General features: G+C 71.6%; 93 protein-coding genes and 2 riboswitches (2 of these 95 running past the window's edge). Of the genes, 34 read left to right on the top strand and 59 right to left on the bottom strand.

Translation table 11 applies throughout. The annotated features are described in order from the left end of the window. The 3 genes from F7R91_RS17375 to F7R91_RS17365 form a co-directional block, all read right to left on the bottom strand. A protein-coding gene (locus F7R91_RS17375; RefSeq protein WP_150949742.1) for an ABC transporter substrate-binding protein crosses the window boundary here: on the bottom strand, positions 1 to 838 show its 5' portion. The gene continues 716 nt to the left of window position 1, outside the view; the window shows 838 of its 1,554 coding nt (coding positions 1–838); the start codon lies at positions 836 to 838; the stop codon falls past the left edge of the window. A 216-nt stretch (positions 839 to 1,054) separates the two neighbouring features. Beyond that, complete coding sequence (locus F7R91_RS17370; protein WP_150949740.1) at positions 1,055 to 2,509, bottom strand: metallophosphoesterase; 1,455 nt, start codon at positions 2,507 to 2,509, stop codon at positions 1,055 to 1,057. 46 nt (positions 2,510 to 2,555) lie between these two features. Beyond that, a complete protein-coding gene (locus tag F7R91_RS17365) occupies positions 2,556 to 2,798 on the bottom strand; it encodes an SCO4848 family membrane protein (protein WP_150949738.1) in 243 nt (80 codons plus the stop codon). Between the two features lie 91 nt (positions 2,799 to 2,889). On the opposite strand from F7R91_RS17365, the gene F7R91_RS17360 reads away from it, so the two are divergent. After that, a complete protein-coding gene (locus F7R91_RS17360; protein ID WP_230989797.1) occupies positions 2,890 to 4,164 on the top strand; it encodes a D-alanyl-D-alanine carboxypeptidase family protein in 1,275 nt (424 codons plus the stop codon). Here the strand turns inward: F7R91_RS17360 and F7R91_RS17355 are convergent. Beyond that, positions 4,118 to 5,077: a YihY/virulence factor BrkB family protein gene (locus F7R91_RS17355; RefSeq protein WP_150949734.1), complete on the bottom strand. Its 960-nt coding sequence runs from the start codon at positions 5,075 to 5,077 to the stop codon at positions 4,118 to 4,120. The genes F7R91_RS17360 and F7R91_RS17355 overlap by 47 nt on opposite strands. 278 nt (positions 5,078 to 5,355) lie before the next feature. Here F7R91_RS17355 and F7R91_RS17350 point away from each other — a divergent pair, with 278 nt between their 5' ends. After that, positions 5,356 to 6,111: a decaprenylphospho-beta-D-erythro-pentofuranosid-2-ulose 2-reductase gene (locus tag F7R91_RS17350; RefSeq protein ID WP_150949817.1), complete on the top strand. Its 756-nt coding sequence runs from the start codon at positions 5,356 to 5,358 to the stop codon at positions 6,109 to 6,111. Between the two features lie 30 nt (positions 6,112 to 6,141). On the opposite strand, the gene F7R91_RS17345 is transcribed toward F7R91_RS17350, so the two are convergent. Beyond that, entirely contained in the window at positions 6,142 to 6,720 is a 579-nt protein-coding gene (locus F7R91_RS17345) for a 2'-5' RNA ligase family protein (protein ID WP_150949733.1), read from the bottom strand. Between the two features lie 139 nt (positions 6,721 to 6,859). Further along, complete coding sequence (trpS, locus tag F7R91_RS17340) at positions 6,860 to 7,873, bottom strand: tryptophan--tRNA ligase (protein ID WP_150949731.1); 1,014 nt, start codon at positions 7,871 to 7,873, stop codon at positions 6,860 to 6,862. Between the two features lie 89 nt (positions 7,874 to 7,962). Here trpS and F7R91_RS17335 point away from each other — a divergent pair, with 89 nt between their 5' ends. The 3 genes from F7R91_RS17335 (at position 7,963) to F7R91_RS17325 (ending at position 10,255) form a co-directional block, all read left to right on the top strand. After that, positions 7,963 to 8,565: an RNA polymerase sigma factor gene (locus tag F7R91_RS17335; RefSeq protein WP_191971523.1), complete on the top strand. Its 603-nt coding sequence runs from the start codon at positions 7,963 to 7,965 to the stop codon at positions 8,563 to 8,565. Next, entirely contained in the window at positions 8,558 to 9,496 is a 939-nt protein-coding gene (locus F7R91_RS17330; protein ID WP_150949729.1) for a hypothetical protein, read from the top strand. The genes F7R91_RS17335 and F7R91_RS17330 overlap by 8 nt, the downstream gene beginning before the upstream one ends. A 129-nt stretch (positions 9,497 to 9,625) precedes the next feature. Beyond that, entirely contained in the window at positions 9,626 to 10,255 is a 630-nt protein-coding gene (locus F7R91_RS17325) for a hypothetical protein (protein WP_225320681.1), read from the top strand. 85 nt (positions 10,256 to 10,340) lie between these two features. Here F7R91_RS17325 and F7R91_RS17320 read toward each other — a convergent pair whose 3' ends face one another. Next, entirely contained in the window at positions 10,341 to 11,795 is a 1,455-nt protein-coding gene (locus tag F7R91_RS17320) for a glycine hydroxymethyltransferase (protein WP_150949726.1), read from the bottom strand. A gap of 32 nt (positions 11,796 to 11,827) precedes the next feature. After that, a riboswitch (ZMP/ZTP riboswitch) is annotated at positions 11,828 to 11,917 on the bottom strand. A gap of 102 nt (positions 11,918 to 12,019) precedes the next feature. On the opposite strand from F7R91_RS17320, the gene rocD reads away from it, so the two are divergent. Next, positions 12,020 to 13,225: an ornithine--oxo-acid transaminase gene (rocD, locus tag F7R91_RS17315; RefSeq protein WP_150949724.1), complete on the top strand. Its 1,206-nt coding sequence runs from the start codon at positions 12,020 to 12,022 to the stop codon at positions 13,223 to 13,225. 100 nt (positions 13,226 to 13,325) lie between these two features. On the opposite strand, the gene F7R91_RS17310 is transcribed toward rocD, so the two are convergent. Both F7R91_RS17310 and F7R91_RS17305 read right to left on the bottom strand, forming a co-directional pair. Next, positions 13,326 to 14,519 carry a glutathionylspermidine synthase family protein gene (locus tag F7R91_RS17310; RefSeq protein WP_150949723.1) on the bottom strand — a complete coding sequence of 398 codons (1,194 nt, stop codon included), beginning with the start codon at positions 14,517 to 14,519 and terminating at the stop codon, positions 13,326 to 13,328. 13 nt (positions 14,520 to 14,532) lie between these two features. Beyond that, on the bottom strand, positions 14,533 to 14,895 hold the full coding sequence (locus F7R91_RS17305; RefSeq protein ID WP_150949721.1) for a hypothetical protein: 363 nt from the start codon (positions 14,893 to 14,895) through the stop codon (positions 14,533 to 14,535). A 128-nt stretch (positions 14,896 to 15,023) separates the two neighbouring features. Between F7R91_RS17305 and F7R91_RS17300 the strand changes: the two genes are divergently transcribed. Next, a complete protein-coding gene (locus F7R91_RS17300) occupies positions 15,024 to 15,860 on the top strand; it encodes a DMT family protein (RefSeq protein ID WP_150949813.1) in 837 nt (278 codons plus the stop codon). Between the two features lie 299 nt (positions 15,861 to 16,159). Here F7R91_RS17300 and F7R91_RS17290 read toward each other — a convergent pair whose 3' ends face one another. Genes F7R91_RS17290 through F7R91_RS17270 form a run of 5 tightly spaced genes read right to left on the bottom strand, consistent with a single transcriptional unit; the run spans position 16,160 to position 23,223 of the window. Next, positions 16,160 to 17,116 (bottom strand): ABC transporter substrate-binding protein, encoded by a 957-nt coding sequence (locus F7R91_RS17290; protein WP_150949718.1) that lies wholly within the window; start codon positions 17,114 to 17,116, stop codon positions 16,160 to 16,162. 1 nt (position 17,117) lies between these two features. Beyond that, the gene (locus F7R91_RS17285) at positions 17,118 to 19,073 is read right to left on the bottom strand and encodes an ABC transporter permease (protein WP_150949716.1); all 1,956 of its coding nucleotides are present in this window, start codon (positions 19,071 to 19,073) and stop codon (positions 17,118 to 17,120) included. Next, positions 19,073 to 20,116 carry a quaternary amine ABC transporter ATP-binding protein gene (locus F7R91_RS17280; protein WP_150949714.1) on the bottom strand — a complete coding sequence of 348 codons (1,044 nt, stop codon included), beginning with the start codon at positions 20,114 to 20,116 and terminating at the stop codon, positions 19,073 to 19,075. Before F7R91_RS17280 ends, F7R91_RS17285 begins: the two co-directional genes overlap by 1 nt. Beyond that, on the bottom strand, positions 20,116 to 21,645 hold the full coding sequence (locus tag F7R91_RS17275; RefSeq protein WP_150949712.1) for a GMC family oxidoreductase: 1,530 nt from the start codon (positions 21,643 to 21,645) through the stop codon (positions 20,116 to 20,118). The genes F7R91_RS17280 and F7R91_RS17275 overlap by 1 nt, the downstream gene beginning before the upstream one ends. Before the next feature lie 57 nt (positions 21,646 to 21,702). Continuing rightward, positions 21,703 to 23,223 (bottom strand): aldehyde dehydrogenase family protein, encoded by a 1,521-nt coding sequence (locus F7R91_RS17270; protein WP_150949711.1) that lies wholly within the window; start codon positions 23,221 to 23,223, stop codon positions 21,703 to 21,705. Between the two features lie 194 nt (positions 23,224 to 23,417). Here F7R91_RS17270 and F7R91_RS17265 point away from each other — a divergent pair, with 194 nt between their 5' ends. After that, entirely contained in the window at positions 23,418 to 24,182 is a 765-nt protein-coding gene (locus F7R91_RS17265) for a LolA-like protein (RefSeq protein ID WP_150949709.1), read from the top strand. Between the two features lie 56 nt (positions 24,183 to 24,238). On the opposite strand, the gene F7R91_RS17260 is transcribed toward F7R91_RS17265, so the two are convergent. The 9 genes from F7R91_RS17260 to F7R91_RS17220 all read right to left on the bottom strand — a co-directional run bounded on the left by F7R91_RS17260 (position 24,239) and on the right by F7R91_RS17220 (position 33,736). Continuing rightward, on the bottom strand, positions 24,239 to 24,958 hold the full coding sequence (locus F7R91_RS17260; protein WP_150949707.1) for a hypothetical protein: 720 nt from the start codon (positions 24,956 to 24,958) through the stop codon (positions 24,239 to 24,241). 548 nt (positions 24,959 to 25,506) lie between these two features. Next, entirely contained in the window at positions 25,507 to 25,860 is a 354-nt protein-coding gene (locus tag F7R91_RS17255; RefSeq protein ID WP_150949705.1) for a hypothetical protein, read from the bottom strand. Further along, complete coding sequence (locus tag F7R91_RS17250; RefSeq protein WP_150949704.1) at positions 25,847 to 27,652, bottom strand: hypothetical protein; 1,806 nt, start codon at positions 27,650 to 27,652, stop codon at positions 25,847 to 25,849. The genes F7R91_RS17255 and F7R91_RS17250 overlap by 14 nt, the downstream gene beginning before the upstream one ends. 125 nt (positions 27,653 to 27,777) lie before the next feature. Next, positions 27,778 to 28,725, bottom strand: a complete 948-nt coding sequence (locus F7R91_RS17245) for a hypothetical protein (protein WP_150949702.1) — start codon at positions 28,723 to 28,725, stop codon at positions 27,778 to 27,780. Positions 28,726 to 28,909: 184 nt separating this feature from the next. Continuing rightward, positions 28,910 to 29,899 carry a malate dehydrogenase gene (locus F7R91_RS17240; protein ID WP_150949700.1) on the bottom strand — a complete coding sequence of 330 codons (990 nt, stop codon included), beginning with the start codon at positions 29,897 to 29,899 and terminating at the stop codon, positions 28,910 to 28,912. 322 nt (positions 29,900 to 30,221) lie between these two features. Further along, positions 30,222 to 31,427: a helix-turn-helix domain-containing protein gene (locus F7R91_RS17235; RefSeq protein ID WP_150949698.1), complete on the bottom strand. Its 1,206-nt coding sequence runs from the start codon at positions 31,425 to 31,427 to the stop codon at positions 30,222 to 30,224. A gap of 269 nt (positions 31,428 to 31,696) precedes the next feature. Next, the gene (locus F7R91_RS17230) at positions 31,697 to 32,161 is read right to left on the bottom strand and encodes a helix-turn-helix domain-containing protein (protein WP_150949697.1); all 465 of its coding nucleotides are present in this window, start codon (positions 32,159 to 32,161) and stop codon (positions 31,697 to 31,699) included. Between the two features lie 248 nt (positions 32,162 to 32,409). Beyond that, positions 32,410 to 32,892, bottom strand: coding sequence for a DUF3017 domain-containing protein (locus F7R91_RS17225; RefSeq protein WP_191971522.1), 483 nt, complete (start codon positions 32,890 to 32,892; stop codon positions 32,410 to 32,412). After that, positions 32,882 to 33,736: a bifunctional methylenetetrahydrofolate dehydrogenase/methenyltetrahydrofolate cyclohydrolase gene (locus F7R91_RS17220; protein ID WP_150949695.1), complete on the bottom strand. Its 855-nt coding sequence runs from the start codon at positions 33,734 to 33,736 to the stop codon at positions 32,882 to 32,884. The genes F7R91_RS17225 and F7R91_RS17220 overlap by 11 nt, the downstream gene beginning before the upstream one ends. Before the next feature lie 283 nt (positions 33,737 to 34,019). Between F7R91_RS17220 and F7R91_RS17215 the strand changes: the two genes are divergently transcribed. The 4 genes from F7R91_RS17215 (at position 34,020) to F7R91_RS17200 (ending at position 37,522) form a co-directional block, all read left to right on the top strand. After that, a complete protein-coding gene (locus F7R91_RS17215) occupies positions 34,020 to 34,586 on the top strand; it encodes a proline-rich domain-containing protein (RefSeq protein WP_150949693.1) in 567 nt (188 codons plus the stop codon). Positions 34,587 to 34,718: 132 nt separating this feature from the next. Then, the gene (locus tag F7R91_RS17210) at positions 34,719 to 35,465 is read left to right on the top strand and encodes an FHA domain-containing protein (RefSeq protein ID WP_191971521.1); all 747 of its coding nucleotides are present in this window, start codon (positions 34,719 to 34,721) and stop codon (positions 35,463 to 35,465) included. After that, positions 35,462 to 37,039: a serine/threonine protein kinase gene (locus F7R91_RS17205; RefSeq protein WP_150949691.1), complete on the top strand. Its 1,578-nt coding sequence runs from the start codon at positions 35,462 to 35,464 to the stop codon at positions 37,037 to 37,039. Before F7R91_RS17210 ends, F7R91_RS17205 begins: the two co-directional genes overlap by 4 nt. A 90-nt stretch (positions 37,040 to 37,129) precedes the next feature. Next, complete coding sequence (locus F7R91_RS17200) at positions 37,130 to 37,522, top strand: hypothetical protein (RefSeq protein ID WP_225320680.1); 393 nt, start codon at positions 37,130 to 37,132, stop codon at positions 37,520 to 37,522. Between the two features lie 85 nt (positions 37,523 to 37,607). Here F7R91_RS17200 and purH read toward each other — a convergent pair whose 3' ends face one another. Further along, on the bottom strand, positions 37,608 to 39,179 hold the full coding sequence (gene purH / locus F7R91_RS17195; RefSeq protein ID WP_150949690.1) for a bifunctional phosphoribosylaminoimidazolecarboxamide formyltransferase/IMP cyclohydrolase: 1,572 nt from the start codon (positions 39,177 to 39,179) through the stop codon (positions 37,608 to 37,610). Next, a complete protein-coding gene (gene purN, locus F7R91_RS17190) occupies positions 39,176 to 39,805 on the bottom strand; it encodes a phosphoribosylglycinamide formyltransferase (RefSeq protein WP_150949688.1) in 630 nt (209 codons plus the stop codon). The genes purH and purN overlap by 4 nt, the downstream gene beginning before the upstream one ends. Positions 39,806 to 40,113: 308 nt before the next feature. Between purN and F7R91_RS17185 the strand changes: the two genes are divergently transcribed. Then, complete coding sequence (locus tag F7R91_RS17185) at positions 40,114 to 40,917, top strand: hypothetical protein (protein ID WP_150949686.1); 804 nt, start codon at positions 40,114 to 40,116, stop codon at positions 40,915 to 40,917. A gap of 11 nt (positions 40,918 to 40,928) precedes the next feature. Here F7R91_RS17185 and F7R91_RS17180 read toward each other — a convergent pair whose 3' ends face one another. Then, a complete protein-coding gene (locus F7R91_RS17180) occupies positions 40,929 to 42,644 on the bottom strand; it encodes a cell division protein PerM (RefSeq protein ID WP_225320679.1) in 1,716 nt (571 codons plus the stop codon). Between the two features lie 96 nt (positions 42,645 to 42,740). Here F7R91_RS17180 and F7R91_RS17175 point away from each other — a divergent pair, with 96 nt between their 5' ends. Then, positions 42,741 to 43,892, top strand: coding sequence for a helix-turn-helix domain-containing protein (locus F7R91_RS17175; protein WP_150949684.1), 1,152 nt, complete (start codon positions 42,741 to 42,743; stop codon positions 43,890 to 43,892). Positions 43,893 to 43,950: 58 nt separating this feature from the next. Here the strand turns inward: F7R91_RS17175 and sucD are convergent, their stop codons facing one another. The 7 genes from sucD to F7R91_RS17135 form a co-directional block, all read right to left on the bottom strand. Then, positions 43,951 to 44,835 (bottom strand): succinate--CoA ligase subunit alpha, encoded by an 885-nt coding sequence (sucD, locus tag F7R91_RS17170; RefSeq protein WP_150949683.1) that lies wholly within the window; start codon positions 44,833 to 44,835, stop codon positions 43,951 to 43,953. A 21-nt stretch (positions 44,836 to 44,856) separates the two neighbouring features. Further along, positions 44,857 to 46,035, bottom strand: a complete 1,179-nt coding sequence (gene sucC, locus F7R91_RS17165) for an ADP-forming succinate--CoA ligase subunit beta (protein ID WP_150949681.1) — start codon at positions 46,033 to 46,035, stop codon at positions 44,857 to 44,859. Positions 46,036 to 46,458: 423 nt separating this feature from the next. Then, a complete protein-coding gene (locus F7R91_RS17155; protein WP_191971520.1) occupies positions 46,459 to 48,579 on the bottom strand; it encodes a hypothetical protein in 2,121 nt (706 codons plus the stop codon). A 255-nt stretch (positions 48,580 to 48,834) separates the two neighbouring features. After that, on the bottom strand, positions 48,835 to 49,839 hold the full coding sequence (locus F7R91_RS17150) for a hypothetical protein (protein ID WP_150949679.1): 1,005 nt from the start codon (positions 49,837 to 49,839) through the stop codon (positions 48,835 to 48,837). 208 nt (positions 49,840 to 50,047) lie between these two features. Continuing rightward, positions 50,048 to 51,214: a VWA domain-containing protein gene (locus tag F7R91_RS17145; protein WP_191971519.1), complete on the bottom strand. Its 1,167-nt coding sequence runs from the start codon at positions 51,212 to 51,214 to the stop codon at positions 50,048 to 50,050. Next, positions 51,211 to 53,709 (bottom strand): DUF5682 family protein, encoded by a 2,499-nt coding sequence (locus tag F7R91_RS17140; RefSeq protein WP_150949677.1) that lies wholly within the window; start codon positions 53,707 to 53,709, stop codon positions 51,211 to 51,213. The genes F7R91_RS17145 and F7R91_RS17140 overlap by 4 nt, the downstream gene beginning before the upstream one ends. Positions 53,710 to 53,830: 121 nt before the next feature. Next, the gene (locus F7R91_RS17135) at positions 53,831 to 54,961 is read right to left on the bottom strand and encodes an ATP-binding protein (protein WP_150949675.1); all 1,131 of its coding nucleotides are present in this window, start codon (positions 54,959 to 54,961) and stop codon (positions 53,831 to 53,833) included. Positions 54,962 to 55,105: 144 nt separating this feature from the next. Between F7R91_RS17135 and F7R91_RS17130 the strand changes: the two genes are divergently transcribed. Both F7R91_RS17130 and F7R91_RS17125 read left to right on the top strand, forming a co-directional pair. Next, a complete protein-coding gene (locus tag F7R91_RS17130) occupies positions 55,106 to 56,458 on the top strand; it encodes an SWIM zinc finger family protein (RefSeq protein ID WP_150949673.1) in 1,353 nt (450 codons plus the stop codon). 58 nt (positions 56,459 to 56,516) lie between these two features. Further along, the gene (locus F7R91_RS17125) at positions 56,517 to 58,205 is read left to right on the top strand and encodes a DUF5691 domain-containing protein (RefSeq protein WP_408056040.1); all 1,689 of its coding nucleotides are present in this window, start codon (positions 56,517 to 56,519) and stop codon (positions 58,203 to 58,205) included. Between the two features lie 169 nt (positions 58,206 to 58,374). Here F7R91_RS17125 and F7R91_RS17120 read toward each other — a convergent pair whose 3' ends face one another. After that, positions 58,375 to 58,791 (bottom strand): cobalamin B12-binding domain-containing protein, encoded by a 417-nt coding sequence (locus tag F7R91_RS17120; RefSeq protein WP_150949668.1) that lies wholly within the window; start codon positions 58,789 to 58,791, stop codon positions 58,375 to 58,377. Positions 58,792 to 59,362: 571 nt separating this feature from the next. Here F7R91_RS17120 and F7R91_RS17115 point away from each other — a divergent pair. Then, a complete protein-coding gene (locus tag F7R91_RS17115) occupies positions 59,363 to 60,229 on the top strand; it encodes an esterase/lipase family protein (protein ID WP_150949667.1) in 867 nt (288 codons plus the stop codon). Between the two features lie 327 nt (positions 60,230 to 60,556). Further along, positions 60,557 to 62,122, top strand: a complete 1,566-nt coding sequence (locus tag F7R91_RS17110; RefSeq protein WP_408056039.1) for a M23 family metallopeptidase — start codon at positions 60,557 to 60,559, stop codon at positions 62,120 to 62,122. Positions 62,123 to 62,219: 97 nt separating this feature from the next. On the opposite strand, the gene pcrA is transcribed toward F7R91_RS17110, so the two are convergent. Further along, positions 62,220 to 64,703 carry a DNA helicase PcrA gene (gene pcrA / locus F7R91_RS17105; RefSeq protein WP_150949663.1) on the bottom strand — a complete coding sequence of 828 codons (2,484 nt, stop codon included), beginning with the start codon at positions 64,701 to 64,703 and terminating at the stop codon, positions 62,220 to 62,222. Between the two features lie 478 nt (positions 64,704 to 65,181). Further along, a riboswitch (cyclic di-AMP (ydaO/yuaA leader) is annotated at positions 65,182 to 65,356 on the top strand. A 7-nt stretch (positions 65,357 to 65,363) separates the two neighbouring features. On the opposite strand from pcrA, the gene F7R91_RS17100 reads away from it, so the two are divergent. Further along, complete coding sequence (locus tag F7R91_RS17100; protein WP_150949662.1) at positions 65,364 to 66,572, top strand: C40 family peptidase; 1,209 nt, start codon at positions 65,364 to 65,366, stop codon at positions 66,570 to 66,572. 102 nt (positions 66,573 to 66,674) lie between these two features. Then, positions 66,675 to 67,679, top strand: a complete 1,005-nt coding sequence (locus tag F7R91_RS17095) for a tellurite resistance/C4-dicarboxylate transporter family protein (protein WP_150949660.1) — start codon at positions 66,675 to 66,677, stop codon at positions 67,677 to 67,679. Here the strand turns inward: F7R91_RS17095 and F7R91_RS17090 are convergent. Beyond that, positions 67,657 to 68,010, bottom strand: a complete 354-nt coding sequence (locus F7R91_RS17090) for a hypothetical protein (protein ID WP_150949658.1) — start codon at positions 68,008 to 68,010, stop codon at positions 67,657 to 67,659. The genes F7R91_RS17095 and F7R91_RS17090 overlap by 23 nt on opposite strands. 349 nt (positions 68,011 to 68,359) lie before the next feature. On the opposite strand from F7R91_RS17090, the gene F7R91_RS17085 reads away from it, so the two are divergent. Beyond that, a complete protein-coding gene (locus F7R91_RS17085; protein ID WP_150949657.1) occupies positions 68,360 to 69,418 on the top strand; it encodes a C40 family peptidase in 1,059 nt (352 codons plus the stop codon). Positions 69,419 to 69,440: 22 nt separating this feature from the next. On the opposite strand, the gene F7R91_RS17080 is transcribed toward F7R91_RS17085, so the two are convergent. After that, positions 69,441 to 70,184, bottom strand: a complete 744-nt coding sequence (locus F7R91_RS17080; RefSeq protein ID WP_150949655.1) for a LuxR C-terminal-related transcriptional regulator — start codon at positions 70,182 to 70,184, stop codon at positions 69,441 to 69,443. After that, positions 70,181 to 71,473 carry an ATP-binding protein gene (locus F7R91_RS17075; RefSeq protein ID WP_150949653.1) on the bottom strand — a complete coding sequence of 431 codons (1,293 nt, stop codon included), beginning with the start codon at positions 71,471 to 71,473 and terminating at the stop codon, positions 70,181 to 70,183. Before F7R91_RS17075 ends, F7R91_RS17080 begins: the two co-directional genes overlap by 4 nt. 179 nt (positions 71,474 to 71,652) lie before the next feature. Between F7R91_RS17075 and F7R91_RS17070 the strand changes: the two genes are divergently transcribed. Both F7R91_RS17070 and F7R91_RS17065 read left to right on the top strand, forming a co-directional pair. After that, complete coding sequence (locus tag F7R91_RS17070; protein ID WP_150949651.1) at positions 71,653 to 73,086, top strand: PspC domain-containing protein; 1,434 nt, start codon at positions 71,653 to 71,655, stop codon at positions 73,084 to 73,086. Further along, positions 73,073 to 73,336 carry a hypothetical protein gene (locus tag F7R91_RS17065; protein ID WP_150949649.1) on the top strand — a complete coding sequence of 88 codons (264 nt, stop codon included), beginning with the start codon at positions 73,073 to 73,075 and terminating at the stop codon, positions 73,334 to 73,336. Before F7R91_RS17070 ends, F7R91_RS17065 begins: the two co-directional genes overlap by 14 nt. Before the next feature lie 48 nt (positions 73,337 to 73,384). Here the strand turns inward: F7R91_RS17065 and F7R91_RS17060 are convergent, their stop codons facing one another. Next, on the bottom strand, positions 73,385 to 73,912 hold the full coding sequence (locus F7R91_RS17060; RefSeq protein ID WP_150949647.1) for a DoxX family protein: 528 nt from the start codon (positions 73,910 to 73,912) through the stop codon (positions 73,385 to 73,387). Positions 73,913 to 74,068: 156 nt separating this feature from the next. Further along, the gene (locus F7R91_RS17055; RefSeq protein ID WP_150949645.1) at positions 74,069 to 75,346 is read right to left on the bottom strand and encodes a hypothetical protein; all 1,278 of its coding nucleotides are present in this window, start codon (positions 75,344 to 75,346) and stop codon (positions 74,069 to 74,071) included. A gap of 189 nt (positions 75,347 to 75,535) precedes the next feature. On the opposite strand from F7R91_RS17055, the gene F7R91_RS17050 reads away from it, so the two are divergent. Then, positions 75,536 to 76,417, top strand: coding sequence for a DUF4429 domain-containing protein (locus F7R91_RS17050; RefSeq protein ID WP_150949643.1), 882 nt, complete (start codon positions 75,536 to 75,538; stop codon positions 76,415 to 76,417). Positions 76,418 to 76,480: 63 nt separating this feature from the next. On the opposite strand, the gene F7R91_RS17045 is transcribed toward F7R91_RS17050, so the two are convergent. Further along, a complete protein-coding gene (locus tag F7R91_RS17045; protein WP_150949641.1) occupies positions 76,481 to 77,275 on the bottom strand; it encodes a class II aldolase/adducin family protein in 795 nt (264 codons plus the stop codon). Between the two features lie 171 nt (positions 77,276 to 77,446). On the opposite strand from F7R91_RS17045, the gene F7R91_RS17040 reads away from it, so the two are divergent. Beyond that, positions 77,447 to 77,941, top strand: a complete 495-nt coding sequence (locus F7R91_RS17040) for a pyridoxamine 5'-phosphate oxidase family protein (protein ID WP_225320678.1) — start codon at positions 77,447 to 77,449, stop codon at positions 77,939 to 77,941. A 12-nt stretch (positions 77,942 to 77,953) separates the two neighbouring features. Here the strand turns inward: F7R91_RS17040 and guaA are convergent, their stop codons facing one another. After that, on the bottom strand, positions 77,954 to 79,534 hold the full coding sequence (gene guaA, locus F7R91_RS17035) for a glutamine-hydrolyzing GMP synthase (protein ID WP_150949639.1): 1,581 nt from the start codon (positions 79,532 to 79,534) through the stop codon (positions 77,954 to 77,956). A gap of 428 nt (positions 79,535 to 79,962) precedes the next feature. Here guaA and F7R91_RS17030 point away from each other — a divergent pair, with 428 nt between their 5' ends. Continuing rightward, a complete protein-coding gene (locus F7R91_RS17030; RefSeq protein ID WP_150949637.1) occupies positions 79,963 to 80,253 on the top strand; it encodes a chorismate mutase in 291 nt (96 codons plus the stop codon). 640 nt (positions 80,254 to 80,893) lie between these two features. Here the strand turns inward: F7R91_RS17030 and F7R91_RS17025 are convergent. The 7 genes from F7R91_RS17025 to F7R91_RS16995 all read right to left on the bottom strand — a co-directional run bounded on the left by F7R91_RS17025 (position 80,894) and on the right by F7R91_RS16995 (position 96,179). Beyond that, positions 80,894 to 82,672, bottom strand: a complete 1,779-nt coding sequence (locus tag F7R91_RS17025; protein ID WP_150949635.1) for a GMC oxidoreductase — start codon at positions 82,670 to 82,672, stop codon at positions 80,894 to 80,896. 72 nt (positions 82,673 to 82,744) lie between these two features. Next, the gene (locus F7R91_RS17020; RefSeq protein WP_150949633.1) at positions 82,745 to 84,358 is read right to left on the bottom strand and encodes a succinic semialdehyde dehydrogenase; all 1,614 of its coding nucleotides are present in this window, start codon (positions 84,356 to 84,358) and stop codon (positions 82,745 to 82,747) included. A 637-nt stretch (positions 84,359 to 84,995) separates the two neighbouring features. Continuing rightward, positions 84,996 to 86,633 carry a serine/threonine-protein kinase gene (locus F7R91_RS17015; protein ID WP_150949632.1) on the bottom strand — a complete coding sequence of 546 codons (1,638 nt, stop codon included), beginning with the start codon at positions 86,631 to 86,633 and terminating at the stop codon, positions 84,996 to 84,998. A 90-nt stretch (positions 86,634 to 86,723) separates the two neighbouring features. Continuing rightward, the gene (locus tag F7R91_RS17010; protein ID WP_150949630.1) at positions 86,724 to 88,397 is read right to left on the bottom strand and encodes a serine/threonine-protein kinase; all 1,674 of its coding nucleotides are present in this window, start codon (positions 88,395 to 88,397) and stop codon (positions 86,724 to 86,726) included. A gap of 93 nt (positions 88,398 to 88,490) precedes the next feature. Continuing rightward, the gene (locus F7R91_RS17005; protein ID WP_150949801.1) at positions 88,491 to 90,227 is read right to left on the bottom strand and encodes a serine/threonine-protein kinase; all 1,737 of its coding nucleotides are present in this window, start codon (positions 90,225 to 90,227) and stop codon (positions 88,491 to 88,493) included. A gap of 176 nt (positions 90,228 to 90,403) precedes the next feature. Then, positions 90,404 to 93,826, bottom strand: a complete 3,423-nt coding sequence (locus F7R91_RS17000; protein ID WP_150949628.1) for a protein kinase — start codon at positions 93,824 to 93,826, stop codon at positions 90,404 to 90,406. 163 nt (positions 93,827 to 93,989) lie between these two features. Beyond that, entirely contained in the window at positions 93,990 to 96,179 is a 2,190-nt protein-coding gene (locus tag F7R91_RS16995) for a serine/threonine protein kinase (RefSeq protein WP_150949626.1), read from the bottom strand. Between the two features lie 207 nt (positions 96,180 to 96,386). Here F7R91_RS16995 and F7R91_RS16990 point away from each other — a divergent pair, with 207 nt between their 5' ends. Continuing rightward, positions 96,387 to 97,430: a serine hydrolase domain-containing protein gene (locus tag F7R91_RS16990; RefSeq protein WP_150949624.1), complete on the top strand. Its 1,044-nt coding sequence runs from the start codon at positions 96,387 to 96,389 to the stop codon at positions 97,428 to 97,430. A gap of 91 nt (positions 97,431 to 97,521) precedes the next feature. On the opposite strand, the gene F7R91_RS16985 is transcribed toward F7R91_RS16990, so the two are convergent. After that, the gene (locus tag F7R91_RS16985; protein ID WP_150949623.1) at positions 97,522 to 99,228 is read right to left on the bottom strand and encodes a glycerol-3-phosphate dehydrogenase/oxidase; all 1,707 of its coding nucleotides are present in this window, start codon (positions 99,226 to 99,228) and stop codon (positions 97,522 to 97,524) included. A gap of 271 nt (positions 99,229 to 99,499) precedes the next feature. Between F7R91_RS16985 and F7R91_RS16980 the strand changes: the two genes are divergently transcribed. Next, complete coding sequence (locus F7R91_RS16980) at positions 99,500 to 100,708, top strand: nucleotide sugar dehydrogenase (protein ID WP_150949621.1); 1,209 nt, start codon at positions 99,500 to 99,502, stop codon at positions 100,706 to 100,708. A 128-nt stretch (positions 100,709 to 100,836) separates the two neighbouring features. Continuing rightward, positions 100,837 to 101,397 (top strand): hypothetical protein, encoded by a 561-nt coding sequence (locus tag F7R91_RS16975; RefSeq protein WP_150949619.1) that lies wholly within the window; start codon positions 100,837 to 100,839, stop codon positions 101,395 to 101,397. A 60-nt stretch (positions 101,398 to 101,457) separates the two neighbouring features. On the opposite strand, the gene F7R91_RS16970 is transcribed toward F7R91_RS16975, so the two are convergent. The 4 genes from F7R91_RS16970 to F7R91_RS16955 form a co-directional block, all read right to left on the bottom strand. Then, positions 101,458 to 102,582, bottom strand: coding sequence for a GuaB3 family IMP dehydrogenase-related protein (locus F7R91_RS16970; protein ID WP_150949617.1), 1,125 nt, complete (start codon positions 102,580 to 102,582; stop codon positions 101,458 to 101,460). Between the two features lie 105 nt (positions 102,583 to 102,687). Then, positions 102,688 to 104,190 (bottom strand): IMP dehydrogenase, encoded by a 1,503-nt coding sequence (gene guaB / locus F7R91_RS16965; RefSeq protein WP_150949615.1) that lies wholly within the window; start codon positions 104,188 to 104,190, stop codon positions 102,688 to 102,690. Positions 104,191 to 104,344: 154 nt separating this feature from the next. After that, a complete protein-coding gene (locus F7R91_RS16960; RefSeq protein ID WP_150949613.1) occupies positions 104,345 to 104,932 on the bottom strand; it encodes a sigma-70 family RNA polymerase sigma factor in 588 nt (195 codons plus the stop codon). A gap of 277 nt (positions 104,933 to 105,209) precedes the next feature. Then, positions 105,210 to 105,821, bottom strand: a complete 612-nt coding sequence (locus tag F7R91_RS16955) for a response regulator transcription factor (RefSeq protein ID WP_003948568.1) — start codon at positions 105,819 to 105,821, stop codon at positions 105,210 to 105,212. Between the two features lie 381 nt (positions 105,822 to 106,202). Here F7R91_RS16955 and F7R91_RS16950 point away from each other — a divergent pair, with 381 nt between their 5' ends. Next, positions 106,203 to 106,532, top strand: a complete 330-nt coding sequence (locus tag F7R91_RS16950) for a WhiB family transcriptional regulator (protein ID WP_150949611.1) — start codon at positions 106,203 to 106,205, stop codon at positions 106,530 to 106,532. 79 nt (positions 106,533 to 106,611) lie between these two features. Here the strand turns inward: F7R91_RS16950 and F7R91_RS16945 are convergent, their stop codons facing one another. Next, positions 106,612 to 107,508 carry a LysR family transcriptional regulator gene (locus F7R91_RS16945; RefSeq protein WP_150949610.1) on the bottom strand — a complete coding sequence of 299 codons (897 nt, stop codon included), beginning with the start codon at positions 107,506 to 107,508 and terminating at the stop codon, positions 106,612 to 106,614. Between the two features lie 79 nt (positions 107,509 to 107,587). Between F7R91_RS16945 and F7R91_RS16940 the strand changes: the two genes are divergently transcribed. The 3 genes from F7R91_RS16940 (at position 107,588) to F7R91_RS16930 (ending at position 109,918) form a co-directional block, all read left to right on the top strand. After that, on the top strand, positions 107,588 to 108,256 hold the full coding sequence (locus tag F7R91_RS16940; RefSeq protein ID WP_150949608.1) for an MOSC domain-containing protein: 669 nt from the start codon (positions 107,588 to 107,590) through the stop codon (positions 108,254 to 108,256). A 96-nt stretch (positions 108,257 to 108,352) separates the two neighbouring features. Beyond that, the gene (locus F7R91_RS16935; RefSeq protein WP_150949606.1) at positions 108,353 to 109,126 is read left to right on the top strand and encodes an SDR family NAD(P)-dependent oxidoreductase; all 774 of its coding nucleotides are present in this window, start codon (positions 108,353 to 108,355) and stop codon (positions 109,124 to 109,126) included. An 84-nt stretch (positions 109,127 to 109,210) separates the two neighbouring features. Further along, on the top strand, positions 109,211 to 109,918 hold the full coding sequence (locus F7R91_RS16930) for an ester cyclase (RefSeq protein WP_150949604.1): 708 nt from the start codon (positions 109,211 to 109,213) through the stop codon (positions 109,916 to 109,918). Positions 109,919 to 109,991: 73 nt separating this feature from the next. Here the strand turns inward: F7R91_RS16930 and groL are convergent, their stop codons facing one another. From groL to F7R91_RS16910, 4 genes are all read right to left on the bottom strand, one after another. After that, entirely contained in the window at positions 109,992 to 111,617 is a 1,626-nt protein-coding gene (gene groL / locus F7R91_RS16925; protein ID WP_150949602.1) for a chaperonin GroEL, read from the bottom strand. A 115-nt stretch (positions 111,618 to 111,732) separates the two neighbouring features. After that, positions 111,733 to 112,041, bottom strand: a complete 309-nt coding sequence (gene groES / locus F7R91_RS16920; RefSeq protein WP_055493212.1) for a co-chaperone GroES — start codon at positions 112,039 to 112,041, stop codon at positions 111,733 to 111,735. 414 nt (positions 112,042 to 112,455) lie between these two features. Further along, entirely contained in the window at positions 112,456 to 113,271 is an 816-nt protein-coding gene (locus tag F7R91_RS16915; protein ID WP_150949600.1) for a polysaccharide deacetylase family protein, read from the bottom strand. Further along, positions 113,268 to 114,197, bottom strand: coding sequence for a polysaccharide deacetylase family protein (locus F7R91_RS16910; protein ID WP_191971518.1), 930 nt, complete (start codon positions 114,195 to 114,197; stop codon positions 113,268 to 113,270). Before F7R91_RS16910 ends, F7R91_RS16915 begins: the two co-directional genes overlap by 4 nt. Before the next feature lie 102 nt (positions 114,198 to 114,299). On the opposite strand from F7R91_RS16910, the gene F7R91_RS16905 reads away from it, so the two are divergent. Then, positions 114,300 to 115,343 carry the 5' portion of a class I SAM-dependent methyltransferase gene (locus tag F7R91_RS16905; RefSeq protein ID WP_225320677.1) on the top strand. The gene runs 162 nt beyond the window's last position, so the window shows 1,044 of its 1,206 coding nt (coding positions 1–1,044); its start codon is at positions 114,300 to 114,302; the stop codon falls past the right edge of the window.

Genomic DNA, 115,343 nt, shown 5'->3' with positions numbered 1-115,343 from the left:
AGAGGTTGCGGGTCTCGGCGCTGTCCGACTCGGAGACGCGCTGGCCCGGGTCGCTCGTGTTCAGCCCGGCGAGGACCTCGGGCGGCAGGGTGCGGGTGGCGACGTCGACCTGCCGGTCCTTCCAGGCGGCGTTCAGCCTGTCCGCGTCCGCGTAGTAGCGCAGTTCGACGGGCCGGCCGGTGTTCTTGACGGCGCCCCGGTAGCGCGTGTTGGGCGCGAGGACCGCGTTGTCGTCCTTCGTGTACGACGTCAGCACATACGGTCCGGTGCCGTCCGCTCCGGTGCCGTTGCGCAGGCCGTCCGCGGGGTACTTGGTGCGGTCGACGATGGAGCCGGCGCCGGTGGCCACCTTGAACGGGAAGGTGGCGTCCGACGAGGACAGATGGAAGGTGACCTTCCGGCCCTCGGCGCCGACCGACCGGAGGGTGTCCAGCAGCGGGGCGGGGCCGACATCGGAGTTGATCCTCTTGACCCGGTCGAAGGAGTACTTCACGTCCTCTGCGGTCACCGCGCGGCCGCCGGGGAAGGTGAGTCCCGCGCGTAAGGTGCAGCTGTAGGTGCGCAGGTCACTGCCCGCGAAGGCACACCTTTCGGCCGCGTCGGGCACGGGTTCGGCGCCGCCCGGCTCGAAGGTCAGCAGTGACTGGAAGACATTGCTGAACAGTGCCCATGATCCGGCGTCGTACGCGCCGGCCGGGTCGAGCGACGTGACGGAGTCCGTCGTACCGACCCTGATCCTGCCCGAAGTGCCCTCTGCCGGCAGCAGCTGCCAGGCACCGACTCCCGCGATCGCCAGCACGGCAAGCGTCGCGAGAATCCGTATGCGAACCGATCGCATCGGCCGGCCCTCCCCAAGCCCCTAGAGGCCCCAGTGCCCATGCCACTCCCCTAAGCGGCGGGACTCAGCCAAACACAGCTGTTTGACGTGGGGAAAGGGAGTTTGGGGAGTTGACAGACTTCTTACCGCAAGGGTTTTCCATCGTGTTTCACAGTGTTCTCAATGGAGTTGTCAGCGCGAGATCATGGCGGGAGAAAGCGCCGCCATGCCCGGCGCTCACGCCTGCTTCGACGCCAGTCGGATCACCGTGATGTCGGAGGGCGCCCCCACGCGCGTGGGCGGTCCCCAGGCGCCCGCTCCTCGCGTGACGTACAGCTGGGTGTCGCCGTGGCGCTCCAGGCCGGCCAGGGTCGGGTTCGCGGCCGCCGCGACGAAGTTGCCCGGCCACAGCTGCCCGCCGTGGGTGTGGCCGGAGAGCTGGAGGTCGACGCCGTGGTCGACCGCCTCGTCGATCTGCACCGGCTGGTGGGCGAGGAGCACGCACGCGCGTGCCGTGTCCCGGTCCCCGAGGGCCCGGGCGAAGTCGGGGCCCCGGCCCTCGCTCTCGCCCGCCACGTCGTTGACGCCGGCGAGGTCGAAGTGGGCCAGTTCGGTACGGGCGTTCTCCAGCGGGCGCAGGCCCAGCCGCCGTACCTCCTCGATCCACTGCTCGGCGCCGGAGAAGTACTCGTGGTTGCCGGTGACGAAGAAGCTTCCGTGACGCGCCCTCAGCTGCGCCAGGGGCGCCGCCGCCGGACCCAGGTCCTTCACACTGCCGTCGACCAGGTCGCCGACGACCGCGATGAGGTCGGGCTGGGTCGCGTTGATCGTGTCGACGACCTTCTGCGCGAAGCCGCGGCCGAGGACCGGGCCCAGATGGATGTCGCTGACCACGGCGATCCGGTAGCCGTGCGCCGCGCGCGGGAGCTTGGCCAGCGGGACGGTGACCCGCTTCACCCGCGGTCCGCGCAGCACGCCGTACGTGCCGTAGCCGACCGCTGCGACGGCCCCGGCGGCCGCGGCACCCGCGACGACGCGGGAGACGAAGAGGCGGCGGGAGGGGGCGGCGACGAGGCGGGACGGCTCGGTCTCCCGCGGCTCCTCGGGCGGTGCCCCCGGCGGGCCGGGCTCCGCGTGCGGTGCGGCGGCTGCGGCCGGCTCCCGGGTGGGTACGGCGGTGATGTCCGGCTCCGGGTCGGGGACGGCGGCGGCCGACTCCGGATTCGGGCAGGTGGCCAGGGCTGAGTCCGGATTCGGTACAGCCGCCACGGCCCGCTCCGCATGGGGCACGGCGACGACGGCCGGCTCCCGATGCGGTGCGTCGGCCGCGGCCGGCTCCGCATTCGGTACGGCGGCAACGGCCGGCGCCCGCCGCGCGGCCCGCCGCTCCAGGAAGCGTCGCAGCAGCGGTCGTACGACCTCTCCGGCCACCACCCCCAGCAGCAGGTAGATCGACAGCGCCAGCCACAGGAACCCCGGCCAGGCCAGCACCTGCTGGAGCCAGAACGGCGCGCCCATGCGTTCCGCCACAAGGGCTCCGAAGGCCAGCGCCCAGCCGCCCGCGACGACCGCCGCGCCCGCACGGCGGACCCAGCCCGGGCCGCGGGTCGTGTCGCGGAACAGGCGGCGCCACAGGTACCAGTTGCCCGCGACCAGAACACCCAGCGCGAGCAGTACGAAGACGAGGACCACTGAGCGGTGTCTCCCTGTCGGTTGCGTCGATGGTGGCGGCTGCCGGCTATGACATCCGGCGCAGTGCGCGCAGTGCGCGCAACCCGATGGCCCCGATGACCGTCCCCAATACGAAGGAGACGACGGCCAGCAGCAGGTGCACCCAGAAGTACGCGGTCGGGTCGCCGGCGTCGTCGAAGGCGAGCCCGCTGCCGTCCTTGACGAGGTTCTTGACGAAAGTGATCCAGATGACCCAGCTCCACACCCCGAAGGCGAGCAGGAACCAGGAGACGGGGCGGCTGAGCTTCATACCCCCAGTATCTCCGCCGGGTGTCCGGTTCCATGGCCGGGGTGGGAGGGGAGTGACGACTTCACATCCGACGCCATGTACGTTCTCGATCGTGCCCGCACCCAAAAAGACCGCCAGGCGATCTCGGCTGGTCGCTTCCGCTGTCCTGTCGTCCATGTCGTCGCTCGTTCTGACCGCCGGGCCCGCGTTCGCGGCTCCGAGCCCGACCACGAGCCCGTCGGCCACTCCCCCGGCGAAGATGTCGGCCGTGGGCGGCGCCCGCCTCGGACAGCCCGGAACGCAGGTCAACCTCGCGAGCGGGGTCCCCGTACTGCCGAAGGGCCTGACCGCGCGGTCGTGGATCGTCTCCGACGCAGAGTCCGGTGAGGTGCTCGCCGCACACAACGCGCACTGGCGGCTGCCACCGGCGAGCACGCTGAAGATGCTGTTCGCGGACACCGTCCTGCCGAAGTTCCAGAAGACCGAGAAGCACAAGGTCACCCCCGCCGATCTGGCCGGCATCGGGGCCGGCTCCAGCATGGTCGGGATAAAGGAGAAGGAGTCCTACACGGTCCACGACCTGTGGCTCGGGGTCTTCCTGCGCTCCGGCAACGACGCGGTACACGTCCTGTCCGCGATGAACGGCGGCGTCGGCAGCACCGTCAAGGAGATGAACGAGCACGCCGAGGAGCTCCAGGCCCTCGACACGCACGTGATCAGCCCCGACGGCTACGACGCGCCGGGGCAGGTCTCCTCCGCGTACGACCTGACGCTCTTCGCCCGCTCCGGACTGCAGAAGAAGGACTTCCGCGAGTACTGCTCGACGGTCAGCGCGAAGTTCCCGGGCGAGACGAGGAAAAAGAAGGGCAAGTCGGTCCGCGGGTCCTTCGAGATCCAGAACACCAACCGGCTGCTGACCGGCGACTCCGACATCTCCGTGTACCAGGGCATCGCGGGCGTCAAGAACGGCAACACCACCAACGCGGGCGCCACCTTCACCGGGGTCGCCGAACGGAGCGGCAAGGTGCTGCTGGTCACGGTCATGAACCCGGAGCAGGGCGAGCACAACGAGGTCTACAAGGAGACCGCCAAGCTCTTCGACTGGGGCTTCAAGGCGGCCGGGAAGGTCCAGCCGGTGGGTCAGCTCGTGCCGCCGAAGAGCGCCGCGCAGTCGAGCGCACAGCCCGGAGCGAAGCCCTCCGGGGAGGCGGGCGGCGGGGCCGGGAACTCCGAGAAGCCGGTGGCGAGCGCCTCGGCCGAGGGCGGCTCCGGCGGCATGGGCATCGCGCTCGCGATCACCGGCGGGCTGCTGGTGCTGCTCGCGGCCGGCGCGTTCCTGGTCAACCGCCGCTGGCCGCTGCCTGATCTGGTACGTCGTCGCCGCTGACGCCCCTGCCCTGCCCTCCGTCCTCGCTCTCCTGGCTCTCCTCGCGCTCCTCGACCTCCTCGCTCTCCTCGCTCTGCGTCGCCGTCCAGGCGGCGCAGAACAGCACCAGCTTCGCGGTGAAGTTGATCCACAGCAGCAGGGCCACGGGGACGCCGAACGCGCCGTACATGCTCCTCGTGGCCACGCCCTGCATATAGCCGCTCAGCAACAGCTTCAGCAGTTCGAAGCCGACCGCGCCGGTCAGGGCGGCCACCATCAGCCGGCGGCGCTTCGGTTCGACGCCGGGCAGCAGCGTGAGGACGTACAGGAGCAGCAGGAAGTCGGCGAGTACGGCGACGGAGAACGCGGCGATCCGCAGCAGGATGCCGCCCCAGCCGCCCTCGTCGATCCCGAGCTGCCGGGTGATCCAGCCGACCATGGCGGAGGCGACGGTGGAAATCACGATGGTGAGGAGCACGGCACCGCCGAGTCCGACGAGGATGCCCAGGTCCTTCGCCTTGCGCAGGACGGGGTTCTCCTCGTCGTCGGGCAGCTCCCACACGGCCCTCAGACACTCGCGCATCGAGCCGGCCCAGCTGATGCCGGTGAACAGCAGGGCGGCGCCCGCGATGAGGCCGACGGTGCCCGCGTTCTGGACCAGACCGTCGATGTTCAGCTGCTCGGAGATGCCGGGCACCTGTTCGGCGATTTTGTCCTCCAGCTGGTTCTGCTGCCGGGTGCTGAGTGTGGCGGCGGCGATCGCGGCCGCCAGGGTGAGCAGCGGGAAGAGCGCGATGAAGCTGATGAACGTCATCGCGGCGGCCAGCCGGGTCCACTTCACCCGGTCCAGCCGGGCGTACGACAGCCACGCGTGCGTGGCGGCCAGGCGCGTCACCAGCGGCCCGATGACGGGGAGCTTTTTCAGCCAGTCCATGATCCGACTCTGCCCTCGTCGTGACGGAACACCCTGTTCGGGTGCCCCCGATGTTCGAGTGCTTCTGATGTACGAGTGCCCCGAAAGCGCCCGTACCTCGGGGTTCTCGTGGTCGAGGTCCAGTCATATTGAGCGACATCCCATTAATCGCCCATTTCGGGTAGCGAGCGGAAGTTTCACAACTAATCGCTGATATAGGGGCAATACGGAACGATACGGTCGTCGAGATGTCTGCACCCGGACCCGCCGGCACCCACCGCTCACCGCTAGGAGCTGTCGTGAAGGACGCCTTCGGCCTCCCCCAGTCCCTGCTCGTCCTCGGCGGTACGTCCGAGATCGCGCTGGCCACCGCGCGACGCCTCATCGCCCGCCGCACCCGCACGGTATGGCTGGCGGGGCGCCCCTCGACCGCCATGGAGTCGGCCGCTGCACATCTGCGCGCGCTGGGCGCCGACGTGCACACCGTCGCCTTCGACGCGCTCGACCCCGAGTCGCACGAGACCGTGCTCGACAAGGTCTTCGCGGAAGGCGAGATCGACATGGTGCTGCTCGCCTTCGGCATCCTCGGCGACCAGGCGCACGACGAACGCGAGCCGGTGAACGCGGTGCGCGTCGCCCGGACCAACTACATCGGCGCGGTGTCCGCGGGCCTGGTCAGCGCGCGGGCCCTGCAGACCCAGGGCCACGGCACGCTGGTCGTCCTCTCCTCGGTCGCCGGCGAACGGGCCCGCCGCTCCGACTTCATCTACGGCTCCAGCAAGGCCGGCCTGGACGTCTTCGCCCAGGGCCTCGGTGACGCGCTGTACGGCACGGGCGCACACGTCATGGTCGTACGCCCCGGCTTCGTCCACTCGAGAATGACCGCGGGCCGGGAGGCGACCCCCCTGTCCACCACCCCCGAGGCCGTCGCCACGGCCATCGAACTGGGCCTGCGCCGAGGCTCGGAAACAGTGTGGGTACCGGGCCTGCTCCGGGTGCTGATGTCGGCGCTGCGGCACGTTCCGCGAGCGGTGTTCAGGCGCCTGCCGATCTAGGGTGTCAGGCCGGCCCCGGGGACCCGTCACTCATCGCAGGGGAATCGAGCCCCGGTCGACGTGGCCCGCCTGAGGTGGGACCACCGAGCTGCCGAACGCGTACTCGCGCAGCTTGCGCCAGATGCCGTCGGGGCCCTGTTCGTAGAGGGCGAAACCGGTGCACGACCACTGGGCCTCGTAGTCGGCGAGCTCCGTGAACGCGCGGTCCATCGCCTCGTCGTCGATGCCGTGCGCCACGGTGACATGGGGGTGGTACGGGAACTGCAGTTCGCGTGCCACGGGGCCGGAGGCGTCGCGGACCTGCTTCTGCAGCCAGGTGCAGCCTTCAGCGCCCTCGAGGACCCGCACGTAGACGACCGGCGACAGCGGCCGGAATGTTCCGGTGCCGGACAGTCGCATGGGGAAGGGCCGGCCGGCCGCGGCGACCTCGGTGAGATACGCCTCGACGGCCGCCAGCTCGCCGGCCTCGATCTCTGTCGGCGGCAGCAGGGTGATGTGCGTGGGGATGCCGTGAGCCGCGGCGTCACCGAAGCCCGCGCGCAGCTGTTGGAGCAGGCTGCCGTGAGGCTCCGGGACCGCGATCGACACGCCGATCGTTACGGTCCCCACGTCGTCTCCTGTCGTCGTGACGGATTTGTTCTCAGCCGTCCGGCTATCGACTGTACGGCCACGCCCGGGGTTGCGGGCAGGCGCAACCGGAGTGATGTGCAGCGCTCTGTCCATCAGTACGTGCGGGCGCGTGTGCGGCTCAGTGCTTCGCGGGCAGGAAGCCGACTCGGTCGTAGGCGTGCGCCAGCGTTTCCGCGGCGACGGCGCGCGCCTTCTCCGCTCCCTTGGCGAGGATCGAGTCCAGCGTCTCGGGGTCGTCCAGATACTGCTGGGTCCGCTCCCGGAACGGCGTCACGAACTCGACCATGACCTCGGCGAGATCCGTCTTGAGCGCGCCGTACATCTTGCCCTCGTAGTCCGTCTCCAGCTCGGCGATCGGCTTGCCGGTGAGGGTGGAGTAGATGGTGAGCAGATTGCTGACGCCCGGCTTGGCCTCCGGGTCGAACCGGATGACGGTGTCCGTGTCGGTGACCGCGCTCTTGACCTTCTTCGCGGTGGCCTTCGGATCGTCGAGGAGGTTGATGAGGCCCTTCGGCGTGGACGCCGACTTGCTCATCTTGATCGACGGGTCCTGGAGGTCGTAGATCTTCGCCGTCTCCTTGAGGATGTACGGCTTGGGGCTCGTGAAGGTCTGTCCGAAGCGGCCGTTGAAGCGCTCGGCGAGGTCACGGGTGAGCTCGATGTGCTGACGCTGGTCCTCGCCCACCGGGACCTCGTTGGCCTGGTAGAGCAGGATGTCCGCGACCTGGAGGATCGGATACGTGAACAGGCCGACAGAGGCGCGGTCGGCGCCCTGCTTGGCGGACTTGTCCTTGAACTGGGTCATACGGGACGCCTCGCCGAAGCCGGTCAGGCAGTTCATGATCCAGGCGAGCTGGGCGTGCTCGGGGACATGGCTCTGGACGAAGAGCGTGCAGCGCTCCGGGTCGAGGCCGGCCGCGAGGAGCTGGGCGGCTGCCAGACGCGTGTTCGCGCGCAGCTCCGCCGGGTCCTGCGGGACCGTGATCGCGTGCAGGTCGACGACCATGTAGAACGCGTCGTGGGTCTCCTGCAGCGCCACCCACTGGCGGACGGCGCCGAGGTAGTTGCCGAGGTGGAACGAGCCCGCGGTGGGCTGGATTCCGGAGAGCACGCGAGGTCGGTCAGAGGCCATGCTCACCATTCTCTCAGGTCTCGGGGGGCGGTCCGGAACGGGCCCGAAACAGGTGGGAACCGATTCGTCTCCGGCGGTGTAACAAGAGTGTGAGGACGCGGGAGGGGGGCCGCATCGTCGATGAGGCCGTGGTGATCGCACGCGTACGCGCCGGAGAGCCGGAGGCGTATGCCGAGCTGGTGCGGGCCCACACCGGCATCGCGCTGCGGGCGGCCGCGGCACTTGGCGCGGGTGCGGACGCGGAGGACGTGGTGCAGCAGGCCTTCGTCAAGGCCTACTGCTCGCTGGGGCGATTCCGGGACGGCGCGGCGTTCAAGCCGTGGCTGCTCGCGATCGTCGCCAATGAGACGAGAAACACAGTGCGCACGGCGGCGCGGCAGCGCACGCTCGCGGGCCGCGAGGCGGCGTTCGTGGAGGCGGAGCCGCTGATACCGGAGTCGGCCGATCCGGCGGTCGCGACACTCGAGACCGAGCGCCGCGCGGCACTGCTGGCGGCCCTGGAGAAGCTGAGCGAGGAGCACCGTCTGGTCGTCACCTACCGCTATCTGCTGGAGATGGACGAGCCGGAGACGGCCCAGGCGCTGGGCTGGCCCCGGGGCACGGTGAAGTCCCGGCTCAACCGCGCGCTGCGCAGGCTGGGCCGGCTGCTGCCGGATTTTCAGCCTCGGGAAGGGGGTGACGAGCGTGAGTGACGGGCGGGAGGAGTACGGCGGTGAGGGCGCGGGTGCCGGGGAGGGCGCCGACCGCACAGTGCCGGGCGGCCGTGGCGGCGGGCGAACTCGCGAGGGTGCCTCCCGGCTGCCGGAGGAGCTGCGGGCGCTCGGGCGTTGCCTGGATGTGCCGGGGGCGGCCGGGCCCGAGTCGATGGTGGAGCGGGTGCTGGAGCGGATACTCGCCGAGCAGTTGCCGCCCCCGGTGGCCGAGCCACCGGGGGCCGGTGAGCGGCTGCGGGCGCTGCGGCGCTGGTCGCGGGCGCGGTGGCGTTCCCTGACGGCGGCGCTGTGCGGTCTGCTCACGGTCCTCGCGCTCACCCCGCCGGTGCGGGCGGCGGTCGTGGACTGGTTCGGCTTCGGCGGGGTCGAGGTGCGCCACGACCCGTCGGCGGTGCCGTCGCCGGGGGCCGAGGTGCCCGGCTGCGGGCACGCGGTCCCACGTGCCGAGGCCGCGCGGAGGGCCGGGTTCGAGCCGCTGGTGCCGGGGGCGCTCGGGGCCCCGGACGCGGTGACGGTGGCCGTCGAACCGCAGGGCCGCTTCCTGGTGAGCCTGTGCTGGCGCGAGCAGGGGCGCACGATCCGGCTGGACGAGTATCCGGCCCGCCTGGACATCGGCTTCGCCAAGTCCGTGCCCGACCCATGGGAGTGGATCTCGCTGAGTGCCGACGCCTCGGGCGGTGGGGGGCGGGACGTGGCTCTGTGGTTCCCTCGGCCGCATGTGCTGAGTTTCTGGCTGGTGGATGCCGACGGCGACCACTTCACCCGTAGGGAGCGGACGGCCGGGCCGACGCTGCTGTGGACCCACGCGGCCGCCGGCGGCGCGGACCTGACGCTCCGGCTGGAGGGCGTGGCCTCGCGCGGGCGTGCGGTGGAGATCGCCAAGTCCCTGGACGCCAAGGCTCCGAAATAGTGCGTGCCGGGGTGGGAACCTCGGCGGGCCGGGCGGTGTACCAGAAGTGACACGGAAACCGACCGGCTGGGGGATGGGATGCACAGGTGGAGGGACAGGGTTCGTGAACTGGCGGTACTGACAGGGGCGTTGGCGGGGACGCTCGTGCTGATGCTGTGGGGCGCGTCGTCGGCTTCGGCGGGCGGGCCCACCAGTGTGCTGGTGACCTCGCCGTCGAGCGGGAAGGCCTCCGCGCTGTATGTCTCCGACCGGCGTTACGGCGAGCTGTGGAACCTGCTGGGCGAAGCGGGCGGGGGCACGCCGGGGAAGCCTCCGGAGGCCGATCTGGCCCCTGCGCGTCAGATCAATGTCACATGGATGGCGCACGACATATCGCCGTGGCGGATGGACCAGGTCTATGTCGTCGAGTCCAGGCCTCAGGCCGTGTGGATCCACACGGCGGCAGAGGCACCCGAGAACATGAACGGCTACTGGCACCGTGCCATGCACCCCGCCCAGCTGCGAGCCCTGTTCAAATCCTTGGGCGTGACGGGCAAGGTCTCGGGCGACGGTGATACGGGGATCGTCCCGGCTCCCCGGCAGCCGGATTCGGCGGAAACCGCGGGCCACGGGACCGACTGGTGGTGGGCGCTGCCGGGCGCGGCGGCCGGAGCCGTGCTGGCGCTGGTCCTGCGGCCGCTCGCGCTACGGGTCCCGGTGGGAGACGGATGGGGGCGGATGCGAGAGCCCGGCCCTCGGCAGGAGCTGCGTGACGTGTGAGACCGCCTCGCGGCGGCCGGCACGGAAAACCGGACCGCCGCGAGCCACTGGTCAGAGCATCGCCCGCGAACGAGCGAGGGATGTGTCAGCCGAGGTCGATCTCCGGGTACAGCGGGAAGCCGGACACGAGGTCGGTGGCGCGGCGGGAGATCTCGTCCGCGATCTTCGGGTCGAGGATGTGCTGGGCCTTGGAGGGGGCGCCCTTGCTGGTGGTGCCGGCCTCCGTGGTGGTCAGGACGCGGTCGATGAGGCCCGCGACCTCGTCCATCTCGGCGGTGCCGAGGCCGCGCGTGGTCAGCGCCGGGGTGCCGATGCGGATGCCGGAGGTGTACCAGGCGCCGTTGGGGTCGGCGGGGATGGCGTTGCGGTTGGTGACGATGCCGGATTCGAGGAGAGCGGCCTCGGCCTGGCGGCCGGTGAGGCTGTAGGAGGAGGCGACGTCGATCAGGTTGAGGTGGTTGTCGGTGCCGCCGGTGACAAGCGTGGCGCCACGGCGCATCAGGCCTTCGGCGAGGGCGCGGGAGTTGTCGACGATGCGCTGGGCGTAGTCGCGGAAGGAGTCCTGGCGGGCCTCCGCGAAGGCGACCGCCTTGGCGGCCATGACGTGCGGGAGCGGGCCGCCGAGGACCATCGGGCAGCCGCGGTCCACCTGGTCCTTGAGGGAGTCGTCGCACAGGACCATGCCGCCGCGGGGGCCGCGCAGCGACTTGTGGGTGGTGGTGGTGACGATCTGGGCGTGCGGGACGGGGTCGAAGTCGCCGGTGAGGACCTTGCCGGCGACGAGACCCGCGAAGTGGGCCATGTCGACCATGAGCGTGGCACCGACCTCGTCGGCGATCTCGCGCATGATGCGGAAGTTCACGAGACGGGGGTAGGCGGAGTAGCCGGCGACGATGATGAGCGGCTTGAACTCGCGGGCGCTGGCGCGCAGGGCCTCGTAGTCGAGAAGGCCGGTGGCGGGGTCGGTGCCGTAGGAGCGCTGGTCGAACATCTTGCCGGAGATGTTCGGGCGGAAGCCGTGGGTGAGGTGGCCGCCGGCGTCCAGGGACATGCCGAGCATGCGCTGGTTGCCGAAGGCCTGACGGAGCTCGGCCCAGTCGGCGTCGGAGAGGTCGTTGACCTGGCGGACGCCGGCCTTCTCCAGGGCGGGGGTCTCCACTCGCTGGGCGAGGACGGACCAGAAGGCGACGAGGTTGGCGTCGATGCCGGAGTGCGGCTGGACGTAGGCGTGGCGGGCGCCGAAGAGCTCCTTGGCATGCTCGGCGGCGAGGGACTCGACGGTGTCGACATTGCGGCAGCCGGCGTAGAAGCGGCGGCCGATGGTGCCCTCGGCGTACTTGTCGCTGAACCAGTTGCCCATCGCCAGGAGGGTGGCCGGGGAGGCGTAGTTCTCGGAGGCGATCAGCTTGAGCATCTCGCGCTGGTCGGCGACCTCCTGGCCGATGGCGTCGGCCACGCGCGGCTCGACGGCGCGGATCACATCGAGGGCGGCACGAAAGGCGGTGGACTCGTGGGAGAGGGGCGCAGCGTTGTCAGGCATGAGGGACCTCCGGACGTGGCGTTCGGCGTTCACGGTACGGCCCAGGCGCACGGCACACATTCCAGCTCGGGCCGCTCCCCGATGGTCGGTCCCATCCCAGCGCGCCAGTCACGGCCCTGCGGTCAGCCTACCGGGCGCGCCGGACGGGCAAGGTCCCTCGTCCACCATGCGAGCGACGATAGGAACGGGGTCGTCCTCACCTCTCGGCACCTCAGGGAGAGACCGTGACCGCTACGGAGACACTCATCGCCGCGGCCGACGCGCACAGTGCGCACAACTATCACCCCCTGCCGGTCGTCGTGGCGACGGCGGACGGGGCGTGGATGACGGATGTGGAAGGGCGGCGGTATCTGGATCTGCTGGCCGGATATTCGGCGCTCAACTTCGGGCACCGCAACCGGCGCATCGTCGAGGCGGCGAAGGCGCAGCTGGAGCGGGTGACCCTGACGTCGCGGGCCTTTCATCACGACCGGTTCGCAGCGTTCTGCACCGAGCTCGCCGCGCTGTGCGGGATGGAGACGGTGCTGCCGATGAACACGGGCGCGGAGGCGGTGGAGACCGCGGTGAAGACGGCCCGGAAGTGGGGGTACCGGGTCAAGGGCGTGCCCGCGGAGATGGCGAAGATCGTGGTCGCCACCAACAACTTCCACGGCCGTACGACGACGATCATCAGCTTCTCCACCGACCCGGACTCGCGAGCGGACTTCGGGCCCTACACACCGGGCTTCGAGATCGTGCCCTACGGGGATCTGACGGCGATGCGGGCGGCGCTCACCGAGAACACGGTGGCGGTGCTCCTGGAACCGATCCAGGGCGAGGCGGGGGTGCTGGTGCCGCCCGCCGGCTATCTGCCGGCGGTGCGGGAGCTGACGCGGGAGCGGAACGTGCTGTTCGTGGCGGACGAGATCCAGTCGGGGCTGGGGCGGACGGGGCGTACCTTCGCGTGCGAGCACGAAGGAGTGGTGCCCGACATGTATGTGCTCGGGAAGGCGCTCGGGGGCGGGATCGTGCCCGTTTCGGCGGTGGTGTCCTCGGCGGAGGTGCTGGGGGTGTTCCGGCCCGGGGAGCACGGGTCGACGTTCGGCGGGAATCCGCTGGCCTGTGCGGTGGCGCTGGAGGTGATCGCGATGCTGCGGACGGGCGAGTTCCAGGCGCGGGCGGCGGAGCTCGGCGAGCATCTGCACCGGGAGCTGCGGGAGTTGGCCGCCAAGGGGAGGCTGTCGGCGGTGCGCGGGCGGGGGCTGTGGGCGGGGGTGGATGTCGCCCGGGCGTACGGGACGGGGCGGGAGGTCTCCGAGAAGCTGATGGACCGGGGAGTACTGGTGAAGGACAGCCACGGGCCCACGATCCGGATCGCGCCGCCGCTGGTGATCGGGAAGGAGGACCTGGACTGGGGGCTCGCGCAGCTGCGGGGCGTGCTCGGGGTGTGACCTGCCCCGGCCGTGCGGCAGCCGGCCCGACGCCTCGGGTGCCGGTGGCCGGACTGTGCGTGCTCCGCACCGGGCCTGGAAGATCAGGTGGCCTGGAGGATCACGTGGCCTGGAGGATCACATGCGGCAGGAAGCGTGCGTACTCGTCCGTGATCAGGCCGGTCGACTCCCGGATGCCGAGGCCCGCCGACTCGTCCTCGACGACCCATGCGCCGAGGACGACACGGTTGCCGTCGAAGTCGGGCAGGGGCGCCAACTCCTGGTAGCAGCAGGCCTCTTCGCGGACGACGGGAGGAGAGCCGGGCTCGTGCACGGTCACACCGGCACCCTCGCGGCCCAGCAGCGGCTTGGCCACATATCCGGTCGTGCCGGCCAGGTCCCGAGGGCCGTCGAGGTGAGCGGGGAGGAGGTTGGGGTGGCCGGGGTAGAGCTCCCACAGGATCGCCAGCAGGGCCTTGTTGCTGAGCAGCATCTTCCAGGCGGGCTCGATCCACAGGGTGCTGCCGGTGCCGCCGCCGTTGTCGAGGGTGTCGAGGACATGGCCGGCGAAGCGGTCGGTGGTCAGCCATTCCCAGGGGTAGAGCTTGAAGCAGCTGCGGAGAAAGCGGAGTTGCTGGTCGACGAAGCGGCCGGAGAGCGGGTCCCAGCCGATGTCCTCCATGGCGACCCAGCCGGTATCGAGGCCGGCCTGTTCCGCGGTCTCCTTGAGATAGGCGACCGTCATCAGGTCCTCGCCGAGTTCGTCGGCCGTGGAGTGGGCAAAGTAGAGGGGGCTGCCGGGCGGGAGCAGGGCGGACTGCTTCTTCCAGGCGGCGACGAGACGCTCGTGGAGGGAGTTCCACTGGTCGGCGCCGGGGAAGCGTTCCTCCATCCAGAACCACTGCGGTGAGGCGGCCTCGACCAGTGAGGTGGGGGTGTCGGCGTTGTACTCCAGGAGCTTGGCCGGGCCGGTGCCGTCGTAGCGCGGGTCGAAGCGGCCGTAGACGGAGGGGAGTTCGGTGCGGCGGTGCCAGGCCTCGGTGACCGCGGCCGCCACCCGCGGGTCGGTGATGCCGAGGTCGCCGAAGCGGTCCGCGGAGACGATGTGCTCGGCCGCCGTCAGGCACATACGGTGCAGTTCCTCGACGGTCTCCTCCAGCGCCTCGACCTCGGGGAGGGTGAAGACGTAGTAGGCGCTCTCGTCCCAGTAGGGGCGCAGCGAGTCGTCGGGGTGGCGGGTGAGGGGGTAGACGAGCCCCTGCTCCTCGACGGTCTGCTGCCAGCCGGGGCGGGGCTCGACGGTGCGGCGTTCCATGGCGTCCGTGTACTCAGCCGCCGCCGCTGCCGGAGCCGGAGCAGCCGAATCCGCCCCGGTCGACGGCCTCGCTGCGGCTGAAGGTGCCGGAGTCGGCGTAGCTGCCGGTGACATCGGCGTCGTAGTACCAGGCGGCGTTCCCGCTCCTGGTGGTGCCGGTGCTCTTGCGGCCCTTGGCGGACGCCGGGGTGCCGGACGAGGCGGACTTGCAGTTCCGGTCGGCGACGATCTTGTAGCCGGTGAGGGGGTCGTAGCTGTCGCGGTCCACGCAGCGGCGGTCGGGTTCCGAGCCGCACGAGGTCAGGGCCGCCGCGATGACTCCCATGCCGCCGAGCACGACCGTGCTCGACCGCAGCCGTCGACGTGTTTCCGCCATGTCCGCTTCTCCCCCGTGACCTCAGTCGCCGTCCGTTGTCCGGCGGTCAGCCTAGAGATCGGTGAGAACCGCTGTGCGGGCACCCCGTCCGTCACCTCTGCCCCTAGAGTCACTTTGTGCTCTTTGGAATGGTGTGCGCGCTTGGTGCCGCGCTCTGCTTCGGTACGGCGACGGTGTTGCAGGCGATGGCGGCGCGGGCGGCGGCCGCGGAGGGACCCGCCACGGGGCCCGCCAAAGAGGCGACGCTGCTGCTGCGGGCGTTGCGGCAGTGGCGGTTTCTCGCGGGGCTCGCGCTGGACGGGCTGGGGTTCCTGCTGCAGATCGCCGCGCTCAGATCGATCCCGATCTACACGGTGGGGGCGGCGCTCGCGTCGAGTCTCGCCGTGACCGCGGTGGTCGCGGCACGGCTGCTGAAGGTGCGGCTGAGCGGGGGCGAGTGGGCCGCGGTGGGGGTGGTGTGTGCCGGGCTCGCGATGCTGGGGCTGGCGTCCGGGACGGAGGGGGACCGGGGCGGGTCGGCCGCGTTGGAGTGGGCGATGCTCGGGACGGCGGTGGCCGTGCTGGTGCTCGGGCTCGCGGGCGGGCGGCTGCCCGGGCGGGCGCGGGCCCTGGTGCTCGGGCTGGGGGCCGGGTTCGGGTTCGGTGTGGTGGAGGTGGCGGTGCGGCTGATCGACTCGCTCGCGCCCTCGGCCCTGGTGGCCAACCCGGCGACGTATGCGCTGCTGCTGGGCGGCGGGGCCGCGTTCCTGCTGCTCACCTCGGCCCTGCAGCGCGGGTCGGTGGCGACGGCCACCGCCGGCATGGTGATCGGGGAGACGATCGGGCCCGCGGCGGTGGGCGTGGTGTGGCTGGGCGACGGTACCCGGGAGGGGCTCGCCTGGCTGGCCGTGCTGGGTTTCCTGGTCGGCGTGGCGGGGGCACTGGCCCTGGCGCGGTTCGGTGAGGCGCCGGCCGAGGGGACGTGACGGCCGTACGGCATCGGAAGCCGAAGGTCGCGGGCGCCGCCTCGTCCCGCCGTTCGGCGCGGCGTGAACAGCGGGTGGCGGACGCGGCAGCGGCCGCGGCGGTCGCGGACTTCCCGCCCGCCGGCCGCCGGGTCACCATCCGTCGCCGGCCGGGACGCCGGTCCACGACCGGGCATCCACGCCGACAGCCCCGCGTGGATTCGCTGGTTCGGCCGCCTGGACGGCGAGGGCCCCTCGCCCACCGAACCCGGTGAACTCGGTGAACTCGGTGAACTCGGGGCCACTCGCGTCACGTTCGGTCAGGACAGCCACGCCTTCCACGTGGACTCATGGCTGTCCACCCACTTCTTCGCCGCCTGCTGAGGCGTCAGTTTCTGGTCGGCGATCATCAAGGAGACCTCGTTCTGGTCCTCGGTCGTCCACCTGAACTTCTTCAGCAGGGACGCCGCCTTCCCGCCGCTCCTCGCGAAGTCCGCGTTGAGGAACTTCTGGAGCGGCGTGTGCGGGTAGGCGCAGGCGACCTTCTCGGGGTCGGCGTCGCAGCCCTCCTTGTACGGCGGCAGCTTCACCTCGGTCAGGGGGACCTTCTTGAACAGCCACTGGGGTGCGTACCAGTACGTCAGGAAGGGCTTCTGCTCCTTGGCGAACTGCTTGATCTGGGTGATCTGCGCGGCCTCCGAACCGGCGAACACGACCTGGTAGTCCAGCTTCAGGTTCTCCACCAGCGCCTTGTCATTGGTGATGTAGGACGGCGAGCCGTCCATCAGCTGGCCCTTGCCGCCGCTCTCGGCGGTCCGGAACTGCGACGCGTACGTGTTGAGGTTCTTCCAGTCGGTGACGTCGGGGTGCTGCTCGGCGAAGTACGTCGGCACGTACCAGCCGATGTGCCCGGTGACCCCGAGGTCCCCGCCGCGCGCGATCGTCTTCTTGTCGTCGACGTACTGCTTCTCCTGGTCGGGGTGGCCCCAGTCCTCCATGATCGCGTCGACGCGGCCCTGGCTGAGCGCGTCCCAGGCCGGGATCTCGTCGACCTGGACGGTGTCGACGCGGTAGCCGAGCTTGTGCTCAAGGAGATACTGGGCCACCGCGACGTTCGACTGCGCGCCCACCCAGGACTGCACCGACAGGGTCACGGTCTTCGCGCCCCGGGCGTTCGCGAACGGCGAGGCCTGCTGGGTCATGTCGGCGGCGCCGCAGCCGGTCAGAAGCAGCAGAGCCGCGCCGGCGGCCACGGCAGTGGTCGTACGAAGTCGCATGTCACGCTCCCTTCTTCGCGCGGCGTTCCGTCGGCTGTGTCACCCGGTCGAGCATCAGGCCGAGGCAGACGATCGCGGCACCGGCCACCAGACCGGTCGCGAGGTCGCCCTGGGCGAGGCCGAAGACTGCGTCGTAGCCGAGCGCGCCTCCGCCGACCAGACCGCCGATGATGACGACGGCGAGGACGAGGACCACGCCCTGGTTGACGGCGAGCAGCAACGACCGCCGGGCGAGCGGCAGTTGGATCTGGCGCAGCTGCTGGCCGCTGGTCGCGCCGAGCGAGCGGGCCGACTCCAGGGCCGCCGGGTCGACCTGGCGCAGTCCCTGCGCGGTGATACGGACGACGGCGGGCAGGGCGTAGACCACGGCCGCGGCGACGGCGGGCGCGCGGCCGACGCCGAACAGGGCGACGACCGGGATCAGATACACGAACTGCGGCATCGTCTGGAAGACGTCCAGGACGGGACGCAGGGCCCGTTCGAAGCGGTCGCTGCGCGCCGCGGCGACACCGGTCACGAAGCCCAGGACCAGGGTCACGGCGACGGCCGCGAGCACCTGGGACAGCGTGTCCAGAGACGGCTCCCACACGCCGAGCACACCGATCGCGGCCATGGCGAGGACGGCGGTCAGCGCGGTGCGCCAGGTCCCGATCAGCCAGGCGAGGGCGGCGACGACGAGCAGCACGGACCACCAGGGCAGCCACTGGAGGCCGTCCCGGAGGGGGTCCAGCACCCAGGTGGTGAAGCGGCCGGCCCAGTCGGCGGTGCCGCCCACATAGGGGACGCCCGAGTACAGGTGCGCGGTCATCCAGTCGACGGCGCGGTTGACCGGGTCGGCGATGGTCAGGGTCCAGGCCTCGGGCCAGTCGAGCCGGTCCGTCAGCCGCCCGGCGAGGGCGAGGGCGACGACGGCGGCCACGGCGACGACGAGTTCGTAGGGCCGGCGGGCGGGCATGTCCGCGGACTGCCCGAGCCGCTCCCCCGCGGCGCCGGTCACCCGGTCCAGTACGACGGCGAGGAGCACGATCGGAATGCCGGCGGCGAGCGCCGCGCCCACGTCGACCGAGGCGAGCGCCTGGTAGACGCGGTCACCGAGGCCGCCCGCGCCGATCACGGAGGCGATGACGGCCATGGACAGCGCCATCATGATCGTCTGGTTGACGCCGAGGAGGAGTTCCTTGCGGGCCAGCGGGATGCGGGCGGTGAGCAGGCGCTGGCGGGCGGTGGCACCCATCGACGCGACCGCCTCCAGGACACCCTTGTCGGCGCCGCGCAGGCCGAGCGCGGTGAGGCGGGCCATGGGCGGGGCGGCGTAGACGACGGTGGCGAGGACGGCCGCGGGCACGCCGATACCGAAGACCAGCACGACGGGCAGCAGATACGCGAAGGCGGGCAGCACCTGCATGGTGTCCAGGACGGGACGCAGTGCCCGGTCCATACGGCCGGACAGGCCCGCCGCCAGGCCCAGCAGGGCGCCCACGACGACCGAGGCGAGGACGGCGACGACCATCAGGGCGAGCGTCTGCATCGTCGGCACCCACATGCCGAGCAGCCCGCAGGCCAGGAACGCGGCCGCCGTGCCGAGCGCGAGCCGCGGGCCCGCGACCCGCCAGGCGACGAGCCCGGCGAACGCGGTGACGCCCGCCCAGCCCCCGGCGAGGAGGACGAGATAGACGGCGCGCACGGACAGGACGACGCCGTTGCTGATGTGGCCGAGGAAGTACAGGAACAGGGGGTGGCTGTCCCGGTTGTCGATGATCCAGTCGCTCGTCCTCGTCAGCGGCTCGGAGACGTCGACGGTGAGCGCCGCGGGCCAGTCGCCGCCGGCCCAGCGGGCGTTCGCCAGCGGCACGAGGACCGCGGCGGCCAGGGCGAGCAGCAGCAGCTTGCGGACGGCCTGGTGTCCAAGGACGCCGGGCAGGGCGATACGGGGAGCGGATGCGCTGATCGTCGCCATCAGACCGCCTCCTTGCGGAGCTCCGTTCCGGCCACGACGTCGAGGAGCCGTTCATGGTCGACGACCCCCAGACACCGGCCGTCCTCCACGACACAGGCGGGCTTGCGGCTGCGCGCGACCTCCTTGATCGCGTCGGCGACCACCGCGTCGGCGGCGAGGCCGCCGGGATGCTCGGGGCCGCCGCAGTCCCCGGGGAGCATGGCCGTACGGACCGTCATGACCTGCTCGCGCGGAACGTCCCGGACGAACTCGCGGACGTAGTCGTCCGCGGGCGAGCCCACGATCTCCTCCGGCGTGCCGAGCTGCACGATCCGGCCGTCCCGCATCAGGGCGATCCGGTCGCCGAGCTTCAGGGCCTCGCTCAGGTCGTGGGTGATGAAGACCATCGTGCGGCCCTCCTCGCGGTGCAGCCGGACGACCTCGTCCTGCATGTCACGCCGGATCAGCGGGTCGAGCGCGCTGAACGGCTCGTCGAACAGCAGGACTTCGGGATCGACGGCAAGGGCGCGGGCCAGACCGACCCGCTGCTGCTGGCCGCCGGACAGCTGGCCCGGACGGCGCTGCTCCATGCCCTCCAGGCCGACCTTGGCGACGACCTCGGCGGCCTTCTCCCGGCGCTCGCGCCTGCCCACGCCCTGGACCTCCAGGCCGTATGCCACGTTGTCGAGGACCGTGCGGTGCGGCAGCAGGCCGAAGTGCTGGAAGACCATCGCGGCGCGGTGACGGCGCAGTTCGCGCAGCCGGGACCGGTTCATGGCGCGGACGTCCTCGCCGTCGATGGCGATCGTGCCGGCCGTCGGTTCGATCAGCCGGGTCAGACAGCGCGCCAGCGTGGACTTGCCGGAGCCGGACAGGCCCATGACGACGAAGACCTCGCCCTTGCGCACATCGAAGCCGACATCACGGACGGCGGCCGTGCAGCCGGTGCGGGCGCGCAGTTCGTCGGGGGTGAGGGCGGCGAGCTCCGGGTCGGCGGGGATCCGCTCGGCCTTCGGGCCGAAGACCTTCCAGAGCCCCTCCACGGAGAAGACGGGAGCGGTCATCACGCACCACCTCCCAGCAGTTCGGCGGCTTTCTCGCCGACCATCAGCACCCCCACCATCGGGTTCACGGCGGTCATGGCCGGGAAGACGGAGGCGTCGGCGATCCGGATGCCCTCCAGGCCGCGGATGCGCAACTCGGGGTCGACGACGGCCAGTTCGTCGTCGGCGGCACCCATACGGCAGGTGCCCGCCGGGTGGTAGACGGTGTGCGCAGCCCTGCGGGCGTACTCGCCGAGCTCCTCGTCGCCGGTGATCTGCGGGCCGGGGGCCACCTCGCGCTTGAGCCAGCCCGCAAGCGGTTCGGTCTTCGCTATCTCACGGGCTAGGCGGATGCCGTCGACCAGGGTGCGGCCGTCGTAGTCGTCCTCGTCGGTGAAGTAGCGGAAGTCCAGGGCGGGCTTGACCGACGGGTCGGCGCTGGTCAGATACAGCCGGCCACGGCTCTTCGGTCTGGGGATGTTGGGCGTCATCGAGACTCCGTACGGCGGCCGTTCATGGCCCAGGCGCTCCGGGTTGTCCATGAACGGGATCTGGTAGAAGTGGAACATCAGGTCGGGGCCCGTGTGTCCGGGATCGCGGCGCACGAACAGGCCCGCGTCGGAGTCCATCGCGGAGTTCTCCGGAAGAGGGCCGTGCGTCTCCCAGACGATCACCGACTCGGGGTGGTCGAGCAGGTTCTCGCCGACGCCCGGCAGATCGTGCGTGACGGGGATGCCGAGTGCCTCCAGGTCCGCCTTCGGACCGATGCCGGAGTGCAGCAGCAGCCGGGGCGAGTCCACGGCGCCCGCGCAGAGCAGGACCTCGCTGCGAGCCCGTACGAACAGTTCCTCGCCGTCCTTGGTGCGGACGTGCACGCCCTCGGCGCGGGTGCCGTCCAGCTCCAGCCGGTACGCCCAGGTCTCCAGGTAGAGGCGGAGGTTGGGGCGCTCGTCCAGCACCGGGTGCAGATACGCCACCGACGCCGACGAGCGCTTGTTGCTCTCCGGGTGGTAGGCGAGGTCGAAGAAGCCGGCTCCCTCGGTGAACGGCTTGCTGTTGAAGCCCTCGACGCGCGGGACGCCGAGCGCCTGCTGCGCCGCGTCGACGAAGTCGCGGGCGATGGGGTTCCGGTCCTTCTCGTCGACCGGGACGATGTTGTTCAGCAGCCGCGCGTAGTACGCCTCCATCGGCACCGCGCCCCAGCCCTTGGCGCCGGCCGCCTCCCACTCGTCCCAGTCGGACGGCAGCGGCTTGAACGCGATCAGGGTGTTGTGGCTGGAGCAGCCGCCCAGCACCCGGGCGCGGCTGTGCCGGATGTGCGAGTTGCCGCGTGGCTGCTCGGTGATCGGGTAGTCGTAGTCGAGGTCGCCGCCGAGCAGGCCCAGCCAGCGGCGCAGGGTCAGCACGTCGTCGCGGCCGACGTCGCTGGGGCCGCCCTCGATGACGGCGACGGTGACGTCCGGGTTCTCGCTCAGCCGGGAGGCGATGACGGAGCCCGCGGTGCCGCCGCCGATGACTACGTAGTCGTAGACGTGAGGGGTGTCGGACATGGGGTACTTGCTCCAGGGGGTCTGCACGGGGATCGAGGAAGCAGGGGCGCGGCGGACTCAGCCGGCGAACCAGCGCACCGGTTTCGGCGCGAGGTTCTGGTAGACGTGCTTGGTCTCGCGGTACTCGGCGAGTCCGGAGGGGCCGAGTTCGCGGCCCACCCCGCTCCTGCCGAAGCCGCCCCACTCCGCCTGCGGGAGGTAGGGGTGGAAGTCGTTGATCCACACGGTGCCGTGGCGCAGTCGGCCCGCCACCCGCCGGGCGCGGCCGGCGTCGGCGGTCCAGACGGCGCCCGCGAGGCCGTACTCGGTGTCGTTGGCGAGGGCGACCGCCTCGTCCTCGGTGCGGAAGGTCTCGACGGTGAGGACCGGCCCGAACACCTCCTCCCGCACGACCCGCATCTCGCGGTGGCATGCGTCGAGGACGGTCGGCTGGTAGAACCAGCCGGTGGCGGGCCGCTCGGCCGACGGCTCGGGCCGCTTCCCGCCGCAGCGCAGCACCGCGCCCTCGGCGCGCGCGGAGGCGACATACGCCTCGACCTTGGCGCGCTGCTGCTCGGAGACCAGCGGGCCGCACTCCACGCCGTCCGCCGTGCCGCGCCCGAGGCGGATCTTCTGGGCCCGGCGGGCGAGTTCGGCGACGAAGCGTTCCCTGACCGGTTCCTCGACGAGGAGGCGGGCGCCGGCCGAGCAGACCTGGCCGCTGTGGATGAAGGCCGCGTTGAGGGCCTGGTCGACGGCCGTGTCGAAGCCCTCGTCGGTGGCGCAGGCGTCGGCGAAGACGACATTGGGGTTCTTGCCGCCGAGTTCGAGGGCGACCTTCTTGACGGTCGGGGCGGCGGCCTGCGCCACCTTCGTCCCGCTGACCAGGCCGCCGGTGAACGAGACGAGGTCGACGTCGGGGTGCTCCGCGAGCCGGGCGCCGACCGAATGGCCCGGCCCGGTGACGATGTTGGCGACCCCGGCGGGCAGACCCGCCTCCACCAGCAGGTCGATGAGGGCGATCGTGGTCAGCGGGGTGATCTCGCTCGGCTTGACGACGAAGGTGTTGCCGGCCGCGAGCGCCGGGGCGATCTTCCAACTGGCCTGGAGAAGGGGGTAGTTCCAGGGCGTGATCAGCGCGCACACCCCGACGGGTTCATGGACGACGACACTGTGGATGTCGGGCGAGCCCGCGTCGACGACCCGGCCGGGGGCCTCGCCGGCGACCAGGTCGGCGAAGTAGCGGAAGGCGTCGGCGACGCAGTCGATGTCGACGCGGCCCTCCTCCAGGGTCTTGCCCGCGTCGCGGCTCTCCAGGAGGCCGAGCTTCTCGCGGTCGCGGGCGAGGAGGGCGGAGACGCGGCGCAGCAGGGCGGCACGTTCGGCGGCGGGGGTGCGCGGCCAGTCGCCCGCGTCGAAGGCGTGCCGGGCGGCGGCGACCGCCAGGTCGGTGTCCTTCTCGTCACCCTCCGCGACCACGGCGAAGGGCAGCGCGTCTGCGGGGTCGAGGATCTCCCGCGTGGCGCCGGAGACCGCTTCGCGCCAGTCCCCTCCCGCGTGGATCGTCCGGTGCGCCTGGGAATGCACTCTGTCCGCCATGATCGGTTTTGCCTTCCGTTCCTGTTCGGTACCCCTGCGTCACATCTGTGTCACTCTCAGGGACCGGGTGCGCCTGCCCATCGCGTTCGATTGCATGCGCAATCCATGAGCGAAAGTGCGCTGTGTCACTGAACATGCGGGCATATCGGGCGAACCGTACGCTGATTGGTGATCCGCACCACGGAGGTGACGCCATGGCCGGAAGGACACTGACCTGCGCGGCGGCGAGCGCGGCCCTTCTCCTCGGCTCGGCGGCCCTCGCCTCGACGGCAGCGGCGGACAACGGCGACGATCTCACCGCCCAGCAGCTGGCCCAGCAGGCGAAGGACAACCTGCTCAAGGCCAAGTCGGTCCACCTGAAGCTGATCGACCACAGTGCCGGCACGGCGACCAGCAAGAGGCAGCCGACGGCGATGGACCTCTCCCTGGACCAGGCCGGCAACTGCGTCGGCAATCTGAAGATGGGCGCGAACGGCGGCAGCGTGGAGATCGTCAAACAGGGCGACGAGGTGTGGATGAAGCCCGACACCGCGTTCTGGAAGTCGCAGGTGCCCGGCGCGCAGGGCGGCGCGGTGGCCGAGCTGTTCAAGGACCGCTACATCCACGGCTCCACGCAGGACGCCTTGCTGAAGGGCATGGCCGACACCTGCGACCTGAGATCCTTCCAGCAGGACATCGCCACCGACACCAGCAGCGACAAGGCCCTGACGAAGGGCGAGGAGACGACCGTCGACGACACGAAGGTGATCCCGCTGAACGGCACGGAGGACGGCAAGGCGGCGGTCCTGTACGTCACCTCGGACTCGCCGCACCGTGTGGTCCGGGCCACGCAGAAGGGCGGCGGGACCGACCTGGCGCTGGCCTTCTCGGACTACGACAAGCCGGTCCCCACGCAGACGCCCCCGGCGGACGAGTCGGTGGACGTCGGAAAGCTCCAGGAGGAGCTGCAGAGCCTGTGAATCGGTGCGGGTGATGCGGATACGTCAGTGCGGGTGACGCGGGTGATGCGGGTACGTCAGTCCAGCGCGGCCGGGTCGCACCCGCCGAGGGGCGGGCAGAACCAGTCCAACGCCGTGGTGAGCAGCTCCAGTTCGTCGTCGCGGCCGTCCGAGTCCGGGCCGTACGCGGCGATGGCGTAGATGTTGCCGTCGGCGGCCACGAAACGCTCGTCGTAGACGTGCCAGGTGCCGACGTCGGGTTCGCCCTTGATGGAGTCGGCGAGGTACTCCAGCCGTGAGCCGGTGAATCCGCCGTCGTCGAGGTTCTGCAGGTCCAGTTCCTCGAAGCCCTGCGGCTTGGGGGTCTCGTCGGACAGGTACAGCTCGAAGGAGGCGTCCGGCGAGTCCTCCGCGACCTGGTACACCTGCAGCCGGTGCTCACCGGCGGCGTCGCGGTAGTTGACCACGGCGATGCCGAACTGGGAGTTCACCGTGGACCGCGTCCACCCTTCGGGGATCGCGATCCGGAAGCCCTCCTCGTCCTCGTACGACTCGTAGCCCGCGGGGAGTACGGGGGTGGAGAGGGAGGGCGAGGGCGTGGTCGCCGTGGGCTCCGTGGGCGACTCGGTGACCCCCGACTGCTGGGAGAGGCCGGGAGTCGGGGACCCGCTCGACGCGACCTGCCGACGGCCCTTGCCGTCGTCTCCGCCATCGACCACGAGGGTCAACACCAGACTGACGGCGACCCCGACGGCGGCGGCCCCGACCAACACGGACCAGACGAGCCGCCGGCTCATCCCCCCGCCCGGCTGCCCGCCCCCGGGCATCTCGGCCGGAGGCCAGGCCCCGCCTGTCCCTGTCGGCCCCGAAACCTCCGTCGGAGACCAGCCCCCGCCTCCGCCCGGGGTCTCCGACGCCTCCGTCGGCAACCAGGCGACATCACCGCCGGCCGGGGTCCCGGCCCCACCCGGTCCACCGGACCCCGGCCACCCGGCCGGTGCCGGCGGCACGGAGGGCACCTCGGCGGACGGAGCCGGGGCCGGTGTACCCGCACTGGGGGGATCGACGGGAGCGGCCGCCCCGGCGGGCGCATCAGGCACCGTCGGCGAACCGTCGCCGGGGGCCCCGTCGGTCGGCGAACCGACGTCCGGGGCGCGGTCAGCCGGCGACCCGACGCCCGAGGCACCCTCGACCGGAGACCCGGCGCCGGGCGCCCCCTGCGTCGTCCACTCCGGTGTGAAGTCCGGGCGGGGTGGGGGTGGTGGGGTGGCTGGGGGGCTGCCTGGGGTGGCGTCGTCCTCCCAGCGTTGGGTCTCCTCGTTCCAGTGCCGCGCTCCCCCGCTCATCACATCCCCAGCAGTCCGGCCACGGCCCCGGCCGAGGCAAGGACGCTCAGGAGGGCCTGGGAGTCGGTGAGCAGCTCCCGCAGGCGCTCCCGGCGAGTCGGCGCGGCCTGGCCGGTACGGGTGATCTCGTCCTCCGTCTCGGCGAGCGCCGCGTCCAGCGCGGCCGTCTGCTCGCTGCTGCGCACCCGCGCCAGGTCCGCTCGCAGCTCGCGCACCGCCTTCAGCAGCTCCTCGGCGGCCTCGTCCCGCTGCGGGGCCGTGCCGTGGTGGCTCTCGGCCCGCGCGTGGCTGCCGATGGCGAACGTGCTGTGCGAGACGTCGCCGATGCTGACGTTCGGCTCATCCGTGGCCATCGGTGTCGGATCCCTTCTGCGGCGCGGCGCCGCCGGTCGTGGAGGAGGCGGAGGCGTGCGACCCGACGGCGAAGGTGCTGCCCTCGATCCGGCCGATGTTCACATCCCCGTTGCTGATGTTGACGATCTTCTGAACGAACTCGCCCGTCTTGTAACCGGATTCGGCCAGCGCGGTCCGCACCCCGTTCGCGACCCGGTCCTGCACGCTCTTGAGGTAGCGGGCGACGTCCATCTCCTGGAACAGGGACCCGGTGGGCACCGAGCCCAGTTCCCGCACCGACACGGACGGACCGTCGGGCAGCGCGCCCGCGTATCCGCCGGTCAGCAGCCGCCAGACGTACCCCAGTCCCTTGCCCAGTGTGATCACGGACCGGACCGCGGAGCTGGGGACCAGCGCGGCGGCGAAGGCCCCCTTGCCGAGCACGTTGTTGTGGCGGAAGCGGTGCGCGGTGCGGTCGGCGTTCTTGAAGTCCTCGCGCACGGGCGTCAGCACATGCGGGGCGACCTCCAGCATCAGCATGCGGCCCTGGGTGTGGATGCGCACGAAGACCGTGACGACCAGTTCCTCCTCCCAGCCGCCGACGCGGATGCGCAGGAAGTGCCGCCGCTTCTCTGCGCCCTCCTCCACGGCACGCGCCCGGTGCTCCTCGAAGCCCTGCGCGTGGTACGGCGCCTCCTCACGCCGCCGCAGCCCCTCGGCCGGCAGGAACACGCACTCGTCGATCTCCAGCCGGCGCAGCCGGTCGCGCCCGAGCTGACCGGCGTACTCGGCGGGCAGCCGCAGCTGCTCTATCAACGGCCGGATCTTCTCCAGGACCATGCGGTTGCCGATCGGCTGCTGCTTCTTCATCTCCTCGGGCCGCAGCTCCACGGCGAGGACCCAGGTCTCATACGCCGCGCCGGCGCCGCAGAACGGGCGTGCCTCGTGGTACATGATCAGCGGCGCGTGCTGTTCGAGCCGGATTCGGTTCTTCAGCCGCTGGAACCGCTCTCCCGTGGCCTGTTCGGCGGGGTCGCCGGCGGCGTCCGGGAAGCGCTGCGGGGACAGTTCGGCGGCCAGGACCCGGGCGAACTGGCCGCGCTGGGCGGCGATGCACAGCGCGATCAGCGCGAACATGACGAGGGTGACCCAGGCCTGCCAGGGCCTGATCACGTCGCTGAGGCTGTCGCCGGACGGGAACAGCAGGTCACTCGCGCTCGCCGAGTCGGTGAAGCCGTCGCCGTACAGGCCGGAGTCGTACGAGTCGTAGGACGAGCCGTAGGACGAGTCGTAGGTGGAGTCGTACGAGGAGCTGTCGTCCGAGCCGCCGAACGCGACGATCACCGTGAAGACCAGCAGCGCCGCGAACATGATGCGGCCCCACCAGCGCAGCAGGAAGGCGGGCACACGCCGGTACAGGGGCTGTGCGCCGCGGCCCCTGATCCAGGACGCGACCGCGAGATACAGGCTGGGCAACACGAAGAGGGCCAGCATCCCCCCGGTCAGCGCCGAGCCGAACACCCACAGACCCAGGATCGCCCCGGCCCACATGAGTTCCTGGCGCCGGGCGCGCAGGGCGTGCGCGAGGACACGGGCCGCGTCGAAGCCCAGCGAGGGCGCGACGATCCGCTGTTCGTTGAGGTGGAGTTCCTCGATGACCCGGTCGCGGTATGCGGAGTCGAGATAGGTGCCCGCACATAACAGCCGGGTCGCCTCGCTGGCGTGCGGCGGCGTGTGCGGCGGTGTCGGTGGTGCGTCGGTACCGGCCGGTGTGGCCGGCTGCGGTTGTTGAGGCACGTAGGCGGTGCTCACGCTACTCCCCCGATGCGTGGAAAGACCTTTGTCAGACGTTCCGTTGACAAACCATCAGCATAGAGTGACCGATGGGAACGGGGAAAGCGGAATATCAGCGGGCCGGTCGAACCGCCACACATCCCTCACGTGCACCGTCGGCCCGCCGGGCAGAAGGAGGCCGGCGCGGTGGCGAGGGGTTCGCGCACCAGGGTGGGGGCCGGCCGCTCGGGGCCGCTGGAGCGGATCGCGTACAGCCTGCCGCCGGCTGTGCGGAAGCGGTGGTCGACGACCTGGCGCGGGCCCTTGTCCTCGTCGTCGTAGCGGTAGGCGAGCTCGGACCAGCCGGCGTCGGAGGTGCGGTCCAGCACCCGGTAGCCGGCCTGGCGCACGAAGCCGTAGCCGGGGTCGTTCTCGGCCAGGTCCAGGGACCGGGCCGGGGTGTCCTCGGCGAGTTCGAAGATCTGGAGTTGCCTGCCGTCGGCGGGGGCGTCGTAGGAGACCACCGGCGCCAGTTGTCCCTGCTTCTGTCTGCGGGTCCAGCCCTCGGGAACGTCGATCGAATAGCCGACGGGGTCCTGGGCCCGGCGGTAGCCGGCGGCGGGGGCCGGCGAGCGCGACGGGGTCGTGGGCGGGGCGGTGGCGGAGGTGGTGACCGTGACGCCCGTCGCCGGGGTGGCGCCGGTGCCGGTGGCGGTGTCCCGGATGAGGAACCAGACGCCGGTGCCGGCGCCGCCCCGAGAGCGACGGTGAGGGCGATCGCGGCGAGTGCGCGGCCGGCTCCGCTCCGGCGGGCGCGGGGAGGCGGGTACGCGGGCGTGGCGCCGGCGTCGGTGCCCTGGGTGTCGGTGGGGCTCGTCGACCACGCACTGGGAGGACGAGGCGGTCGACTGCGGCGGAGTGGGCCCGTACGCGGGGGTGACCGGGGGCGGGGGCAGGGTCCCACCGATCTGCGTCTCGGCCGACGCCCAGGGCGGTACGGATCCCGTCTCCCGGGTCCCCCAGGCCGCCTGGCCGCGCTCCTCGCTCGGCTCGTGTTCCGCCCCGGAACCGGAGCTGTGACCGCACCGACCGCCGCCGTTCCAGCCGCTCATCGCGAACCCCCCGAATCACCCCACCGGGTACCGCTTCCGAAGGTACTGGCCGAAAAGGGAACGGGCCCCGTTCCGGCCGAAACCGGAACAGGGCCCGTGCGCGCTACGGAGCCGTGGCGAAGGCTCAAGAGCCGTAGCGAAGGGTCAAGAGTGGTCGCGAAAGCTCAAGAGCCGTCGCGAAGGTTCAGATGAGGCCGAGGGCGCGGACCGCCTCGCGCTCCTCCTCGAGCTCCTTGACGGAGGCGTCGATACGGGCACGGGAGAACTCGTTGATCTCCAGGCCCTGGACGATCTCGTACACGCCGTCCTTGGTGGTGACCGGGAAGGAGGAGATCAGGCCCTCCGGGACGCCGTAGGAACCGTCGGACGGAATGCCCATGGAGGTCCAGTTGCCCTCGGCGGTGCCGTTGACCCAGGTGTGGACGTGGTCGATGGCGGCATTGGCGGCGGAGGCGGCCGACGAGGCGCCACGGGCCTCGATGATCGCGGCACCGCGCTTGGCGACGGTCGGGATGAAGTCCTCGGCCAGCCACTTCTCGTCGTTCACGACCTCGGCGGCGTTCTTGCCGGCGACCGTGGCGTGGAAGATGTCCGGGTACTGGGTGGCGGAGTGGTTGCCCCAGATGGTCAGACGCTTGATGTCGGCGACCGTGGAGCCCGTCTTCTTCGCGAGCTGGGTCAGCGCGCGGTTGTGGTCGAGGCGGGTCATCGCGGTGAAGCGCTCGGCCGGTACGTCCGGGGCGGCGGCCTGGGCGATCAGCGCGTTGGTGTTGGCCGGGTTGCCGACGACGAGGACCTTGATGTCGTCCGCGGCGTGGTCGTTGATGGCCTGGCCCTGCGGCTTGAAGATGCCGCCGTTGGCCTCCAGGAGGTCGCCGCGCTCCATGCCCTTGGTGCGGGGGCGGGCGCCGACGAGCAGGGCCACGTTCGCGCCGTCGAAGGCGACGTTCGGGTCGTCGCTGATGTCGATGCCCTGGAGGAGCGGGAACGCGCAGTCGTCCAGCTCCATGGCCGTGCCCTCGGCCGCCTTCAGCGCGGGGGTGATCTCCAGAAGGCGCAGCCTGACCGGCACGTCCGCGCCGAGCAGCTGGCCGGAGGCGATGCGGAAGAGCAGGGCGTAACCGATCTGGCCGGCCGCGCCGGTGACGGTGACGTTCACGGGAGTGCGGGTCATGGCGTTCTCCGTATGACAGCTGGCGGTGGGGCGTCCCTGCCCCGGTGAGACGTACGAATGATCGATCTCTTGGTATCAAGAGATCCATCCAGCGGTCAGGCTATCGCGCATCCGAGATCTGAGACGGCCGGGTCCCTGTGGCCCGTCCCACAGAGGTACGAAAGGGGACGGCCGCCCGTCCGGGAGAGGGGGACTTGGGCGGCCGTCTCGCGGGGGTACCGATTGCCGGACTCCCGTGGGGGTACCGTTCGCGTGCCCGGGATCGGGGCGGCCAATCCTGTCTTCGTCGATTACTTCGCGTTCCTCGGTGCAGCCCTTCCGATCACTTGGTGCACCCCTTCCGACCCGAGGCCAGCGTCACGCACGCCGTCGCCTCGGCGGCGTCCTTCACGGCCACCATCGGGGTGTACGCGATCGCGTCCCCGGCGGTCGTGATGCTCCCGGTCTGCACGGTTCCGCCGGCCTTCACGCGCACCTCGTCGCCCTGCGCGGCCTGGGTGATACGCCCCCATGCCACCCGGCAGGTCCTGCTGTACCGGACCTCGACCACGGTCGACCCGACGGTCGCGGTCTCGGCCGTGGTCACCAGGTCGCCGCTGCACCCCATGCTCTCGGCGTCCTTGCCGGTGCAGGAGGCTCCGCTGCACTTGACCCCGGGCGGCAGATCGGGGTTCGTGCTCGCGGACGGCGAGGGTGTCCTGGCCGCGGCATCCTCACCCTTCCCGCCGCCGTCCATCAGGAACAGCACGCCGGCGAGGACGATCAGCACACCGAGGACGCCGGCGAGGAACGTCGTCAGCCGCTGTTTGCGGGTCGGCCCGCCGGAGGGCCCGCCGGACGCACCGGCGCCCGAGGACGGCGACGACCGTGACGTCGACGACAACGGCGACGGCGACGGCGACGGCGACGGCGACGGCTGCGAAGGTGCCGGCTGCGCGGACGAAGGCGAAGGCGCCGCCGCCCCGGCAGCCGACGGCCCCCGATACCCGGCCACCCCCCAGGAGTTCCCGCTCTCCCTCCCGCCTCCACCGCCCCCGGCGGAGTCCCGCACCTCGGGTGCCGTCGGCTGCGGAGGCACGGTCGGTGCGACGCCCGCGGGCCCGGCGATCCCGGGTGTCGCGGTCGCGCTGCCGCCCCTGCGGGCTGCCTTGCCTCCCTTGGCACCCTTGCTGCCGGCCGGGGATGCCCCGGACTCCTCCAGCGCGTCACGCGCCGCGGAGATCCGGAACGCCTCCATGGTCAGATCGTGACGCATCTCCGCGCGGCTCCAGGCACGCTCGGCGAGCTCCCACATGGTGGTCAGATGAACGGCATTGGTGCCGGTGACCTCGGCCAGGGCGACGATCGCACCCTTGGGCGCGAGGAGACGGCCGTTGAGATACCGCTCCCAGGACGTCTTGCTGTAGCCCGTGCGGTCGGCCAGCGCGGCGATGCTCAGACCGCTGCGGTCCACCAGCCGGCGCAGCTGGCCCGCGAACTCCTTGACCTGCGGATCGAGTTCGTCGGGCAAGGCCCTCCAACGAGGCATTGCTTCCCCCCTCTTTCCCCCGGTTCCTGCTGACTGTCCCCCGGTTCGGGCTGCTGTCGCCCGGTTTGCTCCGGGTTTGCTCCCCGTCTGCCCGTTCTGGCTACCCACAGGGATGCGCCCGGCCGTGATCCCAGTTCCCGGGAATGGGGCGCACAGGAGCGTGAAACCGCGGGCACGTACGAGCACACGCCCTGGAATATGCACGGGACATCCCGGACCGTCCCGATTTCCTACGCTAGCCCGCCCTGCCCGCCACGGAAACGTTCATCTCACCCAAGAACAACAGCGCCGACGACCCCGACCACCAACAGGACCAGCAGCAGCGCAACCGCGTACAGCAGCAGCCGGCCGCCCGGCAGTCCCAGGGTGCCGCGGCGGGTCTCCTCGGGGGGTGTGTCCCACCACGGGAGGGTGGGGTCGTCCTCGTACTCCTGGTCGCCCTCGGGCCGGTCGGGCGCCGTCGCCGGGCGGGGCCACGCCTGGACCGCCAGTTCCCAGCGCACTCCGTGCCGTTCGGGATCCTCGCCCGCGACCCGGCACAACGCGACGACCGCCTGCCGGGGCGGGGGCTGGGTGCCGTTGAGGTAGCGGTGCCAGGAGGACTTGCTGTACGCGGTCCGCGCGCCGAGGGCCACCAGGCTGAGCCCCGTGCGGTCCTTGAGGAGCCGAAGTTGCTCCACGAAGTGCCGCACCTCCGCCGGAAGATCGTCCGGCAGTGGCTGCCAGGCGCTCATCGGTCACCTCCACGGCGTCAGTCGCGTTGCCCGGTCCCAGCCAAGTGACGACGTCGACAGCGTGATCGGTTCCCTGGCGGGCGTCCCGCGGCCGTGGCAGAGCCCGGACAACGTGGCAGAACGGTCACACGCGTGCCACAGCGCACTGACAGCTGTTGAACAGCTCCCGCACCCTGCACGAGGGTGGATTCCGGCGGCGGTCCGCCCTTCATCGGGGGAGAGGGCGGGCCGCCGCCGTACGCGACCGGTCAGCCGCCGCTGCTGACGGTGAAGTGCAGCGTGTCCTTCAGGAACGGAAGCTGCAGCCACGGGTTGGGCTGCGCCATCAACGCCAGCAGAACGATCGCGATACCGAGCACGCCGTACGTGACGATGTCGGTGAAGCGGGAGCGCACCGCGAGCATGCCGACGTCCGGCAGGATCCAGCGCAGGACACCGCCGGCCAGCAGCGCCGCGCCGATCAGCAGCGTCCCGTAGCGGAACACGTCGAGCGCGGTCAGCAGCAGACCGAGGGCGACCGCGGCCAGCACCACGAGGATCGGCCACTGCCGGGCGGGCGCCGGGGCGTCGCCGGGCGCGGCCCGGCCGCCGCCCTCGGGGCGGGCCGTGTCCCTGGTGAACAGCGGGAAGCGGCGCGTCGTACGCCGCGGGCGCCCCTCGGCGTCGGGCGCGCTGACCGCGTCCTGCACCTCGAAGTCCTCGGTCTCGCCGGGGATGTCCTCAGCCGGCACTGCGCTCCGCCGCCTCGACCACGTTGACGAGCAGCTGCGCCCGTGTCATCGGGCCCACCCCGCCCGGGTTCGGGGAGATCCACCCGGCGACCTCGGCGACGCCGGGGTGGACGTCGCCCACGATCCTGCCCTCGGCGCTGCGCGAGACGCCGACGTCGAGGACGGCCGCGCCCGGCTTCACGTCCTCCGGCCGGACGAGGTGGGCCGAACCGGCGGCCGCGACGATGATGTCGGCGCGCCTGAGGTGGGCGGACAGATCACGCGTCCCGGTGTGGCACTGGGTCACCGTCGCGTTCTCGCTGCGCCGGGTCAGCAGCAGCGGCATCGGCCGGCCGATGGTCACACCACGGCCGACGACCACGACCTCGGCGCCCTTGATCTCCACGCCGTAGCGGCGCAGCAGGGTCAGGACGCCGTTGGGGGTGCAGGGCAGCGGCGCGGGCTCGTTCAGGACCAGCCGCCCCAGGTTCATCGGGTGGAGCCCGTCGGCGTCCTTGTCCGGGTCCATGAGTTCGAGGATGCGGTTCTCGTCGATGCCCCTGGGAAGCGGCAGTTGCACGATGTAACCGGTGCAGGCCGGGTCCCCGTTGAGCTCCCGTACGACCGCCTCGATCTCCTCCTGCGTCGCCGTGGCGGGCAGCTCGCGCTGGATGGAGGCGATGCCGACCTCGGCGCAGTCGCGGTGCTTGCCGGCGACGTACTTCTGGCTTCCGGGGTCGTCCCCGACGAGGATCGTGCCGAGGCCGGGCGTGACTCCCTTCTCCTTCAGCGCCGCCACGCGGGCGGTCAGATCGGACTTGATCGCGGCTGCGGTGGCCTTGCCATCGAGAATCTGGGCGGTCATGGCTCCATCCTCGCCGATGCCGGGGTGCGGCTTCCAATCCGGGGGCCCGCGGGAGGCTCGGCACCGGTCCGCCCGTATCCGCTCATGATCACTGATGTTGCACTTGCACAACACATGGCGATTGCGACTGGACAAGGCTGGACAAGTAAGTAGGTGGTAAAGAACGATGGCCGAAACAGTGCCGCGGGGCAGCTCATCGGGGGGACGAACCGCATCCACGAACCTTCCTCCGTACGGTGCCGCGCGTCGTCCCCGCACCTGGAACAACGGAGGAAAGACAGCCATGAGTTTCGGCGACCCGAACAACCCCTACGGCGCGCCCCAGGGTCAGCAGCCGGGCTACGGCTACCCTCAGCAGCCGCAGGCGCCCGGATACGGCTACCCGCAGGCTCCTCCGGTGCAGGGCTACGGCGGCGGGCCCGTCATGACGACGATGCCCGGCACGGTGAGCGCGGCCCGTGTGATGCTGTGGGTCATCGTCGGCCTGCAGCTCCTCGGCGTGGCCCTGTTCGCCTTCACCGCGGCGAGCGTGAACGCCGCGAAGAACGACGAGCAGCTCAAGGACGACGCCGCCTTCCAGCAGCTCGCCGACTACTCGGCCGGCATGATCTGGGGCCTCACCGTGTTCGCGCTGGCCTGGGCCGTGTTCGCGATCGTGCTGGCGGTGAAGTTCAACTCCGGCGGCAACGGCGTCCGCGTCACGCTGCTGGTGTTCGCCATCATCACCGCGATCCTCGGCCTGTACCCGTTCGTCATCGTGGGCCTGGTCCACACGGTGCTCGCCATCCTGATCGCCGTGTTCGTCGGCAACTCCGCCGGCTCCGCCTGGTTCAACCGCCAGCGCTTCTGAACACGTTCGGGCGACTGAACAGTTCGCGCCATTCCTGGTCCAGGGCCGTGTCTCACCCGTTCGAGGGGGACACGGCCCTGGTGCGTCGCCCTAGTCTGACGTGGGTAGCTGTCAGGCACGGGGAGACGCACCTTGTACAGCATCATCGTGGTACCTCCGCCGACCACGGAGAACGAGCGGCACCGCCCCCAGCACCGGCTTGCCCCGGGCGAACGGCTCACCTTCGGGCGGTCCGCGCGGGACAACGACCTGTGCATCGCGCACGACGGCGTCTCCCGCAAAGCCGGTGAGATCGGCGCGCAGGGCGTCTTCTGGACGCTGAGCAACCTCTGCTCCCACCAGACGTACGTCGTGGAGAACCCGGAGGGCGCGGGCGAGCACATCAAGGTGGGGCCGGGCCGGCTGGACGCGCCCGTGCCGTTCGAGTTCTCGCGGATCGTGCTGCCGGCCGCGGGCGACCTGCTGGCCGTCGAGGTGTGGGCGCCGCGCCACGACTATCTGCGCACCGAGGGCGGCCCCGACGGCGACACCACCGCGCCCGCCTTCTCCGTCGACCGCAGCAAGCGCTACTTCGCGGTCCTGGCCGCCCTGTGCGAGCCCCGGCTGCGCGGCGCCCCGCACGCCCCGCTGCCCACCGTCGACCAGGTGGTCGACCGGCTGCGTCCCGGCTGGCCGGGCGCGTCCCGTACCTCGGTGCAGTGGAACATCGACTACCTGGCCGTGAAGCTGCGTCTCAAGCCCGGTCCGGAGACGGCGGAGTCGGGGCCGCGCCTGAACGGCAAGAAGGAGTCGCTGGTGTCCCTGGCGCTCCGCTTCGACCTGGTCCGGGAGGACGACCTGGTCGTCCTGACGGAACCGTCCGGCCGGATCGCCCGGTGACCGAGCCCTACGCCGTGCCGGTGCCCAAGGGGTACCGGGTCGGCGGCTGGGAGGTGCGCGGGCCGATCGCGACGGGCGCGTTCGGGAGCGTGTACGAGGGCCGGCGCACCGGCGCCGACGAGAGCCTCCCCCGTACGGTGGCCCTGAAGTTCCTGCCCACCGGCACGGGCACCCCGCGGCAGCTGACCCATCTGCGCGAACTCGTCGACCGCGAGATCGAGTTGCACCGCCGGCTCAGACGCCCTCACCTGATCCGGATGTACGAGACCCTCACCGTCGACGACCCCGGCCGCCCCGGCCTCGACGGCGCCACCGTCCTCGTACTGGAGAAGGCGGAAGGCTCGCTGTCCGCGCTGCTCGCAACGCGGCCCCGCCCGGACGGCGGTCCCGTGCTGCTCGCGCAGGTCTGCGAGGGGCTGGCGCAGCTGCACCGGGCGGGCTGGGTGCACGGGGACCTGAAGCCGGCCAACGTGCTGCTGATGAAGGACGGTTCGGCGCGGCTGGCCGACTTCAACATGGCCGCGGAACTGGAGGGCACGCACGCGTACACGCCCGCGTTCTCCACTCCCGACTACACCCCGCCGGAGCTGCTGTGGGCGGAGATCGGCGAGCGCGGCCGCCGGATCCGCCCCTCGGCCGACGTCTGGGCGTTCGGTGTCCTCGCCCATCTCGTCCTCACCGGCTCCTTCCCGCTGCCCGGCGGCACCCCGACCGCCCGCCGTGACGCGGCCGTCGCCTACGCCCGGGGCACGGACGAGCTGCGGCTGTCGCCGGAACTGCCGGACGCGTGGCGGGAGATCGTACGGGGCTGTCTCACGCGTACCTACGCGGACCGCTTCGGTACGGAGGCGCTGCTGCGACGGGTGGAGGCCGCGGCCGGCACGTCCCGCTCGCGGCGGCTGCCCCGTCTGCTCGCCCGCCCTGTCCGCCCCTCGCGCCCCCTGCTGGTTCTCGGCGCGTCGGCGGCGACGGTCGCCGTCGCGGCGCTCGGGTACGGCATCAGCGTCTGGGCGGGCGCGGCCGCGACGGACAACGGCACGGACAACAGAACCACCGCCACCGCCACCACCGCCACCACCGCCACGGCGTACGGCGCCTCCGAACTCCGCACCGACCGGGGCATCCCGTCCGCCTACCGTCTGCTGATCGTGGAAACGGCACACGACTGCGATCAAGGGGACGTCACCCCGCCCCTGATCGCCGCGATGCTGAAGGCCGAGAGCAACTTCGACCCGGATCTCTCCGATCCCGCCAAGGACGAGTACGGCATCGCCCGCTGGACCCCCAGCGTGCTGCGCTGGTGGATGCACGAGGACGGCACGCCCGGGGAGTCCGTCCCCGAACCGCCCTTCCCGCCGGCCGAGTCCATCCCGGCGATGGGCCGCTATCTGTGCTGGATCGCACCGCGACTGGACTCCTCCCTGCCGGGCGACCGCCGGGTGCTGATCGCCGCCGCCTACCGGACGTCGTACGCAAAGGTGAACGACGCGGCCGGTGTTCCCCCGAAGTACCGCGACTACGCCGGCCGCGTCGCCCACTACCTCAAGGAGTACACGCCGCCGGGAAGGAAGTGACCCTGAGAGTTCCGAGGTACCGTCCACGGCCCTGCGCCGCCACCGTGGTGGTGTCCACCAACGGGGGTGGCACAACCGGAGGGACACACCATGAGCATCAAGGGGACACTCGCATCGCTCGGTGCGGCGGCGGTACTCGCCACGGGCGCGGTCGCGCTGACGCCGGCCGGCGCGGCGGCGGCACCGAACGGCTGCTGGGGCAGCGGACCGCACAACTCGCGCTACTGCCACAACTACCAGGGCGGCAACGTGATGATGAACGGCGCGGTCGCCGGCTTCCTGTACGCGGGCGACAACTGGTTCGTCTGCCAGCGGAAGTTCCCCGGCCAGGAGAACCCGCCGGTCGGCAACGCCCGCAACGACTGGTGGCTCTGGACCCAAGCCGACACCAACGTCAGCAACGGCGGCTGGGGCTGGTTCCCCGCCAACAAGATCTCCGGAGGCGTGAACTACGGAGAGATCCCGGGCCTGCGCGTCTGCTGACGGCCTCCCCGGAAAACGACGGCCTCCGGTCCCCTCGGGGGAGGACCGGGGGCCGTCCCTGTTCTCGCCGGTGTCGTGCCGGCTGTCAGTGGAAGAAGTGCCGCGTCCCCGTGAAGTACATCGTGATGCCCGCCTTCTTCGCGGCCTCCACGACCAGTTCGTCACGGACCGAACCGCCGGGCTGGACCACGGCCTTGACGCCGGCCTCGACGAGGATCTCCAGGCCGTCGGGGAAGGGGAAGAACGCGTCGGAGGCGGCGTAGGAACCCTGGGCGCGCTCGGCGCCGGCGCGTTCGACGGCCAGCTTCGCGGAGTCGACCCGGTTGACCTGGCCCATGCCGACGCCGACCGAGGCGCCGTCCTTGGCGAGCAGGATGGCGTTGGACTTGACGGCCCGGCACGCCTTCCAGGCGAAGGACAGCTCGGCCAGTTCGGCCGCGGTGAGCGCCTCGCCCGTCGCGAGCGTCCAGTTGGCCGGGTCGTCGCCCTCGGCCTGGAGGCGGTCGGTCACCTGGAGCAGCGCGCCGCCGTCGATCGCCTTGATCTCGACGGGGTGGGACGGGCCGTTCGGCGCCTTCAGCACCCGGATGTTCTTCTTCTTGGCGAGGGCCTCCAGTGCGCCGTCCTCGTAGTCGGGCGCCACGATGACCTCGGTGAAGATCTCGGCGACCTGCTCGGCCATCTCCTTCGACACCGGACGGTTGACCGCGATGACACCGCCGAACGCTGACAGCGGGTCGCAGGCGTGCGCCTTGCGGTGCGCCTCGGCGACGTCCGCGCCGACGGCGATGCCGCACGGGTTGGCGTGCTTGATGATCGCGACGCACGGCTCGTCGTGGTCGTACGCGGCACGGCGGGCGGCGTCCGTGTCCGTGTAGTTGTTGTACGACATCTCCTTGCCGTGCAGCTGCTCGGCCTGGGCCAGGCCCTCGCCCGCGCCGTCGACGTACAGCGCGGCCGGCTGGTGCGGGTTCTCGCCGTAGCGCAGGGTGCTCTCGCGCTCCCAGGTCGCGCCGAGGAAGTCGGGGAACCGGGACGCGTCGACGGGGGCGTAGGACGAGGCGAACCAGCTCGCCACCGCCACGTCGTACGCGGCCGTGTGCTGGAAGGCCTCCGCGGCGAGCCGCTTGCGGGTGGCGAGGTCGAAGCCGCCGTCGCGGACGGCCGCGAGGACATCGGCGTAACGGGCCGGGCTGGTGACGACCGCCACGGACGGGTGATTCTTGGCTGCGGCGCGCACCATCGAGGGGCCGCCGATGTCGATCTGCTCGACGCACTCGTCGGGCGAGGCGCCCGAGGCGACGGTCTCGCGGAACGGGTAGAGGTTGACGACGACGAGGTCGAACGGCTCGACGCCCAGCTCCTGCAGCTGCTGCCGGTGGTCCTCCAGGCGCAGGTCGGCGAGGATGCCGGCGTGGACCTTGGGGTGCAGGGTCTTGACGCGGCCGTCCAGGCACTCGGGGAAGCCGGTGAGCTCCTCGACCTTGGTGACGGGGACGCCGGCGGCGGCGATACGGCCGGCGGTGGAGCCGGTGGAGACGAGTTCCACGCCCGCCTCGTGGAGCCCGCGGGCGAGCTCCTCGAGCCCGGTCTTGTCGTAGACGCTGACGAGCGCCCGGCGAATCGGCCGCTTGTTGCTCTCGGCGGTGGCGGTCACTGGATAACTACCTTTCGTCCCTCAATGCGATAGCCGTTGCGGGCGATCCGCCCCACGACATCGACGAGCAGCCTTCGCTCGACTTCCTTGATGCGCTCGTGCAGAGCGCTCTCGTCGTCCTCGTCCCGGACCTCCACCACGCCCTGGGCGATGATCGGTCCGGTGTCGACGCCGTCGTCGACGAAGTGGACGGTGCAGCCGGTGACCTTGGCGCCGTACGCCAGCGCGTCCCGCACACCGTGGGCTCCCGGGAAACTGGGCAGCAGGGCGGGGTGCGTGTTCACGAACCGCCCGCCGTAGCGGGCCAGGAACTCCTTGCCCACGATCTTCATGAACCCGGCGGAGACGACCAGGTCGGGCTCGTACGCGGCGGTCGCCTCGGTCAGGGCCGCGTCCCACTCCTGACGGGTCGGGTGGTCCTTCACCCTGCACACGAAGGTGGGCAGCCCGGCGCGCTCGGCGCGGGCGAGCCCCTCGATGCCGTCGCGGTCGGCCCCGACGGCCACGATCTCGGCTCCGTAGGCCTCGGTACCGGCGGTCGCGATGGCGTCCAGGAGAGCCTGAAGGTTCGTACCGGATCCGGAGACCAGCACCACAAGGCGCTTGGCCACGGGCTTGGCGGCCACGGCGGGGCCCTTTCTCGGGGAAGCGTTTGTACGGTCGTACGAATGCTTCGCGCCCCCGGATACGGGGAAGTCTACGAAGCAGCCGGCCGCCAGCAACGATACCGGCACCGTGGGGCGGCCCCCACGGGACGGGGGCGTGGCCGGAAGGTAGCGTCTGGGGGGAGAGGGCCCGGGAACGCGGTCGCCGTGCGCTGCGTTCACGAAGTGAGAGCTCACGACGGCTCACGCCAGACACACGACGGCTCACGCCAGGACATTCGTACGCACCACCAGACAGTCGTACTCACCAAGGGGAAGACGCTCACTTGATGCCGGACCGCAGCCTGCGACTTCTCACGCTCCCCCCGCAGTCGGTGCCGGGAGGGCAGCGCGGCGGCATGCTCCTGCGCGAGCGCCCCGCCTCACCGCCGGACGCGCCCTCCGGCAAGAAGAACGGCGACGAGCAGGGCCCGGCCGAGGACGACAACCCGTTCGCGCCGCCCCCCGAGGGCACTCCGGACCGCCCGTGGCAGCCCCGGCACCCGGTCGGCGGCGAGGGCTCCGACGGCGGCTCGCAGGGGCAGCAGGGCCCCCAGGACGGCCACTCCCCGTGGGGCAGCAAATGGAGCGACCAGCAGCCCGGCCGCTCCTCCGGCGGTTTCGGCGAGCGCCCGGGCGGTCCGGGCCCCGGCCCCGAGGGACCCAGTGGCGGCGGCCCCGGCCCCGGCCTGCGCTGGGACCCCACGGACCCCTCCCAGCGCCGTGCGCGCTATGCCCTCCTCAGTGGCATGTGGGCCTTCTTCTTCGCCCTCTTCAGCTGGCCGTACGTGGCGCTGCTGCTCGGCGCCCTGGCCATGTACTGGGGCATCAGCTCCCTGCGCACCAAGCCCCGCAGTCCCGACCCGAACGTCCCGGCGCCCGACCCGAACGCCCGCCCGCAGACCACGGCCGCGGTGAGCGGCCTGGTCACCGCGTCCCTGGCGATCATGCTGGTGGCGGCGGGCTTCGCCGCGAAGATGGTCTACAGCGACTACTACACCTGCACGAGCGACGCCCTCACCAACGAGTCGAAGCAGGCCTGCAACGACCTGCTGCCGAAGGAGCTGCGGGGACTGCTGGGGACGAACAACTGACCGGCTTCACCTCACGAAGCGCCCGGTGACCTGGGCTCGCCCGGCGGGGCGGGCGGGACTTCGGGCGAGACCGGCAGGAAGTCGTAGGGCTCGAAGGTGTCGTCGTACGTGGCCCCGTACCTGTCGTCGTGCCCGTCGAGCAGGTACGAGGCCAGGCTCGGGTCCGTCGTCGGCGAGCCCGGGTCCGTCGGGGCCGGCGCCGGGGTGGCCTGCCGGTCCGAGTCTTTCGTACGGGCCGAGTTCTTCGTACGGGAGAACCATCGCGTACGGCCGAACCATCGCGTACTCCCGAACCATCGGGTACGGGAGAACCACCCGCCCATCGACGGGAGCGACAACCGGAACCAGGACCGCCCGGGCCGCCGGTCCTCGGTCGGCGTCTCCGCCGCCGTTTCCGTCCGCGGCCTGCCGATCGTCGGCACCATCGGCTCCCCGCGCCCCCGCTGTTTCCGGCGGCGCCACCACCGCACCCCCTGGGCCGACGGCACTCCCACCACCGCGGTCCACACCAGCGCCGCCCCTCCCGTCTGCCACCACACAGGTCCGAAGCGGGCGAGCGCGGCGACGCCGAGCGGTCCGCCCGCGAGCGCGGCGAGAGCGGTGGCGCCGGCCGCGCAGAGGAGGGCCGCGAGCCCGGCCGTGGCGGCGGTCCGCCCGGGGGTCCGGCCGTCCCCCGCACGGCCCGTGGACCAGCCCACCGTCAGCCCTGCCGCCAGCGGCACGACCCCCGCGGCCCAGGTCAGCGGCGTCCCGGCGCCGGCGTCCGGAACGGCCGCGAGCAGCGGGAACGGTGGCAGCAGCGGGGCGGGCGCCGAGGACAAGGGCCCCACGACATGGCCGGCGCCGAGCGTGAAGCCCGGTCCGAGGGCGTACGCCATCCCCCACACCGCCGCGTTCGGCGTCAGCGTCAGACACAGCAGCAGGACGGCGAACCGCCCCGACCAGCCCTCGGTCAGCTGGAGCAACGCCTCCCGCGCCGCTCCGCCGTGCCACACCAGCGACGCGGTCACCAGCAGCGTCCCGCCACCGACGAGCACAGCCGTCCCGGCGGCGGCGGCCCGCGCGGCGGTACCGAGGTGCGCCCGGGTGTCCGCGCCGGGGACGAGACGCCGGAGTGCCGCCGGCCGCACGATCAGCACGCTGTCGAGCGCGGTGCCGGGACCGCCGTACGCCGTCCAGACTCCCGTGGCGGCGGCGGTGAGGGCGACCAGCGGTACGCACACCGCCGCCCATCCCCATGAGGGCCGCAGGTCGCCGCCCGAGGCGTAGAGGGCGGCGGCCGTGCCGACGGCGAGGTAGCCGAGGACGACCCCCGCCCATGCCGTGCGGGCGGGGACCTCCGGGCCGTCGTCGTCCTCGCCGCCCCCGTCCGTGGCGTCGCGCGCGGCGCGGTGCAGCAGCCACACCGGCAGCGCGAGCAGCAGCAGCGGGGTGACGCCGACGGGGGAGGGGACACCGGAGAGCGTGTCGGCGCGGACCAGCTCGGCACCGTGCGCCAGCAGCCACAGGGCCGCAGCGACATGCAGCGCGCCGCCGGGCCCGCTGTCGGGATACGGGGAGGTGATCCACAGCATCATCACGAGCACGGCGAACACGCCGAGCCCGAGGCCCGCGGCGAGGGCGCCGCCGAGGAGGCTCGCGGCCAGCCCGGGCAAGCGGTCACGCATCCGGGTGAGCAGGGACGACGACGGCGGTCGGCGGGCGGTCATCTGGATCACGACCGTCATGGTCCCAACGCCACCCGCTTTCTTCGCGCAACAGGCGAACCTCCGATGTGTCGCTCAAGATACTTTTATGTGCTTTTTCGTACGAAGGGGTGCCCTGTGACGCAGAGCCCTGCGACCCCGCTTCCCCCGCCCGAGGAGCGCCGACGCCTGCGTGAGGCAGGGGCGTTGACGCAGGCTCAGGTCGCGGCGAGGGTGGGCGTCACCCGCGGGACGGTCCGCGGGTGGGAGAGCGGCCGGACCAGCCCGCGCGGCCGCAAACGGGAGGCGTACGCAAAGCTGCTGGCCGAATGCGCCGCCCCGGCCGACCGGAAGCTCCCGGCGGAACGGGAAGTGACGGAACACCAGACAGCACACCAGGCAGCACACCAGGCAGAGCGCCAGACAGAACACGAGACAGAACACCAGGAGGAGCAGCCCCCGCTCGGGCCCGAACCGGTGGTGTCCCCGGCCATCCTGACGCCCGCACAGGCCTTCGACGCCCTCTACGCTTTCTGCGCCCCCGCCCTCGTACGGCAGACGTACCTGCTGACCGGACGGCGTGAGCTGGCGCGCGAGTCGGTCGAGCGGGCCTTCCAACTCGCCTGGCAGCGCTGGCCCGAGGTGGCCGTGGACCCCGATCCGGCGGGCTGGGTGCGGGCGTCGGCGTACGAGTACGCCCTCTCCCCCTGGCACCGGTTCCGCCCGCGCTACCGCCATCCCGAACCGCCACCCGCCGACGCCGGTGACCGCGCGCTGATGGACGTACTCCTGACGCTGCCGCCGCCCTACCGGCGCACCCTCGTGCTGTACGACGGGGTGGGCCTCGACCTGCCGGAGACGGCGGCGGAGACGGAGGCGAGCACCCGGGCTGCGGCGAACCGGCTGCTGCACGCGCGCGAGGCCGTCGCCGAGCGGCTGCCGGAGCTGTCCGACCCGGCGGAGCTCCACCGGCGGCTGGCGGAACTGGCCTCGGCGCAGCGGCTGGGTGCGGCCGAGTCGCCCGAGGTCCGCGGTGTCGGGGAACGCCGGGCGCACTTCTGGACCCGCGCGGCCATCGCGTTCACCGTCGCCCTCATCGGCACGACGGCCCTCACGGTGTGGACGGCACCGACGCGCTACGAGCCGCCGGTGGCGCCGGGGGCCGACATCCGGGGCGTGCCGCCGCGGGTGGCGCCGGGACCGCTGTCGCAGGCGGAGGCGGAACTACGGGCGAAACTGCGGAAGGAGACCGTGAGCGGGCCGGTCAGGCTGGTGCCGCAGGCCGGCTGAGCACGGGAAGGGCCGGTGGTGCGGGCCCTTCCCGTGCTACTCAGGCTCGGCTTCGGCTTCAGCCGGCGAGGATCTCGCGGGCCAGCTTGGCGGTCTCGGTCGGCGTCTTGCCGACCTTGACGCCGGCGGCCTCGAGGGCCTCCTTCTTCGCCTGGGCCGTGCCGGAGGAGCCGGAGACGATGGCGCCGGCGTGGCCCATGGTCTTGCCCTCGGGCGCGGTGAAGCCCGCGACGTAGCCGACGACCGGCTTCTTCACGTTCTCCTTGATGAAGGCCGCGGCCCGCTCCTCGGCGTCGCCGCCGATCTCACCGATCATCACGATCAGGTCGGTGTCGGGGTCGGCCTCGAACGCGGCGAGCGCGTCGATGTGCGTCGTGCCGATGACCGGGTCGCCACCGATGCCGACGGCGGAGGAGAAGCCGATGTCACGCAGCTCGTACATCATCTGGTACGTCAGCGTGCCGGACTTCGAGACCAGGCCGATGCGGCCCGGCTTGGTGATGTCGCCCGGGATGATGCCGGCGTTGGACTGACCGGGGCTGATCAGACCCGGGCAGTTCGGGCCGATGATCCGGGTCTTGTTGCCCTGCGCGACGGCGTAGGCGTAGAACGCGGCGGTGTCGTGGACCGCGATGCCCTCGGTGATGACGACCGCGAGCGGGATCTCCGCGTCGATGGCCTCGACGACGGCGGCCTTGGCGAAGGCCGGCGGCACGAAGAGGACGGACACGTTCGCGCCCGTCTTCTCCATCGCCTCGGCGACCGTGCCGAAGACCGGGATCTCGGTGCCGTCGATGTCGACGGAGGTGCCGGCCTTGCGCGGGTTCACGCCACCCACGATGTTCGTGCCGTCACCCAGCATGAGCTTGGTGTGCTTCATGCCCGTGGCACCGGTCATGCCCTGGACGATGACCTTGCTGTCCTTGTTGAGGAAGATAGCCATGGCTGTGGTGTCCCTCGTCCCTTACTTCGCAGCCGCGAGCTCGGCGGCCTTGTCGGCCGCGCCGTCCATGGTGTCCACGCGCTGCACCAGCGGGTGGTTGGCGTCGGAGAGGATCTTGCGACCCAGCTCGGCGTTGTTGCCGTCCAGACGGACGACGAGGGGCTTGGTGACTTCCTCGCCCTTGTCCTTGAGCAGCTGGAGGGCCTGGACGATGCCGTTGGCGACCTCGTCGCAGGCGGTGATGCCACCGAAGACGTTGACGAACACGGACTTGACGTCCGGGTCGCCGAGGATGATCTCCAGGCCGTTCGCCATGACCGCGGCGGAGGCGCCGCCGCCGATGTCGAGGAAGTTGGCGGGCTTGACGCCACCGTGGTTCTCACCGGCGTACGCGACGACGTCCAGGGTGCTCATGACGAGACCCGCGCCGTTGCCGATGATGCCGACCTCGCCGTCGAGCTTGACGTAGTTGAGGTTCTTCTCCTTGGCGGCGGCCTCGAGCGGGTTGGCCGACGCCTTGTCCTGGAGAGCCTCGTGCTCGGGCTGACGGAACTCGGCGTTCTCGTCCAGGGAGACCTTGCCGTCCAGGGCGATGACATCGCCGGAGGCGACCTTGGCCAGCGGGTTGACCTCGACGAGAAGCGCGTCCTCGGCGATGAAGGTCTTCCACAGGGTGACGAGGACGTTCTCGACCTTCTCGGCGACCTCGGCCGGGAAGTTCGCGGCCGCGACGATCTCGCGGGCCTTCTCGGGGGTCACACCCTCGTTGGCGTCGATCGGCGTCTTGGCGACGGCCTCCGGACGGGTGGCCGCCACCTCCTCGATCTCCATGCCGCCCTCGACGGACGCGATGGAGAGGAAGGTGCGGTTGGCACGGTCGAGGAGGAAGGAGACGTAGTACTCCTCCAGGATCTCCGGGGCCGTCTCGGCGATCATGACCTTGTGGACCGTGTGGCCCTTGATGTCCATGCCGAGGATGTCCGTCGCACGGGCGACGGCCTCGTCCGGGGTGGCGGCGAGCTTCACGCCACCGGCCTTGCCACGGCCGCCGACCTTCACCTGGGCCTTGACGACGGACTTGCCACCGAGACGCTCGGTGGCTGCGCGGGCCGCCTCAGGCGTGTCGATGACTTCACCGGCCAGCACCGGTACATCGTGCTTGGCGAAGAGGTCCCTCGCCTGGTACTCGAACAGGTCCACGCGCTTCCGTCCCTATCAGTGATCTCGCGGTTCGTTGGATGCGTGGGCGTGCCGCGAAGGGCAACGTGACGTCCGCCGTCTGTCACAAGGGAGGCGCACACGGTGTCCGAGCGCGCGGCATGTCCGTCTCGCAGGTTATCTCTGCTTGCGGGGGGCCCCTAAATCGCGGGTCACACCTGAGCGGTGATACCTGTCACATGATGCCGGACTCTCTGGCACGGCGTGCCGGAGGTGAACGGCCTCACCGGGCTGGGGTTGACCCGGTGAGGCCCCCTGAGCAGCCCCTTTGGGGGGCGCGGGGCCGGTGATCCCCACCCCAATGGGGACCACCTGACCCCGTCCGCGAGGTTTCGCCCGGACAGGACCGACGGCTTTCGGCCGTCCGGGTCTGCCGCCTCGCGGGGTCTGTCGCGTCGGCGTCGGTCAGATCGCGTACGTGCTGCCGTGGTGCAGGTTCTGCTGGTACGCATGGTGCGCGTGGTGCGTGTAGTGCGCGTTCTGGACGTGCTGCTGTACCGCGTGCTGTGCGTAGCCCGGGGTGACCGACTCGGCGAGGCCCTCGGCGCCGGTCACGGCGTGGCGGGCCAGCGGGCCGCCGGTCGCCTCGACGGTCCCGGCCAGGCTGTGCGCGAAGGGCGCGGCCCGACCGGCGACGCCGTGGGCGAAGGGGCCGACCTCGCCGGCCACCCCGCCCGCGAACGGCTGCACGTCCTCCGCGACGCCGTACGCCAGCGCCGTGGCGCTGCCGCCCACGCCCTGCACGACCGGCCGGACGGTCTCGGTGACGGTCTCGGTGACGGTGTCGACGACCGGCTGGGCGGCGCCGGTGACCCCGTCGGCGAACGGAGGCACCTCTCCGGCGACGCCCTCCGCGAAGGGGACCGCGTGCCCGGCCACGCCGTGCGCGAGCGGCGGTACGGCGCCGACGACACCGCCGCCGAACGGCTGCACCTCGTGCGCCACGCCGTACGCCAGTCCGCTCGCGTCCGCGACGGCCTGCCCGGCGACCGGCTGCACGCCGTGCACGGCGGTGTTCGCGACGGGCGGCAGCGCGGCACCCCTGGCGTCACCGGCGACCTGACCGGCCAGTCCGGTGGCGCAGGGGCCCGCGTCGGCGACGACGGCGTCGGCGTAGCCGGGCACCTCGGCGGCGACACCGGTCGCGTACGCGGGGACGTCCGCGGCGACGCCACCGGCCAACGGCTGTACGCCGTGGGCCGCATCGGCTGCGACGGGCCGGACTCCCTCGACCGCCCCGGCCACGACAGGCCGCGCGCCCTCGGCGGCTCCGACGGCGACCGGCTGGACGTCGGCGGCGACGCCGTACGCCAGCTCGGTCGCGGCGGCGACGGTGCGCGCGGCGGTGTGCGTGGCCGTGTGGTGGAGTCCGGCTGCGGCGCCTGCGGCTACCGGTGTCACGCCGTCCACCGCGCCCGTGGCGACCGGCGTGACGCCGTCCACCGCGCCGGTGGCGACCGGGGTCACCCCGGCCACCGCGTGACCGGCGACGGGCGCGATCCCGGCTGCGGCCCGACCGGCGACCGGCACGACACCCGCGACCGTGTGGCCGGCGACCGGCAGCGCCCCGTCCACCGCGGCGGTCGCCACCGGCGGGACGGCCGCGGCCGACGTCTGCTCTACGACCGGGCCGACCGTGCCCGGCACGCCCGCGACCGTGCCGACGACCTGCTGCTTCACCCCGTCTGCCGTGCCCGTGACGTGGCTCGGTACGGAGGAGACGGAGGCCTCGGCCGCTGTGGTGACTGCGGTGGCCTCGCCCTGGGCGGCGCCGGTCACTCCGGCCGCGGTGCGGCCCGCTCCGGCGACCGTGTGCTGGGCCTTCGTCCGTGCGACGCCGTCGACACCCTGGGCCTGGGTGCGGGCCGCCGACTGGGCGCCCTGGAGCTTCGTCTGCGCGGCGGCGAGTGCCTGCTCCACCTCGGGGGCGAAGGCGGAGAGGGGGCCGAAGAGGTAGTCGATGGCGCCCCGGCCGTCCTGCGGGACGTCCGGCACGGACGGCGCCTGCACCTCGGCGGCGGCCGCCGCGGCATCGCCCTTGGCCTTCTCCACCGCCTTGTCCGCGCGGGCGGCCCGGGCGCCGTGGATGACCTGGGCGGCGCCGGCCTTTGCCTTCGCCTTGGCCATGGCCTTGGCCTTGGCTGCCTCGGCCGCCTGGGTCTTGGCCGCCTGCGGCACCGTGATCTCGGCGTCGACGTAGCGGCGGGCCTGGTCTGCGGTACCGACGGTGTCGGCCGTGGTGTTCATGGCCTTCGAGGTCACGCCGTCGGTGACACCGGAGACGGTGTCCCGCACATCGGAGACGACGCCGTCGACGGTGCCGGTGCCCTCACCGACCGTGTCGGTGAGGGCGGTGGTGTCGGTGCTGTCGGTGCTGTCGGTGAGGGCAGTGGTGTCGGTGGTGGCGTCCGGGGTGGACAGCGAGGAGGCGGGCAGTTCGTCGGCGCCGGCCACGGTGGAACCGAGCGCCCACGCGCCGGTGACACCGGCGGCTATGACGATCGAGCGACGGATGTTCTTGTTCATACGTGCGTCAGATCCTTAGATCCTTGGGTTCCGAAGCTCCTGGGAAGCGTCGAGGCTCCTGGGAGTTCCGGGACTTCGGAAGGCTTGGGGACATTCCGGCGCCGGTTCCGTTCGTGGTCCGGGGAGTTGGGGACCAGTGGAATCGGATACGGCCCCGGCGGGCTTCCGTCCGGACCTGGGAGGGGTGTCCGGACGGTCGGGCAGACCTGTTTCCGCCCCCGCGCGGCAGGTCTACGGCGGGGGAAGCCGGTCGCCCTAAGCGGGGGAAACGGGAATGTCCCGGTGCCTGTCCTGGATCTCGCTCGCCTCGACACCCGCGGCGACACCGGCCGCGAGCCGCAGGGGCGGACGGCGGTTCAGCGTGACGGCGTACGCGTCGCCGTGCCGCGAAGTACCGCCGTCCGTGGCCGGCTTGCCGCCCAGCGCGCCGTCCGGGTCACCGGTGGGCGCTTGTTGCGCGGGGGCACGACTGCCGATGGAGGCGATCCGATGCCGGTCGGCGTGCGACGAGGCAAAGATCGCGGTGGCCCCGATGGCCCCGGTGGCCCCGATGGCTCGGATGGCGGAATGCGGCCCGTGGGCACCACCTTCCGTCTCCTGGCCGCCCGCCGATGAGGCCACCGGCGGCGCGGCCGGCGCCGGCTGCGGCACGGTGACCGGCGCCGGAAGGGTCTGCCCAGGGAGCGTGGGCAGCCCGGGGAGACCCGGGACTGCGGGCAGTTCCGACGTACCCGGAAGGGTCGGCACAGTCGGCAGCGAAGGCAGGGTCGGCAGGCGTGGGCCGTTTGATGGCGTCTTTGCCGATTCCTCGGTCAGCGTCGCGGCCAAGTCCCGGACCGGCTGCACGACGTGGTCCACGGGGAAGTGCACTTCCGGCATGGCCGTGGCCGCCGGGTCATGCACCGCCTGGTCGTGTGCAGCCGGCTCGGCCGGAGGCGTGGGGTCGAGCGGGGGCGCCTCGGCCGGAGGGGCCGGCTCGTGCCGTGCCCTCTCGGACGGCGTGGTCACCAGCCGCCCGACCGGGTTCACCGAACTCCTCGCCAACGACCGGACGTCGTCCGCCGAAGCCGCAGCGGCAGCCGCAGCCGAGGACGTCGAGCTCACCGACGCCACGCCGTCCGCCGCCTGCGCCCGTTCCCCGCAGAAGAACCCGAGGGCGAACAACCCGCCCACCAGCAGCGCCACTTGCAGCGCGCGCCGTCCGGCCGCCGCGCGCATCACGCGGGCAGCGGCAACGGGCAGAGCTGCTGGCCAGGTCAAGAAGGGAGGTCCTCCCGTGCGGCGGAACAGAACGGAGCTGCGTGAGCGAAGCGGCGGCACACCGCTGACGGGCGTCGATCCTCGCACGGGACTCAGGAGGTTGCGCAAGCCCTCCGTTACCGATGGGTAGTCATGTCCGTTTTGCTGGCCGAAGCAAGACGCCACCAGGTCGACAAATCGTCGACAGGCACCCCAGACCCCACACCGCTCACGCGGTGTCCGGTATCGGAAGCGGCCGCTTCTCGATCGCCGCCGCCATCACCTCCGGGAACAGGTCGGGGGTACAGGCGAAAGCCGGCGCACCCAGCGCGGCGAGCGCCGCCGCGTGCTCCCTGTCGTACGCGGGCGCCCCCTCGTCCGACAGCGCGAGCAGCGCCACGAACTGCACTCCCGACGCCTTCATCGCCGCGACCCGCTTGAGCATCTCGTCCCGGATCCCCCCTTCGTAGAGGTCGCTGATCAGCACGACCACCGTCTCCGCGGGCCGGGTGATCTGCGACTGGCAGTACGCGAGCGCCCGGTTGATGTCCGTACCGCCCCCCAGTTGTGTGCCGAAGAGGACGTCGACCGGGTCGTCGAGCTGGTCGGTGAGGTCGACCACGGACGTGTCGAAGACGACGAGCCGTGTGCTGATCGACCGCATGGACGCCAGCACCGCCCCGAACACGGACGCGTACACGACGGACGCCGCCATCGACCCCGACTGGTCGATGCAGAGGACGACCTCCTTCTTCACGGACTGGGACGCCCGCCCGTATCCGATGAGCCGCTCCGGCACGATCGTCCTGTACTCCGGCAGGTAGTGCTTGAGGTTGGCCGCGATCGTGCGGTTCCAGTCGATGTCGTGGTGGCGGGGCCGGTTGATACGGGCACTGCGGTCGAGCGCGCCGGTGAGCGTCGCGCGGGTCCGGGTGGCGAGCCGCTTCTCCAGGTCCTCGACGACCTTGCGTACGACGGCTCTTGCCGTCTCCTTGGTGGTCTCCGGCATCGCCTTGTTGAGGGAGAGCAGTGTGCCGACGAGGTGCACGTCGGCCTCCACCGCCTCCAGCATCTCCGGCTCGAGGAGCAGCGTGGACAGCCCGAGCCGGTCGATGGCGTCGCGCTGCATGACCTGCACGACGGAGGACGGGAAGTACGTGCGGATGTCGCCGAGCCAGCGCGCCACGGACGGCGCCGACGCGCCGAGCCCCGCCGAACGGTCCCGCCCCGTCTGCGGCTTGTCCCCCTTTCCGTAGAGCGCGGCAAGTGTCCCGTCCATCGCGGCGTCCTGCCCGGAGAGCGCGCACCCGGTGCCGTCGGCCGCGTCGCCCCCGAGGACGAGCCGCCAGCGCCGCAGCCGCTCCTGCGCCGGATCCATCGGCACGGTCGTCGTCATCTGCCCGCCTCCGCCAGGTTGTTGTCGTCCTCGGTCGCGTTGTTCCCGGTGCCTTCGTCTCCGTCCAGGCCCAGCAGCAGCCGCAGCACCGGCAGTACGGCGTCCGCGCGGCCGGGGTCGAGGTCGGCTGCGAAGCCGGGTATGCCGGAACCGGCGGTCGTCGCGCTCCCCCGCGCGCCCGGTCCCCGCCGGACCAGCTCGCCCAGGGTCCGGCGCACCCCCGGTTCGTACGCCGAGAAGGTCCGCCGCAGCAGCGGCAGCACATCCGTGAACGCCTCCGCCGGCACGCCGGTCAGCCAGGCGTCGACCAGTCCGAGCAGTCGCTCGTCGTGCACGAGCAGCATCCCGCCGCCGGAGCCGCCGCCCACGAAGCCCTCGATCCACGCGGCCGCGTCCTGCGGCGGCGTCCCCGGCGACAGCACGAGCCCCATCAGCCGCGCCGCCTCGTCGTGCGCCAACTCCCCGTCGTCCAGAAGCAGCCGCACGGCTCGCCCCCGAATGACCCCCGGCACGCTGTCCCGCCCGGACAACACCCGCAGCACGGCGCTCCAACGGCCACGCAGCCGCCGGCCCCGGTGACCCCCTGCACAAGCCCCGCCGGCCGCCCCCGCCTCCCCCTGCCCCGGCGCGGCAGGCGCGGAGACGTCCCCTGCCGGAACATCGCCCAGCAGTCCCACCGCCCCGTGCACCGCGTCCACATGGCGTCGCATCTCGTCGGCCGCGTGGGCGTCGAGCGCGGCGCAGGCCGGGGGCAGGCCGACGAAGATCCGCTCGGCGAGGCCCGCGGCGACCTCTGCCAGGGCCTGGGTGTCCGTGCCGCGTACATCGCCGTAGCGCAGGGAGCGGACCAGGGCCGGCAGGGCTTGGGCAAGGTGGCCGACGTCCGCGTCGAGCGCCGCCCGGTCGGCGAGGACCCTCATCACCACCGGCAGCGCGTCGGGCAGTTCGGCCAGCAGACAGCGCTCGGCCAGCGCGGTGACCTCGGCCAGGGCCTGCGCGGCGACGGCATCGGCTTCCGCCTTGGCGGTCGCCGCGGCCGGCACGGTGGTACCCCACACCCCCGCCTCGGCGACCCGCACGGACAGCTCGGGCTCCCACCGCAGCCGCCACGTCTCCCGGAATGTGCCGGTGCTGCCGCGCGAGGCGACCGGCTCGCCCCAGGCGACGCCGAGCAGCCGCAGCCGGTGCAGCAGCCGGCTGCGCTCGGCGTCGGTCTCCTTGCGCAGGTCGAGCTCCAACTCGCGCTCCAGCGCCTCCGGTTTGAGCCGCAGTCTGCGCTGGACCCGGTCGAGGTCGCGCTGCAAGGGCACCGCGGGCGCGCTCCGCGGCACCTCCCCCAGCACGTCCCCGACCACCAGCCGGTCGTGCACCAGGGCCAGCGGCACGTCCGAGCCGTCGCACATCACCGACCGCACCGCGTCGGTGGTCTCGCTCAGGCCCGGCAGCGGGCGGCCGCGCATCGCGGCGAGCGTCTCGGCCAGCCGCACCGCCTCGATGACATGCGCCGAGGAGACGAGACGGTCCTCGGCCCGCAGCAGCCCGGCCACCTTGGTCATCCACCGCTCGACGGGCCGGTCCGGCACACCGAACAGATGTCCGTACCAGCCCGGCGAGTCGATGCCCGCTCCGTAGCCGCTGACCCTGGAGAGCCTGCGGTGGGTCCACGGCACCCAGGTCATGTCCGCCTTGACCTTGGGCAGGCCCTTCAGCAGCGCCCGGTCGGCGACGACGGTGGTCTTCCTCCGCAGCGCGGGCACGTGCCAGGCCCCGCACACCACCGCCACGCCGTCCCCGAACTCGCGCTGCGCGGCCCGCACCTGGAGCCGCATATGCGCCTCCCGCACGAGATCCCGGTCGTGTCCCCCGCTGCCGTACGTCTCCCGCAGCGCCCCCATGGCCTCCTCGAGCGCACCGAACGGCGCGAACGCGTCCCCGTCGCCCGGTCCCCGGTGCTCGACGACGTCCTCCCACCAGCGCTCGGGGTCGTCGTAGCCGGCGGTCTCGGCGAGCACGGCGAGCGGATCGACCCGGACGGCGAGACGGGTCGCGTGCATGTCGTCGTCCTCGCACACGACCGCGGGTTCGCGGGCGCCGGGCCTCTCGGGCGCGTCGTTCAGCGCTTCCTCCGTGTCCTTTCCCCAGGCCAGCGTGTGCGTGGCCGGGAGATCGATGAAGCGGGCCGGGACGTCGTGTTCCAGGGCCCAGCGGATGGCGACCCATTCCGGGGAGAACTCGGCCAGCGGCCAGAACGCCGAGCGGCCGGGCTCGTCCACGGCGTGGGCGAGGAGGGCGACCGGCGGCCGCATGTCCTCGTCGGCGGCCAGCGGGATCAGGCTGTCGGCCTCGGGCGGACCCTCGATCAGCACGGCCTGCGGCCTGGCCGCGGCCAGCGCCGCGCGCACGGCCCGCGCCGACCCCGGCCCGTGGTGCCGCACGCCGAGCAGCAGCGGTCCCGCACCGGGCCGCCGGCTCCCGGACTCGTCAGCGCCTGTCACGCCGTCCCCCTCTCCCTCCGGGACCAAGTGGAGTCGTCCCCGTTGACATTCCTGCCGTACGTCACGGCCTCGCGGCCGCCCTCCGTGGCACGTCCGCCGCGGAGCCCCCGTCGGCTGTCGTTCACGCGCTCACCTCCCGGCAGGCCCGGTAGAAGTCCGTCCAGCCGTCGCGCTCGCGAACGACCGCCTCCAGGTACTCCTGCCAGACGACGCGGTCGGCCGCCGGGTCGCGCACGACGGCGCCGAGGATGCCCGCGGCGACGTCACCGGCCCGCAGGACTCCGTCGCCGAAGTGGGCGGCCAGGGCGAGGCCGTTGGTGACGACGGAGATGGCCTCGGCGGTCGACAGCGTGCCGCTGGGCGACTTCACCTTCGTACGGCCGTCGGAGGTGACGCCGTCGCGCAGCTCGCGGAAGACGGTCACCACACGCCGGATCTCGTCGATGCCGTCGGGTAGGGCCGGCAGGTCGAGCGAACGCCCGATCTGGTCGACCCGGCGGGAGACGATGTCGACCTCGGCCTCGACGCTCTCCGGCAGCGGCAGCACCACCGTGTTGAAGCGGCGGCGCAGGGCGCTGGAGAGATCGTTGACCCCCCGGTCGCGGTCGTTGGCCGTGGCGATCAGATTGAAGCCGCGGACGGCCTGCACCTCCTGCCCCAGCTCCGGTATCGGCAGCGTCTTCTCCGACAGGATCGTGATGAGTGTGTCCTGCACATCGGCCGGGATACGGGTCAGCTCCTCGACACGGGCCGTCATGCCCTCCGCCATGGCCCGCATGACCGGGCTGGGCACGAGGGCGTCACGGCTCGGGCCGTGCGCGAGCAACTGCGCGTAGTTCCACCCGTACCGGATCGCCTCCTCCGGGGTTCCGGCCGTGCCCTGGACGAGCAGCGTCGAGTCGCCGCTTACCGCCGCGGCCAGATGCTCCGACACCCAGGTCTTCGCCGTGCCGGGGACGCCGAGCAGGAGCAGGGCGCGGTCAGTGGCGAGGGTGGTGACCGCGACCTCGACGATGCGGCGCGGTCCCACGTACTTCGGTGTGATCACGGTGCCGTCGGGCAGGGTGCCGCCGAGCAGATAGGTGGCGACGGCCCACGGCGACAGCTTCCAGCGGGCCGGGCGCGGCCGGTCGTCCTGCGCGGCCAGCGCGGCGAGTTCACCGGCGAAGGCGTCCTCGGCATGCGGCCGCAACGCTTCGGCCGACTCGTTCTCACGTGCTTCCACGGACATGGGATCAACGGACACAGACATGGCTGAGGCCCCCTCCAGCTCGGCCGGTTCGGTCTGGTGTCTACCGTGCACCACGGCACTGACAATGCGTTCTGACCTGCGAAAACGCCCTCGCGAGGGCTGAGCCGGGGTCGATTGTCAGTGGTGGGATCTACCTTCGATGGCATGACTCAGCAGGGGGTGCGCTGGACGGCGGATCAGGTGCTGGCACTGGCGCCTGACGCCGCGTCGCGCAAAGCCGGAAGCAAACTCGGCGCGGCAGGGCCGTGGTCCGAGGCGGGCAGTTCCGACGAGGGGACGGTGTGGGGGCTGTGCAAGGGCAGTGGAAGCAAGCCGTATCAGACGGTCATAGACATCGCGGACGCGGCCGGTCCCGCGTACAAGTGCAGTTGCCCGAGCCGCAAGTTCCCGTGCAAGCACGCGCTCGGACTGCTGCTGCTGTGGGCGGGCGGGGACGGCGCGGTGCCGTCGGCCGAGCCGCCGGAGTGGGCGGAGCAGTGGAGAGCGGGCAGGCGGAAGCGTGCGGAGGAGAAACGCGCGGCGGGGGCGTCCGGTTCCTCCGCCCCGGGTGATCCGGAGGCGGCGCGGCGCAGGGCGCAGCGGCGGGCCGAGCGGATCACCGCCGGGGCGGCGGAGCTGGAGCAGCGGCTGACCGATCTGCTGCGGGGCGGGCTGGCCGGCGCGGAGCAGGCGGGGTACGGGCTGTGGGAGGAGACGGCGGCCCGGATGGTCGACGCGCAGGCTCCCGGACTGGCTGGCCGGGTAAGGGAGTTGGGGGCGATTCCATCCTCCGGTCCCGGTTGGCCGGTGCGCCTGCTGGAGGAGTGCGCGTTGCTGCACCTCCTGGACCAGGGCTGGCTGCGGCGCGAGCGGCTCCCGGACGACCTGGCGGCGACGGTCGGTTCACGCGTCGGCCTGCCCGGCTCGGCGGACGGCCCTCCGCTGCGGGACCGCTGGCTGGTCCTCGCGCAGTACGACACGTCGGACGCACGCCTGACGACCCGTCGGATCTGGCTGTACGGCGCCGAGTCGGACCGTACGGCGCTGCTCCTCTCTTATGGCGCGGCCGGCCGCGCGCCGGAACTCGCGCTGCCGGTGGGGCTGGCCCTGGAGGCCGAGGTGTCCGCCTATCCGGGTGCCGGGCAGCTGCGGGCCGCGCTGGGTGAGCAGTTCGCGCCGCCCGCGCCGGCGGCGATCCGGCCGCGGGGGGTGACGGCGGCCCAGGCGGCGGCGCGCTACGGCGAGGCCCTGCGGGACGACCCGTGGCTGGACTCGGTCCCGGTGACGCTGGACGGCGTCGTACCGACACCGGACGCAGGCTCGTGGCAGCTGGCGGACGCTGATCGCGGCTCGGCGCTGCCACTCACTCCCTCGGCGTGCTCCCGTCCCGGCCTGTGGCGCCTGGTTGCCCTCTCGGGCGGCGCCCCGGTCAAGGTGTTCGGCGAGTGCGGCCACCGTGGCTTCACCCCGCTGGCGGCCTGGCCCGCGGGCGCGGGCGAGGCGGTGCCGCTGTGCTGAACACCGCCCGGCGAACCGCCTTCGGCAGACTCCGCGAACCCCGACGGAAAGGAACCGCATGAACAGGGCCCCCGCTTCAGCGGCTGCGACAGCTGCTGTGGATTCGTCAGATGCGACGGCTTCGGCGGCTTCGGCGGATGCAACGGCTTCGGCGGATTGGGTGAACTCGCCCGCGCCGAGTGCTTGGGAGGAACTCGTCACCGCCGCCCTGCTGGGAACGGAACGGCGCACGCCGCCGGGCCGGGAGGCCCCGGTGGCACTACTGGACGCGGCGGCCGTGGAGACCGTACGACGGCGTGCCGGGCTGCGGGCGGTGCGGGCGGCGGAGCGTCCGCAGCCGGCTCCCGAGGACCCGCGTCCGCCGCTGCCCGCGGCGGCGGCCCGCAGGCTCGCCATGCTGCTGGCCGACCGGCCGGGCACGGGCGGTGGCCGCAGAGGCACGACGCCGGACCTCCTGGAACTGCTCCCGCAGTGGCTGGCGGCCGCGAACGCGCGTGGCTACGCGCCGCCCCCGGAGACGGTACCGGCGTTGCTGGACGCGGCTCGGGGACGTACGGACCTGCGGCCGGCTGCGCTGATGTTCGCGGGGCCGCGCGCCGTGTGGCTCGCCCGGCTGAACCCGGACTGGAGGTTCGCGCTGCGCTCCGCACCCGGCGGTGGCGCGGCACTTCCTCCCGCGCAGGAGCCCGACCGGGTACGGCAGCTGTGGCAGGAGGGGTTGTTCGCCGAACGGGTCGCCCTCCTCGGGGCGATACGCGCCCGTGAGCCCGGCGCCGCGCGCGAGCTGCTCGCGACGACGTGGTCGACGGAGCGGGCCGAGGACCGGCTGATGTTCCTCGACTCGCTGCGCACGGGTCTGGGTCCCGAGGACGAGCCGTTCCTGGAGCAGGCGCTGACCGACCGGAGCCGCAACGTGAGGGCGACGGCGGCGGAGTTGCTGTCGGCGCTGCCGGGATCGGCGCTCGCAGCACGGATGGCGGTGCGTGCCGGGGCGTGCGTGGCCGTCGACCACACACGGGGCACGCCGGTCCTCAGCGTCGAGGCACCGCACCAGTGCGACGCGGCCATGGAGCGGGACGGGGTCGTGGCGAAGGCTCCGGCGGGGCGGGGCGAACGGTCGTGGTGGCTGGGCCAGTTGGTGGAGGCTGCGCCGCTCGGCACCTGGCCCGGGCGGCTCGGCGGACGTACGCCCCGGGAGACAGTGGCGCTGCCGGTGACGGACGACTGGCAGGGGGAGCTCCACGCGGCATGGTGCCGGGCCGCGGTGCGGCAGCGGGACGCCGAGTGGGCCCGCGCGCTTCTGGGGTCACCCTCGGCGCCGGAGGCAGGCGGGCCCGGAGCGGTGTCCCTGGCCGAGCGCGCGAAGCTGCTCGGCACGCTCGACGGTGATGAACGGGCCGAATGGGTGGCCGGGTTCATCGGGACGCACGGTCTGTCGGAGGCGTTTCAGCTGCTGGGGGTGTGCGCGGTGCCGTGGGCTGCGCCGCTCGGGCGGGCTGTCGTGGACGCGCTCAACATCGCTCGGGACGCGGGGAGTTATCCATGGAGTTTCAGTGGAGTGATGGGGCTGGCCGAGCGGTGCCTCGACCCGTCCGAGGCGAGCCGCCTCGACGGGCTGCTCGCGATACCGGACGAGCGGGAGGACGCGTCGCCGGGGGCCGGGGGGTACTGGGCGGAGGCGTTCCAACGGCTCGGCACGACGCTGAGGTTGCGGGCGGCCATGGCAGAGGAACTCGGGGCGCAGTGAAGGCTGGGTCCGGTGCGCCTCGGCCAGGCAGTGCACGGTGCCGCGCCAGAGGCGTGGGACGCACAGCCCGGCGCTACGGGGTGCCGCTCTCTGCGGGACGGGCGCCGCCCCAGCGGCACGACTGCCCGCAGCTGCGTCGCGAGCCCAACGCCGGTCCGCCGCCGGAGGCCTACGCCCCTGCCGGCTGCCGTGCGTTCGCGCGCACCCAGTCCACGATCGACGCCGTGGTCGCACCCGGAGTGAAGATCTCCGCGACGCCCTTCTCCTTCAGCGGAGGGATGTCCGCCTCGGGGATGATGCCGCCGCCGAAGACCAGGATGTCCTCCGCGTCCCGTTCCCGGAGCAGCTCGATCACCGCCGCGAACAGCGTGTTGTGGGCACCGGAGAGGATGGAGAGGCCGATCGCATCGGCGTCCTCCTGGATCGCGGTGTCGACGATCTGCTCGGGGGTCTGGTGAAGCCCCGTGTAGATGACTTCCATCCCGGCGTCACGCAGTGCCCGCGCGATCACCTTCGCACCCCGATCGTGGCCGTCGAGTCCCGGCTTGGCCACCACCACACGGATCGGACCGGCTGCCACACCCATCACTGCCTCCATGAAGCGACTGCGTCCATCCCTACCGACGAGTACCGCGATACCCGAAATCCGGCCAGAGAAGTGAACGAACGTTACCCAAAGCATCCCGCAACCGGCAGTTTCGCGGCGGATACCGAGGGGGAAATCACACGATGGGACACATCGGCAGCGCACTGTTCCGAGTCTCTGCGACACGCGCGACGCAGACGCCTGTGGCACATTGGTCACAGGCGTCTGCGGCACACATGCCACAGCGGGAACACGCGCAACGGGAGCCGCAACGAGGTCGCCGCACCACCGCGCCGCACACCGCGCGACGTGGGGGAGCGGCGATTCGACAAGGGCACGAAGGGCACGCAGGGCAGGTAAGGCACGACAGCGGGGAGCCTCGTAGCCACACCGACAGGGGACCCCGTCACGTCAGTGGCGCACCACCAGCACCACAAGCACCACGCGCCGCGGACCGTACTCACCACCCCACCCGCCCCGACCGCGCATCGTCGATCGCCCTCGGCGCGACTTCCCACGAGGGCACACGGGGGACAGAGCCGTCCCTTTGCGTGCCGACAGGAGGTCGGCCATGAAGGTCACCGGGGCACCGTTGCCCTTTCTTCCGCTCTGCCAGCGCCTTTTCCCCACCAAGCTGGCGGGTCTCTCCCTGGCCCTTCTGAAGGCGACGGCCCTGGAGATCGCGATCCTCGCGGGTCACCTCCTGCTCTACCCCTCCGGCATCATCCAGGAGCGCCGCGCCCCGGCGCCCCCGATCCCCTCACCGGACGGGGCGGCACAGCTGCCCACGGAGGCCAAGCCCCCCGTCGTCCTGCTGCACGGCTTCATCGACAACCGCTCGGTCTTCGTCCTGCTGCGCCGCAGCCTCGCCCAGCACGGCAGGCAGCAGGTCGAGTCGCTCAACTACTCTCCGCTGACCTGCGACATCCGTACCGCGGCAGATCTGCTCGGGCGCCACATAGAGGAGATCTGCGAGCGCACGGGGAGCCGACAGGTCGACATCGTGGGCCACAGCCTCGGCGGGCTGATAGCGCGCTACTACGCCCAGCGCCTGGGCGGTGACCTCCGCGTGAGGACGCTGGTGACGCTCGGTACACCGCACTCCGGCACGAAGGTGGCGCCGCTGGCGAACGCGCACCCCATCGTGCGCCAGATGCGTCCGGGCTCCGAGCTGCTGGAAGAGCTGGCCCTCCCGGCTCCCGGCTGCCGGACGCACTTCGTCAGCTTCTGGAGCGACCTGGACCACCTGATGGACCCGCTGGAGGCCGCCTGCATCGAGCACCCCGACCTGCTGGCGCAGAACGTGCGGGTGAGCGGTGTCGGACACCTCGCCCTGCCCGTCCACCCGGCCGTGGCGACGGGGATACGGCAGGCGCTCGATCTGGCGTGGACCGAAGCCGAGGCGGGCGCCCGCGCGGGCGGTCTGACGGTGGCGTGAGGGCCGCGACCGGTCCAACCTCCGCAGCGGCCGCGACAGCGGCACCAGCCCGGCACCAGTAATCGGGTCGTAACAGACCGTAACGGACCGCCACAGCCGCCTCACCGGCCCCGGACAGCCACCGTCATCGAACAGATTTCGAACATAGAACCAAACTCGCGTCCGCGGTCCCCGAAACACGGCCGAATGCCCGTTTCCTGCTCGCACGAAACCTGACGAAGATTGTCGTGCCCGCGTACCGCCGGGTACAGTCACCGCACTGCTCTGGCAGCCCCTGTTGTCGAGGCGAAAGAGAAGTTGGTGAACGACCGTCACCCGTCGGGGAGCTTGACCACCCCGGCTCCGGCCTCCGACGCCGCCTCGGCACAGTACGCGTCCTACGGCGGACAGGAAGCCCAGTACGGCAGCTTCACCACGCACGGCACGTACGGCACCTACGCCACCGACGGTTTCGGCAACGCCGGTTATGAAACGGGCGGCCACACCACAGCGACCTTCGAGAGCGACCCCCTCTTCGGCAACCTCCCGTCGGCCGGCCACGGCACCGCCTCGTACGACACGACGGCATGGGCCGGCGGCAGCCACCAGTCCCTGAACTACGACGCGTACGCGGCCCAGCACCACGCCGCCTACGACACCGGGGCCTACGACAACACTGCCTGGACCACCGGCCACCAGCAGCTCGGCGGCATTCCGGCGCAGGCCACCGGTCATGACGTGAGCGGCCAGTGGGACGCGAGCGCCTGGCTCCAGCCCGACCAGTCCGCGGGACCGGCCGACCAGACCCAGCACTGGGGCTGGGGCACGCAGGCCTTCGACACCGGTGCCTACGACGCCACGCAGTGGAACACCGACGGCACCACCGGCGAGACGCCGCACACGACGGACGCCTACGGTCAGCACGCCGAGCCCTTCGCACAGCACGCTGAGCCCTTCTCGCAGCACGCCGAGCCCTTCGAGGGGCATGGCGAGCCCTTCGAGCAGCACGAAACGGCCGACTTCGACCAGCAGGCGACCGAGCTCTTCGAGCATGTCCCCGCCGATGAACCCGCTTTCGACGGCGACGAGTTGAGCCGGACCGGTGAGCTGCCCGCCGTGTCCCCGCTCCTCGACGACCAGGAAGAGATCTCACCGGCCCCGGTCGCCCGCGGCGCGGCCCGCTCCCGCCGCCGTCCGCCCCCCAAGCGCTCCGCGCTCCTGACGGTGGCCGTGCCCTCGGTGTGTGTGATGGGTGTCGCGGGCATCGCCGCCGCCTCCGTCGGTACGCTGACCGGCGACGGCAAGGACACCTCCACCACGGCGTCCGACGCGACCGCCGTGAAGCCGTCCGCCGCGAACAACAAGCTGGACAGCCAGCTCGAGAGCCTCTCCGCGGGCGCCGACGACTTCGCCGACCGGGCCAGCCGTACGCAGGAACGTATCGACTTCAAGGCCGAGCAGCTGGCCGAGAAGAAGCGGGCCGCGGCGGAGGCCGCGCGCAAGGAGCGGCTGCGTCCGAAGTATGCGCTGCCGGTCGCCACGCGCGGGCTCAGCGCCTACTACGGCCAGGCCGGCATCAACTGGATGTCCGTGCACACGGGCATCGACTTCCCGGTCTCCTACGGCACGACGGTGATGGCCGCGACCGACGGCACCGTCCGCACGGAGTGGAACAGCGCGTACGGCAACATGATGATCGTGACCGCCAAGGACGGCACGGAGACGTGGTACTGCCACCTCTCCACCTACCGGGTCGTCTCCGGTACGACGGTCAAGGCCGGCGACCCGATCGCCTACTCGGGGAACTCCGGCAACTCGACCGGCCCGCACCTGCACTTCGAGGTACGGCCGGGCGGCGGCTCGGCGATAGACCCGCTGCCGTGGCTGCGCAGCCACGGCCTCGAGCCCACCTGAGCGACGCGAACGGCAGAGCAACGCGAAAGACGCCCTCGTGGGCCCTCCGGCTTCCCTGTGAGCCCCCGCTCCTCAGCGGGGGCTCATCGCATGACCGCTACAGCTTCTCCACGGGCGCGTAGCGCAGCAGGAGCCGCTTCGGCTTGCTGTCCCCGAAGTCGATCGTCGCCTCGGCGTTGGCACCCGTGCCCTTCACCGCGACGACCGTGCCGAGCCCGAACTGGTCGTGGGTCACCCGGTCCCCGACCGCCAGGGCGACGACCGGCTTCTCCGAGGTCCGGCGCGTGGCGAACCCGGAGGCGCCGGACGCCGAGGAGCGGGAGCGGGACGAGGACAGCGAGGCCGCCACACCGGATGCCGGGCCGGAGGAGGCGGGCGCGGTGGCGCCGGTGCGCTTCCAGTCCACGTGCTGCGCCGGGATCTCCTCCAGGAAGCGCGAGGGCGGGTTGTACGACGGCTGCCCCCATGCGCTCCGCAGCGACGACCGGGTCAGATACAGCCGTTCACGCGCGCGCGTGATGCCGACGTACGCCAGGCGCCGCTCCTCCTCCAGCTCCTTGGTCTGGCCGAGGGCGCGCATGTGCGGGAAGACGCCGTCCTCCATGCCGGTCAGGAACACGACCGGGAACTCCAGGCCCTTGGCGGTGTGCAGGGTCATCAGGGTGATGACGCCGGAGCCGTCCTCGTCCTCGTCGGGGATCTGGTCGGAGTCGGCGACCAGGGCCACCTGCTCCAGAAAGTCGGACAGGGCGACCGACTCGCCCTCCCCGCGCTCCTGCTCGAACTCCAGGGCCACGGCGGCGAGTTCCTGGAGGTTCTCGATCCGGGTCTCGTCCTGCGGGTCGGTGGAGGCCTGCAACTCGGCGAGGTAGCCGGTGCGTTCGAGGACCGCCTCCAGAACGGTCGCCGGACCCGCCCCGAACTCGACGATCGTACGGAGGTCCTCCATCAGGGTGTTGAACCGCTTGACGGCGTTCGTGGAGCGCGAAGCCATGCCGTACGCCTCGTCCACACGCCGGAGCGCCTGCGGGAAGCTGATCTTCTCGCGCTGGGCGAGGGCGTCGATCATCGCCTCCGCGCGGTCGCCGATGCCCCGCTTGGGCACGTTGAGGATGCGGCGCAGGGGGACCGAGTCCTCCGGGTTGGCCAGGACCCGCAGATAGGCGAGGACGTCCCGGACCTCCTTGCGCTCGTAGAAGCGGACGCCGCCGACGACCTTGTAGGGCAGGCCGACGCGGATGAAGACCTCTTCGAAGACACGGGACTGCGCGTTGGTCCGGTAGAAGACGGCGACATCGCCGGCCTTGGCGTCGCCCGCGTCCGTGAGACGGTCTATCTCGTCGGCGACGAACTGCGCCTCGTCGTGCTCGGTGTCCGCGACATAGCCGGTGATGCGCGCGCCCGTGCCCGCGTTGGTCCACAGGTTCTTGGGGCGGCGGGACTCGTTGCGCTCGATGACGGCGTTGGCCGCGCTGAGGATCGTCTGGGTGGAGCGGTAGTTCTGTTCCAGCAGGATCGTCGTCGCGTCCGGGTAGTCCTCCTCGAACTGGAGGATGTTGCGGATCGTCGCGCCGCGGAAGGCGTAGATCGACTGGTCGGCGTCGCCCACGACGCAGAGCTCGGCGGGCCGGAGGTCGTACTCGCTGGGCGGTACGTCCTCGTCGTGCTCGCCGGTGCCGACGAGTTCCCGCACGAGCGCGTACTGGGCGTGGTTGGTGTCCTGGTACTCGTCCACGAGAACGTGGCGGAAGCGGCGGCGGTAGTGCTCGGCGACGTCCGGGAAGGCGCGCAGCAGATTGACCGTCGTCATGATCAGGTCGTCGAAGTCGAGGGCGTTGGCCTCGCGCAGCCGGGACTGGTAGAGGGCGTAGGCCTGGGCGAGGGTCTTCTCGAAGCCGTCGGAGGCCTGGGCGGCGAAGTCCTCCTCGTCGATCAGCTCGTTCTTGAGGTTGCTGATCTTGGCGCTGAAGGACTTCGGCGGGTAGCGCTTGGGGTCGAGGTCCAGGTCACGGCAGACCAGGGCCATCAGACGCTTGGAGTCGGCGGCGTCGTAGATCGAGAAGGACGAGGTGAAGCCGAGCTTCTTGCTCTCGCGGCGCAGGATGCGCACGCACGCGCTGTGGAAGGTCATCACCCACATCGCGTTGGCGCGCGGTCCGACGAGCTGCTCGACGCGCTCCTTCATCTCGCCGGCGGCCTTGTTGGTGAAGGTGATCGCGAGGATCTGGCCCGGATGGACGTTCCGCTCGCCGAGGAGGTACGCGATGCGGTGGGTGAGCACACGGGTCTTGCCGGAGCCGGCGCCGGCCACGATGAGCAGCGGGGCTCCGGAGTGGACGACCGCCGCGCGCTGGTTCTCGTTCAGCCCCTCCAGCAGCGCGGCCGGGTCCACCGCGGGGCGCGGGGCGCCGTCGCGATAGTACTCGTCCCGGTCCGGCGGCACGTCGAACTTACCGCCGAACAGATCGTCCGGAACCGGCTCCGGTACATGATCGTCCTCGGGCGGTGGCGGGTGCTCTTCCCCATGGCCCCGCGGGGCCCGAAGATCCGCCAGAAAGCTGTCGTCAAAGAGGCTGCTCATCGCTCTCCGAGTTTAGGGCCTGCCCGACGCCCCGGGCCGAGGGTCGCGGGTCGCGGGGTCTGGCACGCACGGCTCCGTCCACCTGGCACGGTCTCCGAATCCCACCTGTGTCCTCGGACAGACCCTAAGGCGCCCCACTGACACTCCGCCGCCGCCCCGAGAACTCCGGCCGATTCCGGTCCACGGCGACCGAGGATCTCCCCGCCCCCCGGGGTCTTCTTGCCCTCCAGGACCGTCCCGTCACTGTCCGCTGTCGACCCGGCGGAGCGTGGACCGGAAGCGGGCAGATATTGCTTCTCCGGTGAAACACGCCTAAGTCGCCTCAAATCCCTTCGGATTGACCACGTCGAGCAACACCGAAGCACGAGGTCACGAAAATGTATCGGGCATATCACCCATCAACCTTCACAGGGGCCCCACGAGTTGGCTAGCGTGCCGGGCGGGCCGTACGACCCCCACCGGCGAACGTCGCCGGGCCGCGCGGCCTCCGCCGAATCCGGAACGCCCCCGCGGGCGAACCGGAACCGGGGACCCACCGACCTTGGGGTGAATCGGCCCGCCTCCCTTCCCGGGAAACGGCCGTAGGGCAACCCTTCCGAACCACCCGCCCGAACCCGACAGCTAACTCGGTAGGCGGACCACTGGAAGGAGTCGCCTCCCTTGGCGTCGCACCGCAAGCCGCGTCCCGGCGGGACGCGTGTAGCAGGTATACGGACCCCCGCCCTCGCCACAGCGGCCCTCACCTCCGTGGCCCTGCTGTCCCAGACGGCCAACGCCGCTCCGTCGGCCGACGACAAGCCGAGCCTCGAAGAGGTCGAGAAGAAGGTCGACGACCTGTACCGCCAGGCGGAGTCGGCGACCGAGAAGTACAACGCGGCCAAGGAACAGACCGAGAAGCAGCGCCGGCAGGTCGACACCCTCCTCGACGACGTGGCCAAGCGCACCCAGAAGCTCAACGAGGCGCGGGAGGAGCTCGGTACCTTCGCCGCGGCCCAGTACCGGACCGGCGCCGCCGCTCCGGACACCGCGACCTTCCTGCTCGCGGACTCCCCGCAGGACTACTTCGACCAGACCCAGCTGATGGGCCGGATGACCAGCCGTCAGAAGGGCGCGGTCGACGACTACATCACCGAGCAGTCCGCGACGATGAAGAAGCGTCAGGAGGCCGCCCAGAGCCTCACGAAGCTCACCGAGTCGCGGAACGACCTGCAGACCGCCAAGTCCACCGTCCAGACGAAGCTCTCCGACGCGCGCGAGCTGCTGTCGGAGCTGACGGCGGAGGAGAAGGCGCGGCTGGCGGCGATCGAGAAGCAGAAGCAGGAGGAGGCGGCACGCAAGGCCGCGGAGCTGGCCGAGCAGCAGGCGGCGGCGGAGCAGAAGGCCCGGGAGGAGGCCGCCCGGCAGGAGGCGGCGCGACAGGAGGCCGCCCAGCAGGACAGCGGCTCGTCGAGCTCGTCCTCCTCCGATTCGTCCTCGTCGTCGGGCTCCTCGTCGACGGACTCCTCGTACGCCACCAAGGCCGAGAAGGCCCTCGCCTTCGCCCGCGCCCAGATCGGCAAGCCGTACGTGTGGGGCGCCACCGGCCCCGACTCCTACGACTGCTCCGGCCTCACCCAGGCCGCATGGAAAGCCGCCGACGTCAGCCTCCCCCGCACCACCTGGGACCAGGTCAACGCGGGCACCACGGTCTCCCTCTCCGCCGCCCAGCCCGGTGACCTGGTCTTCTTCTACGAGGACCTCAGCCACGTCGGCATCTACATCGGCAACGGCATGATGATCCACGCCCCGAAGCCCGGCGCGTACGTCCGCGAGGAGTCGATCTACTACGACGGCGAGTCGTCGATCCACAGCGTGGTCCGCCCGGCCTGACGGCTGTAGGGCCGGGGCCCGGCGCCCGCGCCCGCGCGTCTTTCGGGGCACACGCGCGCGTGCCCCGCTCGCAACGCGGGCGGGGCTCCTTAGCATCGCCCCATGCCCGCCACCTCCCCTCGCTCCCCCCTCCGCTCCTGGTGGGCGCAGCGCCCGCCGACGGCCGGTGCCGCCGTGCTGGCGACCGGCATCGTGTCGGTCGGCCTGCACCTGACGGGGTACGAGGTCCTGTCCCGTATCGCGCTGGCGCTGGCCTGCGCCGCCTGGCTGGGGCTGGCGGCGGACTTCGCCGTACGGCTGCTGCGCGAGCGCGGGAGATGGCTGGCGGAGGCGGCGACACCGGGCGCGCTCACGGCCGTCGCCGCGACCACCGTGCTCGGCACCCGTTTCTCCGCCCTGGGGTGGCAGATCCTGGCGCAGGCGCTGCTGGCGCTGGCCGTACTGGTGTGGCCGTGGCTGCTCGTCCTCGTCATGGGGAACTGGGGGCGCCGTATGCCGGGAGCGGTGTTCCTGGGCTGCGTGGCCACGCAGGGGCTCGCCGTGCTCGCCGCCACGCTCGCCGCGGCCGAGGAGACGGCCTGGCTCGCGCATGCGGCGCTCGTCCTGTTCGGGCTGGGCCTCGTGCTCTACGCCTTCGCGCTGGCCCGTTTCGATCTGCGGCAGATCGCCGAAGGGGCCGGGGACCACTGGGTGGCCGGGGGCGCGCTCGCCATCTCGGCACTCGCCGGATCGACGCTGTCCGCCGCCGACAGCGCCCGCCTGTACCTGTGGAACGAGGACGACTCCGGCGTCCTGCGCACCGTGACCCTCGCGCTGGTGACGCTCGACGTGTGCTGGTACGCCGTCCTGTTCCTCGCCGAGCTGGGCCGCCCCCGGCTGCGCTACGACGTCCTGCGGTGGTCGACGGTGTTCCCGATGGGGATGACGGCGACGGCGATGCTGTCCGTCGCCGCCGTCCTCGACGTCCCGTGGCTGAGAACACCGGGGGAAGTGCTGCTGTGGATCTCGGTGGCGGTGTGGCTGGCGGTCGCCGCGGGGGCGGCCGCGGAGGCCCGCGCCGCTCTGAAGGCGCCGCCCGGGGCCCTCAGGTCCACAGCACCGCGATGAAGATGTTCGCCGTGGTCAGCAGGCCCACCAGGCCGAACAGGCGCTTGTCCACCGTCTCCTCGTCCCGCTTCACATAGACGAGGCCGAGGATCACGATCAGCAGGGCCAGCTTCACCCCGATCTTGATGTTGTTGACGGTGTGGTCCTCGGCCTGATGCAGACCGACCAGGATCACGCCGCTGACCAGCATCGTCAGCGCGCCGTACAGCATCACCGGGACAAAGCGGGCGGTGCCCTGGCCCATCGCCTTCATCTGGGTGAGGAAGCCGCCGAGGAGCGCGGCGATGCCGATGATGTGCAGGCCGACGAAGAGATGGATGAGTACGTCCATGAGGCCGGAGCCTAATCAGCGGCGGCCCATAGCACTCCGGCGCCCCCGGCGCGTCCGGAATCGTCAGTTCGGTCATCACCCTGCGTGAAGTGGAACGCGCTGGACGGGGGTCGCGGTCACATACGGTCCCGCCTCGGTCGGCACCCGGCACTTCTGCACAACGCGTTACCGCACCGACACATCGAGGCCTAGCGTCCTCCCCCAGGTGACCGGCTCCCCACCGCCGCCCGGGCCAGGGGCGGCAGTCGGCCACCACCGCCGAGAAGGTCCGGCGGCGGCCCGTCCCCCTGTGCGGGCCGCCGCCGGACGCGCACACGGCTCGGCCGTACGAAAGGACGGGACGGTCCAGGTGGCAGCGCACCGCAAGCCCCGACAGCGCTCGCTCGGCGGCAGCACCACCCGCACGGCCGCGACCATCGCCCTGGCGGGCGCGGCCACGGCAACGTGCTTCGAGGGGATCGGGCACGCCGAGCCGAATCCGACGCCTGCGCAGGTCAAGGCGAAGGTGGACAAGCTGTACCAGGAGGCGGAGGCCGCCACCGAGAGGTACAACGGCGCGAAGGAGAAGGCGGATTCGGCGGAGCGGCGGCTGAAGGCACTGCGGGACGAGGCCGCCCGCAAGGAGGAGAAGCTCAACTCGGCGCGGGACGCCCTCGGTTCCATCGCGGCGGCGCAGTACCGCAGCGGTGGGCTCGACCCCACGGTGCAGCTGATGCTCTCCGCCAGTCCCGACCGGTATCTGGAGGGCACGGCGTTCGCCGAGCGGGCGGGCGACCGGCAGTCCGGGGCCGTGGCCCGGGTACGGAAGCAGCTCCGGGAGCTCGGGCAGCTGCGCGGTGCCGCCCAGGTCGAACTGTCGTCGCTCAGGTCAGGGCAGGCCGAGCTGCAGCGGCAGAAGAAGACGGTCACCGGGAAACTGGGCGAGGCGAGACAGCTGCTGTCCCGGCTGACGCCGCAGGGCCGGGCGCGGGTCACCGCAGCCGCCGCGGGCCACGCCTCGCGGTCGGCCTCGGACACGCGGGACGCCCTGACGGCCGCCGGTTCCACGGCGGCCCCCAACTCCCGTGCGGTGGCCGCCGTCGCCTACGCCTACAAGAAACTCGGCAGCCCCTATGTGTGGGGCGCGACGGGACCGGACGCATTCGACTGCTCCGGCCTCGCCCAGGCCGCCTACCGCGCGGCCGGCATCTCCCTCCCCCGCACCACGTACGCCCAGATCAACGCGGGCCGGCGCGTCGCACGCTCCGAACTCCGCCCCGGCGACCTGGTGTTCTTCTACTCCGGCATCAGCCACGTCGGCATCTATGTGGGCAACGGCCGGATGATCCACGCCCCGAACCCCTCGGCACCCGTGCGCCTGGCCCCGATCGACGAGATGCCGTTCGCGGGCGCGACCCGGGTGGTGTGAGTCCCGCGCCGGCGGGCCCGGCTCACACCAGCCGTCGTGCCGTCGCCCACCGGGTCAGCTCGTGCCGGTTCGACAGCTGGAGCTTCCTCAGGACCGCGGAGACATGGGACTCGACCGTCTTCACCGAGATGAAGAGCTGCTTGGCGATCTCCTTGTAGGCGTAGCCCCGGGCGATGAGCCGCAGCACCTCCCGCTCCCGCTGGGTGAGGCGGTCGAGGTCTTCGTCGACGGGCGGGGCGTCGGTGGAGGCGAAGGCGTCGAGGACGAAGCCGGCCAGCCGCGGGGAGAAGACCGCGTCGCCCTCCTGGACACGGAAGATGGAGTCGACCAGGTCGGTGCCCGTGATCGTCTTCGTCACATAGCCCCGCGCTCCGCCGCGGATCACCCCGATCACGTCCTCCGCCGCGTCCGAGACGGACAGGGCGAGGAAACGGACGGGCTGCTCCGCGTCCGCCATCAACGGGGCGCAGCGGCGCAGCACTTCGACCCCGCCGCCGCCCGGGAGGTGGACGTCCAGCAGGACCACCTCGGGCCGGGTCGCGGTGATGACCGTGACCGCCTGGTCGACGTCCGCGGCCTCGCCGACGACCTCGACCCCGGTCTGCTCGGTCTGGCCGATCTCGGCCTGGACGCCCGTACGGAACATGCGGTGGTCGTCGACGAGGACCACGCGTACATGCCGCGCGGCGGCGCCGCCGCCCGCGGTCTGACCGGATTCGGCCTCCGCCGCTCCCGTCGTACCGTTCGCCTCGGTCGGGTCGCTCATGACGTGTTCTCCGCCCTCTCCATCTCCAGCTCGACCTCCGTGCCGCCGCCCGGCACCGCGCGCAGTCGCGCCGTGCCTCCGTTGCGCGCCATGCGGCCGATGATCGATTCTCTGACGCCCATGCGGTCGGCGGGTATCGAGTCGAGGTCGAAGCCGGGGCCCCGGTCGCGCACGGACACGAAGACCGTTCTCCCCTCGACTTCGGCGTAGACCTGTACGGCGCCGCCCTCGCCACCGTACTTGGCGGCGTTCACCATCGCCTCACGTCCGGCCTGCATCTGCGCGCCGATTCTTTCGTCGAGCGGGCAGTCGCCGACCACGACGACCTCTATGGGGACGCCGTGCTTGTCCTCGACCTCGGCGGCGTTGCGGCGGACGGCGTCGGCGACGCTGGTGGGTTCGTCGGCCTCGTCCTTGCCGGTGCCCTCCGGCTTGTAGAGCCAGGTGCGCAGGTCACGCTCCTGGGCGCGGGCGAGGCGGCGCACTTCTGCCGCGTTCTCCGCGTTCCGCTGTATCAGGGTCAGGGTGTGCAGCACCGAGTCGTGGACATGGGCGGCGACCTCCGCGCGCTCCTGGGCGCGGATACGCATCAGACGCTCCTCGGAGAGGTCCTGGGTCATCCGCACCAGGTACGGGCCTGCGAGGAGCGTTATGCCGACGAGGACCGCGAGGGCCGCCTGCAGGACCGAGCCGAGATGGGCGGCGGAGCCCTGGAGGACGAAGATGCCGGAGACGCCCGCCGTCACCAGCAGCACGCCGCCCACGGATCTGAGCAGGGTGACCGTGCGACGGCGGCGGCCGACCTCGGCCCAGCGGGCCCGGCGCGCGTTGTCGGCCTGGCGCCAGACGAGGGCGACGCCCGCGCCGACGAGCACGGCGGGCAGAAGGTACGCCTTGGCGCCGCTGCCCAGATTGACGCTGCTGACGAAGGCCATGGCCACGACGACCATGAGGAGCAGGGCCACGATCTGGCCCTTGTCCGGCTTGCGGGCCACGAGTCTGCGGCGGCCGTCGGGCGAGGTCTCGGCGGTGACGAGGGACGGGGGCCGCTGGTCGCCGACGCCGCCCACGCCGAGCGGCACGAAGAACCAGAACGCGGCATACAGCAGGGCGCCGAGGCCGTCCGCCATGAACAGGCCGACGAAGACGAGCCGCACCCAGATCACGGGCAGCCCGAGGTGTCCGGCGAGCCCCCGCGCCACACCACCGAGCCAGCGTCCGTCGCTGCTGCGGTAGAGCTTGCGCGGCGGCCGCGGTTCAACGAGTGGCGCTGCTGCGGCTTCCGGCATGTCATCGATCCTCACACGGCCGGAGAGCCGGAGCATCAGGGTCGACCCCGGAGACTCCCCTGATCTCCGAGCGGCGGCCCGGTCGAACGGCTCCCCGGCACCGGCTCAGGGGCGATATCAGGGTCCGACCAGGGTCGTTCCGACTGCCGCGGCGGCGATGCGCCCGTCACCATGGACACATGACAGAGCACCAGCACGCCGCGACGGGTCCGGGACCCGGCTCCGGCCCTCGCCCGGCGGCCCCGGGCGGCGGGCCGCAGGATGCCGCACCCGCCGCGGCCGACGGGCCGCAGGACCCCCCGGCCGCGGACGCGGCCGCCGTCGGCGAGGCCGGTGCGGCCGGGCCGCCCCACAAGTTCCGGCGCGACCGCCGCCACAAGACGGTCGCGGGTGTGTGTGCCGGGCTGGGTCGGCAGTGCGACATGGACCCGGTGATCTTCCGGATCACGCTCGCGGTGCTCGCCGCGACGGGCGGCATCGGCCTCATCTTCTACGGGTTCGCCTGGCTCTTCGTCCCGTACGACGACGAGGACCAGAACGAGGTGCGCAAGCTGCTGACCGGCCGCGTCGACGGCCAGGCCCTGGCCGCCGTGCTGTTCGCGCTGGTCGGCTGCGGGGTGTTCCTGACGATGCTGAAGAACGGCGGGGTGCTGGCCTTCGCCGTCGTCCTCTCCCTTCTGCTCGCGGGCGCCGGGTACTGGTCGCAGCACCGGAGCGCCCCCGACCCCGACCCGCTGGCCGCGCAGGCCGTCGCCGACGCCCCGCCCGAGGCGCAGGCGCCGCCGGTGCCCGCCGCGTACCCGTCCTGGTGGCGCGACCCCATCGTCAAGGACGGCACTCACGAGGGCGGCACGGGTTATCTGTGGGGCCCGAGGGACTCCCGGGACCGCGACATCGCGGCAGCCGTCAGCATCGGCCGGGGCTACGAGCGGGGCCGCTGGGACATACGCACCCCGCCCGCCCAGCAGCCGAGGCAGCGCGGCCCCCGCGGGATCGGCGGCCGGGTCTTCCTGCTGGCCCTGCTGGCGGGCGGCCTCGGCACGGGTCTGACGTGGGACCACCAGGCGCTCGGCACCAGCCTCCAGACCGGTCTGGCCTGCGCGCTCGCCGTGTTCGGCCTGGGCATCGCGGTCAGCGCGTTCCTGGGGCGCACAGGGGCGGGCTCGGTCTTCCTCGCGATCATCACGGCAGGCCTGCTCGCCGCTTCGGCCGCGCTGCCCAAGAACATCGGCACGGACTGGGTGCGCACCACCTGGCGGCCCGCCGCGGTGGCGGACGTCCAGCGGAAGTACGAGCTCGGCACCGGCGTCGGCACCCTGGACCTGACCCGGCTGAACCTGGCCGAGAAGCAGACGGTGGAGTCGAGGGTCCAGGTGGGCGTGGGCAGGGCGAGGGTGATCGTGCCGCCGGACATGACCGTGAAGCTGCACATCGACGTGGGGGTGGGCGACATCCAGATGCCGGGCGACAAGGAGAAAGACGTGGACGTGGAGCCCGGCAGGTACAAGAAGGTGACCCTGTCGCCGGCCTCGGGCGGCAAGAGCAAGGGCACGCTCGACGTCGATCTCCAGGTGGGCCTCGGACAGGCGGAGGTGAGCCGTGCTGCGTCATGAGTTCCAGCCCGGGAGGCTGGTCGCCGGTGTCGTGCTCACCGTCGCGGGCGGCCTCTACGCCGGTGACGCGGGCGGCCTCTGGGACACCCCGTGGTTCGTGGTGATCCCGCTCGTCATGGGCGGCCTCTGTCTGGCAGGGGCGGTCGGCATCCTCGCCGGGGGCATACGCCGACGCCGCGGCCGGGGCCGTGCGGCCGGGCCGGGCGACCTGGGCGGCCGGGCGGAGGCTCAGCCGAACGCGGGAGGCTGAGCCCCGCCCCGGGGAGCTGCCGGCAGCGAGCCACCGGCGGCGGAGCTGTCAGTAGCCTCCCGCGCGCTGCCGTCGTCGGTTCCGCAGAGCGGCGTCCACGGAGAACATGGAGGCGCCCGCGAGGATGAGAGGGATCCAGGACATCAGATAGGGCAGGTCGTTGCCGAAGTAGTAGGGGTCGGAGGCCCAGCTGACGGTCAGCCACAGGCTCAGCGAGATCAGCGCACCGCCGAGCGCGGCCAGGCGGGCGAGCAGTCCGATCAGGGTGCCGATGCCGACGGCCAGCTCACCGAAGGCGATGGCGTAGCCGAAACCGACGGGACTCTTCAGCGCCAGGTCGACCAGGGCCGGGATGGCCGAGGAGTCGCGGACCCCGCGCATCGTCTCGCCGATCGAACCGGCGCCGGAGCTCTTCATGAAGGCGCTGTCGGTGAGCTTGTCCAGGCCCGCGTAGGTGAAGGTGACGCCGAGGAAGATGCGCAGCGGGAGCAGGGCGTAACGGGAGGCGGTGTCCCGCCAGTTCCGGCCGCCGTCCAGATAGGTGGATTGCGTGTCCGTGCGAATGCCGTGAGTCATCGTTCCTAGCCGCCTCTCGCCGCCGTGCCGTGACCCCCCGCAAAACGATACGTACGACGGAGAAGCTCCGCTCAATCCTGTCCGGGTCGTTTTTCCGGCTTGCCCGCTTCGGCTCAGCGTTTCCCGGGCCGCGCCGGATGCCGGTCAGTCGGTCGGTCAGTCGGTCACGTCGATCGTGTACCGGTTGGTCTCGGCCCCGGCCGCCGTGACCACCTGCACCTCCACCCGCCCGGGCTCCACGTCCGCCGGCACCGGCAGGGTCAGCACGGTGTCCGTGGGGTTGCTGAAGCCCCCGGTCACCGGCACGAGCGGCACATGCACATGCACGGGTCCGATCCGTACGACCATCCGGGACAGCCGGTCGGCGGTCTCCGCGCCCGGCGGGACGAAACCCGCCCCGCGGATCTCGATGTCGTCGCCGGTGCGGATCGGCGCGTCCAGATCGCCGGCCTCCCTCGACCGCACCACGGAGAGGATCACCGGCCGGCCGCCCTCGGCGTATTTGCCCGCCACATAGGTCGCCGCCGACACCAGCACCACCACCGCCAGCCCCCACGGCAGATCCGGCAGCTGCTCCGGCCGCCGGGCCAGCCGTACGGCCGAGAACACCAGGGCGACCGCGCCGATCACGACGTACTGGATGTCGGCGAAGGTGCCGCGGCCCGCGTCGTCGGTCAGCAGGTCGGCGGCCCTCGGCCGGTCGGCGCGCACCTTCTGCAGCCGCTGCCCCAGCACCCGCAGCCCGACCACCCGCCGTACCAGCACGGCGATGCCGCACACCACGGCGAGCACGGTCACCATGCCCGCGCCGCGGGCGAGTTCGAGCCCGGAGATCAGCCTGTCGCGCTCGGAGTGTCCGGAGGCCGCGGCGAGGCGCCCCGCCAGCACGAGCACGGCGTAGGCGACGAACAGCACCCAGGCCGCGGCCACCGCGCGCGAGGTGGACAGACGGTTGTCCTCACCGATCACGGGCGCCAGCGCACCGCCCCGCGCGCGATGGAAGCACGAGGCCGCGGTGAGCGCGCCGGCCACGACCAGGGCCGCGAGCAGTCCGGCGGTGCGCGCAGCGGTCCAGCCCGCGCCGATCGCCGTGAGGGCCTGCGCCAGGAGCAGCAGGACGACGCCCGCCCACACCGTGTACGCCGTGCGGCGCCACAGTCGCGCGAGCCATGCCTCGCCCTCGGCCCGCCCGCGCTCGGCGACGAGTTCGGCGGACTGCGTGAGTTCCTCCGAGACCCACTGCCGGGAGGCCGAGGCCGAGTGGGCCACGGCCGCCGGCAGCCCCTGTCCGGCCGCGAACCCGTCCCGTTGCAGCAGAAATTCGGCGACGGCCCGCCGGTGCCCCGCTCGTGCCCCGTGCGGGCAGTCCCCGCAAGTGCAGCCACCCCCGTGGGCGCTCGCGTCCACGCCCTGTCTCGCCTCCTGCACCGCCACGCCCGACGCCCGCCTTCCCCGCGATCTCGTGACCGGCGGCCCTCGACGGGTCCCCTCACCGGCCTGCGAACAACTCCCCTGCGATGACAGCGAATTGTGCCCCATCACATACCGTCCGTGTCCGGCAGGTCCGGTACGGCGGCGGTGAAGCCGGGACCGCCGTGTTGACCGGGCTGCGAGAATTCCCCTATGGCCGAGATCATCCAGCGTGACGGGACCTGGGCCTTCGACGGCAGCACGGTCAGGATCACGCCGGGACTGCATCGCTCCGTGCCGCTGTTCCGGCAGACGTACGGAGAGGTCGCCGTGCCGCTGGAGGCCGTCTCCGGGGTCGTCTTCGAGCCGGAGCGCAAGCGCGGGCGGCTGCGGATGCGACTGCGCGAGGGCGCCGACCCCCTTCTCCAGGCGACCGGCGGCCGGCTGCCCGGCCCTGCGGACCCGTACCAGCTGGTGGTGGACGTCGACCGGTCCGGCGTCGCCGAGTACGTGGCCGAGGAGATCCGCCACGCCCTGCTCCTCGACCAGATCCCCAAGGAGCCCACCCGGACCTATCTGCTGCCGGGCCCGCCGGTGCCGGTCTCGGTCCGCTCCTCCGACGGCACGATCTCCTTCGACGGCACACAGGTGCGGATCGACTGGGCCGACACCTCCGACCGGGTCAAACGCGCGACCGGCCCGCGGATCATCTCCGTCACCGACCTCGTCCAGGTCGAGTGGCTGCCGAACTCCGGCTACGAGGACGGCTTCCTGCGCTTCGTGACCCGCGAGACCGCGTTCTCCAAACTGCCGCCCGAGAAGGACCCCTACGCCCTGGACCTGTGGGGCAGCACCCGCCGCGATCTGCTCACGGCCCTGGTCGCCACCGCGGTCACGGCCCGGCTGCCGCACCCCTCCGCCCACACCGGCGACCTCGCGGACCGGCCCCGTCCGGCGGCGTCCGTGCCGCCCTCGGCCGACCATCACGACGTCCTGCTGCGCCGGCTGCGCGAGTTGGGCGAGCTGCACCGGGACGGGGTGCTCACGGACGAGGAGTTCGCGATGACGAAGGCGGTGGTGCTCCGCGGGTTCTGACACCTCGGGCGGCTCGCTCAGCCGAGCAGATCCGGCTCCCTGAACTGAGCAGATCCGGCCCCCTCAGCTGAGAAGGTCCGGCTCGCTGCGGCTGATGTCCTGCCACATGGGCTGGTAGTTGATCCACGCGACCAGGTCCCCGCCCAGCTGCTCCCGGGTCGCCACCGCCGCCTTGTGGTCGATGAGGAGGGGCCGGCCGGCCGCCTTCGCCATCAGCTGCACCTGGCAGGAGCGTTCCATGGACACGAACCACCAGGCCGCGGCGTCCACCGAGTCGCCGACCGTCAGCAGCCCGTGGTTGCGCAGCACGACCGCCTTGCGCGAGCCGAGCGCGGTCGCGATCCGCCGCCCTTCCTCCGCGTCGACGGCGACGCCGGTGTAGGCGTCGTAGAGACTGTGATCCTCGTAGAAGGCGCAGCTCTCCTGGGTGAGCGGGTCCAGCAGATCGCCGAGCGCGGACAGCGCCCGGCCGTGCACCGAGTGGCAGTGGGCGACCGCGACGACGTCCGGACGGGCCGCGTGGACCTGGACATGCACGGTGAACGCGGCCTGGTTGACGTGGTAGCGACCCTCGATCACCTGCCCGTCCGCGTTGGCGAGGACCAGGTCGCTCACGGTGACGTGCTTGAACGGCATGCCGAAGGGGTTGACCCAGAAGCAGTCGCTGAACTCCGGGTCGCGCGCGGTGATGTGCCCCGAGACCCCGTCCTCGAAGCCGAGTCGCCCGAAGATCCGCAGCGCGCCCGCGAGCCGCTCCCTGCGGTGGCGGCGCTCGTCGTCGACCGAGTCGTGCATCGGCGGCATGGCGAACTGCAGCTGGTCGCTGGGCAGCGGCAGCGGTGGGGTGGGCCCGTGCATAGGTCCTCCAGCACTGGGATTGCTTTACGGGCGGAAGTTACCGTCGGTCAGCGAAGGAGGACAGGGATGTTATGCAAAGATGACGTGCGCAACGCAGATGCGACAACGCCGGCCGGCCGACCACCCGATTACCGGACAGAAGATGTCGGGTAGGGGCGCGAGACTCGTCGTATGAGTCATACGAGTCGTATGGGCCGTACGAACTGGGCAGCCTTCGTCGCCGCCGCGCCTGATCTCGCCAGAACCGTCGAAGAGCGCTTCGGTGCCTTCACGCACCACGTCCTCGCGACCCTTCGCAAGGACGGCTCGCCCCGCACGACCGGGCTGGAGGTGCGGTTCCTGGACGGCGAGCTGTGGCTCGGCATGATGCCGGACTCGCTCAAGGCCTTCGACCTGCGCCGCGACCCGCGCTTCGCGCTCCAGGCGAACCCCGGGGAGGGCACCGGCATGGGCGGCGGGGACGTGCGGGTCAGCGGGCGGGCCGTCGAGGTCGACGATGCGCGGGTGAAGGCCGCGTACAGGAAAGAGGTGGAACCGCCGGAGCCGTTCCACCTCTTCCGCACCGAGCTGACGGAGGTCGTACGGACCTCCGTCGAGGACGACACGTACCTGGTCGTCGAGGTCTGGAAGCCCGGAGCGCCGGTGCGCGCGCTCAGACGGACCTGAGCCCGGCAGGGCTCACTCCCACTCGATGGTCCCCGGCGGCTTCGAGGTCACATCGAGGACGACCCGGTTGACGTCGGCGACCTCGTTGGTGATCCGGGTCGAGATCTTCGCGAGGACGTCGTACGGCAGACGTGACCAGTCGGCCGTCATGGCGTCCTCGGAGGAGACCGGACGCAGAACGACGGGGTGGCCGTAGGTGCGGCCGTCGCCCTGGACGCCGACGCTGCGGACGTCCGCGAGCAGGACCACCGGGCACTGCCAGATGTCGCGGTCGAGGCCGGCCGCCGTCAGCTCCTCGCGGGCGATCGCGTCGGCGTCGCGCAGCAGGTCGAGGCGGTCCTTGGTGACCTCGCCGACGATACGGATGCCGAGGCCGGGGCCGGGGAACGGCTGGCGCTGGACGATCTCCTCCGGCAGGCCGAGCTCCTGGCCGACCATGCGGACCTCGTCCTTGAACAGCTTGCGCAGCGGCTCGATCAGCCGGAACTCGAGGTCCTCGGGCAGCCCGCCCACGTTGTGGTGGGACTTGATGTTGGCGGTGCCGGTGCCGCCACCGGACTCGACCACGTCCGGGTAGAGCGTGCCCTGGACGAGGAACTCGACCGCGGGCCCCTCGTCCGCGATGATCTCCGCCTGCGCCTGCTCGAAGACCCGGATGAACTCCCGGCCGATGATCTTCCGCTTCTCCTCGGGGTCCGAGACCCCCTTGAGGGCGGTGAGGAAGCGCTCCTCCGCGTCGACGACCTTCAGCTGCACGCCGGTCGCCGCGACGAAGTCCTTCTCGACCTGCTCGGTCTCGCCCTTGCGCATCAGGCCGTGGTCGACGTACACGCAGGTCAGCTGGGAGCCGATGGCCTTCTGGACCAGGGCCGCGGCGACGGCGGAGTCCACGCCGCCCGACAGACCGCAGATCGCGCGCTTGTCGCCGACCTGTTCACGGATCAGGGCGACCTGCTCCTCGATCACATTGCCCGTGGTCCAGGAGGGGGTGAGGCCCGCGCCGCGGTAGAGGAAGTGTTCCAGGACCTGCTGGCCGTGCGTGGAGTGCATGACCTCGGGGTGGTACTGGACGCCGTACAGCTTCTTCTGGTCGTTCTCGAAGGCGGCGACCGGGACGACGTCCGTGGAGGCCGTGACGGTGAAGCCCTCGGGGGCGGCGGAGCAGGCGTCGCCGTGCGACATCCACACCGACTGCTCGTCCGGCGTGCCCTCGAAGAGGGTGGAGCCCGACTTCGAGACGTGCAGCGGCGTACGGCCGTATTCGCGGGCGCCGGTGTTGTCGACGGTGCCGCCCAGGGACTGCGCCATCAGCTGGAAGCCGTAGCACATGCCGAAGATCGGGACGCCGGACTCGAAGAGCTCGCGCTCGAGGCGGGGGGCACCCTTGGCGTACACCGAGGAGGGGCCGCCGGAGAGGATGATCGCCGCTGGGTTCTTGGCGAGCATCTCCGCGACCGGCATGGTGCTCGGCACGATCTCGCTGTAGACCCGGGCCTCGCGGACGCGACGGGCGATGAGCTGGGCGTACTGCGCACCGAAGTCGACGACCAGGACGGTGTCGGGGGCGGCGGCAGCGGAAGTCGCTGATGACACGGGTTGCCTTCCGGCGGCTGGGCGGAGTTCTGTGCTAGCCGATTCTACCGAGGTGGGCGGGGGTGACGTCCCCTCGCTGCCGGAGGCTGCCGCCCCCGGACCCCCGCTACGTCCCTGAGCGAACCTCGTCCTCGAACGCCGGACGGGCTGACATCGCGGTGAACGGCAGCGAAAACCTCCGTCTCAGGATGCGAACTGCGTTGGCCACCATCCGTCACCCCGGCATACTGGCCCCATGCTCAAGCACCCGACCTTCCTCTTTACCTATGGCACCCGGCCCGCCGGCTGCCATAGGTAGTGCTGCTTGAGCTCCTGACAAGCCACTTCCCAGGCGCCCCGGGCCGACAAGGCCCGGGGCGCCTGTCGTTCCCGGGTCATGCCGCTCCGGGGCACCGCATCCGAACCGATCCGATGAGGAGCCCGAAGACATGACCGCCAGCAGAACGACGGAGAAGACCGGCGCCCGCAACCCCGAGGCCGCCGAGGTGATCAGTGACGCCCGTGAACGCATCGACGCGCTGGACGACCGGATCATCGGCCTCGTCCAGGAACGGATGGCCGTTTCGGCCGTCATACAGGAAGCACGGATCGGCTCCGGCGGCCGGCGCGTGAACCTCTCCCGCGAGATGCAGGTTCTCGGCCACTACAGGGAAGCGCTGGGCAAGCCCGGTACGGCCCTTGCCATGACGCTCCTCGAACTGTGCCGGGGCCGTATCTGAGTTCGGTCCGCCTCTCACCCGTACGGCGCGTGACCGCCGTACGAACCCCTTCGTTGGTCCCGGTGTCCGTGCCAGCCAGGGGCGGGCCCGAAGAACCACGCGTGGCTCGCTGGGGTGATGAGACGGACGGATCGTGCCGTGCGTCGTGGGACCTCGCTCCAGTCACGTGGCCGGACGGCAGGGGACAGCAGCCCGGTCACACAAGAGAACGGTCGGCTCCGGGGACGCCCGGGGCCGGCCGGCGGAGCACCATTACCACTGCATTGCACAGCCCCATCGCCACAGGTCGAGACCATCCGAGCGCCCCGAGTGCGCCGGGGAGCCGACCGTGGCACCCGGGCTAGCGGCGCAACCCCCCGGCGCCGCTTCCAGGCACCGGCGCTGCCCTGACGTCGGTGCTGACGAAAGAAGGGCCCCGCGGCTCCGTCCCGCGGGGCCCTTCGCATGCCCGCGATGTGTCCCGAGCCACGTGGAGAACGTATGTGGCGCGGGACACACAAAAAATTCTGTGAATGTCGGTGCAACCATTCACAGTCGTCACGGATCAAACCAGACAACCCAAGGGCCACACCTGCGCCCATGGAGAAGGACCTGCACTCGGAGGGGGGTGCGGGTCCTTCTCGCTGGGTACGGATCGCGCCTACTTCTTCGGCGGCACCGCCGGCATCCCCAGGAACGGCAGCCTGAGTGCGCCGAACGCCTCCGCGGGCACGGCCGGCGTCCTCGGCTCGATCGGCTTCAGGCGCTCGTACGTCTCGCCCTGGGCCGGCCTCGGGTCCGTCTCGCCCTTGTTGGGCCAGTACGACATCGCACGCTCGGCCTGCGCGGTGATCGTCAGGGACGGGTTGACTCCCAGGTTGGCCGAGACCGCGGCACCGTCGACGACCGAGATGCCGGGGTGGCCGTACAGACGGTGGTACGGGTCGATGACGCCGGTGTCGCGGTCGGCACCGATCGGGCAGCCGCCGAGGAAGTGCGCGGTGAGCGGGGTGCCCATCAGTTCGCCGACGTTGGAGCCGGCGAAGCCGTTGATCTCGGCGGCGATGGCCGACGCGCCCTCCGAGGCCGCCCTGATCTGCTTGGGGTTCGGAGAGCCGTGGCCCTGGCGGGCCGTCAGCAGCCCCTTGCCCACTCCGTCCGGCTTCAGGTACGTCGTCAGGGAGTTGTCCAGGGACTGCATCACCAGGCCGATGATGGTCCGCTCGGACCAGCGGCGGTTGGAGAGGGAGCGCATGACCAGGATGGGGTGACGTGCGGCGTTCCGCAGCCAGGCGGCGATCCTCGACGTGCCCTCCGCGTACGGGACCTGGAGGATCGACAGGCCGCCCATCGCGTTGGACCCCTTGCCGTAGCGGACCGGCTCGATATGGGTGTTCTCGTCGGGGTGGATCGAGGACGTGATGGCGACGCCGCGTGTGAAGTCGGCCTTCGGCGCGCCGGTGGCCCTGCGGTAGCGCCGGTTGTCGGTCTGGGCGCCGACCACCGCCTCGGAGTTGGTGCGGGTCAGTTCGCCCAGCCGGTCCGAGAGGTACGGCAGCCGGCCGTTCGCCTTCATACGGTGCAGCAGCGTCTGGGTGCCGTAGGTCCCGGCGGCGAGGACGACGCGGCGGGCCTTGAAGACCCTGCTCTTCGCCTTGCGGCGGTCGTCGGTGGGGAGGGTGGTGACCGCGTAGCCGCCCTGCGAGTCCTCCGTGATCGACACCACCGTGGTGAGCGGGTGCACCACCGCGCCCGCCTTCTCGGCGAGGTAGAGGTAGTTCTCGTTCAGGGTGTTCTTCGCGCCGTGCCGGCAGCCGGTCATGCACTCGCCGCACTCCGTGCAGGCCTTGCGGGACGGGCCCGCGCCGCCGAAGTAGGGGTCGGGAACCTGATCGCCCGGCTTCACCTTCGTCTCTCCGCCGGCGTCCTTCCCGTCCCCGAAGAAGACGCCCACCGGCGCCATGTGGAAGGTGTCCCCTACGCCCATCCGCTGGGCGGCCGCCTTCAGATGGACGTCGGACGGGGTCATCGTCGGGTTGAGCCGTACGCCGAGCATGCGCCGGGCCTGGTCGTAGTACGGCTCCAGCTCCTCCTGCCAGTCGGTGATGTCACGCCACTGCGGGTCCTCGAAGAAGGGCTTCGGCGGTACGTAGAGGGTGTTGGCGTAGTTGAGGGAGCCGCCGCCCACGCCGGCTCCCGCCAGCACCATCACATTGCCCAGCAGGTGGATGCGCTGGATTCCGTACAGGCCGAGCCTGGGGGCCCACAGGTAGTTCTTCAGGTCCCAGGAGTTCTTGGGGAGCGTGCCGGGGGTGAAGCGGCGACCCGCTTCCAGGACGCCGACGTTGTAGCCCTTCTCCGTCAGGCGCAGGGCCGTGACGGAGCCGCCGAATCCGGAGCCGACGACGATGACGTCGTAGTCGTAAGCGTCCTGGGGCACGTGTTCTCCTCGTTGAGCGTGCGTGCGGGTTGTCCGTAGTGGATCGCGCGGTTCTCCGTTTCGGGGACGCGCCTATCTGAACCGGAATGCCTTCATCAGCCGGAGGCTGCGGCTCATGAACTGTGCGTACTTCTCGTCGTCCATGCCCAGCGACGGGGCCATCGGCAGCAGGCGCTGCTGGGCCACCGTCTGCGCCTCCGTGTACTTGAGGATGCCCTCGGAGCCGTGGCGGCGGCCGAGGCCGGAGTCCTTCATGCCGCCCATGGGCGACTGGACGCTGCCGTACGCGGGGGCGTAGCCCTCGTTGACGTTGACCGTGCCGGTGCGCAGGCGCGCCGCGACCTCGCGGCCGCGCGGGCCGTCCTTTGTCCACACGGAGGAGTTCAGGCCGTACGGCGTGGAGTTGGCGAGTTCGACCGCCTCGTCCTCGGTCCTGAAGCGGTAGATCGAGACGACCGGGCCGAAGGTCTCCTCCGCGCAGACGGACATGGGGGCCGCCACGCCGTCGAGGATGGTCGGCTCGAAGAAGTACGGGCCGATGTCCGGGCGGGCGACCCCGCCCGCGACGAGCTTGGCGCCCTTCGCGACCGCCTCCTCCACGTGCCGGGTGACCGTCTCCAGCTGGCGCTCGCCCACCAGCGAGCCCATGTCGGCGCCGTACGCCAGGGACGTGCCGAGCCGCATCGCGCGCGTGCGGGCGGCGAAGCGCTCCAGGAAGGCGTCCGCGATCGACTCGTGGACGTACAACCGCTCGATGGAGATGCAGAGTTGGCCGGCGGAGGAGAAGCAGGCGCGGACCGCGCCCGCGGCCGCCTTCTCGATGTCGGCGTCCTCGAGCACCAGCATGGCGTTCTTGCCGCCGAGTTCGAGGGAGACGCCGACCAGCCGGGCGGCGGCGCCCCGCGCGACCTCGCGGCCGGTGCGCGTGGAGCCCGTGAAGGAGACGTAGTCGGCGTGCTGGACGATCTCGGGGCCCACGACGGGACCCTCCCCGAGGACGACCTGGAAGACGTCGGCGGGCAGCCCGGCCTCGACGAGGAGGTCGCGCGCCCACAGGGCCGTCAGACAGGTCTCCGTGTCCGGCTTCATGACGACCGCGTTGCCCGCGACGAAGGCGGGGAGCGCGTCGCCGACCGACAACTCGAGGGGGTAGTTCCAGGGAGCGATCTGGCCGACGACCCCGCGCGGGTGGCGCAGTTCGGTGACACGGGTGAGGGTCGGCATCGCGCCCGCGTGACGCTTCGGCTTCAGGTAGGCGGCGGCCCTGCGGCCGTAGTGGCGGGCCGCGACCGCGACGGCCTGGACCTCCTCGTGGGCGTGCAGGCGGGCCTTGCCGGTCTCCAGCTGGATCAGGTCGAGGACCTCGGCCTGGCGTTCCAGCACCAGGTCGTGGAAGCGGAGGAGGACGGCGGCGCGCTGCCGTACGGGAGTCTGCGCCCAGACGGCCTGCGCGGCCCGGGCCGCGTCGAAGGCCTTCTGCACGTCCTGAGGCGTCGACTCGGGCAGGTCGGCCAGCTTCTCGCCGGTGAACGGCGTGTGGTTGGCGGTCCGGCCGGAGCCGGCCACGCCCTTGGTCAGCTGCGCGACCAGCTCGGGCGTCACCACGTCGGCGGCGGTACGGGCGCCCTCCGGGGCGGGGGCGAGAGGATTCGTGCCGGTCTTGGCCGGGGCCTGCGCGTCCGTCATGAGCCGCAGGGTATGCCGGGGCGGAGACTTTGGGTACCCGTCGGTAATAGGGATTCACCGACCGCACACATACCGCCAGTGGTCACTGGCAACAAACCCGCTGATCAGGACGTTGTCGGGGGAGGCACAGGGGTCGGACGGATCCAGCCGAGCACAAGTCGGCCACGGGCCACCTTGAATACCACCGTGCCCTTCTTCTCGTCCGCCGTGCCGCGGCTCGGGCGGATCGGCGGCGAGAAGTGCAGTCGGGGTACGGCTGCTCCACAGCAACGACCCCTGCCGAAAACGCGGGTGGCACGGAGACCTTCGCAGGCTCGCGAGCCGCACTCGGTATTCGTGTTCCCAGTCGCCGTCACACTGCGACTGAGTCATCGAGTGTCCTCGCCCTTACATCAGCCTCGTTGATGTGTGGCGTCTCCACCACGGTCCCGTCCGCGTTCGTGTGCGCCGGCCCGCATCGGTCGAACGAGGCCGGTGGTGACGTCCCGGGTCTCGACGCGGCGGACGTAGCGGTGGCGCCACCGCGGCCTGCCCCGGTACGCGAGGCCCGCCCGGGACAGCGGCGGGCGCTTCGCATTGCAGGTGGCGAGGACCGACCTGGTCAAGGCACTCGCGGGCCGGCTCAAGCCGTAGGGGATCAGAGCTTGTTGACGTCCACGTTGGCGATCGCCGTGTTCGCCACCTCGCGACCGCGCTCCGTGAAGTCGCCCCTGCCCGGGTAGCCGACAGTGAGGCGGTACATGTCGCCGTCCGAGGTCTTGTAGTAGAAGATCTTCACCTCGCGGGGGCGGGGGTTCTGGCTGTCGTTGGTCATGTAGACGATGGTGTTCTCGGCGGACGGTTTGCCGTGGTACTTGGTCGTCTCCGGCGTCGTCCTGGGGCCCTTGGGCATCAAGAGGTCGTACTCGCCCTGGTTCTTGAACTTCTCGTTGTCGGCGTACATTTCGGCCGCCGCGGAGTTCTTGATCTCGTTCAGGGTGTCCTGGGACTTCCTGACCACGCTCAGGTTGATCCAGATGCTGCCGCTCCAGTCGGTGTACGCGATCCAGTTCTTCTTCGAGTCGTCGGCGCCCGGCCTGCTCTCCTGGTATTGCGCGGGGACCGCCAGCGTGGCACCCAGCTTCGGGTGGGCCTTGGTTTTCCACCCGTCCGGCAGCGGTCCCGCGAACGGGTTCGCGATCGCCAGGTACGCGGCCACCGCCGCTGCGACGACCGTGGCGCCGACACCGATCCAGGCCTTGCGGCCGAGCCGCGGACCGGGGCGCGGAGCTTCTGTGTGCTGGACGACCTGTGTGGGCTGCGGAGCAGGCGGGTTCGCGGCGGTCTCCAGGAGGGCGCGCACCCGGGCGGCGTTCGGGCGGCGCGCCGGGTCCTTCTGGAGCAGACCGTCGATGACCTCGGCGAGCGGGCCCCGGGCCGAGGCGGGCGGCGCGGGCGTGGAGTTGAGGACCGACTGGAGAGTGGCGGGGGTGTTGCTGCGACGGAACGGGGAGACGCCCTCACTGGCCGCGTAGAGGACCACCCCGAGGGACCAGAGGTCGCTCGCCGGCCCGGGACGCTGCCCGAGCACCCGCTCCGGCGCGATGTACTCCGGCGAGCCGACGAAGCCGCCGGTGTCGGTGAGGCTGGTCTCGCCCTCGATCTGGGCGATGCCGAAGTCCGTGAGGACGACACGGTCGTGCCGGCCGAGGAGCACGTTGTCCGGCTTGACGTCCCGGTGCAGGATGCCCGCCGCGTGCGCGGCCTCCAGTGCGCCGAGCACCTCCAGGCCGACCCGGGCCGCCTCCCGGACGCCGAGGGTGCCCTCCTGCAGCGCGTCGCCCAGCGAACGGCCCTGCACCAGTTCCATCACGATCCACGGCTGCCCGTCCACGACCGCCACGTCGTGCACATTGACCACCGAGGGGTGGTCGAGCCGGGCCGCGGCCCGTGCCTCGCGACGCATCCGCTCGAAGGCGTTGGCGCGTTCACGTTCGGGAAGATGGTCCGGGACGCGGGGCTCCTTGACGGCGACCTCGCGGTCCACCGTCTCGTCCTTGGCACGCCACACCGTGCCCATGCCGCCGTGCCCGAGCTTGGCGAGCAACCGGTAGCGGCCCGCGATGAGCCGCCCGGTGCCCGGGTCCGGCGCGGGGTGGGACTGCTGCGGCACGACCTGTGTGGGCGCCGCGTACGGGTTGCCCGGGTGCGGTACCGCCGCAGGCTGCTGCGGTGGTTGCAGACCAAAACTCGTCGGCTCGTCGGCACTGTAGCGGGCTCCCCCGTCGCTGCTCATGGGTCCATCCATATCGCGCCAAGCGGTCCTGATTCCACCGAGAACGTCTTCCGGTCACAGACCCGTGACCCAGCCGGCCGGCAATGCCCGCTATACCCTTTTTGCAAAGGTGTCCACGGCCACGTCGAAGTACTCCTTCGCCTCCCGCACCTTGCCGACCGGGGCGGACACCCACACGTCGTACAGCTGCCCGTCCTCCTCCCAGCACAGGTCGTAGGTGTGCCGGGGGCCCTCCGCCGCGGTGTAGCCGTTCCAGGTGAACTCCCAGAGGGCGGCGGGGTGTCCACGGTGTCTGGTCTCGGTGACCCGGCCGTCGTGGTAACCGGGGTTCGTGGAGGGTCCGTCGGCGTCCGCGCGCCGCATCACCGCGAGCGGGCCGCCCGGTTCGGGGTCGGTGACCTTGATGCCGAGGCGGAAGGTCTGCCCCGGCGACACGTAGAAGACCCGCTCCCCCTGCGGCTTGCGGGTGAAGTCCTCGGGTACGGCGAGGGCGAAGCCGGCCGGGTCCTCGGCGGTGCGATAGCCGGACGGAGCGGAGGACTTGGGGGCGGAGGCGCCGGTGGGGGACGGTGTACGGGAGCCGGTCGGTGACGACGTACCGGATGAACCCGGTGAACCCGATGAACGCGACGGGTTCGCGGATGTCACGGGCGTCCCCGGCGCCGAGCTCGTCGGGGTACCGCCCCCGCCGCCCCCGTCGCCCTTCATCAGCAGCGCCGCCGCAGACACGCCCGCGCCCGCCATCGCGGCCACCAGCAGCGCGGCCACCAGGACACCCCGCGTGGAGTGCATCGTACGGACGGGGGCCGAACCCGGAGCCGGGGCCGGGGCCGGGGTCCGGGACGAGTCGGGGGTCGGGGCGGGTGGCACGGGCCCTCGGCGGGGCACGTTCAGCTGTGTCGGCGTGTATCCGACGGGCAGAGCCGGCGTCCGGCCCGTGTCCCGGAAGGCGCGCAGCATCCGCTCCGCCTGCTCCGCGTCCAGCCGCCGGTCCGGATCGCGCTCGAGGAGCCCTCGTACGACGGGAAGGAGCGGCGCGGCCTGCGCGGGCGGCCGGATGTCGTCGAAGACCACCGCGTGCAGGATGCCGCCCAACGAGTCGCGCCGGAACGGCGACTCGCCGCTCAGCGCCGTGCACAGCAGCGCACCGAGCGACCACAGGTCGGACTCCGGGCCGGTCCTGGCCCCGGACATCCGCTCGGGCGCGGTGTACTCGGGCGAGCCGACGAAGGAGCCGGTCTCGGTGAGTGTGGTGGCGCCGGCGACCTGGGCGATACCGAAGTCGGTGAGGACGACCCGGCCGGTGCCGGCTTCCAGCAGGACGTTCGCGGGCTTGATGTCGCGGTGCAGCACCCCGGCAGCGTGCGCCGTGCGCAGCGCGCTCAGCAGGCCGATGCCGATACGGGCCGCCTCGGCGGCGTCGAGCGGGCCGTGCGTGGCGATACGGTCCGCGAGCGAGCCGCCGTCGATCAGCTCCATGACGATGTAGGGGCGTTCGTCGCGCTCGACGACGTCGTGGACCACGATGATGTGCGGATGCCGCAACTGCGCGACCGCGCGCGCCTCACGCAGGGTGCGGTCGCGCTGCCGCAGGGTCTCGTCCGCGGAGAGCGTCTCGTCGAGGGTGAGCTCCTTGACCGCAACGTGCCGGCCGAGCAGTTCGTCGGTGGCCCGCCACACGACGCCCATGCCGCCGCGCCCGAGCCGCGTCTGCAGCCGGTAACGCCCGGCGATGACACGCGCGTCTTCCCCCTCGGTCCCCATGCGCCCCATCATGCCTCACCGGACGAACGCCTTCCGGGCCGCGGGGGGCCGACGGCACACGAGTGGCCGACAACCGACGCCGCCGTGCGGCCTTCAGGAGGCCGACGGGGTCCAGCCCTGGAGCACCGCCTCGAACTGCTTGCTCGTGGTCGCCCAGTCCTGCGCGGGCGAGGACATGTAGATCGCGTACTCCACGCCGTCCCGGGCCACGTACGTCTCCTCGACCGCACGGCGCGGCCCCGGGAAGTCGGTGTCCTTCGCGAGCGCGGTCCAGGTGTACTCCCACCTGGCGCCCTCACGGTCCCGGTAGATGTTCTTCTCCAGGGACACCCGCTCGTAGTCCTGGAGCCGCTGCAACTGCTCTTCCAGGTCGGTCTGGTGGTCGTACGGGTGCGCGAAGTCCGGTGACGGGTCGACCGCGATACGGACGAAGTGCTCGCCACCGTCGGGCGAGTAGTCGATCTGCTCGATGCCGCCGTCGGTGCTGACGACCTTCCGCTCCCAGCCCTCGGGGAGGTAGAGGCTGAATCCCCCGGGGTCGTCCTTGCGGACCCAGTCGGCAGGAACGCCCCCTACGGCTTCGGCACTCGGCGTGCTGCTCGCGGTCGGGCCGGGGCTCTGCGAGGGGGCGGTGGTGTTGTTCTCCTGCCGCCCCTCGTCCCACTTCTGCAGCGCCAGCACCGTGCCCCCGCCGACGAGTGCGGCGAGGACGACCGCGAGGGCCAGGGTGCGCAGCCGGCGCCGCTTGGGCGGCGACGCGGGTGTGGTGGTTGTCGGGCCGGTGACCAGGGGGTACGGGGTTCCGGTGGCGGAGGGGTATGGGGTGCTTGTGGCCGACGGATACGGCGTGGAACTCCCGGAGGAGTACGGGGCGGTGTTCCCCGACGGATACGGGGTGGGGTTCCCCGAGGGATACGGCGTGGCCGTCCCGTTGCCGGTGGGGCCCGTACGGGAGTCCCCCTCGCGGTAGGCGCCCCGGTACTGCGTCGGCACGTACGCCTGCGCCGCGTTGGGCCGCCGCCCCTCCGCCGCCTCCGCGAGCAGCTGCTCGGCCACGGACGCGTCGGGACGTACAGCGGGGTCCTTGTGCAGCAGCGCGGCTATGACGGGCCCGAGCGGCCCGGCGTGGCGCGGCTCCTCGGCCTCCTCCTCGACCACGGCCTGCAGGGTGCTCAGCGGTGAGGTGCGGCGGAACGGCGATCTGCCCTCGACCGCCGAGTACAGCGTGGCGCCGAGCGCCCACAGGTCGGACGCCGGTCCCGGATCGTGACCACGGACCCGCTCGGGGGCGAGGTAGTCGACCGAGCCGACGACCTCTCCGGTACGGGTGATGGTGGTGTCGCCCTCGATCTGCGCGATGCCGAAGTCGGTGAGGAGCACACGCCCGTCGTGCCCCAGGAGCACATTGCCGGGCTTCACATCGCGGTGGAGCACCCCGGCGGCATGGGCGGCGCGCAGCGCACGCAGCACCCACAGCCCGATGCGCGCGGCCTCCGTCGGCTCGACGCGCCCCTGGTCCTTGACCGCGTCGGCCAGCGAGTGCCCCTCGACCAGCTCCATCACGATCCATGGCCGGCCGTCGTGTTCGAGCACGTCGTGCACCGTGACGACGGCGGAGTGGTTGATCCGCGCGGCGGCGCGGGCCTCGGCCCGGGTACGGGCCAACAGCCTCGGCTGGTCGCTCTCGGACACATAGAGCGCGGCGGTCAACTCCTTGATGGCCACGGCCCGGTGCAGCACCTCATCGTGCGCACGCCAAACCCGGCCCATACCGCCGCTGCCGATCGCGTCGGCGAGCCGATAGCGCCCCGCTAGGAGCAGGCCCTGCATCTGATTCACGTTGCCCCGCATTTGCTCTTGACAGGGTCAGATTAAGTACGGTCCGGCTTCCAGGGGAACACGGGGCACGCCAAGGAGACCGCACTGTGACGGTTGTCGCTTCCGCGGACGGAAGTCAACCTTCAAACCCTCAACTGCGTACGGTCACCCGCTGTTGGGACCCATCGTCAGCCGGTGATCTGATAGGTCGCCGACGCCTGTTCGTACAGCCTCGTCACCTCGTCCCTCTCCGCCTCCGGTCCGCGCACCTGAACCACGTGGTACTCGCCGCCGACGAGCAGCGCAAGGTTGCGCACGAACAGTTCCCGGCCGTCGCCGTCGGTCCAGGTGAACTGCCCCTCGGCCATGGTCTTCCCGCCCACCCGGATCGTCTTCAGCCCGGTCGCGGTGGCCCAGCTGGAGTCGCGGTACGGCTGCAGCTCGGGCTCCTTCTCCCGCTGGTACACCATCGGATCGCTGCCGTTCGTGTCCGCGCGGTCCCGCCCCGGTACGACGATGAGCTCGAAGTCGCCGTGCGCGTACACCACCTGACCGCGGCCGTTCCCGGGCGTGCGGTCCCAGCCTTTGGCCACGGCGATACGGAAGCCCGCCGGGTCGTCCCGCAGCGTGAAGCCGTCGGCGACCTCGGGACCGGTGGTCTGTGTCCCGGTCGAACCGCTCGAACCGGCCGACGGGGAGGAGCCGTTCTCGGCCGGCGAGGTCTGGTCGGGCCGGGGCTCACTGCTCGCCCGGTCGGACGGTGAGGGCACCTGCCCGGCCTGCCCGGCGGCACCCGTCCGGTCCGCGTCGCCCGTGTCGTCCTGATCGGCCTTCGGCATGAAGAGCATGGCGTACGCGATCGCTGCGGCCAGCGCCAGCAGGATCAGCAACAGCAAGGTACGGCCGAGGCTGCGCGGCGAGCGGACCTCCTCCCGGGCCCGCTTGTGCCGGCCGTGCGCGCTCGCCGCGGGCAGTCCGGCGCGCCGTCTGCGCACCAGCTCGCCCCGGCGGCGTACGACGGGCAGCCGGCTCGTGTCCGCCGGTGGCACCGCGACGACGTGTGCCCCGGCCTCGGGCTCGGGCGCCGACCGCACCAGGGAACGCAGCCAGCCGCGCAGCTCCTCGAAGTCCAGTCGCTCGGTGGGGTCCTGGCGCAGCAACGACTCCACGACCGGGCGCAGCGGCCCGCACTCCTCCGCGAACGCGGGCGGCTCCGCACACACCAGTTGCACCAGCTCGGCCGTCGACTCCTCCGGGTAGGGCGCATGCCCTTGTACGGCCCGGAAGAGCAGCGCGCCGAGCGCCCACAGGTCGGTCGCGGGCCCGATCGGCGCGGCCAGCTGCCAGTTCTCGTGCACGGGCCCCGCCTGCTCCGGCGCCCATCGCTCGGTCACGGGCCCGACCACAGCCATCCGCGCCTGCCGCGCCCGCTCGGCGGCAAGGGCGGTGGCGGGACCCCGGCCCACGGAAGCGGCAACGCCGGCGAGGTCGTCCCAACGGGCCGGAATCAGGGGCGTGGAGGCGGGAGCGCCCGGGGCGAAGGTCCCGGGCGTGCCGGGGGCGGGGATTGGGACGTCGGGGGTGGGGATCGGAACGCCGGGGGTGGGCGTGGCGCCGGGGCCTGGTGCCGCGGGGTGACCGGGCGAGGGCGTTGCGCGGAAACGGCCCTGCGGTGCCGGGTGGCCTGACGGGGGCGTTGTGTTGAGACCGGGCGGGGCGGGAACGCCGGACGTCGGCGTGGCGCCGAGAGCGGGTGGTGCGGGAAGACCGGACGGTGGCGCCGCGCCCAGACCGAGCGGTGCAGGATGACCGGATGCGGGCACCGCGCCCAGACCAGGCCCTGCAGGAAGGCCGGACGATGGCGTTGCACCCGAACCCGGCGCCGACGTCCCACCAAGACCAGGCGCTCCGGGAAGACCGGACGCCGACGCCGCGCCCAGACCAGGGCCTGCGGGCGGGCCGGACGGTGGCGTTGCGCCCGAACCCGGCGCCGACGTCCCACCAAGACCAGGCCCTGCGGGAAGACCGGACGCCGGCGCTGCGCCAAGACCAGGCCCTGCAGGAAGACCAGACGGTGGCATTGCGCCCGAACCCGGCGCCGACGTCCCACCAAGACCAGGCCCTGCGGGAAGACCGGACGCCGGCGCTGCGTCAAGACCAGGCGCTCCGGGAAGACCAGCCGCGGGCGCCGCGCCCGGACCAGGCCCTGCGGGCAGGCCGGACGATGGCGTTGCACCCGAACCCGGCGCTGACGTCCCACCAAGACCGGGCGCTCCGGGAAGACCGGACGCCGACGTCGCGTCGGCATCCGGCGCTGACGTGTGCCCCGGGGTCGCGGCTCCGTTGCTGCTGGGAGGGAGGGCCGTACGCCCCAGGGGGTCCTTGCCGTTGGGGTCGGCCGACGGTGTGCCGCCGGTTGTGCTGCGCGGAGCGGCGCCGTGCCAGGGCCTGGTTCCCACGCCGTAGGGGTCGGCTATCCGGCCCGGGGGCGTCGTGCCGGGCGCACGCTCCTCACCTGCCCCCGACGCGTATGCCGAGCCGTCCGCGCCCTCGGATGCGGGGCACGCTCCGGGCAGGGCCGCCCGGCCGTTCTGCTGCGCCTCCTGCACCCGGGCCGCGGCCCGCGCCCCCGCGCGATACGCGGCGATCGCTCCGGCCCGCGCCGCCCTGATGTCCCCGCCGCTCTCGGGGGCCCTGCGCGCAAGCTCGGCCGACGCCCCGCCGCCCGCCCCGCTCGCCGGATCCGCCCCCGGAGCCGGCAGCCCCCCGGCCGCACGCGCCTCGATGGCGGCCCGCCGGGCGGCCTCCGCATCCACGGCACCAGAGCCGGGGGCAGGACCGGGGCCGGAACCGAGGGCGACGCCGGAGCCGGGCGCACCGCCGATGCCGGGCGCAGGGGTGGCACCACCCGAAGGCCCGCCGAAGCCGTCCCCGAACTCCCCGCCCCCGGCGCCCGCACCCGCCACGCCCCACTCGCTCTCCGGGGCCGGCACCGGGTCATACCCGCACAGCGCCTCCTCCGCCGCCCCGACCGCCAGGCCGGTCAGCATCACCCGTCCGTCGTCGCAGACGAGCACCGTGCGCGCGGTGACGTTCCGGTGCACCCAGCCGTGGGCGTGCAGCACGCGCAGCGCCATGAGGACGTCGGAGGCGACCTCGGCCGCCCGGTACGGCGTCAGCGGCTTCTCGGCGAGGAGCGCCGCGAGCGGCCGCGCGGCGACCGACTCGCTGACGATCCAGAGCGAGCCGCCCTCGGCGAACACGTCGAAGACCTGGTCGAGCCGGGGATGGTCGGGAATCCGCGCCGCGGCCTGCGCGGCCTCGACAGCCCGCCGGACAGCGGGGTCGGTGGGCCGCCGTGTGCTCGTACGCGACGCGACGGACCGCCGCGCCACACGGTCCCGCGGGGCCCGTGCGGTGAAGCCGTCGGGCAGACCCTCCGCGTCGAGCACCTCCGCCTCGACGACCTCCGGCAACGGCACCTGCCTGACCAGGACTTCCTGGCCGCTGTAGGTGTCGAAGGCCCGGGTTTCAGTGAGTTCGTACTCGTCGGAGGGCGGCAGCGGTAGGCGGTAGCGGTCGGCGAGCACCCGGCCCGCATAGTCGTCCACAGTGCCTCCCCCGGCCGCCGGCTGGTCAATTCCGTTCGCCTTGCGGCCCGTTGTGCATACATACCCGGATGCGTACGGTCCGCAGCCATTCACGATACGTGCCGGAGGCAACCCGCAAAGAGGGGATGCGAGATCTCACGTCCCCGACGGGGAACGGCTCACCTCACGACTTCGGTTCAAAGGTTTTCGTCAGGGTTTTCCATGTGTTCTTGCGCAGTTCGGTGCCCCATTTGGAGGCTTTCGCGGTGTACATCAGCGCATGTCCGAGATGGTCGTTGACGACGAACCCCCGGTCGATCGTCCGGTACTTCGTCCCGCTCTCCACATAGGTGAACTCCCAGTCGGCCGTGTTCCAGCCGCGGTACTTCACCGCCTCTATGCGGATCTTCCGGTACTGCGGGCGGGTCATGCCCCGCTCCTGGTTCGTCCAGTCCGCCACCGGGTCGCCCTTCGGCGTGGACGTCCAGGCGATGAGCAGCTTCTGCCCGTCGGGCCCGGTGAAGCGGTCCCCCGCCTCGTCCGTGGTCTGGTAGGTCCACCCCGCGGGCAGTCCGATCGAGTAGCCCTGGCTGCCCTGGTGCGTCGACGCCACCGCGAGGTCGCCGCCGGCGGAGCCGTCCGTCTTCGTGCCACTGTCGCCGGACGGGCTCGCCTCCGTGTTCGGGCCGCTTCCGGGCGCCGAGCCGGCCGCGGCGGACTCGGCCGGCTCGGCCCCGTCCTTACGGGCGCTGTCGCCCTTGTCCTCCTTGGTGTCGGCACTCGCGCTCGCAGCGGCCGTGACCTTGCTGCCGCCGCCGCTGCTCTTGGTCCCCTTGGCGTCGTCGCCGCCGAACACGAGGGCCAGCACCGTGCCGAGCACCACGACGAGTGCCACGACCACCGCGATGATCACCAGGGTCCGCTTCGGCACCACATCGGTGATCGGCGCTCTGGGCACGGGCCTCGGCGGCAGGTCCGGGGGCGTCATCACCGGCCACCCCGAACTCCGCCCACCGGTCGCCGCGTTGCCGGCAGGGGAAGCCTTGGCTTCCTGCGCCTGCTCACGCTCCCCGGACACCCGCCCCGGGGCGGACGCGCCCGCCTTGGCGGCCTGACCGGACGCAGGCGTCGTCCCCGCACCGGCGGCCTTGTCGGACACCCGGGTCGTGTCGGACCCCGCGGCCGCACCCGGCCTCGATTCCGCACCCGACTCCGAGGCGGCATCCGGCTTCCCGGCATCCGGCTTCCCGGCCTTCGTCGCCCCGGCCGCGCCGGCGCCGACGGAGCCCGAAACCGCTGTACCGCTCCCGGACTTGGGGCGGGCCGCGGCCGCGGAGGTGGCCGCTGCCCCGGCGGCCTTCCGCATGGAACGCAGCGCGCCGCGGAAGCGCTCGCCGGCTTCCTCGCCCCGCTTGCCCCCGGCGCCCGCCGAATCCTTCTTGCCCGTCCGCTCACCGGGCTGCGCCGGCAGCGGCACGACCTTCGTCGCATCCGCCGGCTCGGGCTCCGCCACCCTGGGCGCGGGCGCGTGGAGCACCCCGTTGAGCATCTCCCGCGCACCCGAGTCGTCGAGCCGCTTCTCCGGGTCCTTGGTGAGGAGCCCGTAGATGACGTCCTTCAGCGGTCCCGCGTTCTTCGGCTCCCCGAGCGGCTCGGTCATCACCGCGGTGAGCGTCGCGATCGCGGACCCCTTGTCGTACGGCGGCACGCCCTCGACCGCCGCGTACAGCAGACCGCCGAGCGACCACAGGTCGGCCGCCGGTCCCGGCTTGTGCCCGCGAGCGCGCTCCGGGGAGATGTAGGAGGGCGCGCCGACCAGCATGCCGGTCGAGGTGATGGAGGGGTCGCCCTCGACCTGGGCGATGCCGAAGTCGGTGAGCACGACCCGGCCGTCCTCGGCGATCAGCACGTTCGACGGCTTCACATCGCGGTGCAGGATGCCCTCACGATGCGCGGACCGCAGCACGTCGAGGATCGCGAGCCCGACCTCCGCCGCGCGCCTGGGCTCCAGGAGGCCGTCCTCCCGGATCGCCTCGGCGAGCGACTTGCCCTCGACGAGCTCCATGACGATCCACGGCCGGTCGTCCTCGTCGACCACGTCGAAGACCGTCACCGCACTGTTGTTGCGGATCCGTGCGATCGCCTTGGCCTCGCGCAGCGTGCGTGTGATCAGCCGGCGTTTCTCGTCCTCGTCGATGCTGGACGGGAACCGCAGCTCCTTCACGGCGACCGTGCGGCCCAAGGTCTCGTCCTCGGCACGCCACACCGTGCCCATACCGCCGCGGCCGAGCACTCCTCCCAGCCGGTACCGCCCGGCGAGGAGACGCTCGCTCTTGTCCTGCCGGGATGCTCCCGCCCGCTTGGCCTCCGACATGCGTCCCCTCATGCAACCCGCCCTGACAGAGCCTCCATTGTCTCTCACCCGACAAGTGCCCGACGCCCAGGGTGCCCCTGACGGCTCCTGGACCGCCGCCCGGCCCGCGCCGCGGCCGTGTCCTCGGACCACCACAGACCTGGGGGACCGGGTGCGACACGCCCTCCGCGGCCATGCATCATGGGCTGCGACAAGGAAGGACCCGCGATGCCGCCGCTCCGGACGCTCCTGGCCGCGCCCATGGCCCTGGCGCTCCTCGGCCTGGCCGGAACCGGCTCGCAGGCGGCGCACTCAACACCGCCCACGGACGCGGTCCTTCCGCTTCTGGTCACCCGGGGCGCCCCCGCCGCGGCCCTGCTGGCCCGCGACGACACCGGCACCCGCTACGCCCACGCCGGTCAGGGCATCGCCTCGACCGACCGCTTCCGCGCCGGCAGCATCACGAAGACCTTCATCGCCACGGTCGTCCTGCAACTGGCCGCCGAGCACCGGCTCTCGCTGTCCGACACGGTGGAGCAGCATCTGCCGGGTCTGGTGCACGGAGCGGGTAACGACGGCCGCGCGCTGACCCTGCGCGCCCTGCTCACCCACACCAGCGGTCTGCACGACTTCACCGCGGACACCGGGGGCGTCGTCCCCGTGGCCCCTCTTCAGGCCGTGCGCATAGCGCTCACCCACCCTCCGGCCGACCCCGGCCGCTTCTCCTACTCGAACACCAACTACGTTCTGCTCGGCCTGGTCGTCGAGCAGGTCACCGGCCGCTCGTACGCCGCCGAGGCCGAGCGCCGCATCATCGCTCCCCTGCGACTGGCGGGCACCTCCTTCCCCGGATCCCGCACCACGCTTCCCTCTCCGCACGGCCGCGCCTACGCCGCCGACGGATCCGACGTCACCGAACTCGACCCGCGGGTGGCCGGCGCCGCGGGCGAGCTGGTGACCACGCTCGCCGACCTGGACCGCTTCTACTCGGCCCTGCTCGGCGGCGAGCTGCTGCCCCCGCGCCGGCTGCGCGAGATGCTCGACACCCGCGCCGCACACGGCCTGTACGGCATGGGCCTGTTTCCCGTGAAGCTGCCGTGCGGCACCACGGTGTGGGGACACCGCGGCCGAATAACCGGCAGCTACGTGCGCACCGCAGCCACCGTCGACGGCCGTCGTGTCCTCACCTTCCGGGTGAACACGGACGCGGTCGCAGACCCCGGACTGGAACCCCGGCTGCTCTCCGCCGAGTTCTGCCCCCGCACCTCCTGAAACGAGCCGGTTCCGAGCAAATATCCCGGTTCACGACACTCGTTCGAGTGATCCCGCCGGGCACGGACGGAAGGGATGCCCGCCGAGAGGCCTACAACGGCACGATGTCCGGCGCCCCCAGCCGAGCCGCGTCGGCCGTCAGGTCGTCAGGCTGGCGCTGCGACTCCCGCTCGGCCTCGACCCGCTTCTCGTAGTGCTCGACCTCGCGCTCGATCTGGTCCTTGTCCCAGCCGAGCACCGGCGCCATCAGCTCGGCCGCCTCCCGCGCACAGCGGGTTCCGCGGTCGAACGTCTCGATCGAGATGCGCGTGCGCCGGGTCAGGACGTCGTCCAGGTGCCGGGCGCCCTCGTGCGAGGCGGCGTACACGATCTCGGCGCGCAGATAGTCGTCGGCCCCCTGAAGCGGTTCGCCCAGTGAGGCGTCCGCGGCCATGAGTTCGAGGATCTCCTCCGTCAGCGTTCCGTACCGGTTCAACAGGTGCTCCACGCGCACCACATGGATGCCGGTCCGGGCGGCGATCCGCGCCCGCGCGTTCCAGATCGCCGGGTATCCCTCGGCGCCGAGCAGCGGCACATCCTCGGTGACGCATTCGGCGACCCGCATGTCCAGCCCGTGCACCGCCTCGTCCACCGCGTCCTTGGCCATCACCCGGTAGGTCGTGTACTTGCCGCCCGCCACGACGACGAGCCCCGGCACCGGATGCGCCACGGTGTGCTCGCGCGACAGCTTGCTGGTGGCGTCCGACTCCCCGGCGAGCAGCGGGCGCAGACCCGCGTACACCCCCTGTACGTCGTCCCGCGTCAGCGGCACCGCGAGCACCGAGTTCACATGCTCCAGGAGGTAGTCGATGTCCGCGCTGGACGCGGCCGGGTGCGCCTTGTCGAGATCCCAGTCGGTGTCCGTGGTCCCGATGATCCAGTGGCGGCCCCATGGGATGACGAACAGTACGGACTTCTCGGTGCGCAGGATCAGCCCGGTCGTCGAGTGGATGCGGTCCTTGGGTACGACGAGATGGATGCCCTTGGACGCCCGGACATGGAACTGTCCCCGCTCTCCCACCATCGCCTGGGTGTCGTCGGTCCACACGCCGGTCGCGTTCACGACCTGCTTCGAGCGGACCTCGTACTCCCCGCCCCCCTCCACGTCCTGCACCCGGGCGCCGACCACGCGTTCGCCCTCGCGCAGGAACCCGGTCACGCGCGCGCGGTTGGCGACTTTCGCGCCGTACGACGCGGCCGTGCGCACGAGCGTCGCCACATAGCGGGCATCGTCCATCTGGGCGTCGTAGTACTGGAGCGCGCCGACCAGCGCGTCCTTCTTCAAGGCGGGGGCCACGCGCAGGGCGTGACGGCGGGTCAGATGGCGATGTACGGGCAGGCCCCGGCCGTGACCGCGGGCCATCGACATGGTGTCGTAGAGCGCGACGCCCGCTCCGGCGTACAGACGCTCCCAGCCCTGGTGCTGGAGCGGATAGAGGAAGGGCACCGGCTTCACCAGATGCGGGGCGAGCCGCTCCAGCAGCAGCCCGCGTTCCTTCAGCGCCTCCCGCACGAGCGCGAAGTCGAGCATCTCCAGATAGCGCAGACCGCCGTGGATGAGCTTGCTGGATCTGCTCGACGTGCCCGACGCCCAGTCACGTGCCTCGACCAGGCCCGTGGACAGACCGCGGGTGACGGCGTCGAGCGCGGTGCCCGCTCCGACCACGCCCGCGCCCACGACCAGCACGTCCAGCTCCCGCTCGGCCATTGCTGCGAGTGACTCGGCGCGCCGCGCCGGCCCCAGAGTCGCTGTCCTCACCGCTGCCTCCCGCTGTCAGTCGCGCCGGCCGCACCCCTCGGGGATGAGGCCCGGTGGTGTCCCCCTGACGAAATTCTGACCGGCTTGCCCGACTTCAGCCACCACGCGCCCCCAGCCTGTGGATAACCCTCAGCGACCGGCAGGAAGACACAGCCAGCCAATCCCGCATATCGGTCATATTTACTCCTAGTCTGACATTGCGCTCGCCCATCCTGTCCACACGGCTTGCGCACCTGTCCCGCTTCGGTTATTGGGAAGGACGGCCCACTCCATGCCCGCTGATCTCGCCGTGATCGGACTCGGCCCGTACGGCCTGCCCCTGGCCCAGGCCGCCGTCGCCGCCGGCATCCCCACGCTCGGCTACAGCACGGGACCCGAGGGCTCCTCCCTGAGCCCCGCCGAACTGCGCCGGATGCTCTCGCGGGGCTTCAGGACGGCCGTCGGCCCGGCCGAGCTCGGCCGGGTGCGTACCGCGGTCATCTGTGCCCCGACCCCGCGGGGCGCGGACGGCGGACTCGATCTGAGCCAGCTGGAGGCGGCCGCCCGCACCCTGGCCACACGGCTGCGCCCGCACACCACGGTGATCCTGGAGTCACCCGTGCACCCGGGCACCACGGAGGACGTCCTGCGCCCGCTGCTCGAAAAGGGCTCGGGCCTCCGCGCGGGCCGCGACTTCCACCTCGCCTACTCCCCCAGCCGGGTCGACCCCGGCAACCGCGACTTCACCCCCGCCAACACTCCGAAGGTCATCGGCGGCCTCACCCCCGCCTGCACCGAGTCGGCCGCCGCCTTCTACGGCCGGCTGACCGACAAGGTGGTACGCGCGCGTGGCCCGCGCGAAGCGGAAACCGTGCAGCTCCTGGAGACCAACTTCCGGCACGTCAACATCGCGCTCGTCAACGAGATGGCCGTCCTGTGCCATGGCCTGGGCGTCGACCTGTGGGACGTGATCCGCTGCGCGGAGACCAAGCCGTTCGGTTTCCAGGCCTTCCGCCCCGGCCCCGGTGTCGGCGGCCACGGCGTCCCGCAGGACCTGACCGGCCACGCCGGCCGCACCCTGCGCATGGTCGAACTCGCCCAGCAGGTCAACAGCCAGATGCCCCGCTACGTCATCCAGCGCGCCGCGACCCTCCTCAACGAGCACGGAAAGTCCGCGCGGGGTGCCCGGGTCCTGCTCCTCGGCGTCACCTACAAGCCGGACCTCGCCGACCAACAGGCCGCCCCCGCCCATGAGATCGCGATGCGGCTGATGGAACTGGGCGCCTCGGTCAGCTACCACGACCCGCACATCCCGTCCTGGAGCGTCCTGGACCGCCCGGTCCCCCGCGCCGACTCCCTGTACGAGGCCGCCGCCGACGCCGACCTGACGATCCTGCTCCAGAACCACCGCACCTACGACCTCCAGGGCCTGTCGGTGAAGGCGCAGCTCCTGCTGGACACCCGGGGGGCGACACCCACGGGGGCCGCGCACCGCCTCTGAGTGCCGGGCCTCCCCGGGAATTGCCTGGTGGAGCGGGCCGGTGTCCCTGCTACTCTTCGGCGACTCGTCGCACTGTCGTGCGCACACCACACCGCTCGTTCCACCAGTCCCGTGGGGGGATCTCTGTCATGACCCAGTCAGTTCCGCCGCAGCCCGCCGACGGCAACCCGTACGCCCAGCAGCCCGTGGATGGCAACCCCTACGCCCAGCAGCAGGCCGACGGCGGCAACCCGTTCGCCCAGCAGCCCGGCGCCGTGCCGCCGGCTCCGGTCGTGGCCGCTCCGGCCCGCAACAACATCGCCCTCGGCATCATCGCCGCGGTCGTCGCGGCCCTGGTCACCGCCGGGATCTACGGCGGCATCGTCGGCGCCACCGAGTACGAGATCGGCTACGCGGCCATCGGCGTCGGCTTCCTCATCGGCTTCGCCGCCGGCAAGCTCGGCGGCTCCAACCCGGTGCTGCCCGTGGTGAGCGCCGTTCTGTCGCTGGGCGCCGTATACCTCGGCCAGCTGATCGGCATCGCGGTGATCCTCGGCGACGAGCTGGACGTCTCCGCGACCTCGCTGTTCACCGAGCACCTCGATGTGCTGACCAAGGGCTGGAGCGAGACCGCCGACCCGATGACCTTCCTGTTCCTCGCCATCGGCGCCTTCGCCGCGTTCTCCGGCGCGAAGAAGGCCGCCGCGTAAAGACATGACGGAAAGGGCCCGCCCACCTCACGGTGGACGGGCCCTTTCATGTCGTACGGCTCATCGCTTGTGCTGCGAGTCCGCCACCGTCACCTCGACGCGCTGGAACTCCTTGAGCTCGCTGTAGCCGGTGGTGGCCATGGCGCGGCGCAGGGCGCCGAAGAAGTTCATCGAGCCGTCCGGGGTGTGGGACGGGCCGGTGAGGACCTCCTCGATGGTGCCGACCGTGCCCAGGCCGACCTTCTTGCCGCGGGGCAGCTCCTCGTTGACCGCCTCCATGCCCCAGTGGTGGCCCCGGCCGGGCGCGTCGGTCGCGCGGGCGAGCGGGGAGCCCATCATCACCGAGTCGGCACCGCAGGCGATCGCCTTGGGCAGATCGCCGGACCAGCCGACACCGCCGTCCGCGATGACGTGCACATACCGGCCGCCGGACTCGTCCATGTAGTCGCGGCGGGCGGCGGCCACATCGGCGACCGCCGTGGCCATCGGGACCTGAATGCCCAGCACATTGCGCGTGGTGTGGGCCGCGCCGCCGCCGAAGCCGACCAGGACGCCCGCCGCGCCCGTACGCATCAGATGCAGGGCGGCGGTGTACGTGGCGCAGCCGCCGACGATCACCGGGACGTCGAGCTCGTAGATGAACTGCTTCAGGTTCAGCGGCTCGTGCGAGTGCGAGACGTGCTCCGCCGAGACCGTCGTACCGCGGATGACGAAGATGTCCACGCCCGCGTCGACGACGGCCTTGGAGAACTGGGCCGTGCGCTGCGGGGAGAGCGCGGCCGCGGTGACCACGCCCGAGTCGCGCACCTCCTTGATGCGCGCGCCGATCAGCTCCTCCTTGATGGGGGCGGAGTAGATCTCCTGGATACGGCGGGTCGCGGACTCGACGGGCAGCTCGGCGATCTCGTCGAGCAGCGGCTGCGGGTCCTCGTACCGCGTCCACAGGCCTTCGAGGTTCAGCACGCCGAGGCCGCCGAGCTCGCCGATGCGGATCGCGGTGGCCGGCGAGACGACCGAGTCCATGGGGGCGGCCAGGAAGGGCAGCTCGAAACGGTAGGCGTCGATCTGCCAGGCGATCGAGACCTCCTTCGGGTCCCGCGTACGGCGGCTGGGGACGACGGCGATGTCGTCGAAGGCGTACGCCCGGCGGCCGCGCTTGCCGCGCCCGATCTCGATCTCAGTCACGTCTGTGGCCTTTCCCTGATGCGTTTCAGCGTCTTCCAGTATCGCCGACGGGCACGACAAGGGCGGCCCCTGATGCTCCCGGGGCCGCCCCTGAAGGCCTGATGCCTACATGCTGCTGTAGTTCGGCGCCTCGACCGTCATCTGGATGTCGTGCGGGTGGCTCTCCTTCAGACCCGCGGAGGTGATCCGCACGAAGTGGCCCTTGGACTCCATCTCCCCGATGGTGGCCGCGCCCACATAGCCCATGGTCTGGCGCAGACCGCCGACGAGCTGATGCAGCACATTGGCCAGCGGGCCGCGGTAGGGCACCTGACCCTCGACGCCCTCGGGCACGAGCTTGTCGTCGGAGGCGACCTCGGCCTGGAAGTAGCGGTCCTTGGAGTACGACCTGCCCTGGCCGCGGGACTGCATGGCGCCGAGCGAGCCCATGCCCCGGTACGACTTGAACTGCTTGCCGTTGATGAAGAGCAGCTCGCCGGGCGACTCCTCGCAGCCCGCGAGCAGGCTGCCCAGCATCACCGTGTCGGCGCCGGCGGCGAGCGCCTTGCCGATGTCGCCGGAGTACTGCAGGCCGCCGTCGCCGATCACTGGGATGCCCGCCGGGCGGGCGGCGAGGGAGGCCTCGTAGATGGCGGTGACCTGCGGGACGCCGATGCCGGCCACCACGCGCGTGGTGCAGATGGAGCCGGGGCCCACGCCCACCTTGATGCCGTCGACACCCGCGTCGATCAGCGCCTGCGCGCCGTCGCGCGTGGCGACGTTGCCGCCGATCACGTCGATGCTCACGCTCGACTTGATCTTCGACATCCAGCTGAGGGCGTTGCTGTTGTGGCCGTGCGAGGTGTCCACGACCAGGAAGTCCACGCCCGCCTCGGCGAGCGCCTGGGCGCGCTCCAGGGCCTCGGGGCTGGCGCCCACGGCGGCACCGACGAGCAGGCGGCCCTCGGCGTCCTTGGCGGCGTTCGGGTACTTCTCGGCCTTGACGAAGTCCTTGACCGTGATGAGGCCCTTGAGGATGCCCGCGTCGTCGACCAGCGGAAGCTTCTCGATCTTGTGGCGGCGCAGCAGCTCCATGGCGTCCACGCCGGAGATGCCGACCTTGCCGGTGACCAGCGGCATCGGTGTCATGACCTCGCGCACCTGGCGGCTGCGGTCGGACTCGAAGGCCATGTCGCGGTTGGTCACGATGCCGAGCAGCTTGCCCGCCGGGTCGGTGACCGGAACACCGCTGATGCGGAACTTGGCGCACAGGGCGTCCGCCTCGGCGAGCGTCGCCTCCGGGTGCACCGTAATGGGGTCGGTGACCATGCCGGACTCGGACCGCTTGACCAGGTCGACCTGGCTGACCTGGTCCTCGACGGAGAGGTTGCGGTGCAGCACGCCGACGCCGCCCAGCCGGGCCATCGCGATCGCCATGCGGGACTCGGTCACCTTGTCCATCGCCGCCGAGAGCAGCGGGATGTTCACCCGGACATTACGTGAGATACGGGACGAGGTGTCGACCGCGTTGGGGAGCACCTCGGATGCACCCGGCAGCAGCAGCACGTCGTCGTAGGTCAGCCCGAGTGTCGCGAATTTACCGGGCACTCCGTCGACGTTCGCAGTCATGACACCTTCCCCAAATGGCCTTGATCGGTGCGGATCTCCATGCTAACGGGAAGCGCGGCTCTCAAATTCCACGGTCCCGCATGACCCTGGGCTTCGTATGTTCGTACGGACTTACCGGCAGACCTGTTCACGGAACACGCTGCCGACAAGGGGGTTACTGCTCCGCAAGCGCCCTGAGCCGGCTCAGCGCCCGGTGCTGGGCGACCCGAACCGCGCCGGGTGACATTCCCAACATCTGGCCCGTCTCCTCGGCCGTGAGGCCCACCGCGATACGGAGCAGGAGCAGCTCGCGCTGATTTTCGGGGAGGTTGGCCAGCAGTTTCTTGGCCCATTCGGCGTCGCTGCTCAGCAGCGCCCGCTCCTCGGGGCCCAGCGAGTCGTCCGGCCGCTCGGGCATCTCGTCCGACGGGACCGCCGTCGAACCGGGGTGACGCATGGCCGCCCGCTGGAGATCGGCGACCTTGTGCGCGGCGATGGCGAAGACGAACGCCTCGAAGGGGCGTCCGACGTCCTTGTAGCGCGGCAGGGCGAGCAGGACCGCGACACAGACCTCCTGGGCCAGGTCCTCGACGAAGTGGCGCGCGTCGCCCGGGAGCCGGGACAGACGGGTGCGGCAGTAGCGCAGTGCGAGGGGATGGACATGGGCGAGCAGGTCGTGCGTGGCCTGCTCGTCCCCGTCGACGGCGCGATGGACGAGGGCACCGATCGCCCCTTGGGCAGTGGCCGCCTCGTCGTCACGCATCGGTCCATCGTGCCTTGGCGCCGATTCGCCCGTGGCACCGCGCCCGTTGTTGTGCACCGAAGCGTTATGAGCAGGTGCGCCGGCACTCATCCCCTGCGCCCTCCCCTTCCGCTCGACCGACTCGTCCCCGAGGAACTCCACACCTCAAGGATGCGGCATCCGCGGCGAAACGAGCAGCGGGCACCCGTCGGTCCCGTTTGCCTCCCCCGCCCACCGTGGGCAGGCGGGGATCCCCGGACGCTCCGCACCCCCGCTACGACACACCCGATGACCTGGCCTAGCGGACCAGACCCCACCGGAAGCCGAGCGCCACGGCATGCGCCCGGTCCGAGGCGCCGAGCTTCTTGAAGAGCCGCCGCGCGTGCGTCTTGACCGTGTCCTCGGAGAGGAACAGCTCGCGGCCGATCTCCGCGTTGGAGCGGCCGTGGCTCATGCCTTCGAGGACCTGGATCTCACGCGCGGTGAGCGTGGGCGCGGCGCCCATCTCCGCGGAGCGCAGCCGGCGCGGGGCGAGCCGCCAGGTGGGGTCCGCGAGGGCCTGGGTGACGGTCGCCCGCAGTTCCGCGCGGGAGGCGTCCTTGTGCAGATATCCGCGCGCGCCGGCGGCGACGGCGAGTGCCACGCCGTCGAGGTCCTCGGCGACGGTGAGCATGATGATGCGGGCACCGGGGTCGGCGGACAGCAGCCGGCGGACGGTCTCGACGCCGCCCAGCCCGGGCATGCGTACGTCCATAAGGATCAGGTCCGAGCGGTCGGCTCCCCAGCGGCGGAGGACTTCCTCGCCGTTGGCAGCCGTCGTCACGCGCTCGACGCCGGGCACGGTCGCGACCGCGCGGCGGAGCGCCTCTCGGGCAAGCGGGGAGTCGTCGCAGACGAGGACGGATGTCATGACCGCCCTCCGCAGCTGATGCACGTCACCTTGAGCCTCCAGGCTGGTACGGAATCGTCACCTGTGCGGTCGACCGTCTCGGACGCCTGCCCGAGCACTTGTTGCTTCAACCGCCTCCGCCCTCTCAACGACGGTCACTCGAAAGAGTTACGGGGCCGTGTGCCGTCTTCGGCACTCTACGTGAGGGCGTGGATACGGCGCAGACATGCAGGGCGGACCCTCAATCTTTCATCACAACCCATGCCCCATTCAGCCCTTTTTCTTCCCATTTACTGGCGCGTGACGCTAGATTCGCAATGAGTCATATTTTCATCTCCTTAGATCGTAGATGTACGGTCGTGGACACCGTATCCGCGCAGAACGGCTACAAGGGGTCACGCAATGGCAGATTTCTCCCGCCTTCCCGGACCAAACGCGGACCTGTGGGACTGGCAGCTTCTGGCCGCCTGTCGCGGGGTGGACAGCTCGCTCTTCTTCCATCCGGAGGGCGAGCGCGGTGCGGCCCGGAGCGCTCGTGAGAACTCGGCCAAGGAGGTCTGCATGAGATGCCCCGTGCGCGCGCAGTGCGCAGCGCACGCGCTGGCGGTGCGCGAGCCGTACGGCGTGTGGGGCGGCCTGACCGAGGACGAGCGCGAAGAGCTGATGGGGCGGGCGCGCAACAGGCTGGTGTCGGCGTCGGCCGGCGGCGGCGAGACCACCCCCAGCACCTGAAATAACGTTTCTTCATTCTGGGCACGCGCACGCGTGCCCTTACTTCTGCCTCATGACCTCCGTCCGAGCACGCTCCGCCTCAGCGTGCCGCCGCCAGCGCCAGCTGGTCCAGCGTCGCCGCGACCGCCGGCACCTGCGCCAGATCGGGCAGCGTGAGCCCGACGATCTCGCGCCGCACCGCCGGCTCCAGTGTCACTGTGCGTGCACCCCGCGGCCGTACGGACTCGACGGCGAGCTGGGGCAGGACGGCGACGCCGAGACCGGCGCCCACCAGACCCACGACCGCCGGATAGTCGTCCGTCGCGAAGTCGATACGGGGCGTGAAGCCCGCCGCCTCGCACACCTCGACCAACTGTCCGCGGCAGCGCGGGCAGCCCGCGATCCACGGTTCGCCCGCGAGTTCCCCGATGGCGACGAACCCCGCGCCCGCGAGCCGGTGCCGTTCGGGGACGAGGGCGACGAGCCGGTCGGTCAGCAGGGGCCGTACGACAAGGTCGTCCCACTCCTCCGCGGCCGCCGCCCGCTCGTAGCGGAAGGCGAGGGCCACGTCGCAGTCGCCCTCGCGCAGCAGTTCGACGGAGGCCGGCGGCTCGGCCTCCTTCAGGGAGACCCGGGTGCCGGGATGCGCGGCACGCAGGGCGGCAAGGGCCGTGGGGACGAGGGTCGAGCTGCCGCTGGGGAAGGAGACGAGCCGCACCCGCCCGGCGCGCAGCCCCGCGATGGCGGCCACCTCCTCCTCCGCCGCCGTGAGTCCGGCGAGGATGCCGGCGGCGTGCCGGACCAGTGCCTCACCGGCCTGCGTCAGCCGCATCGCGCGCCCGCTGCGGACCAGCAGGGGCGTGCCGACCGAGGCCTCCAGGGCCTTCATCTGCTGGCTGACGGCGGGCTGGGTGCAGCCGAGCTCACGCCCGGCCGCCGAGAAGGAGCCGGTGGTGGCCACGGCGCGCAGCACACGGAGATGACGGGCTTCGATCACCCTTCGAGGATAAGTGACTCTTTGGTATGGCGGCGAATATTCCGTGGACGCTTTGACTCCGGGCGCCTACCGTGCGGCCATGAGGCTTCTGACAGTGAACGTGGGCCGCGCGCGGGCCGTTCCGTACACGGACCAGCCGGAGGGACTGACCGGGATCGACAAGCGGCCGGCCGACGGGCCGGTGCGGGTGGCGGCTCCCGGGCCCAAGGGGGTCGGGGCGAGCGGGCTGGCCGGGGACGCGGTGTGCGACACCCGCCACCACGGCGGTGACGACCAGGCCGTGTACGCGGTGGCCCGGGAGGACCTGGACGACTGGGAGCGCGCGCTGGGGCGGCCGCTGGCGAACGGCGCGTTCGGCGAGAACCTCACGACCGAGGGTCTGGACGTGTCCGGCGCGCGGATCGGGGAGCGCTGGCGCATCGGGCCGGAGGTGGTCCTGGAGGTCACGTGCGGGCGGATTCCGTGCCGGACCTTCCAGGAGCACCTCGGTGAGAAGGGATGGGTGAAGCGCTTCACGCTCGAGGGGGCGCCGGGGGCGTATCTGCGGGTGATCGAACCCGGTGACGTACGTGCCGGGGATGCGGTCCGGATCGTGCACCGTCCGGATCACGAGGTGACCGTGGCCGTGCAGTTCCGGGCGATGACCACCGAGCGGAAGCTGCTGCCCCGGCTGCTCGTGGCGGGTGCGGCGCTGCATCCCGAGTCGCTGGAGGCGGCACGCAAGTATGTGGAGAAATACGGGTCGTGACGGCGTACCAACGGTCGGTTTCCGGCCAGGCCTTCACTGATCGGGCAGCGGTGCGCTTGACCGGACGTGCTCGGTACGGGTCACTAATCTTGCGTCATGACAACGGCTTTGATTACGGGATCGACCGCGGGCATCGGTGCCGCGTTCGCGCGACGGCTCGCGGCTGACGGGCACGACCTGGTTCTGGTGGCGCGGGACACCAAGCGGCTGCGGGAGCAGGCGACCGAACTGCACGACCGGCACGGCATCGAGGCGGAGGTGCTGACGGCGGACCTGGCGGAGGACGCCGGCATCGAGACGGTGGCGGCCCGGCTCTCCGACCGCAGGAACCCGGTCGACCTGCTGGTCAACAACGCCGGCTTCGGCAACAAGGGCCGCTATCTCGACGTGTCCATGACCGACGAGCTGAGGATGCTCAAGGTCCACTGCGAGGCGGTGCTGCGGCTGACGTCGGCGGCGGCCGAGGCCATGCGGGAGCGGGGCCGCGGCGGTGTCGTCAACGTCGCGTCGGTCGCGGCGTTCGTGCCGCGCGGGACATACGGGGCGTCCAAGGCGTGGGTCGTGCAGTTCACGCAGGGGGCCGCGCGGGACCTGGCGGGCAGCGGGGTGCGTCTGATGGCGCTGTGCCCGGGCTTCGTGCGCACGGAGTTCCATGAGCGGGCCGGGATGGGCACGGACAACATCCCCGGCTGGATGTGGCTGGACGCGGACAAACTCGTCGCGGCGGCGCTCGGGGACCTGGCGCGCGGCAAGACGGTGTCGATCCCGGACGCGCGGTACAAGGCGCTGATGGGCGTCGTGAAGGTGGTGCCGAGGGGGCTGCTCGGGGGGATCAGCTCGCGGACGGGGCGCAGGTACGGGCCGCAGTGAGCGTTCCTCCGACCGGGTGACGCGGGCCCTCTGGTGCGAAAATGGGCGTGACAACAGCGGGCCAGGGGGGCTGGAGGCTGCGTCATGACGTTCGTACAGCTCATCGACTGCAAGACCAGCCGGTTCGACGAGTTGAACCAGCTGATGGACAGGTGGGTCGAGCTGACCCAGGGAAAGCGGACGGCGACTCACGACCTGGTCGGCAGGGACCGGTCCGACGCGTCGCACTTCGTGGAGATCGTGGAGTTTCCGTCGTACGAGGAGGCGATGCGGAACTCGAACCTTCCGGAGACCGACAGGATCTTTCAGGAGATGGTCGCGCTCTGCGACGAGATGCCCACGTTCACCGATCTGGACGTGGTGCGCGACGAGCAGTTGTACGCGGCGAACGTGCGCCGGCTGTTCGACGTCATGGCCACCCGGGGCGACCTGCCGCCGCTCGACGGGCTGATGGCCGAGGACTACCACGACCACGATCCGTCCAACGAGCAGGACAACATCGGCATGGACGCCATTCGCCGCGAGATGGAGATGTGGCGGGGCGGCTTCGACTTCGCGTTCACCGTCGAGGACCAGATCTCCCAAGGTGACACGGTGTGCACACGGTGGACCTGGAGGGGGACCCACAAGGGCGACTTCATGGGGATCGCCCCCACCGGGAAACAGGTCATGATGACCGGGACGTCCATCTTCCGGTGCCGCGAGGACGGGAAGATCGCCGAAGGCTGGTGGCAGTACGACCGGCTGGGGCTGATGGCCCAGCTGGGAGCGCTGGACGCGCTGGAGAGGTAAGGAACGCGGGTGAGGCCCGGCACCCCCGTGGGTGCCGGGCCTCATCTGTTGCTCACCGCCGGGTCGGCTCGCGTCAGTGCGCGTGGCCGTGGCCGTGGCCCGCGGCGGCCGGCTCTTCCTCTTCCTTCTTCTCGACGACCAGGGTCTCGGTCGTCAGCAGCAGGGAGGCGATGGAGGCGGCGTTCTCCAGGGCGGAGCGGGTGACCTTGACCGGGTCGATGACGCCGGCCTTGACCAGGTCGCCGTACTCACCGGTGGCGGCGTTGTAGCCGTTGCCCTTCTCCAGCTCGGCGACCTTGGAGACGATGACGTAGCCCTCAAGGCCGGCGTTCTCGGCGATCCAGCGCAGCGGCTCGACCGCGGCGCGGCGGACCACGGAGACACCGGTGGCCTCGTCGCCGGTCTTGCCGAGGTTGTCCTCCAGGACCTTCACGGCGTGGACGAGCGCGGAGCCACCACCGGAGACGATGCCCTCCTCGACCGCGGCGCGGGTCGCGGAGATGGCGTCCTCCAGACGGTGCTTCTTCTCCTTCAGCTCCACCTCGGTGGCGGCGCCGACCTTGATCACGCACACACCGCCGGCCAGTTTCGCGAGGCGCTCCTGGAGCTTCTCGCGGTCCCAGTCGGAGTCCGTGTTCTCGATCTCGGCCTTGATCTGGTTGACGCGGCCCGCGACGTCCTCGGAGCTGCCGGCGCCGTCGACGACGGTCGTGTCGTCCTTGGTGACCGTCACGCGGCGGGCGGAGCCCAGCACGTCCAGACCGGCCTGGTCGAGCTTGAGGCCGACCTCCTCGGAGATGACCGTGGCGCCGGTGAGGACGGCCATGTCCTGGAGCATCGCCTTGCGGCGGTCGCCGAAGCCGGGGGCCTTCACCGCGACGGCGTTGAAGGTGCCACGGATCTTGTTGACGACCAGGGTCGACAGGGCCTCGCCCTCGACGTCCTCGGCGATGATCAGCAGCGGCTTGGACGCACCCGCCTGGATGACCTTCTCCAGCAGCGGCAGCAGGTCCTGGATCGAGGAGATCTTGCCCTGGTTGATGAGGATGTACGGGTCCTCCAGGACGGCCTCCATGCGCTCCTGGTCCGTCACGAAGTACGGCGACAGGTAGCCCTTGTCGAAGGCCATGCCCTCGGTGAAGTCCAGCTCCAGACCGAAGGTGTTGGACTCCTCGACGGTGATGACACCGTCCTTGCCGACCTTGTCCATCGCCTCGGCGATGAGCTCGCCGACCTGCTGGTCCTGGGCGGACAGCGCGGCGACGGCGGCAATGTCGGACTTCTCGTCGATCGGGCGGGCCGAGGCGAGCAGGTCCTCGGAGACCGCGGCGACGGCGGCGTCGATGCCCTTCTTCAGGGCGGCCGGGGAGGCACCCGCGGCGACGTTCTTCAGGCCCTCGCGGACCAGCGCCTGGGCGAGCACGGTGGCGGTGGTGGTGCCGTCACCCGCGATGTCGTTGGTCTTGGTCGCCACCTCCTTCACCAGCTGGGCGCCGAGGTTCTCGTACGGGTCCTCGACCTCGACCTCGCGGGCGATGGTGACACCGTCGTTGGTGATGGTGGGCGCGCCGAACTTCTTGTCGATGACGACATTGCGGCCCTTGGGGCCGATCGTCACCTTGACCGTGTCGGCAAGCTTGTTGACGCCGCGCTCGAGGGCGCGACGGGCGTCCTCGTCGAACTTCAGGATCTTCGCCATGGGAGCGTGAGCCCTCTCGGAAATCTAGGTGAAAAGAGACTGCGCCCCGGGCGCCCGGCTAGTTGGTGGTCGCGGGGGCCAGGGGCGCAGCTCAAAGCAATTGCTTCGGGGTGAACTACTTCTCGATGATCGCGAGCACGTCGCGAGCCGAGAGGACGAGGTACTCCTCGCCGTTGTACTTCACCTCGGTGCCGCCGTACTTGCTGTACAGCACGATGTCGCCGGTCTTGACGTCGAGCGGAAGCCGCTCGCCGTTCTCGAAACGGCCCGGGCCCACGGCCAGGACGACGCCCTCCTGGGGCTTCTCCTTGGCAGTGTCCGGAATGACCAGGCCAGAGGCCGTGGTCTGCTCGGCGTCCAGCGGCTGGACCACGATGCGGTCCTCGAGCGGCTTGATGGCAACCTTGGAGCTGGCGGTCGTCACGATCCGACCTCCCCCTTCGGAGATCTCACGGGGTTAACTGTCTGAGGTGGCGACCAGGTCGATCCGTCGTCGCGGGTGCCGGACCTGCCCGTCGCGTGGTTGGCACTCTCCAGGGGGGAGTGCCAGAGCCGAGACTATGACTGCGGTTAGCACTCGGTCAAGCGGAGTGCCAATGCCTGCGGCGTGGCGGGGGGTTTTCGGTGGGCGTTTCGTTTGCCAGGGTGCCCTGGGTCTGTGTGTCTGGGGGCTGCCGCCCCAGGCCCCCGCTTCGGCCCTGAACGGGCCTCGTCCTCAAACGCCGGACGGGCTGTAGGTGCCGCGACCGGCGCTGAAAGGAGCCGCTGAGAAGCTGAGCTGAAAGGAGCCGCTGAGAAAGGGCCGCTGAAAAGGCCCTGCAGGCAGTCCTCAAGGGCCCTACAGGTAGTCCTCCAGCCGTCCCACCGTCAGTCCCCTCCCCTGCACCTTCCGCAGCAGTCGTTCCGTTCGTTTCCTCAGTGTGGTGCCGGTCGGGTCGTTCGATGGGAGCGACACGATGTCGCCGGGGCGCAGGTGGTGCTCGCTGTCGGCGTACGTGAGCGTGCCGGTGGGCTCCATGGACGCGCTCCACAGGACGACCGCCGAGACGCCGCAGTCGGCGGCGGCGCGGAGGGTGGTCGTGTCGTAGGTGCCGTAGGGGGGCCGGAAGAGGCGGGGGCGGATGCCGAAGCGGGACCTGAGTTTGTCCTGCTGGCCGCAGATCTCGGCGCGCTGGCCGGCGTAGGGCAGACCGCGCAGGGCGGGATGGTCGAGGGTGTGGTTCTGGACGGTCGCGCCGGCCGACCGGAGGCGGGCGAAGCGGGCGTAGCCCGGGCCGACGACGCTGTCCGTGAGGAACAGGCTGACGGGGATCCGTAGTTCACGGACCATGTCGACGAACCGCGGGTCCTTCTCGGCGCCGTCGTCGTAGGTCAGGAAGACGACCTTGTCGCGGGTGTGCACGCGGTGCACGACGGGCGGGAGGCCCGAGCCCGCGGCGCGGGTGCCGGGGGGCCGGTCGGGCGGGTGCGGGGCCGGGGAGAGGGGGGCGGTGAGGCCCCAGCGGCGGTACGCGGGCTCGGCGGACGACGGTTCGTGGATACGGGCTCGCTGGGCGGCCTTCGGGCCGAGCCGTTCGACGGGGTCGACGGAACGGGCGCAGGCGCCGAGGAGAGCCGCCGCGAGTGCCGCGGCCGTCAGTGCCCGCAACCTCACAGATAGTCCTCCAGCCGGGCCACCGCGTAACCCTTGGCTGTGATCTTGTTCATGAAGCGGCGGATCATGTCGGGCATCGTGCCCTTCCAGTGCGTCCGGCCCCGGAAGTGCGTGAGGACGATGTCGCCGGGGTGGATGTCCCGGTCCCACTCGCGGTACTCCCAGCGGTCGACGAAGACCTCCTGGTCCCACAGCGGCGCGTACTTGACGCCGCAGCTCTTCGCGGCACGCAGGGTGTCCTGGTTGTAGCTGCCGAAGGGCGGGCGGAAGAGGACCGGGCGTGTGCCGTAGCGCTTCTCGATCACGTCCTGCATGCCGCAGATCTCGGCCTTCTGGCGGGCGTACGACAGCCCGCGCAGGTACGGGTGGTGCAGGGTGTGGTTGTTCAGCACCACTCCCCTGGCCTGCATGCGCTTGAAGTAGCCGTAGTCCTCCTTGATCAGATAGTCGCTGAGGAAGGCGGTGTACGGGATCTTCAGATCGCTCATCATCCGCAGGAAGGCCCGGTCCTTCTCGGCGCCGTCGTCGATGGTGAGGAAGACGACCTTCTGCCGGGTGGGGACGGTGGTGAAGACCGGGGGGAGGCCGAGTTCCCTGTGGTCGTCCACCTCGAAGCCCTTGCGGGTCCTGATGACGGGCTTCTTCGCCGGGGGCGGCGGCGCGGGCAGCGGGGCCTTCGCCAGGCCCCAGCGCTTCGCGGCGGCGACCCGGGCGGCGTGCTCGGCGCGCAGCTGTGCGGCGTAGCGCTGGAGGGCGCGGGCCGGGGGTGCCTGCAGGGGCTGCTGCCCGGAGGCCGGCCGTACTTCCCCGGAATCGCCCTGAGCACAGCCGGAGGCGAGGGTGGCCACGGCGAGCACGAGGACCGTGCCGTGGACCCGCAGCACCGTAGAAGCCCGGCATTTGTCATTTTTTCGTACTGCTCGCATGGGGCCGGATCCTGGCAGGACACCGCCCCCGCCCCCGGCCGACACCCCGGCCCGGCCCGCCGCCGGAGGCGCACCTTCCACCGACTGGCCCACAATGAGCCGGTGAACGACCTCGACGCCCTCCTCACCCCCGAAGGCCGCGCCCTCCTCGACGAGGTGCGCGATACCGACCCCGCACACGAACTCACGGTCGCCACCCGGCTGCGGCGCGAGCACCCGGCCGAGCTGGTGTCCGCCGCGCTCGGACAGGCGCGACTGCGGCAGCGGGCGGCGGCGAAGTTCGGGGCCGAGGACGCGGGGCGGATGTACTTCACCCCGAACGGGGTGGAGCAGTCGACCCGGGCGAGTGTGGCGGCGTACCGGGCCGGACGGCTCAAGGCGCTGGGCGTGACCTCCGTCGCGGACCTGTGCTGCGGGATCGGCGGGGACGCGATCGCGCTCGCCCGGGCCGGGATCCGGGTCCTCGCGGTGGACCGGGACCCGCTGACGGCGGCGACGGCACGCGCCAACGCCCAGGCGCTGGGCCTCGCCGGTCTGATCGAGGTGCGGGAGGCGGACGTCACGGAGGTGGAGACGGCCGGCTGCGACGCCGTGTTCGTCGATCCCGCGAGGCGCGGCGGGCGTGGGCGGATCTTCGACCCGGAGGCGTACTCGCCGCCATTGTCCTGGGCCGTGGAAGCGGCCCGCGGGGCGCCCCACGCCGCACTGAAGATCGCCCCCGGCATCCCGCACGAGGCCGTGCCCGCCGAGGCCGAGGCCGAGTGGATCTCCGACGGCGGGGACGTGAAGGAGGCGGTGCTGTGGTTCGGCACCGCGCCCGGCGCGGTACGCGCCACCCTGCTGCCGGGGCCGCGCACCCTGCTCGGCAGGGGCCTGCCGCATCCCCGGGTCCGGCCCGTGGGGCGCTATGTGTACGAGCCCGACGGCGCCGTCATCCGGGCCCATCTGGTCGCGGAGGTGGCCGGGGAACTCGACGGCGGGCTGATCGACGAGACCATCGCGTACATCACGGCGGACGAACTGCGACCGACGCCGTACGCCTCGGCGTACGAGATCACCGACCGGCTCCCCTTCAACGTGAAGAAGCTGAAGGCCCTGCTGCGGGAGCGTGAGGTCGGGATCCTGACCGTGAAGAAGCGTGGTTCG

It is taken from the genome of Streptomyces luteolifulvus (assembly GCF_008806595.1).
GTDB classification, from domain to species: domain Bacteria; phylum Actinomycetota; class Actinomycetes; order Streptomycetales; family Streptomycetaceae; genus Streptomyces; species Streptomyces luteolifulvus.
The sequence above is the reverse complement of the archived record's forward strand: the minus strand, read 5'-3'. Positions and strand labels throughout refer to the sequence as shown.

Coding starts and splice junctions, on each gene's coding strand:
- F7R91_RS17365 (WP_150949738.1), bottom strand. CDS start 2,798: ATGAAGCTCAGCCGCCCCGTCTCCTGGTTCCTGCTCGCCTTCGGGGTG.
- F7R91_RS17355 (WP_150949734.1), bottom strand. CDS start 5,077: ATGGACTGGCTGAAAAAGCTCCCCGTCATCGGGCCGCTGGTGACGCGC.
- trpS (WP_150949731.1), bottom strand. CDS start 7,873: ATGGCCTCTGACCGACCTCGCGTGCTCTCCGGAATCCAGCCCACCGCG.
- F7R91_RS17320 (WP_150949726.1), bottom strand. CDS start 11,795: ATGCCTGACAACGCTGCGCCCCTCTCCCACGAGTCCACCGCCTTTCGT.
- F7R91_RS17310 (WP_150949723.1), bottom strand. CDS start 14,519: ATGGAACGCCGCACCGTCGAGCCCCGCCCCGGCTGGCAGCAGACCGTC.
- F7R91_RS17305 (WP_150949721.1), bottom strand. CDS start 14,895: ATGGCGGAAACACGTCGACGGCTGCGGTCGAGCACGGTCGTGCTCGGC.
- F7R91_RS17300 (WP_150949813.1), top strand. CDS start 15,024: ATGGTGTGCGCGCTTGGTGCCGCGCTCTGCTTCGGTACGGCGACGGTG.
- F7R91_RS17290 (WP_150949718.1), bottom strand. CDS start 17,116: ATGCGACTTCGTACGACCACTGCCGTGGCCGCCGGCGCGGCTCTGCTG.
- F7R91_RS17285 (WP_150949716.1), bottom strand. CDS start 19,073: ATGGCGACGATCAGCGCATCCGCTCCCCGTATCGCCCTGCCCGGCGTC.
- F7R91_RS17280 (WP_150949714.1), bottom strand. CDS start 20,116: ATGACCGCTCCCGTCTTCTCCGTGGAGGGGCTCTGGAAGGTCTTCGGC.
- F7R91_RS17275 (WP_150949712.1), bottom strand. CDS start 21,645: ATGTCCGACACCCCTCACGTCTACGACTACGTAGTCATCGGCGGCGGC.
- F7R91_RS17270 (WP_150949711.1), bottom strand. CDS start 23,223: ATGGCGGACAGAGTGCATTCCCAGGCGCACCGGACGATCCACGCGGGA.
- F7R91_RS17265 (WP_150949709.1), top strand. CDS start 23,418: ATGGCCGGAAGGACACTGACCTGCGCGGCGGCGAGCGCGGCCCTTCTC.
- F7R91_RS17260 (WP_150949707.1), bottom strand. CDS start 24,958: ATGAGCCGGCGGCTCGTCTGGTCCGTGTTGGTCGGGGCCGCCGCCGTC.
- F7R91_RS17255 (WP_150949705.1), bottom strand. CDS start 25,860: ATGGCCACGGATGAGCCGAACGTCAGCATCGGCGACGTCTCGCACAGC.
- F7R91_RS17245 (WP_150949702.1), bottom strand. CDS start 28,725: ATGAGCGGCTGGAACGGCGGCGGTCGGTGCGGTCACAGCTCCGGTTCC.
- F7R91_RS17240 (WP_150949700.1), bottom strand. CDS start 29,899: ATGACCCGCACTCCCGTGAACGTCACCGTCACCGGCGCGGCCGGCCAG.
- F7R91_RS17235 (WP_150949698.1), bottom strand. CDS start 31,427: ATGCCTCGTTGGAGGGCCTTGCCCGACGAACTCGATCCGCAGGTCAAG.
- F7R91_RS17230 (WP_150949697.1), bottom strand. CDS start 32,161: ATGAGCGCCTGGCAGCCACTGCCGGACGATCTTCCGGCGGAGGTGCGG.
- F7R91_RS17220 (WP_150949695.1), bottom strand. CDS start 33,736: ATGACCGCCCAGATTCTCGATGGCAAGGCCACCGCAGCCGCGATCAAG.
- F7R91_RS17215 (WP_150949693.1), top strand. CDS start 34,020: ATGAGTTTCGGCGACCCGAACAACCCCTACGGCGCGCCCCAGGGTCAG.
- F7R91_RS17200 (WP_225320680.1), top strand. CDS start 37,130: ATGAGCATCAAGGGGACACTCGCATCGCTCGGTGCGGCGGCGGTACTC.
- F7R91_RS17185 (WP_150949686.1), top strand. CDS start 40,114: ATGCCGGACCGCAGCCTGCGACTTCTCACGCTCCCCCCGCAGTCGGTG.
- F7R91_RS17180 (WP_225320679.1), bottom strand. CDS start 42,644: ATGACGGTCGTGATCCAGATGACCGCCCGCCGACCGCCGTCGTCGTCC.
- sucD (WP_150949683.1), bottom strand. CDS start 44,835: ATGGCTATCTTCCTCAACAAGGACAGCAAGGTCATCGTCCAGGGCATG.
- F7R91_RS17155 (WP_191971520.1), bottom strand. CDS start 48,579: ATGAACAAGAACATCCGTCGCTCGATCGTCATAGCCGCCGGTGTCACC.
- F7R91_RS17145 (WP_191971519.1), bottom strand. CDS start 51,214: ATGACGACGACCGTGCCGATGGATCCGGCGCAGGAGCGGCTGCGGCGC.
- F7R91_RS17135 (WP_150949675.1), bottom strand. CDS start 54,961: ATGTCTGTGTCCGTTGATCCCATGTCCGTGGAAGCACGTGAGAACGAG.
- F7R91_RS17130 (WP_150949673.1), top strand. CDS start 55,106: ATGACTCAGCAGGGGGTGCGCTGGACGGCGGATCAGGTGCTGGCACTG.
- F7R91_RS17125 (WP_408056040.1), top strand. CDS start 56,517: ATGAACAGGGCCCCCGCTTCAGCGGCTGCGACAGCTGCTGTGGATTCG.
- F7R91_RS17120 (WP_150949668.1), bottom strand. CDS start 58,791: ATGGGTGTGGCAGCCGGTCCGATCCGTGTGGTGGTGGCCAAGCCGGGA.
- F7R91_RS17115 (WP_150949667.1), top strand. CDS start 59,363: ATGAAGGTCACCGGGGCACCGTTGCCCTTTCTTCCGCTCTGCCAGCGC.
- pcrA (WP_150949663.1), bottom strand. CDS start 64,703: ATGAGCAGCCTCTTTGACGACAGCTTTCTGGCGGATCTTCGGGCCCCG.
- F7R91_RS17095 (WP_150949660.1), top strand. CDS start 66,675: ATGCCCGCCACCTCCCCTCGCTCCCCCCTCCGCTCCTGGTGGGCGCAG.
- F7R91_RS17090 (WP_150949658.1), bottom strand. CDS start 68,010: ATGGACGTACTCATCCATCTCTTCGTCGGCCTGCACATCATCGGCATC.
- F7R91_RS17080 (WP_150949655.1), bottom strand. CDS start 70,184: ATGAGCGACCCGACCGAGGCGAACGGTACGACGGGAGCGGCGGAGGCC.
- F7R91_RS17075 (WP_150949653.1), bottom strand. CDS start 71,473: ATGCCGGAAGCCGCAGCAGCGCCACTCGTTGAACCGCGGCCGCCGCGC.
- F7R91_RS17070 (WP_150949651.1), top strand. CDS start 71,653: ATGACAGAGCACCAGCACGCCGCGACGGGTCCGGGACCCGGCTCCGGC.
- F7R91_RS17060 (WP_150949647.1), bottom strand. CDS start 73,912: ATGACTCACGGCATTCGCACGGACACGCAATCCACCTATCTGGACGGC.
- F7R91_RS17050 (WP_150949643.1), top strand. CDS start 75,536: ATGGCCGAGATCATCCAGCGTGACGGGACCTGGGCCTTCGACGGCAGC.
- F7R91_RS17045 (WP_150949641.1), bottom strand. CDS start 77,275: ATGCACGGGCCCACCCCACCGCTGCCGCTGCCCAGCGACCAGCTGCAG.
- F7R91_RS17040 (WP_225320678.1), top strand. CDS start 77,447: ATGAGTCATACGAGTCGTATGGGCCGTACGAACTGGGCAGCCTTCGTC.
- F7R91_RS17030 (WP_150949637.1), top strand. CDS start 79,963: ATGACCGCCAGCAGAACGACGGAGAAGACCGGCGCCCGCAACCCCGAG.
- F7R91_RS17020 (WP_150949633.1), bottom strand. CDS start 84,358: ATGACGGACGCGCAGGCCCCGGCCAAGACCGGCACGAATCCTCTCGCC.
- F7R91_RS17015 (WP_150949632.1), bottom strand. CDS start 86,633: ATGAGCAGCGACGGGGGAGCCCGCTACAGTGCCGACGAGCCGACGAGT.
- F7R91_RS17010 (WP_150949630.1), bottom strand. CDS start 88,397: ATGGGGACCGAGGGGGAAGACGCGCGTGTCATCGCCGGGCGTTACCGG.
- F7R91_RS17005 (WP_150949801.1), bottom strand. CDS start 90,227: ATGCAGGGCCTGCTCCTAGCGGGGCGCTATCGGCTCGCCGACGCGATC.
- F7R91_RS16995 (WP_150949626.1), bottom strand. CDS start 96,179: ATGTCGGAGGCCAAGCGGGCGGGAGCATCCCGGCAGGACAAGAGCGAG.
- F7R91_RS16990 (WP_150949624.1), top strand. CDS start 96,387: ATGCCGCCGCTCCGGACGCTCCTGGCCGCGCCCATGGCCCTGGCGCTC.
- F7R91_RS16980 (WP_150949621.1), top strand. CDS start 99,500: ATGCCCGCTGATCTCGCCGTGATCGGACTCGGCCCGTACGGCCTGCCC.
- F7R91_RS16975 (WP_150949619.1), top strand. CDS start 100,837: ATGACCCAGTCAGTTCCGCCGCAGCCCGCCGACGGCAACCCGTACGCC.
- guaB (WP_150949615.1), bottom strand. CDS start 104,190: ATGACTGCGAACGTCGACGGAGTGCCCGGTAAATTCGCGACACTCGGG.
- F7R91_RS16960 (WP_150949613.1), bottom strand. CDS start 104,932: ATGCGTGACGACGAGGCGGCCACTGCCCAAGGGGCGATCGGTGCCCTC.
- F7R91_RS16955 (WP_003948568.1), bottom strand. CDS start 105,821: ATGACATCCGTCCTCGTCTGCGACGACTCCCCGCTTGCCCGAGAGGCG.
- F7R91_RS16950 (WP_150949611.1), top strand. CDS start 106,203: ATGGCAGATTTCTCCCGCCTTCCCGGACCAAACGCGGACCTGTGGGAC.
- F7R91_RS16940 (WP_150949608.1), top strand. CDS start 107,588: ATGAGGCTTCTGACAGTGAACGTGGGCCGCGCGCGGGCCGTTCCGTAC.
- F7R91_RS16935 (WP_150949606.1), top strand. CDS start 108,353: ATGACAACGGCTTTGATTACGGGATCGACCGCGGGCATCGGTGCCGCG.
- F7R91_RS16930 (WP_150949604.1), top strand. CDS start 109,211: ATGACGTTCGTACAGCTCATCGACTGCAAGACCAGCCGGTTCGACGAG.
- groL (WP_150949602.1), bottom strand. CDS start 111,617: ATGGCGAAGATCCTGAAGTTCGACGAGGACGCCCGTCGCGCCCTCGAG.
- F7R91_RS16910 (WP_191971518.1), bottom strand. CDS start 114,197: ATGCGAGCAGTACGAAAAAATGACAAATGCCGGGCTTCTACGGTGCTG.